The sequence below is a fragment of the Streptomyces sp. NRRL S-118 genome, assembly GCF_000716335.1.
Lineage (GTDB): Bacteria > Actinomycetota > Actinomycetes > Streptomycetales > Streptomycetaceae > Streptomyces.
Window position 1 is genome coordinate 30,717 of the sequence record NZ_KL591005.1, and the last position, 113,076, is coordinate 143,792.

The 113,076-nt window shown below is 73.3% G+C and carries 102 protein-coding genes, 5 pseudogenes and 1 riboswitch (1 of these 108 cut by a window edge); of the genes and pseudogenes, 53 read left to right on the forward strand and 54 right to left on the reverse strand.

The window, feature by feature from the left end:
• The first annotated feature begins 144 nt into the window (after positions 1–144).
• Positions 145–1,536 carry a metallopeptidase TldD-related protein gene (locus tag IH00_RS0111700; RefSeq protein WP_031072444.1) on the forward strand — a complete coding sequence of 464 codons (1,392 nt, stop codon included), beginning with the start codon at positions 145–147 and terminating at the stop codon, positions 1,534–1,536.
• Between the two features lie 60 nt (positions 1,537–1,596).
• A complete protein-coding gene (tyrS, locus tag IH00_RS0111705; RefSeq protein ID WP_031072446.1) occupies positions 1,597–2,865 on the forward strand; it encodes a tyrosine--tRNA ligase in 1,269 nt (422 codons plus the stop codon).
• Between the two features lie 128 nt (positions 2,866–2,993).
• Here the strand turns inward: tyrS and IH00_RS0111710 are convergent, their stop codons facing one another.
• The gene (locus IH00_RS0111710; RefSeq protein WP_031072448.1) at positions 2,994–3,269 is read right to left on the reverse strand and encodes a GlsB/YeaQ/YmgE family stress response membrane protein; all 276 of its coding nucleotides are present in this window, start codon (positions 3,267–3,269) and stop codon (positions 2,994–2,996) included.
• 227 nt (positions 3,270–3,496) lie between these two features.
• Between IH00_RS0111710 and IH00_RS0111715 the strand changes: the two genes are divergently transcribed.
• Together IH00_RS0111715 and IH00_RS0111720 are read left to right on the forward strand one after the other, a co-directional pair.
• Positions 3,497–3,883: a DUF3099 domain-containing protein gene (locus IH00_RS0111715; RefSeq protein ID WP_031072450.1), complete on the forward strand. Its 387-nt coding sequence runs from the start codon at positions 3,497–3,499 to the stop codon at positions 3,881–3,883.
• 222 nt (positions 3,884–4,105) lie between these two features.
• Positions 4,106–4,333, forward strand: coding sequence for a hypothetical protein (locus IH00_RS0111720; protein WP_031072452.1), 228 nt, complete (start codon positions 4,106–4,108; stop codon positions 4,331–4,333).
• Here the strand turns inward: IH00_RS0111720 and moaA are convergent.
• From moaA to IH00_RS0111735, 3 genes are all read right to left on the reverse strand, one after another.
• Positions 4,316–5,305 (reverse strand): GTP 3',8-cyclase MoaA, encoded by a 990-nt coding sequence (gene moaA, locus IH00_RS0111725; RefSeq protein ID WP_031072454.1) that lies wholly within the window; start codon positions 5,303–5,305, stop codon positions 4,316–4,318. The genes IH00_RS0111720 and moaA overlap by 18 nt on opposite strands.
• 153 nt (positions 5,306–5,458) lie before the next feature.
• The gene (locus IH00_RS0111730) at positions 5,459–7,099 is read right to left on the reverse strand and encodes a solute symporter family protein (RefSeq protein WP_031072455.1); all 1,641 of its coding nucleotides are present in this window, start codon (positions 7,097–7,099) and stop codon (positions 5,459–5,461) included.
• Complete coding sequence (locus IH00_RS0111735; RefSeq protein ID WP_031072457.1) at positions 7,096–7,461, reverse strand: DUF485 domain-containing protein; 366 nt, start codon at positions 7,459–7,461, stop codon at positions 7,096–7,098. The genes IH00_RS0111730 and IH00_RS0111735 overlap by 4 nt, the downstream gene beginning before the upstream one ends.
• Before the next feature lie 258 nt (positions 7,462–7,719).
• Here IH00_RS0111735 and IH00_RS0111740 point away from each other — a divergent pair, with 258 nt between their 5' ends.
• The 3 genes from IH00_RS0111740 to IH00_RS43970 are packed head-to-tail and all read left to right on the forward strand — an operon-like array spanning position 7,720 to position 11,683.
• Positions 7,720–9,270, forward strand: a complete 1,551-nt coding sequence (locus IH00_RS0111740) for a S8 family serine peptidase (RefSeq protein ID WP_031072459.1) — start codon at positions 7,720–7,722, stop codon at positions 9,268–9,270.
• 39 nt (positions 9,271–9,309) lie between these two features.
• Positions 9,310–10,695 carry a CoA transferase gene (locus IH00_RS0111745; RefSeq protein WP_031072461.1) on the forward strand — a complete coding sequence of 462 codons (1,386 nt, stop codon included), beginning with the start codon at positions 9,310–9,312 and terminating at the stop codon, positions 10,693–10,695.
• 58 nt (positions 10,696–10,753) lie between these two features.
• Complete coding sequence (locus IH00_RS43970; protein ID WP_078887694.1) at positions 10,754–11,683, forward strand: NACHT domain-containing protein; 930 nt, start codon at positions 10,754–10,756, stop codon at positions 11,681–11,683.
• Between the two features lie 308 nt (positions 11,684–11,991).
• On the opposite strand, the gene IH00_RS43975 is transcribed toward IH00_RS43970, so the two are convergent.
• A complete protein-coding gene (locus tag IH00_RS43975) occupies positions 11,992–12,264 on the reverse strand; it encodes a hypothetical protein (RefSeq protein WP_031072464.1) in 273 nt (90 codons plus the stop codon).
• A gap of 218 nt (positions 12,265–12,482) precedes the next feature.
• A complete protein-coding gene (locus tag IH00_RS0111765; RefSeq protein ID WP_031072465.1) occupies positions 12,483–13,193 on the reverse strand; it encodes a VIT1/CCC1 transporter family protein in 711 nt (236 codons plus the stop codon).
• Positions 13,194–13,466: 273 nt separating this feature from the next.
• On the opposite strand from IH00_RS0111765, the gene IH00_RS0111770 reads away from it, so the two are divergent.
• From IH00_RS0111770 to IH00_RS0111795, 6 genes are all read left to right on the forward strand, one after another.
• Positions 13,467–16,049, forward strand: coding sequence for an MXAN_6230/SCO0854 family RING domain-containing protein (locus tag IH00_RS0111770; RefSeq protein ID WP_031072466.1), 2,583 nt, complete (start codon positions 13,467–13,469; stop codon positions 16,047–16,049).
• A gap of 110 nt (positions 16,050–16,159) precedes the next feature.
• Entirely contained in the window at positions 16,160–17,152 is a 993-nt protein-coding gene (locus IH00_RS0111775; protein ID WP_031072467.1) for a DEDDh family exonuclease, read from the forward strand.
• Positions 17,153–17,216: 64 nt separating this feature from the next.
• Positions 17,217–17,453: a hypothetical protein gene (locus IH00_RS0111780; RefSeq protein WP_078887695.1), complete on the forward strand. Its 237-nt coding sequence runs from the start codon at positions 17,217–17,219 to the stop codon at positions 17,451–17,453.
• A gap of 100 nt (positions 17,454–17,553) precedes the next feature.
• Positions 17,554–18,351, forward strand: a complete 798-nt coding sequence (locus tag IH00_RS0111785) for an SURF1 family cytochrome oxidase biogenesis protein (RefSeq protein ID WP_031072473.1) — start codon at positions 17,554–17,556, stop codon at positions 18,349–18,351.
• A gap of 238 nt (positions 18,352–18,589) precedes the next feature.
• Entirely contained in the window at positions 18,590–20,380 is a 1,791-nt protein-coding gene (locus tag IH00_RS0111790; RefSeq protein WP_031072475.1) for a glycoside hydrolase family 15 protein, read from the forward strand.
• Positions 20,381–20,384: 4 nt separating this feature from the next.
• The gene (locus IH00_RS0111795) at positions 20,385–21,140 is read left to right on the forward strand and encodes an SDR family oxidoreductase (RefSeq protein WP_031072477.1); all 756 of its coding nucleotides are present in this window, start codon (positions 20,385–20,387) and stop codon (positions 21,138–21,140) included.
• 128 nt (positions 21,141–21,268) lie between these two features.
• On the opposite strand, the gene amaP is transcribed toward IH00_RS0111795, so the two are convergent.
• The 5 genes from amaP to IH00_RS0111820 all read right to left on the reverse strand — a co-directional run bounded on the left by amaP (position 21,269) and on the right by IH00_RS0111820 (position 23,601).
• Complete coding sequence (gene amaP / locus IH00_RS0111800; RefSeq protein WP_031072479.1) at positions 21,269–21,847, reverse strand: alkaline shock response membrane anchor protein AmaP; 579 nt, start codon at positions 21,845–21,847, stop codon at positions 21,269–21,271.
• Complete coding sequence (locus IH00_RS0111805) at positions 21,844–22,398, reverse strand: DUF6286 domain-containing protein (RefSeq protein ID WP_039946792.1); 555 nt, start codon at positions 22,396–22,398, stop codon at positions 21,844–21,846. Before IH00_RS0111805 ends, amaP begins: the two co-directional genes overlap by 4 nt.
• Complete coding sequence (locus tag IH00_RS0111810) at positions 22,395–22,817, reverse strand: Asp23/Gls24 family envelope stress response protein (protein ID WP_031072483.1); 423 nt, start codon at positions 22,815–22,817, stop codon at positions 22,395–22,397. The genes IH00_RS0111805 and IH00_RS0111810 overlap by 4 nt, the downstream gene beginning before the upstream one ends.
• A gap of 16 nt (positions 22,818–22,833) precedes the next feature.
• Entirely contained in the window at positions 22,834–23,025 is a 192-nt protein-coding gene (locus tag IH00_RS0111815; protein ID WP_031072484.1) for a hypothetical protein, read from the reverse strand.
• Positions 23,026–23,094: 69 nt separating this feature from the next.
• Positions 23,095–23,601 carry an Asp23/Gls24 family envelope stress response protein gene (locus tag IH00_RS0111820; RefSeq protein WP_031072486.1) on the reverse strand — a complete coding sequence of 169 codons (507 nt, stop codon included), beginning with the start codon at positions 23,599–23,601 and terminating at the stop codon, positions 23,095–23,097.
• A gap of 93 nt (positions 23,602–23,694) precedes the next feature.
• Here IH00_RS0111820 and IH00_RS0111825 point away from each other — a divergent pair, with 93 nt between their 5' ends.
• The gene (locus tag IH00_RS0111825; RefSeq protein WP_031072488.1) at positions 23,695–24,462 is read left to right on the forward strand and encodes a hypothetical protein; all 768 of its coding nucleotides are present in this window, start codon (positions 23,695–23,697) and stop codon (positions 24,460–24,462) included.
• A gap of 39 nt (positions 24,463–24,501) precedes the next feature.
• On the opposite strand, the gene IH00_RS0111830 is transcribed toward IH00_RS0111825, so the two are convergent.
• From IH00_RS0111830 to IH00_RS0111840, 3 genes are all read right to left on the reverse strand, one after another.
• Positions 24,502–25,302: an enoyl-CoA hydratase/isomerase family protein gene (locus IH00_RS0111830; RefSeq protein ID WP_031072491.1), complete on the reverse strand. Its 801-nt coding sequence runs from the start codon at positions 25,300–25,302 to the stop codon at positions 24,502–24,504.
• Positions 25,303–25,478: 176 nt separating this feature from the next.
• Positions 25,479–25,700: a helix-turn-helix domain-containing protein gene (locus tag IH00_RS0111835; protein WP_031072492.1), complete on the reverse strand. Its 222-nt coding sequence runs from the start codon at positions 25,698–25,700 to the stop codon at positions 25,479–25,481.
• 396 nt (positions 25,701–26,096) lie between these two features.
• On the reverse strand, positions 26,097–27,695 hold the full coding sequence (locus IH00_RS0111840; RefSeq protein ID WP_031072494.1) for an ABC-F family ATP-binding cassette domain-containing protein: 1,599 nt from the start codon (positions 27,693–27,695) through the stop codon (positions 26,097–26,099).
• A gap of 421 nt (positions 27,696–28,116) precedes the next feature.
• Here IH00_RS0111840 and IH00_RS0111845 point away from each other — a divergent pair, with 421 nt between their 5' ends.
• Positions 28,117–28,521, forward strand: coding sequence for a VOC family protein (locus tag IH00_RS0111845; RefSeq protein WP_031072496.1), 405 nt, complete (start codon positions 28,117–28,119; stop codon positions 28,519–28,521).
• A gap of 82 nt (positions 28,522–28,603) precedes the next feature.
• Here IH00_RS0111845 and IH00_RS0111850 read toward each other — a convergent pair whose 3' ends face one another.
• The 3 genes from IH00_RS0111850 to IH00_RS0111860 form a co-directional block, all read right to left on the reverse strand.
• Positions 28,604–30,007, reverse strand: a complete 1,404-nt coding sequence (locus IH00_RS0111850) for a hypothetical protein (RefSeq protein WP_078887696.1) — start codon at positions 30,005–30,007, stop codon at positions 28,604–28,606.
• A gap of 95 nt (positions 30,008–30,102) precedes the next feature.
• Positions 30,103–31,230 (reverse strand): alpha/beta hydrolase, encoded by a 1,128-nt coding sequence (locus tag IH00_RS0111855; RefSeq protein ID WP_031072500.1) that lies wholly within the window; start codon positions 31,228–31,230, stop codon positions 30,103–30,105.
• 548 nt (positions 31,231–31,778) lie between these two features.
• Positions 31,779–32,447 (reverse strand): class II aldolase/adducin family protein, encoded by a 669-nt coding sequence (locus tag IH00_RS0111860; protein ID WP_039946793.1) that lies wholly within the window; start codon positions 32,445–32,447, stop codon positions 31,779–31,781.
• Between the two features lie 252 nt (positions 32,448–32,699).
• Between IH00_RS0111860 and IH00_RS0111865 the strand changes: the two genes are divergently transcribed.
• The 8 genes and pseudogenes from IH00_RS0111865 (at position 32,700) to cobC (ending at position 42,785) form a co-directional block, all read left to right on the forward strand.
• A complete protein-coding gene (locus IH00_RS0111865; RefSeq protein ID WP_031072503.1) occupies positions 32,700–33,962 on the forward strand; it encodes an inorganic phosphate transporter in 1,263 nt (420 codons plus the stop codon).
• Positions 33,963–33,974: 12 nt separating this feature from the next.
• Positions 33,975–34,196, forward strand: coding sequence for a hypothetical protein (locus IH00_RS0111870; RefSeq protein ID WP_031072506.1), 222 nt, complete (start codon positions 33,975–33,977; stop codon positions 34,194–34,196).
• Positions 34,197–34,394: 198 nt separating this feature from the next.
• A riboswitch (cobalamin riboswitch) is annotated at positions 34,395–34,471 on the forward strand.
• A gap of 134 nt (positions 34,472–34,605) precedes the next feature.
• On the forward strand, positions 34,606–35,637 hold the full coding sequence (locus tag IH00_RS0111875; RefSeq protein ID WP_078887697.1) for a cobalamin biosynthesis protein: 1,032 nt from the start codon (positions 34,606–34,608) through the stop codon (positions 35,635–35,637).
• Complete coding sequence (locus IH00_RS0111880) at positions 35,634–37,142, forward strand: cobyric acid synthase (protein ID WP_031072510.1); 1,509 nt, start codon at positions 35,634–35,636, stop codon at positions 37,140–37,142. Before IH00_RS0111875 ends, IH00_RS0111880 begins: the two co-directional genes overlap by 4 nt.
• 73 nt (positions 37,143–37,215) lie before the next feature.
• Positions 37,216–39,234, forward strand: a complete 2,019-nt coding sequence (locus IH00_RS0111885; protein ID WP_031072512.1) for a putative cobaltochelatase — start codon at positions 37,216–37,218, stop codon at positions 39,232–39,234.
• Positions 39,234–39,842: a cob(I)yrinic acid a,c-diamide adenosyltransferase gene (cobO, locus tag IH00_RS0111890; RefSeq protein WP_031072514.1), complete on the forward strand. Its 609-nt coding sequence runs from the start codon at positions 39,234–39,236 to the stop codon at positions 39,840–39,842. Before IH00_RS0111885 ends, cobO begins: the two co-directional genes overlap by 1 nt.
• On the forward strand, positions 39,839–41,182 hold the full coding sequence (locus IH00_RS0111895) for a cobyrinic acid a,c-diamide synthase CobB (RefSeq protein WP_031072516.1): 1,344 nt from the start codon (positions 39,839–39,841) through the stop codon (positions 41,180–41,182). Before cobO ends, IH00_RS0111895 begins: the two co-directional genes overlap by 4 nt.
• 8 nt (positions 41,183–41,190) lie before the next feature.
• Positions 41,191–42,785 (forward strand): annotated as a pseudogene (cobC, locus tag IH00_RS0111905) (Rv2231c family pyridoxal phosphate-dependent protein CobC).
• Positions 42,786–42,791: 6 nt separating this feature from the next.
• Here the strand turns inward: cobC and IH00_RS0111910 are convergent.
• Positions 42,792–45,791, reverse strand: coding sequence for an NACHT domain-containing protein (locus IH00_RS0111910; RefSeq protein WP_052411352.1), 3,000 nt, complete (start codon positions 45,789–45,791; stop codon positions 42,792–42,794).
• Positions 45,792–45,912: 121 nt separating this feature from the next.
• Positions 45,913–46,230, reverse strand: a complete 318-nt coding sequence (locus IH00_RS42730; RefSeq protein ID WP_158827791.1) for a hypothetical protein — start codon at positions 46,228–46,230, stop codon at positions 45,913–45,915.
• 129 nt (positions 46,231–46,359) lie between these two features.
• Between IH00_RS42730 and IH00_RS0111920 the strand changes: the two genes are divergently transcribed.
• Together IH00_RS0111920 and IH00_RS0111925 are read left to right on the forward strand one after the other, a co-directional pair.
• A complete protein-coding gene (locus tag IH00_RS0111920) occupies positions 46,360–48,411 on the forward strand; it encodes a penicillin acylase family protein (protein WP_031072522.1) in 2,052 nt (683 codons plus the stop codon).
• The gene (locus IH00_RS0111925) at positions 48,398–48,964 is read left to right on the forward strand and encodes a GNAT family N-acetyltransferase (RefSeq protein ID WP_031072523.1); all 567 of its coding nucleotides are present in this window, start codon (positions 48,398–48,400) and stop codon (positions 48,962–48,964) included. The genes IH00_RS0111920 and IH00_RS0111925 overlap by 14 nt, the downstream gene beginning before the upstream one ends.
• A 34-nt stretch (positions 48,965–48,998) precedes the next feature.
• Here IH00_RS0111925 and IH00_RS0111930 read toward each other — a convergent pair whose 3' ends face one another.
• A complete protein-coding gene (locus tag IH00_RS0111930) occupies positions 48,999–50,087 on the reverse strand; it encodes an amidohydrolase family protein (RefSeq protein WP_031072524.1) in 1,089 nt (362 codons plus the stop codon).
• Positions 50,088–50,166: 79 nt separating this feature from the next.
• Between IH00_RS0111930 and IH00_RS0111935 the strand changes: the two are divergent.
• A pseudogene (locus IH00_RS0111935) lies at positions 50,167–51,261 on the forward strand (pyridoxal-phosphate-dependent aminotransferase family protein); the annotation flags it as partial.
• Positions 51,262–51,379: 118 nt separating this feature from the next.
• Here the strand turns inward: IH00_RS0111935 and IH00_RS0111940 are convergent.
• Positions 51,380–52,276, reverse strand: a complete 897-nt coding sequence (locus IH00_RS0111940) for a LysR family transcriptional regulator (protein WP_031072526.1) — start codon at positions 52,274–52,276, stop codon at positions 51,380–51,382.
• A 544-nt stretch (positions 52,277–52,820) separates the two neighbouring features.
• Between IH00_RS0111940 and ectA the strand changes: the two genes are divergently transcribed.
• The 4 genes from ectA to thpD all read left to right on the forward strand — a co-directional run bounded on the left by ectA (position 52,821) and on the right by thpD (position 56,046).
• Positions 52,821–53,381, forward strand: a complete 561-nt coding sequence (ectA, locus tag IH00_RS0111945; protein WP_031072527.1) for a diaminobutyrate acetyltransferase — start codon at positions 52,821–52,823, stop codon at positions 53,379–53,381.
• Positions 53,382–53,461: 80 nt separating this feature from the next.
• The gene (ectB, locus tag IH00_RS0111950; protein ID WP_031072529.1) at positions 53,462–54,730 is read left to right on the forward strand and encodes a diaminobutyrate--2-oxoglutarate transaminase; all 1,269 of its coding nucleotides are present in this window, start codon (positions 53,462–53,464) and stop codon (positions 54,728–54,730) included.
• A gap of 32 nt (positions 54,731–54,762) precedes the next feature.
• Positions 54,763–55,161: an ectoine synthase gene (locus IH00_RS0111955; RefSeq protein WP_031072530.1), complete on the forward strand. Its 399-nt coding sequence runs from the start codon at positions 54,763–54,765 to the stop codon at positions 55,159–55,161.
• A 3-nt stretch (positions 55,162–55,164) separates the two neighbouring features.
• Entirely contained in the window at positions 55,165–56,046 is an 882-nt protein-coding gene (thpD, locus tag IH00_RS0111960; RefSeq protein WP_031072532.1) for an ectoine hydroxylase, read from the forward strand.
• A 155-nt stretch (positions 56,047–56,201) separates the two neighbouring features.
• On the opposite strand, the gene IH00_RS0111965 is transcribed toward thpD, so the two are convergent.
• Complete coding sequence (locus IH00_RS0111965; RefSeq protein ID WP_031072533.1) at positions 56,202–57,284, reverse strand: alkene reductase; 1,083 nt, start codon at positions 57,282–57,284, stop codon at positions 56,202–56,204.
• A 126-nt stretch (positions 57,285–57,410) separates the two neighbouring features.
• Here IH00_RS0111965 and IH00_RS0111970 point away from each other — a divergent pair, with 126 nt between their 5' ends.
• A complete protein-coding gene (locus IH00_RS0111970) occupies positions 57,411–57,968 on the forward strand; it encodes a MarR family winged helix-turn-helix transcriptional regulator (protein WP_052411336.1) in 558 nt (185 codons plus the stop codon).
• Here IH00_RS0111970 and IH00_RS0111975 read toward each other — a convergent pair.
• Complete coding sequence (locus IH00_RS0111975; protein WP_031072537.1) at positions 57,917–58,975, reverse strand: aminotransferase class V-fold PLP-dependent enzyme; 1,059 nt, start codon at positions 58,973–58,975, stop codon at positions 57,917–57,919. The genes IH00_RS0111970 and IH00_RS0111975 overlap by 52 nt on opposite strands.
• Positions 58,976–59,074: 99 nt before the next feature.
• Positions 59,075–59,788: a DsbA family oxidoreductase gene (locus IH00_RS0111980; RefSeq protein WP_031072539.1), complete on the reverse strand. Its 714-nt coding sequence runs from the start codon at positions 59,786–59,788 to the stop codon at positions 59,075–59,077.
• 298 nt (positions 59,789–60,086) lie between these two features.
• Here IH00_RS0111980 and IH00_RS0111985 point away from each other — a divergent pair, with 298 nt between their 5' ends.
• Positions 60,087–62,432, forward strand: coding sequence for an N-acetylmuramoyl-L-alanine amidase (locus IH00_RS0111985; RefSeq protein WP_031072541.1), 2,346 nt, complete (start codon positions 60,087–60,089; stop codon positions 62,430–62,432).
• Positions 62,433–62,764: 332 nt separating this feature from the next.
• Here the strand turns inward: IH00_RS0111985 and IH00_RS0111990 are convergent, their stop codons facing one another.
• Both IH00_RS0111990 and IH00_RS0111995 read right to left on the reverse strand, forming a co-directional pair.
• Entirely contained in the window at positions 62,765–63,229 is a 465-nt protein-coding gene (locus IH00_RS0111990) for a GNAT family N-acetyltransferase (protein WP_031072542.1), read from the reverse strand.
• Positions 63,230–63,744: 515 nt separating this feature from the next.
• Positions 63,745–65,274, reverse strand: coding sequence for an aldehyde dehydrogenase (NADP(+)) (locus IH00_RS0111995; RefSeq protein WP_078887700.1), 1,530 nt, complete (start codon positions 65,272–65,274; stop codon positions 63,745–63,747).
• Between the two features lie 127 nt (positions 65,275–65,401).
• Between IH00_RS0111995 and IH00_RS0112000 the strand changes: the two genes are divergently transcribed.
• The 5 genes from IH00_RS0112000 (at position 65,402) to IH00_RS0112020 (ending at position 69,884) form a co-directional block, all read left to right on the forward strand.
• Positions 65,402–66,172 carry an IclR family transcriptional regulator gene (locus tag IH00_RS0112000; protein WP_031072546.1) on the forward strand — a complete coding sequence of 257 codons (771 nt, stop codon included), beginning with the start codon at positions 65,402–65,404 and terminating at the stop codon, positions 66,170–66,172.
• Between the two features lie 117 nt (positions 66,173–66,289).
• Positions 66,290–67,291, forward strand: a complete 1,002-nt coding sequence (locus IH00_RS0112005) for a hypothetical protein (protein WP_031072549.1) — start codon at positions 66,290–66,292, stop codon at positions 67,289–67,291.
• Positions 67,288–68,559 (forward strand): sensor histidine kinase, encoded by a 1,272-nt coding sequence (locus IH00_RS0112010; RefSeq protein ID WP_031072551.1) that lies wholly within the window; start codon positions 67,288–67,290, stop codon positions 68,557–68,559. Before IH00_RS0112005 ends, IH00_RS0112010 begins: the two co-directional genes overlap by 4 nt.
• Positions 68,556–69,221 (forward strand): response regulator transcription factor, encoded by a 666-nt coding sequence (locus IH00_RS0112015; protein ID WP_031072552.1) that lies wholly within the window; start codon positions 68,556–68,558, stop codon positions 69,219–69,221. Before IH00_RS0112010 ends, IH00_RS0112015 begins: the two co-directional genes overlap by 4 nt.
• A 171-nt stretch (positions 69,222–69,392) precedes the next feature.
• Positions 69,393–69,884: a hypothetical protein gene (locus tag IH00_RS0112020; RefSeq protein WP_052411337.1), complete on the forward strand. Its 492-nt coding sequence runs from the start codon at positions 69,393–69,395 to the stop codon at positions 69,882–69,884.
• A 227-nt stretch (positions 69,885–70,111) separates the two neighbouring features.
• On the opposite strand, the gene IH00_RS0112025 is transcribed toward IH00_RS0112020, so the two are convergent.
• On the reverse strand, positions 70,112–70,837 hold the full coding sequence (locus IH00_RS0112025) for a response regulator (RefSeq protein WP_031072557.1): 726 nt from the start codon (positions 70,835–70,837) through the stop codon (positions 70,112–70,114).
• Positions 70,834–71,673: a sensor histidine kinase gene (locus tag IH00_RS0112030; RefSeq protein WP_234334832.1), complete on the reverse strand. Its 840-nt coding sequence runs from the start codon at positions 71,671–71,673 to the stop codon at positions 70,834–70,836. The genes IH00_RS0112025 and IH00_RS0112030 overlap by 4 nt, the downstream gene beginning before the upstream one ends.
• A gap of 137 nt (positions 71,674–71,810) precedes the next feature.
• Between IH00_RS0112030 and IH00_RS0112035 the strand changes: the two genes are divergently transcribed.
• From IH00_RS0112035 to IH00_RS43980, 3 genes are all read left to right on the forward strand, one after another.
• On the forward strand, positions 71,811–72,521 hold the full coding sequence (locus IH00_RS0112035) for an ABC transporter ATP-binding protein (protein WP_031072561.1): 711 nt from the start codon (positions 71,811–71,813) through the stop codon (positions 72,519–72,521).
• On the forward strand, positions 72,518–74,827 hold the full coding sequence (locus IH00_RS0112040) for an ABC transporter permease (protein WP_031072562.1): 2,310 nt from the start codon (positions 72,518–72,520) through the stop codon (positions 74,825–74,827). Before IH00_RS0112035 ends, IH00_RS0112040 begins: the two co-directional genes overlap by 4 nt.
• Positions 74,828–75,401: 574 nt before the next feature.
• Entirely contained in the window at positions 75,402–75,764 is a 363-nt protein-coding gene (locus IH00_RS43980; protein WP_063835363.1) for a hypothetical protein, read from the forward strand.
• A gap of 103 nt (positions 75,765–75,867) precedes the next feature.
• On the opposite strand, the pseudogene IH00_RS43985 reads toward IH00_RS43980, so the two are convergent.
• Positions 75,868–76,171, reverse strand: a pseudogene (locus tag IH00_RS43985) (hypothetical protein); the annotation flags it as partial.
• A gap of 37 nt (positions 76,172–76,208) precedes the next feature.
• On the opposite strand from IH00_RS43985, the gene IH00_RS0112050 reads away from it, so the two are divergent.
• The 3 genes from IH00_RS0112050 to IH00_RS0112060 all read left to right on the forward strand — a co-directional run bounded on the left by IH00_RS0112050 (position 76,209) and on the right by IH00_RS0112060 (position 78,981).
• On the forward strand, positions 76,209–76,439 hold the full coding sequence (locus IH00_RS0112050; protein WP_031072566.1) for a hypothetical protein: 231 nt from the start codon (positions 76,209–76,211) through the stop codon (positions 76,437–76,439).
• 36 nt (positions 76,440–76,475) lie between these two features.
• Positions 76,476–77,666: a TerD family protein gene (locus IH00_RS0112055; protein WP_031072568.1), complete on the forward strand. Its 1,191-nt coding sequence runs from the start codon at positions 76,476–76,478 to the stop codon at positions 77,664–77,666.
• 520 nt (positions 77,667–78,186) lie between these two features.
• Positions 78,187–78,981 (forward strand): SDR family NAD(P)-dependent oxidoreductase, encoded by a 795-nt coding sequence (locus IH00_RS0112060; protein ID WP_031072570.1) that lies wholly within the window; start codon positions 78,187–78,189, stop codon positions 78,979–78,981.
• Positions 78,982–79,044: 63 nt separating this feature from the next.
• Here IH00_RS0112060 and IH00_RS0112065 read toward each other — a convergent pair whose 3' ends face one another.
• The gene (locus IH00_RS0112065; protein WP_031072572.1) at positions 79,045–80,517 is read right to left on the reverse strand and encodes a hypothetical protein; all 1,473 of its coding nucleotides are present in this window, start codon (positions 80,515–80,517) and stop codon (positions 79,045–79,047) included.
• Positions 80,518–80,727: 210 nt separating this feature from the next.
• Between IH00_RS0112065 and IH00_RS0112070 the strand changes: the two genes are divergently transcribed.
• Positions 80,728–82,599 carry an endonuclease/exonuclease/phosphatase family protein gene (locus IH00_RS0112070; protein ID WP_031072574.1) on the forward strand — a complete coding sequence of 624 codons (1,872 nt, stop codon included), beginning with the start codon at positions 80,728–80,730 and terminating at the stop codon, positions 82,597–82,599.
• Between the two features lie 39 nt (positions 82,600–82,638).
• Here the strand turns inward: IH00_RS0112070 and IH00_RS0112075 are convergent, their stop codons facing one another.
• From IH00_RS0112075 to IH00_RS0112110, 8 genes and pseudogenes are all read right to left on the reverse strand, one after another.
• A complete protein-coding gene (locus IH00_RS0112075) occupies positions 82,639–83,358 on the reverse strand; it encodes an antibiotic biosynthesis monooxygenase (RefSeq protein ID WP_107064448.1) in 720 nt (239 codons plus the stop codon).
• A gap of 202 nt (positions 83,359–83,560) precedes the next feature.
• The gene (locus IH00_RS0112080) at positions 83,561–83,860 is read right to left on the reverse strand and encodes a DUF4235 domain-containing protein (RefSeq protein WP_078887713.1); all 300 of its coding nucleotides are present in this window, start codon (positions 83,858–83,860) and stop codon (positions 83,561–83,563) included.
• 5 nt (positions 83,861–83,865) lie between these two features.
• On the reverse strand, positions 83,866–84,126 hold the full coding sequence (locus IH00_RS0112085; RefSeq protein ID WP_031072585.1) for a DUF3618 domain-containing protein: 261 nt from the start codon (positions 84,124–84,126) through the stop codon (positions 83,866–83,868).
• The gene (locus IH00_RS0112090; RefSeq protein ID WP_031072588.1) at positions 84,123–84,512 is read right to left on the reverse strand and encodes a phage holin family protein; all 390 of its coding nucleotides are present in this window, start codon (positions 84,510–84,512) and stop codon (positions 84,123–84,125) included. The genes IH00_RS0112085 and IH00_RS0112090 overlap by 4 nt, the downstream gene beginning before the upstream one ends.
• Positions 84,513–84,635: 123 nt before the next feature.
• Positions 84,636–84,845, reverse strand: coding sequence for a hypothetical protein (locus tag IH00_RS0112095; RefSeq protein WP_031072590.1), 210 nt, complete (start codon positions 84,843–84,845; stop codon positions 84,636–84,638).
• Positions 84,846–84,938: 93 nt separating this feature from the next.
• Positions 84,939–85,931 carry a 2,3,4,5-tetrahydropyridine-2,6-dicarboxylate N-succinyltransferase gene (gene dapD, locus IH00_RS0112100; RefSeq protein ID WP_031072592.1) on the reverse strand — a complete coding sequence of 331 codons (993 nt, stop codon included), beginning with the start codon at positions 85,929–85,931 and terminating at the stop codon, positions 84,939–84,941.
• Positions 85,932–86,069: 138 nt separating this feature from the next.
• Positions 86,070–86,630 (reverse strand): annotated as a pseudogene (locus tag IH00_RS0112105) (TetR/AcrR family transcriptional regulator); the annotation flags it as partial.
• A pseudogene (locus IH00_RS0112110) lies at positions 86,630–86,773 on the reverse strand (QacE family quaternary ammonium compound efflux SMR transporter); the annotation flags it as partial. The pseudogenes IH00_RS0112105 and IH00_RS0112110, both read right to left, overlap by 1 nt.
• Positions 86,774–86,872: 99 nt before the next feature.
• Between IH00_RS0112110 and IH00_RS0112115 the strand changes: the two are divergent.
• The gene (locus IH00_RS0112115) at positions 86,873–87,931 is read left to right on the forward strand and encodes a DUF7847 domain-containing protein (protein ID WP_234334833.1); all 1,059 of its coding nucleotides are present in this window, start codon (positions 86,873–86,875) and stop codon (positions 87,929–87,931) included.
• A 100-nt stretch (positions 87,932–88,031) separates the two neighbouring features.
• Here IH00_RS0112115 and IH00_RS0112120 read toward each other — a convergent pair whose 3' ends face one another.
• From IH00_RS0112120 to IH00_RS0112155, 8 genes are all read right to left on the reverse strand, one after another.
• A complete protein-coding gene (locus tag IH00_RS0112120; RefSeq protein ID WP_031072598.1) occupies positions 88,032–88,370 on the reverse strand; it encodes a metal-sulfur cluster assembly factor in 339 nt (112 codons plus the stop codon).
• Positions 88,367–88,831, reverse strand: a complete 465-nt coding sequence (gene sufU / locus IH00_RS0112125; RefSeq protein WP_031072600.1) for a Fe-S cluster assembly sulfur transfer protein SufU — start codon at positions 88,829–88,831, stop codon at positions 88,367–88,369. Before sufU ends, IH00_RS0112120 begins: the two co-directional genes overlap by 4 nt.
• Before the next feature lie 12 nt (positions 88,832–88,843).
• The gene (locus IH00_RS0112130) at positions 88,844–90,100 is read right to left on the reverse strand and encodes a cysteine desulfurase (RefSeq protein ID WP_031072603.1); all 1,257 of its coding nucleotides are present in this window, start codon (positions 90,098–90,100) and stop codon (positions 88,844–88,846) included.
• An 88-nt stretch (positions 90,101–90,188) separates the two neighbouring features.
• Positions 90,189–90,953, reverse strand: coding sequence for a Fe-S cluster assembly ATPase SufC (gene sufC / locus IH00_RS0112135; protein ID WP_031072604.1), 765 nt, complete (start codon positions 90,951–90,953; stop codon positions 90,189–90,191).
• 7 nt (positions 90,954–90,960) lie between these two features.
• The gene (locus tag IH00_RS0112140) at positions 90,961–91,278 is read right to left on the reverse strand and encodes a non-heme iron oxygenase ferredoxin subunit (RefSeq protein WP_031072606.1); all 318 of its coding nucleotides are present in this window, start codon (positions 91,276–91,278) and stop codon (positions 90,961–90,963) included.
• On the reverse strand, positions 91,278–92,474 hold the full coding sequence (sufD, locus tag IH00_RS0112145; RefSeq protein WP_031072607.1) for a Fe-S cluster assembly protein SufD: 1,197 nt from the start codon (positions 92,472–92,474) through the stop codon (positions 91,278–91,280). Before sufD ends, IH00_RS0112140 begins: the two co-directional genes overlap by 1 nt.
• Positions 92,475–92,530: 56 nt before the next feature.
• Positions 92,531–93,946, reverse strand: a complete 1,416-nt coding sequence (sufB, locus tag IH00_RS0112150; protein ID WP_031072608.1) for a Fe-S cluster assembly protein SufB — start codon at positions 93,944–93,946, stop codon at positions 92,531–92,533.
• Entirely contained in the window at positions 93,943–94,665 is a 723-nt protein-coding gene (locus IH00_RS0112155; protein WP_031072609.1) for a helix-turn-helix transcriptional regulator, read from the reverse strand. Before IH00_RS0112155 ends, sufB begins: the two co-directional genes overlap by 4 nt.
• 309 nt (positions 94,666–94,974) lie before the next feature.
• Here IH00_RS0112155 and IH00_RS0112160 point away from each other — a divergent pair, with 309 nt between their 5' ends.
• From IH00_RS0112160 to IH00_RS0112170, 3 genes are read left to right on the forward strand one after another with little or no spacing between them, the layout of a single operon-like run.
• Complete coding sequence (locus IH00_RS0112160; RefSeq protein WP_031072610.1) at positions 94,975–95,901, forward strand: ABC transporter ATP-binding protein; 927 nt, start codon at positions 94,975–94,977, stop codon at positions 95,899–95,901.
• Positions 95,898–96,665 (forward strand): ABC transporter permease, encoded by a 768-nt coding sequence (locus IH00_RS0112165; RefSeq protein WP_031072613.1) that lies wholly within the window; start codon positions 95,898–95,900, stop codon positions 96,663–96,665. Before IH00_RS0112160 ends, IH00_RS0112165 begins: the two co-directional genes overlap by 4 nt.
• 46 nt (positions 96,666–96,711) lie before the next feature.
• Positions 96,712–97,689, forward strand: a complete 978-nt coding sequence (locus tag IH00_RS0112170) for a COX15/CtaA family protein (RefSeq protein WP_039946796.1) — start codon at positions 96,712–96,714, stop codon at positions 97,687–97,689.
• A 7-nt stretch (positions 97,690–97,696) separates the two neighbouring features.
• On the opposite strand, the gene IH00_RS0112175 is transcribed toward IH00_RS0112170, so the two are convergent.
• From IH00_RS0112175 to IH00_RS0112185, 3 genes are all read right to left on the reverse strand, one after another.
• Positions 97,697–98,833, reverse strand: coding sequence for an amidohydrolase family protein (locus IH00_RS0112175; RefSeq protein ID WP_052411339.1), 1,137 nt, complete (start codon positions 98,831–98,833; stop codon positions 97,697–97,699).
• 107 nt (positions 98,834–98,940) lie between these two features.
• Positions 98,941–99,285: a hypothetical protein gene (locus IH00_RS0112180; protein WP_031072619.1), complete on the reverse strand. Its 345-nt coding sequence runs from the start codon at positions 99,283–99,285 to the stop codon at positions 98,941–98,943.
• Positions 99,286–99,342: 57 nt separating this feature from the next.
• Positions 99,343–100,284, reverse strand: a complete 942-nt coding sequence (locus tag IH00_RS0112185; RefSeq protein ID WP_031072621.1) for a heme o synthase — start codon at positions 100,282–100,284, stop codon at positions 99,343–99,345.
• Between the two features lie 412 nt (positions 100,285–100,696).
• Here IH00_RS0112185 and tkt point away from each other — a divergent pair, with 412 nt between their 5' ends.
• The 5 genes from tkt to pgl are packed head-to-tail and all read left to right on the forward strand — an operon-like array spanning position 100,697 to position 107,315.
• Positions 100,697–102,784: a transketolase gene (gene tkt, locus IH00_RS0112190; RefSeq protein WP_031072623.1), complete on the forward strand. Its 2,088-nt coding sequence runs from the start codon at positions 100,697–100,699 to the stop codon at positions 102,782–102,784.
• A gap of 35 nt (positions 102,785–102,819) precedes the next feature.
• Positions 102,820–103,938 carry a transaldolase gene (gene tal / locus IH00_RS0112195; protein ID WP_031072624.1) on the forward strand — a complete coding sequence of 373 codons (1,119 nt, stop codon included), beginning with the start codon at positions 102,820–102,822 and terminating at the stop codon, positions 103,936–103,938.
• Positions 103,939–103,942: 4 nt separating this feature from the next.
• The gene (gene zwf, locus IH00_RS0112200) at positions 103,943–105,475 is read left to right on the forward strand and encodes a glucose-6-phosphate dehydrogenase (RefSeq protein ID WP_031072626.1); all 1,533 of its coding nucleotides are present in this window, start codon (positions 103,943–103,945) and stop codon (positions 105,473–105,475) included.
• Positions 105,472–106,512 (forward strand): glucose-6-phosphate dehydrogenase assembly protein OpcA, encoded by a 1,041-nt coding sequence (gene opcA / locus IH00_RS0112205; RefSeq protein ID WP_031072629.1) that lies wholly within the window; start codon positions 105,472–105,474, stop codon positions 106,510–106,512. The genes zwf and opcA overlap by 4 nt, the downstream gene beginning before the upstream one ends.
• Positions 106,509–107,315, forward strand: a complete 807-nt coding sequence (pgl, locus tag IH00_RS0112210; protein ID WP_031072631.1) for a 6-phosphogluconolactonase — start codon at positions 106,509–106,511, stop codon at positions 107,313–107,315. The genes opcA and pgl overlap by 4 nt, the downstream gene beginning before the upstream one ends.
• A gap of 95 nt (positions 107,316–107,410) precedes the next feature.
• Here the strand turns inward: pgl and IH00_RS0112215 are convergent, their stop codons facing one another.
• The 5 genes from IH00_RS0112215 to IH00_RS0112235 form a co-directional block, all read right to left on the reverse strand.
• Positions 107,411–108,436, reverse strand: coding sequence for an acyltransferase family protein (locus tag IH00_RS0112215; RefSeq protein ID WP_107064449.1), 1,026 nt, complete (start codon positions 108,434–108,436; stop codon positions 107,411–107,413).
• Positions 108,437–108,664: 228 nt separating this feature from the next.
• Positions 108,665–110,386, reverse strand: coding sequence for a PH domain-containing protein (locus IH00_RS0112220; RefSeq protein ID WP_078887704.1), 1,722 nt, complete (start codon positions 110,384–110,386; stop codon positions 108,665–108,667).
• A complete protein-coding gene (locus IH00_RS0112225; protein WP_031072637.1) occupies positions 110,383–110,883 on the reverse strand; it encodes a PH domain-containing protein in 501 nt (166 codons plus the stop codon). Before IH00_RS0112225 ends, IH00_RS0112220 begins: the two co-directional genes overlap by 4 nt.
• A 9-nt stretch (positions 110,884–110,892) precedes the next feature.
• Complete coding sequence (pgi, locus tag IH00_RS0112230) at positions 110,893–112,554, reverse strand: glucose-6-phosphate isomerase (RefSeq protein WP_031072639.1); 1,662 nt, start codon at positions 112,552–112,554, stop codon at positions 110,893–110,895.
• Between the two features lie 59 nt (positions 112,555–112,613).
• Positions 112,614–113,076, reverse strand: the 3' end of a protein-coding gene (locus IH00_RS0112235) for an MFS transporter (protein WP_052411340.1). Its footprint extends 755 nt past the window's final position; 463 of the gene's 1,218 nt are visible here — the last part of the coding sequence; its start codon lies beyond the right edge, outside the window; its stop codon occupies positions 112,614–112,616.

A 113,076-nucleotide genomic window follows, 5' to 3' on the forward strand; every position in this document is an offset into this window, starting at 1 on the left:
GGTCCGGGGGTCGCCCCCCGGGCCAGCACAGTCTCGACACCACGCAGGAGGCCGGCCGATGAGCGCCCACCACGCCCTTCGCCGGGGGTCCGGGGGTCGCCCCCCGGGCCAGCACAGTCTCGACACCACGCAGGAGGCCGGCCGATGAGCGCCGTCAGCAAGCCGTACGAGATCGTCGAGCGCGCCCTGGAGCTCTCGCGCGCGGACGGGTGCGTCGTCATCGCGGACGAGCAGTCCTCCGCCAACCTGCGGTGGGCCGGCAACGCGCTGACGACGAACGGCGTCACCCGTGGCCGGACGCTCACCGTGATCGCCACCGTCGACGGTGCGCAGGGCACGGCCTCCGGGGTGGTGTCCCGTTCGGCGGTCACCGCCGACGACCTGGAGCCGCTGGTGCGGGCGGCGGAGGCCGCGGCCCGTTCCGCCGGTCCGGCCGAGGACGCCCAGCCGCTGGTCGAGGGTGTGGCGGCGTCGCCCGACTTCACGGACGCGCCCGCCGAGACGTCGTCCTCGGTCTTCGCGGACTTCGCGCCCGCGCTGGGCGAGGCGTTCGCCCGGGCCCGGGCGGGCGGCCGGGAGCTGTACGGGTTCGCCCACCACGAGCTGACCTCGACGTACCTCGGTACGTCGGCCGGGCTGCGGCTGCGGCACGACCAGCCGTCCGGGACGCTGGAGCTCAACGCCAAGTCGCCGGACCGGACGCGTTCGGCGTGGGCGGGCCGCTCGACGCGGGACTTCAAGGACGTGGACCCGACGGCGCTGGACGCGGAGCTGGCGGAGCGGCTGGGCTGGGCGGAGCGCCGTATCGAGCTGCCCGCGGGGCGGTACGAGACGCTGCTGCCGCCGACCGCCGTGGCCGACCTGGCCATCTACCAGCTGTGGTCGTCGGCCGGGCGGGACGCGGCGGAGGGCCGCACCGTCTTCTCCAAGCCGGGCGGCGGCACGCGTGTCGGCGAGACGCTCTCGCCGCTGCCGCTGACGCTGCGCAGCGACCCCGACGAGCCGGGCCTGGAGTCCGCGCCCTTCGTGATCGCGCACAGCTCGGGGGACGACTCGTCGGTGTTCGACAACGGGCTGCCGCTGTCGGCCACGGACTGGGTACGGGAGGGGCGCCTGGAGCGGCTGGTCACCACGCGGCACAGCGCGGCTCTCACCCGGCTGCCGGTGGCTCCGGCGGCCGGCAACCTGATCCTGGACGGCGGTGGCGAGCGGTCGCTGGAGGAGATGGTCGCCTCGACCGAGCGCGGGCTGCTGCTGACCTGCCTGTGGTACATCCGCGAGGTCGACCCGGCGACGCTGCTGCTGACCGGGCTGACGCGGGACGGCGTGTACCTGGTCGAGGGCGGGGAGGTGGTCGGGGAGGTGAACAACTTCCGCTTCAACGAATCGCCGGTGGACCTGCTGTCCCGGGCCACGGAGGCGGGCCGTACGGAGAAGACGCTGCCGCGCGAGTGGAGCGACTGGTTCACGAGGGCCGCGATGCCGCCGCTGCGGGTGCCGGATTTCAACATGAGCTCGGTCAGCCAGGGCGTGTGACCCCCATAGACTGACTCGGCACAACCGACCGAAACCGATCGTTCAAGGAGACACGAGATCGTGACGGACATCGTCGACGAGCTGAAGTGGCGCGGGCTGTTCGCCCAGTCCACGGACGAGGACGCCCTGCGCAAGGCGCTCGCGGACGGTCCGGTCACGTTCTATTGCGGCTTCGACCCGACCGCGCCGAGTCTCCACGTCGGGCACCTGGTGCAGGTCCTCACCGTCCGCCGGCTCCAGCAGGCCGGGCACCGGCCGCTGGCGCTGGTGGGCGGGGCCACGGGTCAGATCGGTGACCCGCGGCCGACCGCGGAGCGGACGCTGAACGATCCGGAGACCGTCGCGCAGTGGGTGACGCGGCTGCGCGCGCAGATCGAGCCGTTCCTGTCCTTCGAGGGCGAGAACGCGGCGCTGATGGTGAACAACCTGGACTGGACCGCGGGCATGAGCGCGATCGAGTTCCTGCGCGACATCGGCAAGCACTTCCGCGTCAACAAGATGCTGACGAAGGACTCGGTCGCCCGGCGGCTGGAGTCCGAGCAGGGCATCAGCTACACCGAGTTCAGCTACCAGCTGCTGCAGGGCATGGACTTCCTGGAGCTGTACCGGCGGTACGGCTGCGTGCTCCAGCAGGGCGGCAGCGACCAGTGGGGCAACCTGACCGCCGGCCTGGACCTGATCCACAAGCTGGAGCCGGGAGCCACGGTGCACGCGCTGGCGACGCCCCTCATGACCAAGGCGGACGGCACCAAGTTCGGCAAGACCGAGGGCGGCGCCGTCTGGCTGGACCCGGAGCTGACCACGCCGTACGCGTTCTACCAGTTCTGGCTGAACGTGGACGACCGGGACATCTCGCGGTACATGCGCATCCTCAGCTTCCGCAGCCGTGCGGAGCTGGAGGAGCTGGAGAAGGTCACCGAGGAGCGTCCGCAGGCCCGCACCGCCCAGCGCGCGCTGGCCGAGGAGCTGACGACGCTGGTGCACGGTGCCGAGCAGTGCGCGGCAGTCATCGCCGCCTCCAAGGCGCTGTTCGGGCAGGGCGAGCTGGCGGAGCTGGACGAGGCGACGCTCACCGCGGCGCTCGCCGAGCTGCCGCACGCCCGGGTGGCCGAGCCGGGCCCGGTGGTGGACCTGTTCGTCGAGGTGGGCCTGGCGCCCAGCAAGTCGGCGGCCCGCCGCACGGTGAAGGAGGGCGGCGCGTACGTGAACAACGCCAAGGTGACGTCCGAGGACGCCGTGGTGGCCGCCGACGAGCTGTTGCACGGGCGCTGGCTGGTGCTGCGCCGGGGCAAGAAGAACCTCGCGGCGATCGAGGTCGCCGCGGGCTGACACACCGGTCGGGGGCGGCTGACACCGCCGCCGTCGGGGCGAGGGGTCCGGTACGCGACGTACCCGGGCCCCTCGTCGTGTGCCGTACCCGGCCGTGGTGTCCGTACCCGGCGGGCGGGGCCGTCGGGTCAGGCGCGTTGTTTCTTGCGGCGCATGGACATGTAGGCCATGTCGCCGACACCCACGATGACGACCGCCGCCGCCACCTGGAGGGCGTGCCGGCCCCAGTCGATGCCCGGCGTGGCCTCGATGCCGAACGCCCTGGCGAGGGCGTTGCCCACGAGGCCGCCGATGATGCCGAAGATGGTGGCCAGCCAGAGGGGACTGTGCTGCTTGCCCGGCAGGATCGCCTTCGCCAGCAGACCCAGCACGAAGCCCACGATGATCGCCCACAACCAGCCCATGGCTGCCTCCTCGGTACTGATCGGCATGAGCAGTCATCGACAGTGTGAGGGGTTGGGCCGTACGGCGCATGTCGGGCGTCCCGCGCGGGGCTGTGCCGGTGCCGCCGTCCCCGGTGAGCCGGGCGGAAGGGACGCCCCCGGCCTCGAATGCCGTGCGGGGCGGGCGTACCGTGGAAACAGGTCGGGCCCGGGGAGGGTCCGGCACAGACGTCGGGTGGTGGAAGGCGATGCGGAAGCACGGTCGGGACGAGGTCTTCCGGATCACCGGCGCGCGCCAGGGTCTGGCGGATGACGTACGGGGTCGGCAGCGCCGGTACGTCATCTCGATGTCGGTGCGCACGCTTGCGGTGATCGCGGCGGCCACCTTGTGGAACGTCGAGCGGCACGTGGCGATCGTGGCGCTCGTCCTGGGCGCGGTGCTGCCCTACATCGCGGTGGTGATCGCCAACGCCGGGCGGGAGACCGCTCCTCCGCCGCCTTCGTCCTTCACGGTCACGCCGACTCCCGTGCATCCCGCACTGGAGTCGTCACGGCCACCGGCGGACGGCGGCGCGGACTCCGCGCGGGAGCAGCGGCCGGACGCCGTACAGGAGCGTCAGTACGAGCAGAGATGACATACCGCGCCCCGACAGGGACCGCCGCTGACCTGCAACGGAACACACAAGCTCAAAAAAAGCTCAGATCAATCATGACGTTCCGGTGCACCGCGGCAATGAGCCCGTGACATACTGCGTAGGCGCTCCGCATCCCCCGTCGGAGCGACGGACCGACGCCGGGCAGCTCCCCCCGTGGCTGCTCGGCGTCGCCTTTGTTCGGGCCTTTTCCTGGGACGTGTGGTGAGCGACGAAACCCTTCCGATCTGTTCCGCCAAGGGCTGCCGGGTGGCGGCCGTCTGGGTGCTGGCCTGGAACAATCCGAAGCTGCACACGCCCGAGCGCCGCAAGACCTGGCTCGCCTGCGACGAGCACCGCGAGCACCTGTCCCAGTTCCTGGGGGTGCGCGGCTTCCTCAAGGACGTGGTGACCCTCGCCGAGTGGGAGACCCGCTCAGCCCCCGATCGCTGACATCGGACGGTCGGGCTGCAGGAAGCTGGGGTCGTCCAGGCCCGAGCCGGCCTTCTTCCCCCACATGGCCAGCTTCCATATGCGGGCGATCTCCTCGTCCGGCGCGTCCGAGCGCAGCGCCGCGCGCAGGTCCGTCTCCTCGCGGGCGAACAGGCAGGTGCGCACCTGTCCGTCGGCGGTGAGCCGGGTGCGGTCGCAGGCCCGGCAGAACGGGCGGGTGACGGAGGCGATGACGCCCACGCGGTGGGGGCCGCCGTCGACGATCCAGCGCTCGGCGGGCGCGGAACCACGCGCCTCGTCGGGTTCGGGCGTGAGCGTGAAGCGGGTGCGCAGCGACTCGAGGATGTCGCCGGCGGTGATCATGCCGTCGCGCTTCCAGCCGTGCTGGGCGTCGAGCGGCATCTGCTCGATGAAGCGCAGCTCGTAGTCGTTGGCCACGGCCCAGGCCAGCAGGTCGGGGGCCTCGTCGTCGTTGAGCCCCGGCATCAGCACGGCGTTGACCTTCACCGGTGTGAGGCCGGCGTCGCGGGCGGCCTGAAGGCCGTCGAGGACGTCCTTGTGGCGGTCGCGGCGCGTGAGGGTCTTGAAGACGTCGGGCCGCAGGGTGTCGAGGGAGACGTTGACCCGGTCCAGGCCGACGGCCTTGAGGGCGCCGGCGGTGCGCTTGAGGCCGATGCCGTTGGTGGTCAGCGACATCCGGGGGCGCGGTTCCAGGGCGGCGCAGCGCTCGACGATGGAGACCAGGCCGGGGCGCAGCAGCGGTTCGCCGCCGGTGAAGCGCACTTCGGTGATGCCGAGGCCGGTGACGGCGACGGTGATCAGCCGGACGATCTCGTCGTCGGTGAGCAGGTCGGGCTTGGCGAGCCACTGCAGGCCCTCTTCGGGCATGCAGTACGTGCACCGCAGGTTGCATCGGTCGGTGAGCGAGACCCGCAGGTCAGTGGCCACACGGCCGTAGGTGTCGATGAGCACTGGGCCCCCTCCCCCGCGTTACCGGGATCCGTATACCAGCGAGACTACGCGACGCCTCCGACAACGACACGGGCCATTGTCCACAGGAGCGGGAGGGCCGGGTCGTAGGGATCTACGACTCGACTCTCCCGCTCGTTCCGTACGGTGTCCGGATCAGTGCGCTCCGACACCGGTGAGGGACTTGACCTCGAGTTCCGCGTACTTGCCCTTGTCGGGCTCCTCCTTGGAGAGCAGCGAACCGAGCCAGCCGAGCAGGAAGCCCAGCGGGATGGAGATCAGTCCCGGGTTCTCCAGCGGGAACCAGGCGAAGTCGGCGTCCGGGAACATCGAGCTGGGTTTCCCGGAGACCACCGGCGAGAAGAGCACGAGCGTCACGGACGCGACCAGACCGCCGTAGATGGACCACAGCGCGCCCTGGGTGGTGAACCGCTTCCAGAACAGGCTGTAGAGGATGGTCGGCAGGTTGGCGGAGGCGGCCACCGCGAAGGCGAGCGCGACGAGGCCGGCGACGTTGAGGTCGCGGGCCATCGCGCCGAGCGCGATGGAGACGACGCCGATGAAGACGGTCGCCCAGCGGGCCGCGCGGACCTCCTCCTGTTCGGTTGCCTGCCCCTTGCGGATCACGTTGGCGTAGATGTCGTGCGCGAAGGACGAGGAGGAGGCGAGCGTCAGTCCGGCGACGACGGCCAGGATGGTGGCGAAGGCGACCGCGGAGATCACGGCCAGCAGGATCGCGCCGCCCGCCGAGTCCACTCCGCCGATGTGCAGGGCGAGCAGCGGCGCGGCCGTGTTGCCGGCCTTGTTGGACGCGGTGATGTCGGCGGGGCCGACGATCGCGGCGGCGCCGAAGCCGAGGGCGATGGTCATCAGGTAGAAGGCGCCGATGATGCCGATGGCCCAGTTGACGGACTTACGGGCCGCCTTGGCGGTGGGCACGGTGTAGAAGCGGATGAGGATGTGCGGCAGGCCGGCGGTGCCGAGCACCAGCGCGATGCCGAGCGAGATGAAGTCCAGCTTCGAGGTGCCGGTGGCGCCGTACTTCAGCCCGGGTTCGAGGAAGGCGGCGCCCTTGCCGCTGTTCTCGGCGGCCTTGCCGAGCAGGTCGGAGACGTTGAAGTCGAACTTCCACAGCACCAGCAGGGTGATGAGCAGGGTGCCCGCGATGAGCAGGACGGCCTTGACCATCTGGACCCAGGTGGTTCCCTTCATGCCGCCGATGGTCACGTAGACGATCATCAGCAGTCCGACGAGCGCGACGATCGCGATCTTCCCGCCGTCGGAGGTGATGCCGAGCAGCAGGGAGACGAGCACGCCGGCGCCGGCCATCTGGGCCAGCAGGTAGAAGATCGAGACGACGATCGTGGACGTGCCGGCGGCGGTGCGGACCGGGCGCTGGCGCATCCGGTAGGCCAGGACGTCCCCCATCGTGAAGCGGCCGGAGTTGCGCAGCGGCTCGGCCACGAGGAGCAGGGCGACCAGCCAGGCGACCAGGAAACCGATGGAGTACAGGAAGCCGTCGTAACCGAAGAGGGCGATGGCTCCGGCGATGCCGAGGAAGGATGCGGCGGACATGTAGTCGCCGGAGATGGCGAGGCCGTTCTGGAAGCCGGTGAACTGGCGGCCGCCCGCGTAGAAGTCCGCCGCGCTCTTGGTCTGCCGGCCGGCCCAGACGGTGATGAAGAGGGTCGCGACGACGAAGCAGGCGAACAGGGTGATGATCAGCGGACGGTGTTCCGAGGCATCGGACGCGGCCGCCAGCAGGGGGGCGGCGGCGGTGGTGTCGGCGGGGCTCATACGTCGGCCTCCATACGGGACTTGATGGCTTCCGCCTTCGGGTCGAGCTTCTCGGCCGCGTGCCGCGAGTAGAACCAGGCGATGAGGAACGTGGTGACGAACTGGGCGAGGCCCAGGGCGAGGGCCACGTTGATGTTGCCGAACAGCTTGGTGCCCATGAAGCCGCCCGCGTAGTTGGACAGCAGGACGTACAGCAGGTACCAGGCGATGAAGGCGACGGTCAGGGGAAAGGCGAAGGAGCGGTACGTGCGGCGCAGTTCGCCGAAGTCAGCGCTCTCCTGCACCTCGACGAACGACTCTGTCGTGGGCTGGACGGGGCTGGTGTCCGTACCGCCCTTGGGCGGCGGTGCATCGGTAGCCACGGAAACTCCTCGCGACGCGGATGAGCTGGGCATGGACGAAGGATCCTCAGAGGTCGGGGGTGGGTGACGCTCCTCCCCCTGACAACGTCACGGCAGGCGGGGCGAAGCGGTTCACCACCGGCCGTTTTTTCCTCCGCGACCACCTGGATGCGCCAACTCGTTGATACGCAAAGATGATCGGCGATAGCTTCGCTCGTCATGTACCTGCCCGTACGCGCACGGCGTGCGGGCGGCTGTCACGGATGATGTGGAGAACCCATGGCTCATCTGGGATCCAGGCGCGGGCGCGTACTCGCTCTGCCCGCCGGACTGGCGCTCACGGCATCGCTCGGTCTGCTGCCGGCGGGAGCGGCGTCGGCCGCCCCGGCGGGCGGGACACCGGCGGCGGCCGTCACGAACGGCCCCACGATGTCGTACGTCGTCAACGTGACGGGCGGGCACGCCACCGCCGCGTCGGTGAAGAAGGCGATAGCCCGGGCCGGCGGCACGGTGGTCATCGCGTACGACCAGATCGGCGTCATCGTCGTCCACGCGCAGAACCCGGCCTTCGCCGAGGAGATCCGCGGGGTGGCGGGCGTGTCGTCGGCCGGTGCGACGCGGACCGCTCCGCTGGCGGCGCAGACCAGTGACGACATCGCGGCGGAGCAGCCGCTGAGGGCCTCCGAGGCGCAGGCCGCGGCGGCGCGGGCGGCGGCGTCCCCGGCCGACGACGACCCGTTGCAGCCGCTGCAGTGGGACCTGCCCGCCATCAAGGCGGACAAGGCGCACCAGCGGACGCTGGGCAGCCGCGACGTCACGGTCGCCGTGCTCGACTCGGGCGTGGACGACACGCACCCGGACATCGCGCCCAACTTCGACCGGGCGGCGTCGGCGAGCTGCCTGGGCGGTGTACCGGTGCAGAAGGACAACGCCTGGCGCCCGGCGGCGCAGGAGAGCGACCACGGCATGCACGTGGCGGGCACCATCGCCGCGGCGAAGAACGGGGTCGGTGTCACCGGCGTGGCCCCGGGGGTGAAGGTCTCCAGCCTCAAGGTGGCCGAGCCCGACTCCGGCCTGTACTACACCGAGGCGGTCGTGTGCGGCTTCGTGTGGGCGGCGGAGCACGGCGCCGACGTGACCAACAACAGCTACTACACGGACCCGTGGCTGTTCAACTGCACGACCGACGCGGACCAGAAGGCGCTGGTCGAGGCCGTCACGCGGGCGTCCCGGTACGCCGAACGCAAGGGCGTGGTCAATGTGGCCGCGGCCGGCAACGCCCGGACGGACCTGGCATCCGAGACGCTGACCGACAAAACGAGCCCGAACGACACCACCCCGGTCGAGCGGGAGGTGAACACGCGGGACTGCCTGGACATCCCGTCGCAGTTGCCGGGTGTCGTGACGGTCTCCGCCACGGGCGCGCAGCGGCTGAAGGCGTCGTACTCGAACTACGGCCTGGGCGTCGTGGACGTCGCGGCGCCGGGCGGTGACTCCACGCGGTACCAGGCTCCGGAGGCGCCGGCCACCAGCGGCCTGATCCTGTCGACGACGTTCCGCGGCGGCCACACGTACAACTACAAGGGCGGTACGTCCATGGCGGCCCCGCACGCCGCCGGTGTCGCCGCCCTGATCAAGTCGGCCCGTCCGCAGGCCACGCCCGACCAGGTGAAGGCACTGCTGTACGCCCAGGCGGACGACATGGCCTGTACCGAGTCGTACGACATCGACAAGGACGGCAAGGTCGACGCGGTCTGCGAGGGCGGCGAGCACAAGAACGGCTTCTACGGGCGCGGCATGATCGACGCCCTGGACGCCGTGAAGCGGTAGAACCTTTTCAAGCATGGCACCCGGTGCCATAGTGCAAGGATGAACTCCCCCACTCCTGACGAAGTCACCCCGGTTTGGGTGGCACTCGGTGCCGACGCCTCGCTGGTCGACCGGATCTGCCCGGTGGGCCCGCGGGGCGGTCTGCCGTCGCGGCTGCCCGTGAGCGAACTGGCCCGCGCCACGGTCGCGGTGTGCTCGCTGGCGGCCGCCGAGCTCGGGGCCGTACGCGGCGGGCGGCCGGTGCCGCGGGTGCGGGTGGACGACGGGGCGGTCGCGACGGCGTTCCGCAGCGACCGGCTCGTACGCCTCGACGGGCAGGCCTGGAGCACCTTCGCGCCGCTGTCGCGGTTCTGGCGCACCGCCGACGGGCAGGTGCGCACGCACGCCAACTACCCGCATCACCGCGCCCGGCTGCTGGCCGCGCTCGGCCTGCCGGACGGCGCGGGGCCGGAGGCGGTGGCCCGCGCGGTCGCCGAGCGGCCGGCCCGGGAGGTGGAGGACGCCGTGTACGCGGCGGGCGGCCTGGCGGTCGCCGTGCGAGGCCCGCGGGAATGGGCGGCGCACGAGCAGGGCGCCCTGGTGGCGCGCCGGCCTCTGCTCACCCTGGAACGCACCGGTGACGCGCCGGCGCGGGTCCCTGACGGCGCGCCGCTGCCCTGCTCCGGCCTGCGGGTGCTGGACCTGACACGCGTGCTCGCCGGGCCGGTCGCCACCCGGACGCTGGCGCTGCTGGGCGCCGACGTCCTGCGGGTGGACGCCCCGCACCTGCCCGAGAGCCAGGAGGCGCACAACGACACCGGCCTGGGCAAGCGGTCGACGACCCTGGACCTCGGGCGCGGCACGGACCGCCGCGCCTTCGACGACCTGCTGGCGGACGCCGATGTGGTGGTCACCGGTTACCGGCCGGGCGCGCTCGACCGGTTCGGGCTCTCCCCCGAGGCGCTGGCCGAGCGCCGCCCCGGCCTGGTCGTGGGGCAGCTGTCCGCCTGGGGCCGGTACGGCCCCTGGAGCGGGCGGCGCGGCTTCGACAGCCTCGTCCAGGCGGCGACGGGCATCGCCGTGCTGGAGGGCTCCGCCGACGAGCCGGGCGCCCTGCCTGCGCAGGCCCTCGACCACGGCACGGGCTACCTGCTGGCCGCGGCCCTGCTGCGCGCGCTGACCGAGCGGCACCGGGCCGGCGGGACGTGGCTCGCCCGCCTGGCCCTGACGCAGACCGCGCACTGGCTGGTGCACGGCCTCACCCGCGGCCCGGCGGACGACGCCGCAGGGTTCCCCGGCCCGGACCGGTGGCTGACGGAGCGGGAGACCCCCATGGGGCGGCTGCGGTACGCGCTGCCCCCGGTGGCGTACGACGGCGCGCCGGCGGACTGGGCGCGCCCGCCGGGCCGCTGGGGCGCGGACCGCCCCGAGTGGCTCGGGACCTGATCACGACGCCCGCTCCCGTACGGCGGCGACAGCGCTCGCTCCGTCGGTTTTCGGCCGGATGCGACCGTCCACCGTACGCCGGGGGTACGGCAACCTGACGTTCCGTCGCGGCCCGGCGGGCTCGGGCAAGTCGACGCTCGTCCAATGGCTGGCGCTCAACGCGGCCAGGCGCACCTTCGCGGCGGAGCTGGCCGACTGGAACCGGTGCGTTCCCTTCGTGCTGAGGCTGCGGGCCTTCACGGCGGCGGAGGTCCTGCCCCTGCCGGACGACTTCCTGCGCGCCGCGGGCGTGCCGCTGCACGGCTCGGCGCCCGCCGGGTGGGTCGAATCGCTGATGTCGTCCGGACGGGCACTGGTCCTGGTCGACGGTGTCGACGAGGTACCGACGCGACTGCGCAACCGGACCGAGACGTGGCTGAAGTCCCTGATCGCGGCCTTCCCCCGGGCGCGGTACGTGACTTCGGCGTGCTGGTGCGTCACGCGCACGACGACCAGTGGGACGACGTCGTACGGATGGCCGTGGGCCACGCGCGCGTGGAGGAGCGTGCGCGGCTGCTGCGGCAGTTGCTCAAGAGGGCCGACCGCGCGCCCCGGCTGCGGCACCGGCTGGTGCTCCTGGCCGCCGCCTGCCTGGAGCACGCGCCCGAGCTGGACCCGGACGTACGGCGCGAAGTGGAGGACCGCGCCAGGGAGCTGGTCCCGCCGCGGTCGACCGAGGACGCCGAGGAGCTGGCCAAGGCCGGGGAACTGGTGCTGGAGCTGCTTCCGGGGCCGGAGGGTCTGGAGGAGGGGACGGCGGCGGCGGTCGTGCGGACGGCGGCGCGCTTCGAGGGCGACGCGGCACTCGCGGTCGTGTCCCGCTTCCGGAGGGACAGCCGTTTCCTCGTGGCGTTCGAGGTCTCCGAGGCGTGGAACTCCTTCGACACCGAGTCGTACGCGCGCGACGTACTGGCCGCCGCGCCGTGGGACACCAGCTATCTGCACGTGAACACCGCCGAGCAGCTCCATGCCCTGCGGCATGTCGCCCACGCGCGCCGTGTGGACCTCGTCGGCTCCCACTCCGACCTGTCGCCGCTGCTCGTCCTGCGGGACCCCGAATGGCTCTTCGTCTACAACAATGCCGTACTCACGGACCTCACCCCCCTCGCCTCCCTGCCGCCGGTGAAGGACATCCGCCTGAGCTGGTGTTCGCAGGTGCGCGACATCAGCCCTCTCGCCAGGCCGGGGCTCGAAGCCCTGGGGCTCATCAGCGTCCATCCGGACGTCTCGGTGGAACCGCTCAAGGACATGCCGGACCTACGGATGTTCCTGCTCAATCACCCCCTGCTCATCGAGAGCGTGGGCGAACTGCCGATCGGCCCGGGGCTGACCGAGCTCGTTCTCTTCCAGCAAGCCCGCTATGTGGCCCTGGACGGGGTGGAGCGGTGGCCCGGCCTGACGGCCCTCACGCTCTCCGGCGCCACCCAGCTGCGCCAACTGGCCCGGACCGCCTCGCTGGCCCGGCTGACCAAACTCACCCTCTTCCAGGTGGAGCCGCTCGACCTGGAACTGCTGAGCGGCCTCGCCCACCTGGAGGAGCTCAATCTGCAGGAGTGCGAGGTCCCGCGCGCGCTGGACCCGTTGCTGTGCCTGCCCTCCCTGCGGACCCTGCGGTTCGTCAACTGCCCGCAGCCGGGTCCACCCGTGGACCTGGGCCCACTGGCCGCCATGGAGCAGCTGACCATCGGCCCGGGCAGCACCCCGGTCACCGGCGCGGACGAATCGGCACCCAGCCGGATCCAGCCGTACTACACCCCCGCCGCCCCCAGCAGCGACCCCGCCCCGTACGTCACCGCCATCGCCAGCGCTCCCCCGCCCACCACCCGGAGGACCGCCGGGCGGGCCGGGGCGGCGCCGAGGCGGGCGCTGGACCAGCCGGTGAAGGTGAGGGCGGCGAGGACCGACAGGACGGTCACGTACAGGCGCGCGGAGGCCGGGGGCAGGACGATCGCGAGGAGCGGGAGCAGCGCGCCGATCGTGAAGGCGAGGAAGCTCGCGGCGGCCGCGTGCCAGGGGTTGGTGAGTTCGTCGGGGTCGATGCCCAGCTCCACGCGCGCGTGGGCGCGCAGGGCGTCGCGTTCCGTGAGCTGTTCGGCGGCCTCGCGGGCGACCTCGCGGGTCAGGCCGCGGGCCTCCAGGAGGTCGGTGAGCTCCTCGAGTTCGGCCTCGGGCTGTTCGCGCAGTTCGCGCTTCTCCACGGCCAGCGCGGCCTTCTCCGAGTCGCGTTGCGTGGAGACGGAGACGTACTCGCCGACCGCCATGGACATGGACCCTGCCAGCAGGCCGGCGAGGCCGGCCGTGAGGAGGGTGGCGCGGTCGTCCGTCGCGCCGGCGACGCCGACCACGAGCCCCGCGGTGGAGACGACGCCGTCGTTGGCGCCGAGCACGGCGGCGCGAAGCCAGTTGAGGCGTGTGCCGAGCGCGCCGCGGTGCTCCTCGTCATGGGCTGCATCAGTCACCACGGGAGGGTCTCACCCGTACGCCTGCCGCAGGCGCACGTCGTGGGGAGCCGCGCACGCGTGTCGGGCGGCGAACCGCCCGCGGGGACGCGGCGGGTGAAAAGGGGTGGCGGCGCCGCACAGGCGTTCCCTAGAGTCGGTGCCGCGGGGACGGCTCCGTACGCGTGCTTCCTTCTCCTCTTCTCTTCCACAGAATCCGTAGCGCGCCCACTCTCCGTCCCCGCTCTCACTTCTTCCGGTTGTCCGGTACCCAGGGGGATCTGTTTGTCCGTGCTGTCGTCCGTCTCGTCCGTCCTGCTCCGCCGTCTGCGCACGGTGTACGTGGAGGGGGCCGGGCGGCACCCCGGTGACGCGCCGGCCTCCGGGGCCCTCGTCGCCCTCGAAGCCGAGCTGCTGGACCGCGGATTCGCCCCGACGGCGCGACTGCGCGCCGCGCTGGCGCGGCTCGGACCGGCCGGTCTCGCGGACGCGGGCAAGGAGCTGCTGAGCCGGCTCGACGCCGAACTGGGCGCGGACCGCACCCATGTGCCGCTGTTCCGCGGCTTTCCGGTGTCCGTCCCGGACGACACGTACCGGCTCTACGTGGACCGGGTCTTCACGCTGCTGCTCCAGTGGCCCGCCCAGCCCTGCGTGCTGTGCGGCACGGTCGGCACCGTCCACCCGGTGTCGCCCTGCGCACATCTGGTGTGCCGCCGGTGCTGGGACGGCGCCGACTACTCCGGCTGCCCCGTCTGCCACCGCCGCATCGACCCGGCGGACCCGTTCCTGAAGCCCGCGAAGCCGGCCGCGAGCGCGCCGCGGGGTTCCGCCGGGGCGCCGGGCGGGCCGCTGCGCCTGCTGGACCTGGGCGCCGACCGGGCTGCGGACGCCGCCACCGCGCTGGCCGCCCTGCTGGCGCGCCGCACACCGCTGCCGCCGCAGGACCGCGACGACCTCAAGGTGCTGCTGGCGTACGCGCCGCCCGCGCTCGACTGGCTGCCCGCCGCCATTCCGGTACGGGAGACCAAGGCGCTCGTCCTGGGCACGCTGCTGCTCGACCCGCGCACCCGGGAGGCCGTGCACCCGCTGCTGGGCGACCGGCTGACCACCGCGACCGACGTGCTGCGGCTGCTGGCCGTCCTGTCGGGCGGCGCGCCGGACCTGCTGGAGCCGCGCCGGTTCCGGTCGCTGCCGCGCGGGCTGCGCCGCCGGCTGCTGGCCGTCCTGGACGGTCTGGACGCCGCTCCGCTCGTCGAGGACGTGCTGCGGCACCCGGGCCCGTGGAAGCGCGCGGCCGAGGTGCTCCACCCGTTCGAGCAGCACGGCAGGCACCCGAAGGCGGCGCTCGCCTTCGCGGTGCTGCGGGCCACCGACACCTCGGCCGTCTCGTTCGGTGCGGCGCTGCGGCGCACGGCCGCCGAGCACCCGGACGCGGTACGGGTCGACGGCACGCGCATCAGGGCGAACACCTGGGGCGCGCGGGTCGAGGAGACCCTGCGCGCCGGGGACCGGCCGGCTGCCCTGGCGCTGCTCGTCGAGCGCCCGGGAGAGCTGCTGCGCCGCCTGGACCACCTGCTGCGCCTGGACGGAGCCCAGCCGCTGTCGCCCGGGGAGAGCGCGGCGCTGGCGCGCGCCCTGCCCGGCGCGGGCCCCGGGCCGCTGCTCGCGGCGCTCGGACGCCTGCGCGCCCGTCACCTGCCGGGCGAGCGGCGGGTGTTCTTCCCGCGCGGGCGGGTGACCCGCGCGTACGCGGTGGAGGACACGCGCCCGCCGCTGCCCCACGCCCTCACCCGGCGGGTCTGCGCGCTGCTGGAGGCGGAGGCCCTGCGCCGTCTGTCCGGCGCGTCGCGGTTCCGCCTGGCGGTGCTGGACGCGGGCCTCGCCGGGCTGGCCGTCCCCTCGGCCGAGGGGGCCGCTGCGAAGGCCCTGGTGTCGGTGCCGCGCGGCAGCACCCAGCCGCTGCCGGAGGGGAATGTGCTGCGCCTGTTCCTGCACTGGACCGAGCCGCCGGGGACCCGGGTGGACCTGGACCTCTCGGTCGCGCTGTACGACGCGGACTGGACGTTCCTCGGCCTGTGCGACTACACGAGGCTGGTGTACGGCCACCGGGCCGCGGTCCACTCCGGTGACCTGACGTCCGCGCCGGCGCCCGGCGGGGCGACCGAGTACGTCGACCTGGACCTGCCGGCGCTGTCGGGGGCGGGGGTGCGGTACGCGCTGCCCATCGTCTTCAGCTACAACAACATCCCCTTCGACCAGCTCCTCGACGCGTTCGCCGGTTTCATGGCGCTGAGCTCGAAGGAGGCCAGGAGTTCGCGGTACGACCCGCGTGCGGTGCGCCAGCGTTACGACCTCGCGGGTGAGTCGAGGATCCACGTGCCGCTGCTGGTGGACCTGGAGCGGGGCACGTTCCTGTGGACGGACGTGCACCTGCCGCCGTCGGAGGGCTATCACAGCGTCGCCCGGCACAGCACCGCCCTGGGCGGCATCGGCCGGGACCTGTTCCAGTACTTCACCGCGGGGCGTACGAGCCTGTGGGACGTGGCGGTGTGGCACGCGGCGGCCCGCGCGGAGGAGACCCTCGTGGTGCGCGACGGCGAGGTGCTGTACTTCACGCGGCGGCTGGGCGAGACGCTCGGTGCCTATGCCGGGCGTATCCGCACGAACGGGGCACCGGACGCGCGGCGGCGCGCCGACGACCCGGTGGCGCTCGCCGCCGGGGCGGCGGCCGGGAGGCAGGCGCTGCTGGCGCTGGTCGACGGCGCGGTGGCGCCCGAGGGGGCGTCGGGAACGGTCTACCGGCTGCTCCCGGGCGCGGTGGACGGCTGCGGCCTGGAACAGGCGTCGGCCGGGGACCTGCTCGCCCCGCTCGCCTGACACGTGCCCAACTGCCGTGCAGGGCCCGGCTTTCGGGGCGCGGGGCGTCAACACGGCGACGGGGCGGGGGATGCCGGGGACCACGTTGTCAGTGGCGGCCTCTATTCTCAGTGACCATGCTCGACGACCGTACGACAGCAGCAGCGTGGCCGGCCGCCTACCCGCAGGGGTACGCGGTCGTCGACGTGGAGACCACCGGACTCGCCCGCGACGACCGGATAGTGTCCGCTGCCGTCTACCGGCTCGACGCGCAGGGCAACGTCGAGGACCACTGGTACACGCTGGTCAATCCGGAGCGGGACCCGGGCCCGGTGTGGATCCACGGCCTGACGAGCGACGTGCTGGAGGGGGCGCCGCTGTTCGCCGAGGTCGCCACCGAGTTCTCGCAGCGGCTCGACGGCCGGGTGCTCGTCGCGCACAACGCGATGTTCGACTGGTCGATGATCGCGCGGGAGTACGCCCGCGCGGAGTGCACCGCGCCCGTACGCCAGCGGCTGTGCACCATCGCGCTCGCCAAGGAGCTGGCACTGCCGCTGCCGAACCTGAAGCTGGAGTCGCTGGCCGCGCACTTCGGTGTCGTCCAGCGGCGCGCGCACAACGCGCTGGACGACGCGCGCGTGCTGGCGGAGGCGTTCCGGCCGAGCCTGCACACGGCGGCGGAGCGGGGCGTACGGCTGCCGCTGCTGGAGTGCCGGCCGCTCACCGAGTGGGCGGCGGCGCCGGCGCCGCGCATCGGCCGGCAGGCCACGTCGTCCGCGTACCGGTCGGGCAGCTGGCGGCCCTCGCGCAAGCGTCCGCCGTGCCCGTACCCGAACCCCGGGCGTTACGAATCGGACAAGCCGCTCAAACAGGGCATGCGTGTGGCCTTTTCGGGCGATACGTCCGTCGATCGGGAACTGCTGGAGGACCGCGCCGTGGAGGCCGGCCTGCATGTGGCGACCAGTGTGTCGCGGCTCACCAGCCTGCTCGTCACCAACGATCCGGACGCGGCGACGTCGAAGACCATCAAGGCGAAGTCCTTCGGGACGCCGATCCTCGACGAGGCGGCGTTCACCCATTTGCTCCGGGACGTGGCTCCTGCGGAGGACTCGGCAGACGGGTGACCGCGCGACCGCCGTCGGGCGTTTCGCCGTCCGTTCCGGCGGCGGGCGCCGCACCCTGTGGCGCATGGCACGTTGCGAGGTCTGCGGAAACGATTACGGCATGTCCTTCGAGGTGCACGCGCAGGGCGCGGTGCACGTCTTCGACTGTTTCGCCTGCGCCATCCACCGCATGGCGCCCATCTGCGAACACTGCCGGGTCCAGATCATCGGCCAGGGCGTCGAGGTCGACGGCCAGTGGTTCTGCGGCGGGCACTGCGCCCGCGCGGAGAAGGGTCAGGTGGGCATCGTCGACAAGGTGTGATCCCCCGGTCCCGCCGCCCTGTCGGCGCGCCCGACCCCGCCGCCCCGCGGCCGGGACCCCCGCTCCCCACACCCCATGGCCCGAGTTGTACGGTCATGGGGTGTACCGCTTCCTGTTGTCCCGGCAGTGGGTGATCCTCACCCTCGTCGCCCTCGTCCTCATCCCCGTGATGATCGAGCTGGGCTTCTGGCAGTTCCACCGGCACCAGAACCGGGTCGCGCAGAACGCCCTGATCGCGGACAACCTCAAGGCGGAGCCCGTCCCCGTGACGGAGCTCACCTCTCCCGGGCACACCGTTCCGCGCGGCGACTACTGGCGTCAGGTGACCGCGACCGGCACCTTCGACACGGCCCACGAGGTCGTCGTCCGCCGGCGCACCAACGCCGACGACAAGGTCGGCGTCCTCGTCCTGACCCCGCTGGTCCTCGCCGACGGCCGCGTCGTGCTGGTCAACCGGGGCTGGGTGCCGGCCGCCGCCGATCAGATGGCGTACCCCGAGGTCCCGCCCGCCCCCGCGGGCGAGGTGACGGTCACCGGCCGGCTCAAGGCCGACGAGACGACCGGGGCCAGCGGCATCAAGGACCTCAGCGGTCTGCCGCCCCGCCAGGTGATGCTGATCAACAGCGAGCAGCAGGCAGAGCGGCTCGGCCGTGAGGTGCTCGGCGGGTACCTGGAGCAGACCGGGCCGCGGCCGGCCGGGGACACCCCCGAGCTGATCGCCGAGCCGGACCACGACTCCATCGGCGCGCACATGGCGTACGCGGTGCAGTGGTGGCTGTTCGCGTCCGGTGTACCGGTCGGGTGGGTGGTGCTGGTGCGCCGCGAGAAGCGCGACCGGGAGGCGGCGGCCGGGGCGGGGACGCAGGAGGGCGCCGCGCCCGAACCGTCCGTCGCGTGAGGGGCCGCCGGGTACGTCCCCGGCGTGAGGGCCCGGCGGACACCTCCCCGACGTGAGGCGCCGGCGGGTACGGGGCGCCAGCGGGTACGTGGCGCCGGCGGGTACGTGGCGCCGGCGGGTACGCCCTTGGCGGTGGGCGCCGCCCGCGGGACGCGCCGCCGGGTGCCGGGGCGTCACCGATGAGCCCCCGCCGCATGGCAGTTGCTTAGCCGAACGCCGGTGCGGGAACACGCCAGTCGTGACGCAACGCATCGAGGACTACGCCCTCATCGGCGACCTGCAGACCGCGGCGCTGGTGGGCAAGGACGGCTCCATCGACTGGCTGTGCCTGCCGCGCTTCGACTCGTCGGCCTGTTTCGCGGCGCTGCTCGGCGACGAGGAGAACGGCCACTGGCGGCTCGCGCCCAAGGGCGCGTCGGCGTGCACACGACGGAGTTACCTCGGTGACTCGCTCGTCCTGGAGTCCGTGTGGGAGACCCGCACGGGCACGGTACGGGTCCTCGACTTCATGCCGCAGCGGGACGAGGCACCCGATGTCGTACGGATCGTGGAGGGCATCAGCGGCACCGTCGAGATGGCGGGGGTGCTGCGGCTGCGCTTCGACTTCGGGTCGATCGTGCCGTGGGTGCGCCGTTCGGACGGCCACCGGGTGGCGATCGCCGGCCCCGACTCCGTCTGGCTGCGCAGTGAACCCGAGGTCAAGACGTGGGGCCAGCAGTTCAGCACCTGCTCGTCGTTCACGGTCGGCGCCGGGGAGAAGGTGGCGTTCGTCCTGACCTGGCACCCCTCCCACCGCCCCCGGCCGCCGCTGGTCGACCCGTACGAGTCGCTGGAGCACACGCTGGAGGACTGGAAGTCGTGGGCGGCGCAATGCTCGTACGAGGGGCCCTACCGGGACGCGGTGCTGCGCTCGCTGATCACGCTGAAGGCGCTGACGTACGCCCCCACGGGCGGGATCGTGGCCGCGCCGACGACCTCGCTGCCCGAGGAGATCGGCGGGGTGCGCAACTGGGACTACCGCTACTGCTGGCTGCGCGACTCCACGCTCACGCTGGGCGCGCTGCTGTCCGCCGGCTACCTGGAGGAGGCGGGTGCCTGGCGGGACTGGCTGCTGCGCGCGGTCGCGGGCGACCCGGCCGACCTGCAGATCATGTACGGGCTGGCGGGTGAGCGGCGGCTGCCGGAGACGGAGCTGCCCTGGCTGCGCGGGTACGCGGGGTCACGTCCGGTACGGACCGGGAACGCCGCGGTGCACCAGCTGCAGCTGGACGTGTACGGCGAGGTCATCGACTCGCTGTACCTGGCGCGCGAGGCGGGCATGGCCGCGCAGTCGCACGCGTGGAACCTCCAGCTGAGCCTGCTGAACTTCCTGGAGTCGGCGTGGCGGCGGCCCGACGAGGGCCTGTGGGAGGTGCGCGGCCCCCGGCGCCACTTCGTGCACTCGAAGGTGATGGCGTGGGTCGCCGCCGACCGTGCCGTACGGACGCTGGAGGCGCACCCGGAGCTGGGCGGCGACGCGGCGCGCTGGCGGGTGATGCGGGACGAGGTGCACCGCGAGGTGTGCGAGAAGGGCTACGACCCGGAGCGGAACACCTTCACCCAGTCGTACGGGTCCCGCGAGCTGGACGCGGCGACGCTGCTGATCCCGCGGGTCGGATTCCTCCCGCCGGACGATCCGCGCGTGGTGGGGACGGTGGACGCGGTGCGGCGGGAGCTGACGCACGACGGGCTCGTCCGCCGCTACAGCGTGGAGGGGGTGGCGATCGACGGCCTGCCGGGCGGCGAAGGCACGTTCCTGGTGTGCTCGTTCTGGCTGGCGGACGCGCTGCGGATGACGGGACGCACCAAGGAGGCCCGGGAGCTGTTCGAACGGCTGCTGGCGCTCCGCAACGACGTGGGGCTGCTGGCGGAGGAGTACGACCCGGGGGCGCGACGGCAGCTGGGCAACTTCCCGCAGGCGTTCAGCCATGTCGGACTGGTCGGAACCGCCTGCGCCCTGGCGCGCGAGGAGGCCGCCGGAGCAGGATAGGCGCATGGATCTTGGACTGAAGGACCGTGTGTACGTCGTGACGGGCGCGTCGCGGGGGCTGGGCAACGCGTCGGCGCGGGCGCTCGTGGCGGACGGGGCGAGGGTCGTGCTCTCGTCGCGCGACGAGAAGGCGGTCGCGGAGGCGGCCGCCGACCTGGGACCGGGCGCCGTGGGCGTCGCGGTGGACAACGCCGACCCGGCGGCGCCCGAGCGCCTGATCGACGCCGCCCGTACGCACTTCGGCCGGTTCGACGGCATCCTCATCAGCGTGGGCGGCCCGGCGCCGGGCTCGGCGGCGGACACCACCGAGGAGCAGTGGCGGGCGTCCTTCGACGCGGTGTTCCTGGGAGCGGTGCGCCTGGCCCGCTCGGCGGCGGCCGCACTGGGCGAGGGCGGTGTGATCGGGCTGGTGCTCTCGGGGTCGGTGCACGAGCCGATCCCGGGACTGACCATCTCCAACGGCCTGCGGCCGGGACTGGCGGGCTTCGCCAAGTCCCTCGCCAACGAGGTCGGCCCGCGCGGCATCCGCGTCGTCGGCCTGCTGCCCTCCCGGATCGACACCGACCGCGTCCGCGAACTCGACGCCCTGTCGGGCGACGCCGCCGCGGCGCGCGCGGCCAACGAGGAGCGGATCCCGCTGCGCCGCTACGGCACCCCGGAGGAGTTCGGCACCACGGCCGCGTTCCTCCTCTCCCCCGCCGCTTCGTACCTGACGGGCGTGATGCTCCCCGTGGACGGGGGCGCGCGGCACGGGTTCTGACCGACGGGCTGGTCCGGCCCGCGGCACGGCTTCGTGCCGCGGGCCGGTTCCGCGTCTTCCGAGCGGCCTCAGGGGCGCCGTCAAAGGCCGCGGAGTTCCGTGGGCGGCCCTCAGCCGGGCGGTCGGCGTCAGGTGACGCGGTCCGGGCGGTGCTTGAGGGCCCGCAAATGGGCTTCGGCCGGGAGCACGGGCAGGCCGGCCGAGGTACGGGCGTGGCCGAGGGCTTCGGACGACAGGTGCGTGAGCGTGGCGGCCGGCGACGCGTGCGGCTCCAGTGTCAGGGAGACACGGGCCTCGGGGGCCGTGCGGCGGCCGGTGAGCCGGACCCGGGCGCTGGATACGCCGTCCAGCGTCTCCGCCTCGGACTCGACCGCGTCCTCCAGCGTCCGGCCCTGCAGCACCGCGCCCTCGCCGTCGCCGGTGTCGACGAGCACCTCGGTCAGCCGTTGACGCCGCAGCTGTGCCAGCAGCCACACCAGCGCCAGCAGCACCAGGGCCGCGAGAACCGCGACAGCGACGGGCCATCGCCAGCCGCCCGTGCCGCGCCGGTCCTCCGCGAGCAGCACCGCGTCGGGGCCGCTCCACGGCCACCACGACGGCACGCCCAGGTCCAGGCCGGCCGCGAGGACCGCGCCGCCCACGCAGAGCAGCACCAGCCCGGCCAGGCCGACGAGGGCACGGTTGACGGTACGGAGCACGCCGGTCACCTCCTCTTCACCGCGTGGGCGACGTGCAGCGACAGCGACGGCGGCCGTTGCAGCCCGAGGTCCGCGATCGCCTGGTCGAGCGCCCTGCGCAGGTCGTCGTGCACCTCGTCCAGTTCCCGGAAGTGCGACACCGCCCGTACGGCGACGGCGCGCCGGCGGGTCCGGACGCGGACGGACTGCACGCCGGACACGGCCAGCGCCCGGTCACGCAGCACCAGCGCCACCGCGTTCCGGTCGAGACCGGCGCGTACGGGTACGGAGTCGCGCCGCATCGGCAGGATCGTGCGCAGCCCCGGGGTGAGGGCCAGCACGAGCAGCCACAGGCCGAGCGCCGCCGCCACCGCGGCGCCGACGCGGACATAGGTGTCGTCCAGGGGCCGGGTGGCCAGTTCGTCGGAGAGCACGCGGCGCCAGGCCATGCCCGGCCGTCCGGCATGTACCGCCGCGACGTCGTACAGCAGCAGTCCCGCGCCGCCCAGGACGACCAGCCCGACCAGTACGGCCGGGACGCGCCGCACGGACCAGAACCGCCCTTTGTCCCGTGTGCTCATCGGACCCTCCTGCGGTCCCGGCCGCCCCCGTGCGGCGAATGGAGCCGCTCCACCCGGATCGCGACCTCCGGCACCCGCAGGCCTGCGAGGGTCTCCACCCGGCGGCCGACGTGGTGGCGCACGGCTCCGCACTGGGCGCCGAGGTCCGAGGGGTATCCGAGCTCCAGGCTGATCCGGACGCGTGCGCTGTCCCGGTGCACGACGACGGACGCGTGCGGCGGCTTGCCGCCCTGCGGTACGCCGCCCTCCGGCAGGCCGTCGAGGGCCTCGCGCGCCGCCTGCGCCGCGATCTTCGCGACGACGCGGTCGGCGAGCGTCGTCGCCCCGCGGTCGGCCGCGCCGACGCGGCCGCCGCCTTCGCCGCCTGCGCCGCCGTCCTGGCGGCCACCGGGAGCTCCCGGACCGCGTGAGGCCGTCATCGCCCCCGTCACCGCGTCACCGCCTCCGGTCGTAACGGTCGCGGCTGCGGAAGAAGTCACCGGGCTCCAGGTCTCCGTCCACGAACCGCCCCACCACGAAGCCGACCGCACCCAACGCCGCGACCAGCACAAACGCGCCGAAGCCGCCGAAATACCCGGCGAACCCGAGCGCCATCCCGGCCAGCAGGCCGACCATCGCCATGCTCATCTGCGCTCCTCCGCGCTCCGCGCTTGCCTGTGACGTCGCTTGCCTGTGAGGTCCGTGGAGTCCCCGCGACTACTGGAGCCGTGTCTCCTGCTCCTCTTCTTCTTCCTCTTCCTCGGGCAGCTTCACGTCGCTGACGGCGATGTTGACCTCGACCACTTCCAGTCCGGTCATCCGCTCCACCGCCGCGATGACGTTCTCCCGGACGTCCCGGGCGACATCGATGATGGAGACGCCGTATTCGACGACGATCTCGAGGTCCAGCGCCGTCTGCACCTCTCCGACTTCGACCTTCACACCGCGCGTGACGCTCGGCCGACCGCCGGGCACGCGGTCGCGCATGGCCCCGAAGGTGCGGGACATCCCGCTGCCCATGGTGTGGACGCCGTCGACGTCCCGGGCCGCGAGTCCGGCGATCTTCTCGACCACGCCGTCGGCGATGGTGGTACGGCCGCGTGCCCCAGGGTCGGCAGAGCGCCGGGCCGCCGAGGCCTTCCGGGTCGCCTCGGCCGCCGGTTCCCTGATCTGCGAGGACTTCGCCACCTGGGCGGCCTGCGGGGTCTGCGAGGTATCACTCATCGCCGTTCGTCCCTTCAGGGAGGATTTGGGCTCTCTTGACCACATTAAGCCCGCTTGCTCCATCTCGCGCCGGAAATGCGGCAGTCTGGAGGAATGACGACGGCTGACGGATGGGCCACGGCGGTGCGAAGCAGGCTCGGGCTGGGGCGGCTGCTCCCGCTGGGCGGTGCGGCGGACGGGGTGTGGCTGGCGGAGCGGGCGGCGGCCGGGGTGCTGCGCCGGACGGCGTGGGCGGTGCCGGGTGTGTCACCCGGCCGGCTCCGGATCGGCCTCGCCGATCCTGAATCGGCCGGGGCGCCGGTGGTCCCGCCCCCGCCCGGCGCCCTGCCGCCCGGCCCGCTGCGCATCGAGGCGGACTTCGCGGTGCGCCTGGCGGGCAGCGGGAGCGTGCCGCTGCCGGACACCGCCGAGCTGCTGCGCACCGCCCTGCTGCGGGATGCGGAGGAACGGCTCGGCCTGCAGGTGACGGTCGCGGACCTCCGGGTGACGGCCCTGCTGGAGGCCGCGGCGCCCGGCGAGGGGCAGGCGCCGGAAGAAGCGGGCGGGGAAGAGGCGTCCGGCGCCGCGCGCGGTGCGCCAGGGGACGCCCTCGGCCCGGCGGCCGGTGCGGATGCCGGTACGGGCACGGGTACGGGTCCGGCGGCCACGACGGCCGCGGTGGTCGCGGCGGTGCCGGGCGTGCTGCGGCTGACGTCGGTGCTGGGCCCCTCCGTGCACCGGGGCGCCGACCATCTGCGTATCGAGCTGGCGACCGCGCCCGGCCACCGCGCACTGGACGTGGCGCTGGCGGTCCGGGCGGCCGTCGGCGGAACCCTGCCCGTGAGCGTCCTGGTCACGGACGTCGCGATCGGCGAGCCGTAACGGGCGCGCCGGACCGGGACAGGGGCCTACAGGAGGGACCTACTCGGAGAGGCCCGCGAGGTCGCGCAGGCGCCGGGCCTGGGCGGCGCGCTCGGCGACGCGCTGGTCCTCGTAGGTGCGCTCCTGGGCGCCGCGCAGCAGCGCCTTCGTCTCGATGACGGCGTCACGCGGCGCCGCGAGCAGCGCGGCCGCGAGGTCGCGTACGGCACCGTCCAGCTCAGCGGCCGGAACGACCAGGTTGGCGAGGCCGATGCGCTCGGCCTCGTCGGCGTGGACGAAGCGGCCGGTGGCGCAGATCTCCAGCGCCCGCGCGTAGCCGACCGCCGCGACGAGGGGGTGCGTACCCGTCAGGTCGGGCACCAGGCCCAGGCTCGTCTCGCGCATGGCGAACTGCACGTCCGGCGCGACGACGCGCAGGTCACAGGCGAGGGCGAGCTGGAACCCGGCCCCGATCGCATGCCCCTGGACCGCCGCGATCGACACGATGTCGTTGCGGCGCCACCAGGTGAACGCCTCCTGGTACTCGGCGATGACCGCGTCCAGTTCCTCGTCCGAGCCGCGCGCCAGGTCGAGGAACGACGGCTCCCCCTCGAAGCCCTCGGGCGTGAACGCCTGCCGGTCGAGCCCCGCGGAGAAGGACTTGCCCTCGCCGCGCAGCACAACGACCCGCACGCTGCCCGGGAGCGAGCGGCCGGCCTCCACCAGCGCCCGCCACAGGGCGGGCGACTGCGCGTTGCGCTTGGCCGCGTTGGCCAGGGTCACCGTGGCGACGGCGTCCTCGACGGTGAGCCGTACGCCGTCCTTGTCGAACACTTCGAGGACTGGGTCGAGCGAGGTCATGGGGCGCCTCCGGGTCCGGTGCGACTGTGCAGCCATTAAGTGACTGCACAGTAACCACCCGGCCGACACATCGATCGACCGGGTGGCCCTGCCGGAACCATTGGGCCGGTCGAGCCCGCTCGGACGTCAGCTCGGACGCCGGAACGCCGGGGACACCCGGAACACCCCAGTAGCTGTCAGGGCGTAGGGGCCTTCTTGCCCCGGGTCGCTCCGCCGCGTCCCCGCAGCGTCACCCCGGACTCGCTGAGCATCCGGTGGACGAAGCCGTAGGACCGGCCGGTTTCTTCGGCCAGTGCCCGGATGCTCGCACCGGAGTCGTACTTCTTCTTCAGGTCTGCCGCGAGCTTGTCGCGCGCGGCGCCGGTCACCCGGCTGCCCTTCTTCAGAGTCTCGGCCACCCGTGCCTCCTCATGGGAAGTGCGCCTCTGGACTTCTCATGATCACCCCTCCGGCGCCACATGGCCAGCGATTCGACAAGGTCAGTGCTGCAAGGTTTCGCCACCGGAAGGTCACCGCACGGTCACCGTCCCGACCGGAAGATCGGCGGCACGGCGGGCGCGGCGACGAAGTACCAGGTCAGGACGGTACGCGGGACGGACGGTCGAGCCGGAGGCGGAAGGCGGGCCTCCGCAGCCCGCCACGCCGCGGTACGAGACGCACTCACTCAGATGAAGGATCACGCGTAAGCCGAATGATCCATACGGAGATGATCAGCAAGGCCCCGGGCAGCCCTGGCCGCAGCACAGGGAGGCCCGGAAGAGGCCCGGAGGAGGCCGCGGCGGACACCGCGGGGGTCAGGCGAGCGCGACGAGGTCGGCGTAGTCGGCGCCCCAGAGGTCCTCGACGCCGTCGGGCAGCAGGATGATCCGCTCCGGCTGCAGCGCCTCGACCGCCCCCTCGTCGTGCGTGACGAGGACGACCGCGCCCTTGTACGTGCGCAGCGCGCCGAGGATCTCCTCGCGGCTGGCCGGGTCGAGGTTGTTCGTCGGCTCGTCGAGGAGCAGCACGTTCGCCGAGGAGACGACCAGCGTGGCCAGCGCCAGGCGGGTCTTCTCGCCGCCGGAGAGCACACCGGCCGGCTTGTCGACGTCGTCGCCGGAGAAGAGGAAGGAGCCGAGCACCTTGCGGACCTCGACGAGGTCCATGTCGGGCGCGGCGGACCGCATGTTCTCCAGGACCGTGCGGTCCGGGTCGAGGGTCTCGTGCTCCTGGGCGTAGTAGCCGAGCTTCAGGCCGTGGCCCGGGGTGACCTGGCCCGTGTCCGGCGTCTCCACGCCGGCGAGCAGCCGCAGCAGCGTGGTCTTGCCCGCGCCGTTGAGGCCGAGGATGACGACCCGCGAGCCCTTGTCGATGGCGAGGTCGACGTCGGTGAAGATCTCCAGGGAGCCGTACGACTTGGACAGGCCCTCCGCGGTGAGCGGGGTCTTGCCGCAGGGGGCCGGGTCCGGGAACCGCAGCTTGGCGACCTTGTCGGAGGCGCGGACGTCCTCGAGGCCGGCCAGCAGCCGCTCGGCGCGGCGGGCCATGTTCTGCGCGGCGACCGTCTTGGTGGCCTTGGCGCGCATCTTGTCGGCCTGCGCGTTGAGGGCGGCGGCCTTCTTCTCGGCGTTGGCGCGCTCGCGCTTGCGGCGCTTCTCGTCGGCCTCGCGCTGCTGCTGGTACAGCTTCCAGCCCATGTTGTAGATGTCGATCGCGGAGCGGTTGGCGTCCAGGTAGAACACCTTGTTGACCACGGTCTCGACGAGGTCGACGTCGTGGGAGATCACGATGAAGCCGCCGCGGTACGTCTTGAGGTAGTCACGCAGCCAGACGATCGAATCGGCGTCGAGGTGGTTGGTGGGCTCGTCCAGGAGCAGGGTGTCGGCGTCCGAGAAGAGGATGCGGGCCAGCTCGACGCGGCGGCGCTGACCGCCGGAGAGCGTGTGGAGCGGCTGGCCGAGGACGCGGTCCGGGAGGCCGAGCGCATGGGCGATGGTGGCGGCCTCGGCCTCGGCGGCGTACCCGCCCTTGGTGAGGAACTCGGTCTCCTGGCGCTCGTACTGCCGCAGCGCCTTCTCGCGGGTGGCGCCCTGGCCGCTGGAGATGCGCTCCTCGTTCATCCGCATCTTGCGGATGAGGACGTCGAGACCGCGGGCGGACAGGATGCGGTCGCGGGCCAGGACGTCGAGGTCACCGGTGCGCGGGTCCTGCGGGAGGTAGCCGACCTCACCCGAGCGGGCGATGGTGCCGGCGGCCGGGATGCCCTCGCCCGCGAGGCACTTGGTGAGGGTGGTCTTGCCGGCGCCGTTGCGGCCGACCAGGCCGATGCGGTCACCCTTGGCGACGCGGAAGGAAGCGGACTCGATGAGGATGCGGGCACCGGCGCGCAGCTCGATGCCGGAAGCGGTGATCACGGACAGACTCCAGGGCGGTATGGACGGCGGAAGGACGGCGAGGTGCGGTGGCTTCGACGCCGGCTAATGCACAGGGAGAATGGCCATACGGGCCAGTCTAACGGGCGGGTGCAACTGCTTTTCGGCACGCTTTCGTCAGCGGCGGGCGGCCGTATCGCCCCGCCCCGCGCCCTGCCCGGTCCCGTCCTCGCCCACTGTTCGGTTCGGTCCCGGGCCCGGGACGGTCCTGCGTACGGGGCGGCTGTAGTGCGCCGACGACTGCCGGGCGGGCCGTACGGCCCGGTTCAACACCTTCCGGTGACCGGCGGCCGCTCGGGGCTGCGATGTCAGTGGCGGCTGCCAGACTGAGCAACAGCTGAGATCCGGATCACAGTCGAAAGGTCGCAAGGTCGAATCGAGCGCGAATCGGAGCGTGAGCAGCATGGCGGACGTACCGAGCATCTATCCGACGATCCTTTACGAGGACGCGAAGGCAGCCATCAGAACGCTGAAGGAAGCCTTCGGGTTCACCGAGGTGAGTGTGTACGAGGGCGAGGACGGCTCCGTCGTCCACTCCGAGCTGGCCTGCGGAAACGGCATGGTGATGCTGGGCACCAAGGGCGGCGACGGCGTGTTCGCCAAGGCGATGGCAGGGGCGGGCCCGGTGGGGGTGTACGTCGTCGTGGACGACGTGGACGCGCACCATGCGCGCGCGGTGGAGCACGGGGTGGAGATCCTGATGCCGCCGACGGACCAGGACTACGGCTCGCGGGACTACATGGCGCGGGACGGCGAGGGCAACGTCTGGAGCTTCGGGACGTACGCCCCCGGCGTGGCGGCGGGCTAGGAACCCGCGGCCCGGCCGCTCGCCGGGGCCTCGGGCGGTGAGGCTTCCCGGCGGGCGGGGGAACCGGGGTGCGTGCCTGCGGTCAGGCTCCGCCGGTGTGGACCTGGAAGGCCGCGCGGCGCATCGCCTTGGCGAGGGCCGGATCGGGGTGGGCCGCGGCCAGGGCGACCAGGACCTGCACGGTGCGGGGGTGGCCGACCGCGCGGACCTCGTCGAGAAGGGCGGGGACCGTGCCCTGGACGGCGGACTCCAGGTGACGGACGAGCAGGCTGGCCTCCCCGTGGTCGGCGACGGCCGCGGCCGTGTCCACCCAGAGCCAGGTGGCCTCCTCGCGGGTGAGGACGTCCGGCGCGTCGTCGGGGTCGGCGCCCTCGTACTCGGCGAGCCACAGCAGGGCGTAGGGGCGCAGCGAGACCTCCTGCGCGGCGGTCCGCACCTCGCCCTCGGCCGCGGCGCCGACCACCCGCAGGGCCTCGAAGGCGAGGCCGCGCAGCAGGGCGTCCTCGCCGCGCGCGACGTCGAGGAGCTCGGTGACGGCGCTGCCGACCGGGCGGGCGGCGAGCCAGGCGCGGTATTCGGCGCGGGCCGGGCCGGGGGTGAGGCGGGCGCAGGCGCGCAGCATGTCCTCGGCGGACTGCTCGATGTGGCCGGCCGGGCTCTGTGCCGCGACACAGATCTGCTCCAGCTTGACCCAGACCGCCCAGTTGCCGAGCGGGGTGAGGGTGGCCTGGCCCTCGCCGAGGGTCAGGGCCCCGACGGCGGCCAGGCCCTCCAGCGCCCAGCCCAGCAGGCGGGCGAGGGAGTCGGGGCCCGGCAGCGGCTCGGGCACGTGCTCCCGCGGCGCCCCACCGGCCGCGGAGCCGGGCACGGGGCCCGTGGGCACCTCGCAGCGCTCCTCGCGGAGTTCCGCGACGCGCTGCTGGAGCAGATCGAGCAGGGACGGCACCGGTACGGGGCCGGCGGAGAGCTGGAGGAGGGAGAGCACCTGGGGCACCGCTTCCACGACCTCGGCCACGGCGGCGGGCGCGACGTCCCCGGGCGCCGGGTGGACGAGCGACCAGGCGTCGAAGAGGGCGACCCAGCCGCGCAGGACGGCCGAGTCGTCGCGGTCCCAGGCGCGCAGCCGCCACCCGGGGCGCGCCGTGCCGTCGTGCAGCTCCACGAGGCCGGCGAGACGGGCCCGGTCCCAGCCGGCGCGTACCTGCTCCGGTGTCAGGCCGAGGGCGGCGGCGGCGCGTTCCTGGGCGGGGGTGGCCTCGGGGTGGCGCTCGACGGCTGCCCAGCGGGCGATGCGCACGGCGTCATCGAGGACGGCCCTCGCCTGACGGGCCAGCTCGGCAGGGGGCGGCGTGCCCTCGGGCGGCCGCGGCGCCGGCCGGGTGCGCCGGGTCGTCACAGCCCGTCGGGCCGTGGACAGGGGCCGCGGACGGACGAGTCGGAGTCTGGAGTTGCGCGCCAGTTGCTCATCAGGCTTTCGAGACGTCACGGGGGCAGTCTTCCCGCTGACGGCCCGAAAGCCCAAACGGAATGGGATTCGCCGGGCTCCGGGTGCACAGGAGGGGGGTGCTACAGGAGGGGGTGCTACAGGAGGGGGGTGAGGAAGCGGCGCAGGGTTTCCTCGTAGCGGTGGGGGTCGGCGTTCCACATGGCGCCGTGCGGCGCCTCCGGGACCGCGTGAAGGGTGACCAGGTCGGGGCGGCGGGCGGCCAGTTCGCGCGAGCCCTGCCAGGGGGCGAGATGGTCGTCCGGGCCGTGGAGGAGGAGCGTCGGCACGCGCAGCCCGTCGGCGTCGGCGGCTTCGGCGATGCGGTCGGGGTGCACGCCCGTCCTGCCCTGGGCGGCGCGGACCGCGAGCGGCAGCAGCGGCGCGGGCGTGCGGCGGGCGGTGGCCAGGGCGCGGAGGGTGGTCTCCCATTCGAGGACCGGGGAGTCCAGCACCAGGCCGGTGATGCGGTCGCGAAGACCGGAGTTGGCGGCGGCGTGCAGGGCCATGGAGGCACCGGTGGACCAGCCGTACAGGATGACGCGGTCGGCGCCGCGGCGTACGGCGTGCCGGATCGCCGCGTCCAGGTCGCGCCACTCCGAGTCCCCGAGGTGGCCGAGGCCGTCCGCGGGGCGCGGGGCGCCCGGGTCGCCGCGGTAGGCGGGGGCGAGCACGGGGAGCCGCAGGCCGTGCAGGAAGCCCATGACGTTCAGGGTGTGTTCGCGGGTGGTGCCGAGGCCGTGGACGGCGATGACCCAGGTGGACCGGGTGGCGGGGACGAACCAGGCGGGCATCTCGCCCAGTTCGCCCTGGATGTCCATATCCTCGTGGGCGAGGCCGAGGGCGGTGGCGGGGGTGCCGGTGTGCAGCTGGGGGGTGAGCCTCACGCGGCTGCCGGGGGCGAGGGTGCCGCGGGACACGCTCTCCAGGCGGCGCACGACGGTGTCGGCGGTGTGCGGCACGTCGGCCAGGACGGGTCCGACGACCGCGTGGACCTCCGGGCCCTGGAGGCCGTAGGTGCCGGGGCGCAGCGAGGCCAGGTGTCGGGTCAGGGTGACCTGGCCGGCGGCGGTGGCGTGCACGGTGAGCCGGGGTTCCCCGGGCAGGGGCCGGCCGGGCCGCGGCCTGAGCGCGGCGTCGCTTGCGTACCGGCCGGCCGCGATCGTGGCCGCGCCGACACCGATGAGGGTGGTGACGGCCGCTGCCGTCGCTGTAGCCGGGCGCACCGCTCCATCTTCGTCGGGGCGCCCCCGCGCTGCCAGTGGGCCTGCTCCGCCGGTGGCGGCTCCCTCACGGCTGCCGGGTCCCGCCGGGGGCACCCTGCCAGCGCGGTGCCGGGCCCGGCGAACCGGCGCCCATGGCGGCGAACACGACCGCTGCCGGGCCGCAGCAGCGGGCGGGGCGCGGTGCGGTGATGCCGACGACGAGGTCCCGGCCGGCCGCGGAGCCCGGCCCCGGAGCCCCTGGCGCGGGGGGCCGGGGTGCACCGCCCCCGAACCCCTGGCGCGGGGCGGCCGGCATGCACCCGCGGGAGCCCCTGGCGCGGCGCGGTCCTGCCCAAGACAGCCACCCGGGCCAGCTGGGGAGCCCGAGCCCCTGGCGCGGGACGGGCGGGGGCATCGCCCCGGGTCACCCACTGCCCTCGGGCCGGAGGCCGCGCGGGCGGGTGCCGTCGCGGGCCGCCAGGCAGGGCAGGGCCGGAGCCCCCGGGACCCGATCATCATCCGCGGGCCGGCCCCGGGCGCCCGGCGCCCGCAGTCGCGGCGCCGGAGGATCAGCCGCGCTGGCCGTAGCCGTGGAGTTTGGTGGCGGCGGCGTCGAGGTCGGCGGGGGTCAGGAGGGTCGGGGTGTGGCCGGGGACCGAGGTGGCGGTGAGCCAGAGGCGGCACATCCATTCGAGCTGGGCCGTGCGGTCGTAGGCCTGGTCGAGGGTGTCGCCGTAGGTGACCGTGCCGTGGTTGCGCAGCAGGCAGCCCGTGCGGCCGTCGAGGGCGCGCAGCATGTGGTCGGCGAGCTCCTGCGTGCCGTACAGGGCGTACGGGGCGACGCGGACCGGGCCGCCGAGAGCCGCGGTCATGTAGTGGACCGGGGGGAGCTCGGCGACCAGGGTGGAGACCGCGGTGGCGTGCACGGCGTGGGTGTGGACCACCGCGCGGGCCGGGGTGCGGCGGTAGGTCTCCAGGTGCATGGGCAGCTCGCTGGTGGGCGTGAGCGTGCCGCGGACCTGGCGTCCGTCCAGGTCGACGGCCGTGATGTCGGCGGGGGTGAGCCGGTCGTAGGGGACGCCGCTGGGGGTGACGAGGACGAGGTCGCCGACCCGTACGGAAACGTTTCCGGAGGTTCCGACGACCAACCCGTCCGCCACCGTCCTGCGGGCGGTGGCCACCAGGGCGTCCCATGCCCGTTCGATCGCTTCGCGAGGCTCGGCCGTGTCCTGTGTCATGCACCCGATCCTGTCAGGCCGGCGTCCGGACGGGCATCCGGGTATGTGACATGCATCTCCCCGGAATGACGCGAAACGGCGGCAAACCCGACTTCCCGGGCCCGTGAGCACTGGGCTCCGGCCGTCCGCCGCGGAATCGGAGGCTTCCACTCCGGATCTTCGGACACCATGGCGCCCGACCCAGTTCACCTTCCGTTCACTCAGGTTGCTTACGTTCACCGAGCCACTGACGTCGAACGATTGCCTGGGTAAATGGAACACATCACGCTGCTGCTCGCCATTGTGGTCGTGACAGCTCTAGTGTTCGATTTCACGAACGGTTTCCATGACACCGCCAACGCGATGGCCACCACCATCTCGACCGGCGCCCTGAAGCCCAAGACGGCGGTGGCCATGTCCGCCGTGCTGAACCTGGTCGGCGCGTTCCTGTCCGTCGAGGTCGCCAAGACGATCTCCAGCGGGCTGGTGAACGAAGAAGGCATCACACCGGAGGTCATCTTCGCGGCGCTCGTCGGCGCCATCCTCTGGAACCTCGTGACCTGGCTGGTGGGGCTGCCCTCCAGCTCCTCCCACGCCCTCATGGGCGGCCTCGTCGGCGCCACCATCGCCTCGGTCGGCGTGAGCGGCGTCAACGGCGGCGTCGTCGTCACCAAGGTCCTCATCCCGGCCGTCGCGGCCCCGCTGGTCGCGGGCCTCGCCGCGATGCTGGCGACCCGGCTGACGTACAAGGCCGGCGCCAACATCGACGAGAAGACCGGCCGCAAGGGCTACCGCGCCGGTCAGATCGCCTCCGCGGGCCTGGTCTCCCTCGCCCACGGCACCAACGACGCACAGAAGACCATGGGCATCATCACCCTGGCGCTGGTCGCCGGCGGCATCCTCGCCCCCGGTTCGAACCCGCCGCTGTGGGTGATCGTCTCCGCCGGTGTGGCCATCGCGCTCGGCACCTACCTCGGCGGCTGGCGCATCATCCGCACCATGGGCAAGGGCCTCACCGACCTCCAGCCGCAGCAGGGCTTCGCCGCCCAGACCAGCGCGGCCACGGTCATCCTCGCCTCCTCCAACCTGGGCTTCTCGCTCTCGACGACGCACTCCTGCTCCGGCGCCGTGATGGGCGCGGGCCTCGGCCGCAAGGGCGGCGTCGTCCGCTGGTCCACCGCCACCCGGATGTTCGTCGCGTGGGGCCTGACCCTGCCGGCCGCCGGCCTCGTCGCCGCCGCCTCGGAGTACGTGACCCAGCAGGGCGACTGGGGCGTCGCCGCCGTCGCGGTCTTCCTGGTCGCCTCCTGCGCCGCGATCTGGTTCATCTCCCGCCGCCAGGTCGTCGACCACACCAACGTCAACGACGTGGAGCCGGCGGACAGCGAGCCCGCCGGTGTCGTGACCACCGCCATCGCCGCGGTCACGCCGCCCCCGGCCGGTGCCGTCGCCGCCACCGTCGCCTCCGACGACCTCAAGGCCACCATCCCGGCCACGGCCGGTGAGACCGCCCCGGCTCCCGCCGCCACGGTGTAAGGAAAGAACAGCATGAAGATCGACTGGGCAGCTCTCGGCTCCGTGTTCGGCGTGAGCCTCGTGGCCACCGTCGCACTGGTGGGCCTGTTCACCCTCGGCATCGCCGGCCTCTCCAAGCAGGAGCAGGCCGCCGCGAACGGCGGCTCGGCCGTCATGGCCCGCACCGGTGCCTACGCGGCGTTCGCGCTGTGCGCGGCCGCCATCGCCTTCGGGATCTATCTGATCGTCACCTGAGCACCGGGCCCCGTCCGACCAGGACCGGGCCCGTCCTTCCAGGACCCGATCGTCCGGCCGGGCCGGCCGCACCTCCACGGTGCGGCCGGCCCGGCCGCGTCCTGTGGGCCTCGGCACACTGTCCCGCCGCAGGTCAAGGGTGAGTTGACGGGCCTTCGCGGGCCGTGGTGGACTGCCCGGGCCATCTACGGCGGCAGGAGAGGAAGCCGGTGCGAATCCGGCGCGGTCCCGCCACTGTGAGTCCGGCCCTGGGGGCCCGGACGAGTCAGGAACTCTCGCCGCCGGTCACGTCGAGCCAGGGCGCGGACCCTGAGTGAGGACATCGCCATGCCCGGCTGCGTATCAGCTGCGTACAGACCCATGACTCCGCACATCCGAGGCCGGCGAGACGTATCGGCCTGCTGACCCGATGCGCGGCAATCACACTGACATCGCGCGCGGCCGTGTCCTCACGGGCCGCGTCACCAGCGCCGGCACCGGGAAGCACCGTGCCTCCGGCCACCGTGTCTTCGCGTACGGCGCCGCCGCCGGCCTCGCCGTCGATCTGCTCCTCGCCGACCCCCGCCGCGGCCATCCCGTCGCCGCCTTCGGGCGCGCGGCAGCGCGCGTGGAGAGCGCCTTGTGGCGCGACCACCGCGGGTGGGGTGTGCTGCACGCCGCCGTGTGCGCCGGGGGCGCGGCCGGTGCGGCGGCGCTCGCGGAACGGGCGGTACGCGGGCGGCGCACCGCCGCCGTCGCCCTGACCGCGGCCTCCGTGTGGGCGGTCGTCGGCGGGACGACGCTGGGCCGTGAGGCCCGCGCCATCGGCGGCGCCCTGGCCGTCGGGGACCTGGAGGTGGCCCGGGAACGGCTGCCGCACCTGTGCGGCCGCGATCCACAGGCCCTGGACGGCCCGGGCATGGCCCGCGCGGTCGTGGAGTCGGTCGCCGAGAACACCTCCGACGCCGTGGTCGGCGCCCTCGTGTGGGGCGCGTTCGGCGGCGTGCCGGGCCTCGTCGCCTTCCGGGCCGTGAACACCCTGGACGCGATGGTCGGCCACAAGTCGCCCCGCTACCGCCGCTTCGGCTGGGCCTCGGCCCGCCTGGACGACGTGGCCGGCTGGCCCGGCGCCCGGCTGACCGCCGCACTCGCGGCGGTCGCGGGCGGCGACCCGCGGGGCGCGGTACGGGCCTGGCGCGCCGACGCGGCGAAGCACCCGAGCCCCAACGCGGGCCCGGTGGAGGCGTCCTTCGCGGGCGCGCTGGGGATACGGCTCGGCGGGACGCTCTCGTACGGCGGACGGGTCGAGCACCGGCCCGTCCTCAACGCGGGCGGCCGGGAGGTCGACGTGGCGGACATCGAACGGGCGGTGCGGCTGTCGCGCCGGGTGAGTGTCCTCACGCTCGCGGTCTGCGCGGGCGGACGACTGGCGTACGGGGCGATCAAGCGGAGGCGTACATGAGGGGTGGGGGGCTGCTCGTCGCGGGCACCACGTCCGACGCGGGCAAGAGCGTCGTCACGGCCGGCATCTGCCGCTGGCTGGTCCGGCAGGGCGTGCGGGTCGCGCCGTTCAAGGGCCAGAACATGTCGCTCAACTCGTTCGTGACGCGTGAGGGAGCGGAGATCGGGCGGGCGCAGGCCATGCAGGCGCAGGCCGCGCGGGTCGAGCCGACCGCGCTGATGAACCCGGTACTGCTCAAGCCGGGCAGCGACCGCTCCAGCCAGGTCGTGCTCATGGGCAGGCCGGTCGGCGAGCTGAGCGCCCGGGGCTACCACGGCGGCAAGCAGCGCGAGCTGCTGGAGCCGGTGCTGGACTGCCTGCAGCGGCTGAGGGACTCGTACGACGCCGTGATCTGCGAGGGCGCGGGCAGCCCTGCCGAGATCAACCTGCGCCGTACCGACATCGTCAACATGGGCATCGCGCGCGCCGCGCGGTTCCCCGTCCTCGTGGTCGGCGACATCGACCGGGGCGGGGTCTTCGCGCAGTTCTTCGGGACGACGGCGCTGCTGGCGCCCGAGGACCAGGAGTTGGTCGCGGGGTACCTGGTGAACAAGTTCCGGGGCGACGTCACGCTCCTGGAGCCGGGGCTCGACATGCTGCTGGGCCTGACCGGCCGGCGCACCTTCGGTGTCCTGCCGTACGCGCACGGGCTCGGCATCGACGAGGAGGACGGGCTGCGGGTGTCCCTGCGGGGCACCGTCCGCGAGTCGGTCGTCGCGCCGCCGGTGGGCGAGGACGTGCTGCGGGTCGCCGTCTGCGCCGTGCCGCTCATGTCGAACTTCACCGACGTCGACGCGCTGGCGGCCGAACCGGGCGTCGTGGTGCGGTTCGTGGACCGCCCGGAGGAGCTCGTCGACGCGGACCTGGTCGTCGTGCCGGGCACACGCGGCACGGTCAGGGCGCTGGCGTGGCTGCGGGAGCGCGGCCTCGCGGACGCGATCGCGCGGCGGGCTGCCGAGGGCCGCCCGGTCCTCGGCATCTGCGGCGGCTTCCAGGCGCTCGGCGAGCGCATCGAGGACGACGTCGAGTCCCGGGCCGGTGAGGTCGCGGGCCTGGGGCTGCTGCCGGTACGGGTGCGGTTCGCGCCGGAGAAGACCCTGGCGCGGCCGGCCGGCGAAGCCCTCGGCGAGCGCGTCGAGGGGTACGAGATCCACCACGGCGTCGCCGACGTGCGCGGTGGCGAGCCGTTCCTGGACGGCTGCCGGGTGGGGGCCGTCTGGGGCACGCACTGGCACGGCTCCCTGGAGAGCGACGGCTTCCGCCGGGCGTTCCTGCGGGACGTCGCGGCCGCGGCCGGGCGGCGCTTCGTGCCCGCGCCCGACACGTCGTTCGGCGCGCTGCGCGAGGAGCAGCTCGACCGGCTCGGCGACCTGATCGAGGAACACGCGGACACGGACGCGCTCTGGAAGCTGATAGAGGCGGGGCCCCCGGCGGGGCTGCCGTTCCTGCCCCCGGGGGCGCCGTGAGCACCGGCGGCCCCCGCACACGCGACACCTCCTCCGAAGCCGGATGGAAGCCACTCGAAGGAGTGATCACAGCATGAGCACCCGGTATCCGTTCACCGCCGTCGTCGGCATGGACGACCTGCGGCTGGCGTTGCTGCTCAACGCCGTCAGCCCGGCGGTGGGCGGCGTCCTCGTCCGGGGCGAGAAGGGCACGGCCAAGAGCACCGCGGTCCGCGCCCTGGCCGACCTGCTGCCCGAGGTGACGGTCGTGCCGGGCTGCCGGTTCAGCTGTGATCCGGCCGCGCCGGATCCCGCGTGCCCGGACGGCCCGCACGGCACCGGCACCGCCTCGTCGCGCCCCGCGCGCATGGTCGAGCTCCCGGTGGGGGCGTCCGAGGACCGGCTCGTGGGCGCGCTGGACATCGAGCGGGCCCTGGCGGAGGGCGTGAAGGCGTTCGAGCCGGGACTCCTGGCGCAGGCGCACCGCGGGATCCTGTACGTGGACGAGGTCAACCTGCTGAGCGACCATCTGATCGACCACCTCCTCGACGCCGCCGCCATGGGCGCCTCGTACGTCGAGCGCGAAGGCGTCTCGGTGCGGCACGCCGCCCGCTTCCTGCTGGTGGGGACGATGAACCCGGAGGAGGGCGAGCTGCGGCCGCAGCTCCTCGACCGGTTCGGCCTCACGGTGGAGGTGGCCGCCTCCCGCGACCCGGACCAGCGGGTGGAGGTCGTCCGGCGGCGGCTGGCGTTCGACGACGACCCGGCCGGCTTCGCGGCGCGGTGGGCCGGCGAGGAGAGCGCGCTGCGGGAGCGCATCGCGGCCGCGCGGGCGCTGCTGCCGGAGGTGCGGCTGGGTGACGACGCGCTGCGCCGGATCGCGGCGACGTGCGCCGCCTTCGAGGTGGACGGCATGCGCGCGGACATCGTGATGGCCCGTACGGCGACGGCGCTGGCCGCGTGGGCGGGCCGTACCGACGTCACCGCGGAGGACGTGCGGCAGGCGGCCCTGCTGGCCCTGCCGCACCGGCGTCGGCGCAATCCCTTCGACGCGCCGGGGCTCGACGAGTCCAAGCTGGACGAGACGCTGGAGGAGTCCGGGGGTGGCGACGACCCCGACCCCGACCCGGATCCCGACGGCGGTCCCGGCGGTGGCCCCGGCGGTGGCGGCGGTCCGGAGGACGGTGTGCCTCCGCAGGCCGGGCCGCCTTCCGGCGAGCGCCCGCAGGCGGAGGAGCCGGCCGGGCCCGGCGCCCAGGGCGGTCCCGGGGGCCGTGAACAGGCCCCGGCCAAGGCTGCCGAGCCGTTCCGCACGAAGGTGCTGAGCGTGCCGGGCCTCGGTGAGGGCGCGGCGGGGCGTCGCTCCCGCGCGCGTACCGAGCACGGCAGGACCACGGGGGCGACGCGGCCGCGCGGCGCGCTGACCAAGCTGCACCTGGCGGCGACCGTCCGGGCGGCGGCGCCGCACCAGCGGGCGCGCGGCCGGTCGGGGCCGGGTCTCGTCGTACGGCGCGACGACTTGCGTCAGGCGACGCGGGAGGGGCGCGAGGGGAACCTGGTGCTGTTCGCGGTGGACGCCTCCGGTTCGATGGCGGCCCGGCAGCGGATGGGCGCGGTCAAGGGCGCGGTGCTGTCGCTGCTGCTGGACGCGTACCAGCGGCGCGACAAGGTCGGCCTGGTCACCTTCCGCGGCGCGGCCGCCGATGTCGCCCTGCCGCCGACATCGTCGGTGGACGCGGCGGCGGCGCGCCTGGAGCAACTGCCGACCGGCGGGCGCACCCCGCTCGCGGCCGGGCTGCTCAAGGCCCATGACGTGCTGCGGGTGGAGCGGCTGCGCGATCCGTCGCGCCGCCCGCTGCTTGTCGTCGTGACGGACGGCCGGGCGACGGGGGGTCCGGAGCCGCTGGCGCTGGCCGCGCGGGCCGCCGGGCTGCACGCCGCCGAGGGGACCGCGTCCGTGGTCGTGGACTGCGAGTCCGGTCACGTACGGCTGGGGCTGGCCGCCGAGCTGGCCCGTCACCTCGGGGGCACCGCCGTCACGCTCGACGAACTGCGCGCGGACTCGATCGCGGGTCTGGTCAGGGACGTAACTGCAACGAGAAGGGCCGCTTGATGCCGCAGGGACAGCCGACCGTCGTACCGGACGACGGACTCACCACCCGCCAGCGCCGCAACCGCGCGCTGGTGATGGTGCACACGGGAATCGGCAAGGGGAAGTCGACCGCAGCCTTCGGCATGGCGCTGCGCGCCTGGAACCAGGGCTGGCCGATCGGGGTCTTCCAGTTCGTCAAGTCCGCCAAGTGGAAGGTCGGCGAGGAGAACGCCCTCAAGGCGCTCGGCGAGACCGGCAAGGGCGGGACCGTCACCTGGAACAAGATGGGCGAGGGCTGGTCCTGGATCCAGCGCGAGGTCGCCGAGGGCGAGCAGTCGCACGAGGACAAGGCGCGCGAGGGCTGGGAGCAGGTCAAGCGCGACCTCGCCGAGGAGAGGTACAAGTTCTACGTCCTCGACGAGTTCGCCTACCTGCTGCACTGGGGCTGGATCGACACGGCCGAGGTCGTCGAGGTGCTGCGGAACCGGCCAGGTCAGCAGCACGTGGTGATCACCGGCCGCAACGCGCCGCAGGAGCTGCTGGACTTCGCCGATCTGGTCACCGACATGTCGAAGGTCAAGCACCCGATGGACGCGGGTCAGAAGGGCCAGCGGGGCATCGAGTGGTGACGTCTCCCCCGCGCCTCGTCATCGCCGCGCCCTCGTCGGGCGCCGGCAAGACCACGGTGGCGACCGGCCTGATGGCCGCGTTCGCGGGCCGTGGCCTGGCGGTGTCGCCGCACAAGGTCGGCCCCGACTACATCGACCCCGGGTACCACGCGCTCGCGACCGGCCGCCCGGGCCGCAACCTCGATGCGTACATGTGCGGTACGGAACTGATCGCGCCGCTCTTCGCGCACGGCGCGCGCGGCTGCGACCTGGCCGTCGTCGAGGGAGTGATGGGCCTGTACGACGGCGCCGCCGACCAGGGCGAGCTGGCGTCCACGGCGCAGGTGGCGAAGCTGCTGAAGGCGCCGGTGGTGCTGGTGGTGGACGCGTCGTCCCAGTCGCGGTCGGTGGCGGCGCTGGTGCACGGCTTCGCGTCGTGGGACCCCGGGGTGCGGATCGGCGGGGTGATCCTCAACAAGGTGGCGACCGACCGGCACGAGCACCTGCTGCGCGAGGCGCTCGGGGAGTCGGGCGTGCCCGTGCTGGGCGTGCTGCGGCGCGCCCCGGCGGTGGCGACGCCGTCGCGGCACCTGGGGCTGGTGCCGGTGGCCGAGCGGCAGGCGCAGGCGGTCGAGGCGGTGGCCGCCCAGGCGGAGCAGGTGCGGGCGGGCTGCGACCTGGACGCGCTGCTGGCGCTGGCGCGGTCGGCGCCGCCGCTCGCGGCGCAGGCGTGGGCACCGGAGCTCGAACCGGTGGCGGGGCGCCCGGTGGTGGCCGTCGCGGGCGGCGCGGCCTTCACGTTCTCGTACGCCGAGCACGCCGAGCTGCTGACGGCCGCGGGGGCGCGCGTCGTGTCGTTCGACCCGCTGCGCGACGAGGAACTGCCCGAGGGGACGCGCGGTTTGGTCATCGGCGGCGGGTTCCCCGAGATGTACGGCTCCGAGCTGTCGGCCAACGCGCGGCTGCGCAAGGCGGTCGCGGAACTGGCCGCGTCGGGGGCCCCGGTGGCGGCGGAGTGCGCCGGGCTGCTGTACCTGGCGCGCTCGCTGGACGGGCAGCCGATGTGCGGGGTGCTGGACGCCGACGCGCGCATGTCGCAGCGGCTCACCCTGGGCTACCGGGACGCGGTCGCGGTGAGCGACAGCCCGCTGGCCGCGGCGGGGACGCGGATGCGGGGGCACGAGTTCCACCGCACGGTCCTGGAGCCGGGTGCCGGACCGTCCCCCGCGTGGGGGCTGCGGCAGCCGGAGACGCGGGTGGAGGGCTTCGTCCAGGGAGGTGTGCACGCGAGTTACGTGCACACGCACTGGGCGGCGGTGCCCGGGGCGGCGCGGCGGTTCGTGGAGTTCTGCGCGCGGTGAGGTCGCTGGTGGTCGGGGTGGGCGCCGGGCGCGGGGTGTCCGCCGACACGGTGCTCGGCCTGATCGAGGAGACGCTGCGGGACGCCGGGTTGCCGGCGGACGACGTGGTGGAGCTGGCGACCGTCGCCGCGAAGGCGGAGGAACCGGGCATCGTGCTGGCCGCGGCACGGCTCGGTGTGCCGCTGCGGTCCTACGCCGCAACGGAGTTGGCGCGGGTCGCGGTGCCGAACCCCTCGGCGGCCGTGGCCGCCCGCGCCGGGACGCCGTCCGTGGCGGAGGCGGCGGCGCTGGCGGGCGGCGGCGAACTCCTCGTACCGAAGCGGAAGGCGGCGGAGCCGGACGCACGGGCGACGTGTGCGGTGGCGCGCAGGCGATTGTTGAATGTGGGCCCCGGGTACACCGGTGGGGAAACGGCGTTGACAGCACGGCCGGCGCCGGAGTCTTTAGACAGGGAACGCCCGTAGGGCGTCCGTCCACCGTCGGTTCACCCCTGCCCCTTCACCCCCCACCACCCCCCACCACCCCCATGGCGGCCATGCATACCCACACTGATACCCACGATCTGCGTCACCACGGCGACGCGGAGGTCCGGGACGAGAAGCTGACCGATCTCGCGGTCAACGTCCGCGCGCACACTCCTCCCGACTGGCTGCGCGAGCGCATCGCCCGGTCGCTGACCGGTCTCGCCGCCTATCCGGACGGGCGGGCGGCGCGGGCCGCGGTCGCCGCCCGGCACGATCTGCCCGGTGAGCGGGTGCTGCTGACGGCCGGGGCCGCGGAGGCGTTCGTGCTGCTGGCGCGGGCGCTGCCGGTGCGAAGACCGGTGGTGGTGCACCCTCAGTTCACCGAGCCCGAGGCGGCGCTGCGGGACGCGGGGCACGAAGTGCGCCGGGTGCTGCTGCGCGCGGAGGACGGCTTCCGGCTGGACCCGGCGGCGGTCCCGGAGGACGCGGACCTGGTGGTGGTCGGCAACCCGACCAACCCGACGTCCGTGCTGCACCCCGCTTCCGTCCTGGCCCGGCTGGCACGGCCGGGGCGGACCCTGGTGGTGGACGAGGCGTTCATGGACGCCGTCCCGGGCGAGCGGGAGGCGCTCGCCGGGCGCACCGACGTACCCGGACTGGTGGTGCTGCGCAGCCTCACCAAGACGTGGGGGCTGGCCGGCCTGCGGATCGGCTACGTGCTGGCCGGTCCGGCGACGATCGCGGCGCTGGAGCGGGCGCAGCCGCTGTGGCCGGTGTCCACGCCCGCCCTGGCGGCGGCCGAGGCGTGCATGTCGCCGGCGGCGCTGGCGGAGGCGGAGGAGGCGGCCCACCGGATAGCGGAGGACCGCGCCCATCTGCTCGCGGGGCTGGCCGAGTTCGAGGAGGTGCGGGCGGTGACGGCGGCGGAGGGCCCGTTCGTCCTGGTCCGCATCGAGGGCGCGCACGCGGTCCGCGACCGGCTGCGCTCGCTGGGCTTCGCGGCCCGCCGCGGGGACACCTTCCCGGGGCTGGGCGGGGACTGGCTGCGCCTGGCGGTGCGCGACCGCGTCACGACCAACCGCTTCCTCCAGGCGCTGGACCAGGCACTGGTGATGGCGGGGTGCGCGAAGGGGCGGTGACGCCGCTCAGGCGCCGCCGCGCGGACCCGTCCCCCGGGGCGGGTCCGCGGGCCCGGCGAGCAGCCGCCGGATCCGCTCCCGCACCTCGGGCGGGACGCCGTCCAGGCCGCGCCGCACCCGGGCGCGCAGCGCGTCCCGTTCGCCGGGCGGCAGGTCCGCTCCGCCGAGCAGCAGCTCCAGCACGTCGTGCGCCACGGAGGTGGCCGGCCCGCCCGGTGACGTGACGAACGTGGTGACGGCGGGGCCCAGCCGCGCGAAGACGGGGTCCATGGCGTGCCGCACGACGGCGTCGTTGGTGCCGCCGGACACGTCCAGCTTGTGCCACAGCTCGTCCCAGTAGGTGCGCGACCAGTTCGGGCCGTCGTTGCCCCGGGGGTAGCGGTACAGCCAGTTCATGTCCACCGGGTCGGGTGTGTCCGGTGCGCCGGTCCGCAGGGCGATCTCCAGATCCCTGCCGTACCCGGCCCAGGTGCGACGGGTCTCCACGGACAGGGCGAAGTCGGTCCACTGCTCCTCGTCGAACGACGAGCGCCACAGCAGGACGTGGCGGTGCCAGGCGCTCGCGCGATCCGCCCAGGAGGGGAACAGCTCCGCCGCGGTGACGCGGCCCTTCAGCAGCAGGACCACCAGGACCAGGTTGGCGCCGTACACGCCGTGGCGGGCCGTTGTGCGCAACCGGCCGGGGCGGTAGGCGGGGTGGGGCTCCTCCGTGCGCTCGCCGTGCTGCTCCAGGACGCGGACGAGGATGCGGGCGAGCCGGTCGCGCTCGCCGCCGGGGATCCGCCGCACCATCGATCCGGCGAACCGCAGCATCTGCCGGGAGGAGAGCGGGGCGTACGACAGCAGGGTGTACGCCAGGTCGTCGTCGAGGCGGCTCTCGGCGAGGGAGAGCGCCGGCGGGCGGTGCGTGAGCAGTCCGGTGAGGACGTGCAGGGCGAGGCGGACGACCAGGTACTCGCCGAAGGTGGCGTGGAGGAACTCGTAGGTGGCGAGGGTGTGCCCGTCGCGCACGGACTGGGCGCGCTGGACGAAGAAGAAGCGGCCGAGCGCCACGTCGGCGGCTCCGAGCGGCGTGCGGAACCCCGCTTCCGCGGCGGAGGCGCGGCCGAGGAGTGCCGCGAGGTCCTCGTCCAGCTCGGCGGCCGACACCCACTGGCGGCGGCGGTTGTGCAGGGCGAAGGCGACCAGGGAGAGCCGTTGCAGCTCCCGTTCGGCCCGGGCCTGCGCCTCCCGGTCCGGTACGGCGGCGGGCCCGGGGCCGGCCTTCTCGATCTCGCGGAGGGCGAAGGAGGTGAGGAGCTCCTCGTACAGCTCCGCCTCGTCGAGGGGGTCGTCGGCGGGCGGGGCGCCGGCCGGGGGTGTGTCGCCGTCGCGCTGGAGGGCGTTGGCTGCCGCGTCGTACAGCGCCAGCATGGTGAGCAGCAGCGGCTGTGCGGCGAGGGCCGGGTGGCGGGCGACGGCCTGCCACGTCAGCGGCCGCAGTCCGCGGGCGGCGAAGCCGTCGGCGTTGGCGTCGTTCCACAGGGCGAGCCAGCGGCGGATCTGCTCGGGGCGGAAGGGCTCCAGGCGCAGGGCGACGAGGCCCTCGGGGTAGCGGGCCCGGTCGGCGACGGCGATCCGGCTGGTGACGACCGCCCGCAGGGGGCGGCCCTGTTCCGCCTCGCGCTGCTGGAAGCGGGCGACGCGGGTGAGGAAGTCGCTGTGGTGGACCCCGGTGGTCTGGAGCAGTTCGTCGAACCCGTCGAGCAGCAGGACGGGCACGGCGCCCCCGGCCGCGCGCACCAGCTCCGGCCAGGACGCCCGCTCCCCGGTCGCGGTGCGCACCGCCTGCTCGATCTGTTCCTGGAGGTCGTCCTCGGCGCGTACGTCGCGCAGCGGGACGCGGACGGGCAGGAAGCCGGCGGAGGGCAGCCGGGCGGCGAGGACCCGCGTCAGGACGGACTTGCCCGCGCCCGGCTGCCCGAGCACCAGCAGCGGTGCCTCGGCCGGCCCGGCGGACGTCAGCGCTCCGGCGAGGTAGCCGGTCAGGTCCCGGCGCACCGGGGCCTCCTCCCACCAGGACTCGGTGGCCGGTCCGCTGGAGCCGGCCACCTCGCGCACCCGGAAGTCGGGGTCGAGGTACATCTCGCGCAGCGTCGGCACGCGGATGCCTGCCGGGCCGGTGGAGGCGTCCAGGACGGGCCGGGCCAGTACGGCCTCGGAGGAGCGGGCCAGGGCAGCGGCGACGTCGGTGGGGGGCCGGGCCGTCCGGGTCAGGCCGGCCAGCAGGTCGGCGACGCCCGCGAGGGAGCGGCGCACCTCGGCCCGGGTCGCCCGGTGCTCGACCTGGGTGGTCCAGAACCCGAACTCCGGTGCCTCCTGGGCGAGCCGGGCGTACAGGGACTCGTACTGCCGGACCGCCTCGCGGGGCAGCCCGGCGCCGATCGCCCGCCGGGCCTCGTCCCGGGCGGCCCGCGGCAGGCCGCTCCAGACGCGCAGTCCCTCGGCGAAGTCGAGGAACCTCGCCGACAGGCCCCCGTACCAGCGCTCCAGCTCGTGCGTGACGGCCTCGTGGGGCAGGTGGGGCGCGGGGACCGGCGCGTCGGTCGCGGCCAGCGAGCGGGCGAACGCGGCGCCGCGCCCGTCCGCCCGGGGCGCGCCCGCCAGGGCGAGCTGGTCGCCGCGGGTCAGCTCCAGGTCCTCGACGCGGACGGGCAGGTCCAGCTCCTCCAGGGCCTGGAACCAGGCGAGGACCACGATCACGGTGTGGGCGGCGTGCAGCAGCTCGGTGCGCTCGGCGCGGCCGTCGGCGCGGCCGAGGCGCCGCCCGATGCCCCGTACGGCGTCGCGGCCGAGCGCGAGCACGCTGCCCCGGGCGTCGGCGATCCGCACGAGACCGTCGCCGACCCCGCCCGTCGCCACGTTGAGCGCGCCGCCGAGCGCCCGGTCCAGCGCGGCGACGGCGGGCGGGTCGCCGCCCAGCAGCACCAACGCGTCCGAGAACGACAGCAGTCTGCGTACCCCCACCACGCCCCCAGGGTCCATGCGCCGGTCGCGACGGTCTCGCGTCGCACTCTGGCACAGGCGATCCGGCGCGGGGGCGGGGTTCGGGAAACGCGGTGCGGGACGGGGGCCGGGAGGGGCCGCGTCAGGTGCGGCGGCGGCGCAGGACGATCAGGGCCGCGGTGCCCGCCGTGAGCAGGGCGAGGGCGCCGGCCGTGACGTAGGGGGTCGTCGGCCGCGACGTAGGGGGTCGTCGGGCGGCGCCCGTCTCGGCGAGGCCGGCGTCGGCCGGTGGTGTGGCGGCCGGCGGGGTGGCGGCCGGCACGGTGGCGGCCGGCACGGTGGCGGCCGTCTCCGGGCGTACGTCGGCGGCCAGGGCCGAGGCCGGGGCGGGGGCCGTGGCGTGGCGTGGCGTGGCGTGGCGTGGCGGGAGTGAAACGTCAGGCGCGTAACGGCAGTTCACACCAAAGAGTGGCCATCGCTTCTCTGTGTGGCCACTCCCCCACCGCGCCCTCGGCGCACCCCGGGATTGCTTCTCGGACAGGCATGTCTTAAGTTAGGCCAGCCTAACCTAAAGAGATCGGGACATGAGTTGAGCATCGAGGTCTACCGGGACACCTGGGGCATCCCGCATCTCCGCGCCGCCGACGCGCACGAACTCAGCCGCGCCCAGGGCCGTACCACCGCCCTCGACCGTGCCTGGCAGCTGGAGGTCGAGCGGCACCGCGCCCAGGGCACCACGGCCGCCTTCCTCGGCGCCGACTCCCTCGACTGGGACCTCTTCGCCCGCCGCGCCCGGCTGGCCGACACCGCACGGCGCTGCTTCGACGCGCTCGACGCACCGACGCGCGCCTGGGTCGGCGCCTACGTGGACGGCGTCAACGAGGGACTCGGCCACGGTGCCCGCCGCTCACCGGAGTTCGCCGCCACCGGCCTCGTTCCCGGACGCTGGGAGCCGTGGACCCCGCTCGCCGTGTGGCTGTCGACGCACATCCTCTTCGCGGGCTTCCCCACCAAGCTCTGGCGCGACGTGGTCGCCCGGCGCCTCGGCGAGGAGCACGTCGAGCTGTTCGCCACCGACGACCCCGCCACCTCCGGCAGCAACGGCTGGCTCGTCACCGGCGAGCGCACCGCCTCCGGCGCGGCGCTCGTCGCCGGGGATCCGCACCGGTTCATCGAGTCGCCCGGCGTCTACCAGCAGATCCGGCTCGCCTGCCCGGAGTTCGACGTGGTGGGCCTCGCCGTCCCCGGTGTCCCCGGCATGGCGCACTTCGGCCACACCGGCACGGTCGCCTGGGCCATCACCAACGCCATGGCCGACTACCAGGACCTCTACCGCGAACAGCTCCGGCGCACCGACGGCGGCGGCGTCGAGGCCCTCGGTCCGGACGGCTGGGCGCCCGCCCGCGTCCACACCGAGACCGTCGAGGTCAAGGACGGCGCACCGGTCGACGTCGAGGTGATCGAGACCGACCGCGGCCCCGTGGTCATCGACGGCCCGGACGACGTGATCAGCCTGCGCTACCCGCCGCGCGTCACCGGCGAACTGGGCTTCACCGCCCTGCCCGCGCTGCTCGCGGCCCGGACCGTCGCCGACGTGGACCGGGCCTTCGACCGCTGGATCGAGCCGGTCAACGTCGTGCAGGCAGCCGACACCGAGGGCGGGACGCTGCACCGCGTCGCCGGGTACGTCCCGCTGCGCCCGCGCGACAACCGGCTGCGCGTGGTGCCCGCCTGGGAGCCCGGCCACGAGTGGACCGGCCACCACGAGCCGATGCCGCGCGAGGCGGTGGACGGCGTGGCGGTGATGGCCAACGCCCGCGGCCTGGCGTCCCCGCTCGGCGTCGAGTTCGCGCCGCCGCACCGGGCGGAGCGGATCGCCCGGCTCCTGGACGCCTCCAAGAGCTGGACCGCGTCCGGCATGGCGGCGATCCACACCGACACCCACCTCGCCTCGGCACGCCCCCTGCTCTCGCTCGTCGCCGCCCTGCCCGACCTGGGCCCCGAGGCACGCGAACTGCGCGACCGGCTGCTGTGCTGGAACCGCCGCATGGCGGCCGACAGCACGGACGCGGCGGTGTTCGCGGCCGTGCGCGGCGCGGTCGTACGCCGTCTCGCCCAGCACCCGGCGCTCGCCGTGCTGGCCGAACCGCCCGTGTACCCCGCGCTCTTCCAGCCCTGGCTGGCCCTCGTCCCGCGGGTCGCCTACGCCCTGGAGACCCTGCTCACCGGAGGCCCTGTGCCGCCGGCCGACCGGCTAGCCGCGGTCCGCGCCGCGCTGGAGGAAGTGGCCGCGGCCCCGCCCGCCGGACCCTGGGGCGCCACCCACCGGCTCGCGCCCTGGGCGGCGCTGCCGGACGACCCCGACGACACCTGGCCGGGGCTCGACGGCGACCACGACTGCGTGCTGTCCACGTCGTCCGTGCCAGGTCTCACCGACCGCAGCGCCCGCGGCCCGGCCGCCCGCTACGTCTGGGACCTGGCCCGCCGCGAGGACAGCCTGTGGGTGGTGCCCTTCGGCGCCTCCGGCGTCCCCGGGGACCCCCACCGGCGGGACCAGCTGCCGCTGTGGCTGCAGGGCGGCCTCGCCCCCGTCATCACCGACTGGAACCAGCTCACCGAGGAGCGGCATGACCACGACTGAGTGCGTGTACGAGCAGACCGTCGACGGCTTCGGGACGGTCCGCCTCGTCCGCGTCGACCCGGCCCGCGACGCGGAGTTGCTGCACGGCTGGGTCAGCGAGGAGCGCGCCCGGTTCTGGGGCATGCGGGAGGCGGGCGTCGAGGACGTACGGGAGGTCTACGCCCACCTGGACTCGCTGACCACGCACCACGCGTTCCTGGCGTACCGGGACGACGTGCCGGTCGCGCTCTTCCAGACGTACGAGCCGGAGGCGGACCGGGTCGGCGAGTGCTACGACGTGCGGCCGGGCGACATCGGCGTCCACCTGCTGATCGCACCCGCGCAGGTGCCCGAGCGCGGCTTCTCCGGGCACCTGCTGACCGTGCTGACGACGTTCGCGCTGACCGGCCACGAGCGGATCGTGGCCGAGCCGGACGCGGCGAACGACAAGGCGATCGCGCTGCTGGAGCGCTACGGGTTCGAACTCGGCCCGGAGGTGGTCCTGCCGGAGATCGTGCTCCCGGAGGTCCATCTCGTCGAGAAGCGCGCCCGGTTGGCGTTCTTCAGCCGCTGACGCCGTACCCCGCGGAGTCGGCAGGCGCCCGGCGTCAGCCGACGATCCGGCCGCCCAGGACCACGCGCCGCGGAGCCGCGAGGACGCGGACGTCCGCGCGCGGGTCCTCCTCGTAGACGACCAGGTCCGCCGGGGCGCCCTCCTCCAGGGACGGGCGCCCCAGCCATGCCCGCGCCGCCCACGCCGTGGCCGACAGGGCCTCGACCGGCGGGATGCCGGCGGCGACGAGCTCGGCGACCTCCGCGGCGACCAGGCCGTGCGCCAGGGAGCCGCCCGCGTCGGTGCCGACGAAGACCGGGACGCCCGCGTCGTACGCGGCGCGCACCGTGTCGTACCGGCGCTCGTGCAGCCGCCGCATGTGGTCCGCCCAGCGCGGGAACTTGGCCTCTCCGCCCTGGGCGAGCTTCGGGAACGTGGCGATGTTGACGAGCGTCGGGACGATCGCCACGCCGCGCTCCGCGAACAGCGGGATGGTCTCCTCGGTCAGGCCCGTGGCGTGCTCGATGCAGTCGATCCCGGCCTCCACCAGGTCCCGCAGCGACTCCTCGGCGAAGCAGTGGGCCGTCACGCGCGCGCCGAGCCGGTGGGCCTCCGCGATGGCCGCCTCCACCTCCGCGCGCGGCCAGCAGGCGCCCAGGTCCCCCGTCTCGCGGTCGAGCCAGTCGCCGACGAGCTTGACCCAGCCGTCACCGCGGCGGGCCTCCTGCGCGACGTACGCGACGAGGTCGGCCGGCTCGATCTCGTGGGCGTAGTTGCGGATGTAGCGGCGGGTGCGGGCGATGTGCCGGCCCGCGCGGATGATCTTCGGCAGGTCGTCTCGGTCGTCGATCCACCGGGTGTCGGCCGGCGAACCGGCGTCACGGATCAGCAGCGTGCCGGCGTCCCGGTCGGTGAGCGCCTGCTTCTCGCTGGTGGCCTCGTCGACCGCGCCGTGGGCGTCGAGGCCGACGTGGCAGTGCGCGTCGACCAGGCCGGGCAGCGCCCAGCCCGTCACCGTCCGGACGTCCGCCGCGGCGGACGACGGCCGTTCGTGGCTGACGCGCCCGTCGATCACCCACAGCTCGTCGCGGACGTCCTCCGGGCCGACGAGCACCCGCCCCTTCACATGCAGCACCAGGCTCATGCCCAGCACTCTACGAGGGCGTGGATACGCTCGGCCGAGCCGGCCGTACGAGAACGCGACGAACAGGAAGAGCAGCGCCGTGACGCACCCCCTCCTCGACCTCCCCCCGCTGACCGCCGCCCGCTTCGCGGCCATCGAGCGGCGGGTCGCCGCGCTGCTCTCCACCGAGCAGGACGTGGTCATCACGCAGGGAGAGGCGCTGCTGCCGCTGGAGGGCTGCATCCGCTCGGGCGCGCGCCCCGGCTCGACCGCGCTGAACGTGATCACCGGACCGTACGGGCAGACCTTCGGCAACTGGCTGCGGGACTGCGGTGCCCGGGTGGTGGACCTGGAGGTGCCGTTCCGCACGGCGGTCACCGCCGGCCAGGTCGCCGAGGCGCTGGAGCGGCACCCGGAGACCGACTTCGTCTCGCTCGTGCACGCCGAGGCGGCGACCGGGAACACCAACCCGGTGGCCGCGATCGGTGAGGTGGTACGGGCGCACGGCGCGCTGTTCATGCTGGACGCGGTGGCGTCGGTGGGCGCCGAGCCGCTGCTGCCGGACGCCTGGGGCGTGGACCTGTGCGTGATCGGCGCCCAGAAGGCGATGGGCGGGCCCGCGGGCGTCTCGGCGGTCTCGGTGAGCGGCCGGGCGTGGGAGCGGTTCGCGGCCAACCCGGCGGCGCCGCGCCGCTCGTACCTGTCGCTGCTGGACTGGAAGGAGCGCTGGATCGACGGCGGCCGCAAGGCGCTGCTGCACGCTCCGGCGCAGCTGGAGATGCTGGCGCTGGAGGCGTGCGTGGAGCGCATCGAGGCGGAGGGCCTGGACGCGGTGATCGCCCGCCACGCCTCGGCCGCGGCGGCCGCACGGGCGGGGGCGCTGGCGCTCGGCGGCGGTCTGGAGCCGTACGTGCACGAGGCGCAGGACGCCGCTCCGGTGGCCACGACGCTGCGGACCCCGGCCGGGACCGACGCGTCGGAGGTGGTGGCCGCGGCCCTGGCCGCCGATCCGTCGCTGCCGCTGGCCGCGGGCGGGGGCGCGCTCGCGAAGGAGATGATCCGGGTGAACCACTACGGCCCGGACGCCTCGCCGGAGGCCGTCGCGTCCGCGCTGGCGGCCCTGGGCGCCGCGCTCGACGGGCGGGGCCTCCCGGTGGACGCGGACGCCGCGCGCCGGGCGGCCGCCGCGGCGTGGGGCCGCCCGCGGGGCCGGCGGCCCCGGGGCCGAACCGGGGCCGCCGCTGTCCCGAGGGCCGGAGCCGGAGCCCCGCTCCCGACGGCCCGGGCCGGAGAGACCGCCCGCGGAGGGGGCCTCACCGGGGCGTGGGAACCGCCACGGGCCTGAGGCCGTGCGTCGTGCAGAGCGCGTCCAGGAGCGCCTGGATCGGCGGGGAGGGCGGTCCCGGGGGTGTGGCCAGGGACACGGGCACCGTCAGGTCGGGCAGGGCGCGGAAGACGACCCGCTCCACCGGGGGCAGGCCGCCCACCGGGTGGAACACCGTCCAGGACGGCTCCGGCCCGGCCGCCAGGTCGGTGAGCGTGTCGTGGAGCGTGGTGAACGGCGGGCCGGGGATCCAGCCGGGGAGCGCCGCCGTGACCAGGTCGTGGAACGCCGGGTTCGCCGCGCGGGGCGCGAGCCGCAGCGGCAGCCGGAGGAGGGCGTCGAGGCCCGGCGACTCCCCGGCGGCCAGCGGGTGGGCGGCCGGCAGCGCGGCGATGAGCGGCTCGTACCACAGCGGGTGCAGGTCCACGCCCTCGGCGTGCTCCACGGTCCGGACGAGAGCGGCGTCGAACGTGCCCGAGCGCACCGCCGCGAGCCGGGCCTCCTGAGGCGCCCGCTCCAGCCGTACGCGCAGTCCGGGACGGCTCGCCGCCAGGGTGTCGAGGGCCCGGTAGACCCGGTCGGCGAACGCGCGCGCGGTACCGAGCCGGATCAGGCCCTCCGTGCCGGCGGCGATGCCGGCGGCGATGCGGCGGACCCGGTCGGCCGCACCGAGTGCCGCGCGCGCCTCGGGCAGCAGCCGCTCACCGGCGGCCGTGAGACGCACGTGCCGGATGGAGCGGTCGAAGAGCCGCAGACCCAGCTCCCGCTCCAGGGCGGCGATCTGCCGTTCCAGTGCGGCGCGGACGATGCGCAGCCGCTCGGCGGCGCGGCCGAAGCCGAGCTCCTCGGCGACCGCGACGAAACACTCCAGCTGACGCAGCTCCATCCCCGTGTTCCCCCCACCCATCAGCGCTGATGATCACTGTGCTGGTCAACCGCTTCCCGGTCACGTCTTCTTCCCCGCCCTGTACTTGTTCCCGGCGCGCACGCGGGGCTGAACCGTGCGTACGGCCACACGTACGGGCGAGGGGCGGCGCATGACTCAACCGGGCCGCCCGGCAGCCCGGGGGAAGAGGCTGCGGGCGAGGCGCCGAAATCGAGGAACGGCGTTATTCCACTGAACTCCGCGGAACTTTATGAAGGTCGATATACGGGTGGGTTTCCCGAGTTCTCCTGCCCCGTTCCACGGAACCTAAACGCAAAGATTTCATTGAGGCTCCGTGAGCAATTCGGAAACATGTCAAGCCACTCGGCCCGGTGTGATCGACTCCACATGACGTCCTATTTGCCCGTTAATATCCGGGCAAATGCGAACGTCAGCAGGGACCGGCTCCTCAAGGCTCACGCCTGCGCGATAACACAGGAGGGCAGGTCCACCCAACCCCTCCCGCCGATGCAATTTCAGAAATTGCTGGGTAAGTTCAATTCGCATGACCGCCGCACAAGCAGACCTTGCACGTGCCCGAAACGAATTTCACCGAGCCGAACCGGACACCGCGTCGCCGGCCATCGTGGTCGACGCCCCCCGCGTCGAGGACGGAGCCGCGATCTGGCGCATCGCCCGCGACTCCGAGGTGCTGGACCTGAACTCCTCCTACAGCTACCTGCTGTGGTGCCGGGACTTCGCCGCCACCTCCCTCGTGGCGCGCGGCGCCGACGGCGAGCCGATCGCCTTCGTCACCGGCTACATCCGGCCGCAGCGGCCGGGAACGCTCGTCGTCTGGCAGGTCGCCGTCGACCACGGCCACCGCGGCCGGGGCCTGGCCGGGGTGCTGCTCGACGCCCTGACCGCGCGCCTCGCCGGACAGGGCGTCCGCACCCTGGAGACGACGATCACTCCGGACAACACCGCGTCCGACCGGCTCTTCACCTCGTACGCCGAGCGCCGGGGAGCGTCCGTGGAGCGCGAGGTCCTCTTCGACGGGGGGCTGTTCCCCGAGGGAACCCACGAACCGGAAGTGCTCTACCGCATCGGCCCGATCGCCGCCTGAGGCACTCCCCGCCCTGGCCCACTCCCTCCCCTCCCCCTCCCCTCCCCTTCCCAGACCCCCCACCGAGGAGACGAACCGCCGTGACCATCACCCCGCCCGCCCTGAGCGTCTTCGAGACCCTGGAGTCGGAGGTGCGCAGCTACTGCCGCGGCTGGCCCGCCGTGTTCGACCGCGCGCAGGGTGCCCGCCTCACCGACGAGGACGGCCACACCTACCTGGACTTCTTCGCCGGGGCCGGCTCACTCAACTACGGCCACAACAACCCGGTCCTCAAACGTGCGCTGCTCGACTACCTGGAACGCGACGGCATCACCCATGGCCTCGACATGGCGACGACCGCCAAACGCGCCTTCCTGGAGTCCTTCCAGAACGTGGTGCTGCGGCCCCGTGACCTGCCGTACAAGGTGATGTTCCCCGGGCCGACGGGCACCAACGCCGTGGAGGCCGCGCTGAAGCTGGCCCGCAAGGTGAAGGGCCGCGAGGCGATCGTGTCGTTCACCAACGCCTTCCACGGCATGTCGCTCGGCTCGCTCGCCGTCACCGGCAACGCGTTCAAGCGGGCGGGCGCCGGGATCCCGCTGGTGCACGGCACGCCGATGCCGTTCGACAACTACCTCGACGGCCGTGTGCCGGACTTCCTGTGGTTCGAGCGGCTGCTGGAGGACCAGGGCTCCGGGCTGAACAAGCCAGCCGCCGTGATCGTCGAGACGGTGCAGGGCGAGGGCGGCATCAACGTGGCCCGCCCCGAGTGGCTGCGGGCGCTGCGGGAGCTGTGCGACCGCCAGGACATGCTGCTGATCGTCGACGACATCCAGATGGGCTGCGGCCGCACCGGCGCCTTCTTCTCCTTCGAGGAGGCCGGCATCACCCCGGACATCGTCACGCTGTCCAAGTCCATCAGCGGGTACGGCCTGCCGATGTCGCTCTGCCTGTTCATGCCGGAGCTGGACGTGTGGGGCCCGGGCGAGCACAACGGCACCTTCCGCGGCAACAACCCGGCCTTCGTCACCGCGACCGCCGCGCTGGAGACGTACTGGGCCGACGGCCAGATGGAGAAGCAGACCATCACGCGCGGCGAGCAGGTCGAGCAGGCGCTGCTGGCGATCTGCGACGAGAACTCCGCGTACGGGGCCCACTACCGGGGCCGCGGCCTGGTGTGGGGCATGGAGTTCGCCGACAAGGCACGGGCCACCGAGATCTGCCGCCGCGCCTTCGAGCTGGGGCTGCTGCTGGAGACCTCCGGCCCGCAGAGCGAGGTGGTCAAGCTGCTGCCGCCGCTGACCATCACGCCCGACGAGCTGGACGAAGGGCTGCGCACGCTGGCCCGCGCCGTCCGCGAGACCGCCTGAACCCCGCGCGTACGAAAGGAAGTCGCACCACCGTGATCGTCCGATCGCTGAAGGACATCGAGAACACCGAACGCCATGTGAAGGCCGCCTCCGGCACCTGGGAGAGCAAGCGCATCGTGCTCGCCAAGGAGAAGGTCGGCTTCTCGCTGCACGAGACCGTCCTGTACGCCGGGACCGAGACGTCGATGTGGTACGCGAACCACATCGAGGCCGTGCTGTGCGTCGAGGGCGAGGCCGAGCTGACCGACCACGAGACGGGCGAGACGCACTGGATCGAGCCGGGGACGATGTACCTGCTCGACGGCCACGAGCGCCACACCCTGCGCCCCAAGACCGATTTCCGGTGCGTGTGCGTCTTCAACCCTCCCGTCACCGGACGGGAGGACCACGACGAGAACGGCGTCTACCCGCTGTTGACCGAGGAGGGCTGAACCATGACCCTGACCACCACCACCGTCCAGGACCTGTACCCGACCCGTGGCACGTCCGAGGTGATGACGCCCCGCCAGGACCCGGTCGTCTGGGGCCCGGCCTCGACGCCCGAGCTGCGGTCGTACGAGCGGGACGGCTTCCTCGCGGTCGACCAGCTGATCACCGAGGACGAGGTCGCCGTCTACCACGCCGAGCTGGAGCGGCTGATCTCCGACCCCGCCGTACGCGCCGACGAGCGCTCGATCATCGAGCCGAAGTCGCAGGACGTGCGGTCGGTCTTCGAGGTGCACAGGATCAGCGAGGTGTTCGCGAACCTGGTGCGCGACGAACGCGTCGTCGGCCGGGCCCGCGAGATCCTCGGCTCGGACGTGTACGTCCACCAGTCGCGCATCAACGTGAAGCCGGGCTTCGGCGCGTCGGGCTTCTACTGGCACTCGGACTTCGAGACGTGGCACGCGGAGGACGGGCTGCCGCGGATGCGGACGGTGTCGGTGTCGATCGCGCTGACCGAGAATCACGACACCAACGGCGGCCTGATGATCATGCCGGGGTCGCACCGGACGTTCCTGGGGTGCGCGGGCGCGACGCCGAAGGACAACTACAAGAAGTCGCTGCAGATGCAGGACGCGGGGACGCCGTCGGACGAGGCGCTGACCGCGTTCGCCGACGCGCACGGGATCCGGCTGTTCACCGGCAGGGCGGGGTCGGCGACCTGGTTCGACTGCAACTGCATGCACGGCTCGGGCGACAACATCACGCCGTACCCGCGCAGCAACGTCTTCATCGTCTTCAACAGCGTGGAGAACGCGGCGGTGGAGCCCTTCGCAGCACCGGTACGCCGCCCGGAGTTCATCGGGGCGCGCGACGTCACGCCGGTGCGCTGACCCCTCACGCGGGGGTCCGGGGGTCGCCCCCCGGAAGACACGGCATCGGGGCGCGCGACGTCACGCCGGTGCGCTGACGCCGGGAGGCGCCGGGGCGGAGCGGGTGCGGAAGGGGCGGGGCCGGTCATGGCCCCGCCCCTTCGCGTGCGCGTCCGTCAGGCGCCCAGTGCCGAGTAGTCGGTGTAGCCGCGGTGGTCGCCCCCGTAGAAGGTGGAGGTGTCCGGCGTGTTGTACGGGCCGCCCGCCCGCAGCCGGGCCGGCAGGTCCGGGTTGGCGAGGAACAGCGCGCCGAACGAGACGATGTCGGCCGTGCCGTCCTCGATGAGGGCGAGGTCCTCCGCGCCCGTCGGGCGGCCCTCGGTCGCGGGGTTCAGCACGAAGGTGCCGGGGAACTGCTTGCGCAGGGCGAGCGTGATGTCGCGGGTGCCCGGCGCCTCTCCCACGTGCAGGTAGGCGATGCCCAGCGGCTCGATGGCCCGCAGCAGCGCCGTGTAGGCGGGCTCCGGCTCGGGCTCGTCGATGTCGTTGAACGCGTTGCCGGGCGAGATGCGCAGCCCCGTGCGCTCGGGGCCGATGGCGGCGGCGACCGCGGTGACCACCTCGACGGCGAAGCGGATGCGACCCTCGACGGAGCCGCCCCACGCGTCCGTGCGCCGGTTGCTGCCGGGGGCGAGGAACTGGTGGATCAGGTAGCCGTTGGCGCCGTGCAGCTCGACACCGTCGAAGCCCGCCTCCACGGCGTTGCGGGCGGCGGCGGCGAAGTCGGCGACGGTGGCCCGGATCTCCGCGTCGGTGAGCTCGCGCGGGGTCACGAGGTCCTTGGGACCCTGCGCGGTGAAGACCTGCCCCTTGGCGGCGACGGCGGAGGCGCCCACCGGGTGCAGGTCGCCGGGCTGGTCGGCCAGCAGGTCCGGGTGGCCGATGCGGCCGGCGTGCATGAGCTGGGCGAAGATCCTGCCGCCCTCGGCGTGCACGGCATCGGTGACCTCGCGCCAGGCGGCGATCTGCTCGGCGCTGTGCAGCCCGGGCGTGCCGGGGTAGCCCTGGCCGACCGGCGAGGGCTGGACGCCCTCGGTGATGATCAGGCCGGCGGAGGCGCGCTGGGCGTAGTACTCGACGGTGAGGCGGGTGGGGACCCGGGTGTCGGCGGTGGCCCTGCTCCGGGTCATCGGAGCCATGGCTATGCGGTTGGCGAGCTGTGTGCCGGAGAGGTCGATCGGGTCGAACGCGGTGGTCATGGGTGCTCCCGAAGGTTTTATTGGTCGGCCAAGCTTTGGTGCCGATAACACCGTAACGCATCCATTGGCCGACCAAGGTAAAATGTGAGCACCACCGCAGCCGGACGTGAACCACGAGGAGTCGCGATGTCCGCCGAGCCCGTCCGCAGCGACCGGCTGCCGCCCGCGGCGCGCGGCGGTCCGGTCAGCCACACGCTCGCCCGGGTGGCCCGGATGCACCGGGCGACCGCCGGCCGGCTGCTCCGGGCCGCCGGCATCTACCCGGGCCAGGAGTTCGTGATGATGTGCCTCTGGGACCACGGCCCGGTGCGCCAGTCGGAGCTGATCAAGCGGGCGGAGCTCGACCCCTCGACCGTCACGAAGATGCTCCAGCGCCTGGAGCAGGCCGGGCACGTGCGCCGCTCCCCCGACCCCGCCGACCGGCGCGCCGTGGTGGTCGAGGCCACCGGCGAGAGCTGTGCGCTGCTCGCCCAGGTGGCCGACGCCTGGCGCGAGCTGGAGGAGCACACCCTCGCCGGGCTCGACGCGCGGGAACGCGCCGAGCTCGCCCGGCTGCTCGGCAAGGTCGAGGCGAACCTCTGCACGGAGGAGGCGGAGTGCCCCACCACGGCGGCACCCGCGCAAGGGCCTCGTCAGGAGGAGAGCACGTCCAGCGCCCGGTCGACGTCGGCGGCCGAGTTGTAGAGGTGGAAGCCCACGCGCAGGTTCCCGGCCCGGGCCCCCGCGAGGACGCCCGCGCGGGCCAGATCCGCCTGCCGTCCGCCGAGGCCCGGCACCGCGACGATGACCGACGCGGCGGCGCCGGGGTCGACCGGCTCGTGCCCGAGGTCCGCGAGCCCGGCGCGGAAGCGCGCGGCGAGCGCCGTGCCGTGGGCGTGGATCGCCTCGATGCCGATCTCCTCCAGCAGCGCCAGGGACCGCTCGGCTCCGTGGTAGGCGAAGAAGCTCTGCGGCTCGTCGTAGCGCCGCGCCGACGTCGCGAGCCGCTCGACGGGCCCGTAGGTGCTCGTCCACAGGTCCTCGCCCGCGACCCAGCCCGCGTGGACCGGCACCAGTGACTCCTGGGCCTCCTCGCTCACCGTGAGGAAGGACGCGCCGCGGGGGCAGAGCAGGTACTTGTAGCCGCCGGCGACGGTGTAGTCGTACGCGCCCGCGTCCAGTGGCAGCCAGCCCGCCGACTGGGAGGCGTCCAGCAGTGTGCGAGCGCCGTGCGCGGCCGCCGCCTCGCGCACGGCCGCCAGGTCGGCGACGCGCCCGTCGGCGGACTGGGCCGCCGAGAAGGCGACGAGCGCCGTCCCGGGACGCACGGCTCCGGCCAGCTCCTCCAGCGGCACGAACCGGGCCTTGAGGTCGCCGCGCACCGTGAACGGCGTGATCACGGAGCTGAAGTCGCCCTGTGCGAACAGCACTTCGGCGCCCGGTGGCAGCGAGGCGGCGATCAGCGCCACATGCACGGTGACCGACCCGCCGAGCGCCACGCGGTCCGGGTGCACCCCGGCGAGCCGGGCGAAGCGCTCACGGGCGGTGGCCACCACCTCGAAGCTGCCCGCCCCGTCGGGCCGCCCGGCGGCGTTCTCCTCGGCGAGGGCCGTGACGGCGTCGACGGTCCGGCGGGGCAGCAGCCCGCAGGCGGAGGTGTTCAGATACGTCTGCGCGGGCGCGAACTCGGCGCCTCCGAGAGGGGTTGCCATGCCCCCACCCTGCGGGCCGCCCAACTCACCGTCAATGGCGTTGATATGCGGACGAGCCCCTAGCCGGCCTTATAACCGCTGGTGGGACGGCGTGCCGGGCTACGCCTCGCAGGTGCCGTCGACGCCGCAGGCCGCGTCCGGCGCGGTCGCCGTTCCCATGGCGAGGGGCCGCACGGGACGGTCCTGCCAGGCGCGCTCCAGGGCCTGGGTGAAGACCTCGGCGGGCTGGCCGCCGGAGACACCGTAGCGGCGGTCGAGCACGAAGAACGGCACGCCCGTCGCGCCGAGCCGGGCCGCCTCCTCCTCGTCGGCGCGTACGTCGTCGGCGTACGCCGTCGCGTCCGCGAGGACCCGGCGGACCTCGTCCTCGGCCAGGCCGGCCTCGACGCCGAGCGCGACGAGGGTCCGGGTGTCGTGCACGGACCGCTCCTCCGCGAAGTTGGCCCGGTAGGCCAGGTCGAGCAGCTCGTTCTGGCGGCCGCGGGCCTTCGCGAGGTGCAGGAGGCGGTGCACGTCGAAGGTGTTGCCGGTGGTCCGCCCCACGGGTTCGTACGGCAGGCCCTCGCCGTGCGCGGCGTCGGCGACGTGCGCCTCCATGGCAGTGGCCTCCTCGCGGCTGCGCCCGTACTTCCGCATCAGCGCGTCGATGACGGGCTCGACGTCGCCCTGCGGGCGGCGCGGGTCGAGCTCGAAGGAGCGGTGCACGACCTCGACTTCGTCGCGGTGCGCGAAGGCCGCGAGGCCCTGCTCGAAGCGCGCCTTGCCGATGTAGCACCACGGGCAGGCGATGTCGCTCCAGATCTCGACGCGCATGATCTCTCTTTCTCCGGGCCGCACGGCGGCGGGGTTCGGTGCGGAGGCCGCCTCCGCCCGGCACGTCAACGCGGGCCGGGAGCGGCTCATTCCGGCGCGGCGGGCGGTGTGAGCCGGAGCACGCGCCGCCGCCTCGGGGGGCTTCGAGGCGGCCGTCGAGTCAGCGAATGAGTGGTATGCGCGCTTCAGCCGTTATGTGAGCCCGCTGGCTTTTCGCTTCGGTCACACGGTATAGACGGTGCGGCTTCCACACGTGTTTTCATTGCGGATTTTCTTGCGAAGGGCTTCGAAGGGTCTTATGAGATCTCGTCGGGTTTGGGGCACCGCCGCCGCCGTCGCGGCCGGCCTGTCCGGGGTGCTGGTGTTCCAGGGGGTGACCGGCGCGGGTGATGCCGGCACCGAGGACGACGCGAAGGGCGGACCGGTCCCGGCCGACGTGCGCAGCGCCGGGCTGGAGACCAGCGCCGACGGGCGCAGCGCGACGCTGGGACAGCGGGACGCAGAAACGTTCAGCCTGCTCGGTGTGACGTGGACCGACCCCGAGGCCCGCATCAAGGGCCAGGTCCAGGCCCGTACCCGCAGCTCGGAATCCGGCACGTGGGGACGCTGGGTGACGCTGGACGGCGACAGCGGGCAGGGCGAGTCCGGTGCCGAGCGCGGTGGCACGGAGCCTGCCTGGGTCGGCCCCTCGAACGGGGTTGAGGTCCGGGTCACCGCGGGTGGCGCGGGCGGCGGGAAGCTGCCCGCCGGGCTCAAGCTGCACATGATCGACCCCGGCAAGGGCACCGTGCAGGACCAGGGCTCGTCCCAGGCACTGGGCGGCCCCGGGCCGCGGGGCGGAGCGGCCGCCATGGCACCGGCGGCGTTCGCCCTGGAGACCGCGGAACCTTCCGCCTCCGGTGAGCCCTCGCCCTCCGACCCGGTGCCGTCCGAGCCGGCGCCCAGCGAGCCCGCGCCGTCCGAGCCGGCCCCCTCCGAGCCCGCGACCGGCGAGCCGACCCCGTCGCAGCCCGAGCCGTCGCCGAGCTCCGCGTCCCCGTCGCCGTCCGCGTCCGCCTCCACGAGCCCGAGCCCGGGCACCAGCCCGAGCGCGACGTCCACCCTGCCGCCCGCGCCGCCGTCGACGATGCCGCGGCCGGCCGTCACCTCCCGCGCGCAGTGGGGGGCCGACGAGTCCATCAGCCCGGAGGAGCCCGGCTACCTCCCCGGCGGCAAGGTCAAGGCGGTCGTGGTGCACCACACCGCCGAGTCCAACGCGTACACCTGCGCCGACGGCCCGGCCATGGTGCGCGGCATCTACGCGTACCACGTCAAGACGCTCGGCTGGAAGGACATCGGGTACAACTTCCTCGTCGACCGGTGCGGCGTGGTCTACGAGGGCCGCAAGGGCGGCATCGACCGGCCCGTGATGGGCGCCCACGCCTACGGCTTCAACAGCGAGACCACCGGCATCTCCGTCCTCGGCACCTACACCGACGCCGCGCCGCCGCAGGCCGCGATGGCCTCCGTGGCACGGGTCGCCGCCTGGAAGCTCGGCCAGTACGGGGTGGACCCGACCGGCACCACCACCCTCACCGCGGGTGCGGCCGGCACCAACTACTTCGGCAAGTCCTGGGCCAAGGACGCCCAGCTGAGCTTCCCGACGATCCACGGCCACCGCGACGGCTACAACACCCAGTGCCCGGGCAACGCCTTCTACGCACAGCTGCCGACCCTGCGCACCTGGGCGGGCGGCCCGGTCTCCGGCCTGACGATCACCACGGTCAGCGCGCCGAAGTCCGGTACGACGCACTACACCAGGTCGGCGCTGACGGTGGGCTGGTCGGCGACCACGCCGTCGTCCCTCGTCAAGGGCTACGAGCTGCTGGTCGACGGCAAGCCCGCCGCGGCCGTGGGGGGCACCGCCACCTCGGCGTCGGCGAACCTGGCCGTCGGCACCCACAGCGTCGCCGTCCGCGCCACGCACCAGTCGGGCAGGACCTCGACCAGCGCCGCCGTCACCGTGGTCGCCGAGACCACAGCGCCCACCTTCACCACCAGGCCGACGCTGGCCCTGCGCGCCGGGACCGTGAACACGGCGGCCGTCCCGGTCACCCTGTCCTGGAAGGCCGCGGACAACGCCGCCCTGAAGAACGTCCGGCTGACCGCCCCGGTCGCCGCCACGTACGCGGCCACCACCACGAGCGCCGCGACGACCGCCAAGTCCGGTGTGGCCACGGCCTGGAACATGACCGCGTACGACGTCGCCGGCAACACCGGCTCCTCCTCCGCCACCTACACGCCGGTGATCCTCCAGGAGACCTCGGCGGTCAAGTCCGGTACCTGGGCGGCCAAGTCGTCCACGAGCTACCTCGGCGGCAAGTCGTACTCCAGCGGCACCAAGGGCGCGGCCCTGACGTGGACCTTCACCGGCCGCTCGGCCTCCTGGGTCGTGTCGCGGGCGTCCACGTCCGGCCAGGCGTACGTCTACGTGGACGGCGTGAAGGTGGCGACGGTCGACCTGAAGTCCAGCACCACGAAGTACCGTGACGCGATCTGGACCAAGACCTGGGCGAGCAGCGCCAAGCACACGGTGAAGATCGTGGTGGTGGGCACGTCCGGCCGCCCGACGGTCACCACCGACGGACTGGTCTACATCAAGTAGGGACACGCGCAGCGCCGGAAGATGACGCCGGAGGGCCTCGTGGCCTTCCGGCGTCGTCGTGTGATGAGCCGCGTGCGGTTCCTCCCGTACACGCAGCGCCTGCCGGCGTCGCGGCGTGCCGGAGGAGCGCCGCGGCCACGGCGCCCGCGGGGCGCCGAGCCTCCTCTGGGGTGCGAGGTGCTGCGGGAGCACGCGGCGGAGCGGATCGTGGAGCCGGGACGCGGCACATCGGCCCGGCCGCGCGGAGCCCGCTGATCCACGGCTTCCGCCCCTGCGACGGTCCGTCGTCCCGGGGCCGGCCGCGGCCGTCCGCTCGGAGAGGGCCGGCCGGGTCAGCGCAGCCGCAGGGTGAGGACCAGATGGTTGCCTTCCTTCGGCCGTCCCGGGTCCGGGAGCCAGCCGTGGCGGGCGTAGAAGGATCGGGCGCGCGCGTTGTGCTCGAAGACCTCCAGGCGGGCCGTGGCCACTCCCGCGTCCCGCCACGCCGCCACGCACGCCGCGTGCAGCTCCGTGCCGATGCCGTGGCGCCAGTGGACGGGGGCGACGTGGAGCTGCGTCAGCGTCATGACGCCGCCGGCCGGCCGGAACGCCGCGACGCCCGCCACCTCGCCGTCGCGCTCGGCGCACAGCACTCCGCCGCGCCCGACGGCGGCCGTCCAGCCCGCGCGCGTCCGGGCGAGCTCCGCCGGTCCGTCGTAGGCGTCCGGCGGGAGGTGGCCGCGGTAGTAGGTGGCGCGGGCCTCGCGGTGGAGCGCGGCGATGGCGTCGAGGTCGTCGGCGGTGGCGTGACGGATCATGCAGCGGAGGACGCCGGGGGGCCGCCGGGGGTTGCCGGCCGGCCGAAGGCTGCGTGCCGGCGCTCCGGAGGGCCCGGGCGGCCGCCGGGCCGCCGCCGACGGGGCCCCGGGCCGGCCGGCCCCGCGGGTGCCGTGCCCGCGTGCTCACGCCGAGCGGTGCGGTAGGCGCGGGGCGAGGCGGTGCGGCGCACCAGGTGCTTCCGCAGCGAGTCGCGGTGCCGGGGCCACGGGCGCGGGCGACCTGGTCCATGGGCAGCCGGGTGGTCCCCAGCAGTTCCCCGGCGCGTTCGACGCGCTGGTGGAGCAGCCGCTGGAGGGGGCTCCCGTCGCGGACGGGTTCGTGGCGGGCATGAGGGCGGCCCTCGTGGTGAGCGCCGCCCTCATGGGGGTGGTCACGATCGCGGCGTTCCGGCTCCGGCCGTCCGCTTCCGGTACGGAGCCGGCGCCGGGCCGGTACGCGCCTGGCCGTGCCGCCGGTCCCGCGGGGCCGGCGGCACGGGGAACCGGTGGCGCGGTCAGCGCTCCGGGCGGCCGTCCACGCGGCGCGGCAGGCCCAGCGGGTTGTCGTCGCGGAGCTCGGGCGGGAGCAGCGCCTCGGGGGTCGACTGGTAGGTGACGGGTCGCAGCCAGCGTTCGATGGCCGTGGCGCCGACGGAGGTCGAGGTGGAGGTGGTGGCCGGGTACGGGCCGCCGTGGTGCTGCGCGGGTGCGACGGCGACGCCGGTGGGCCAGCCGTTGACGAGGACCCGGCCGGCGAGCGGGGTGAGTTGGGCGAGGATCGCGGCGCCGTCGCCGCCGCCCGCGGTCTCGTCGGCCGACAGGTGGACGGTGGCCGTGAGGTTGCCGGGGAGCCGGGACAGCACGGCGGAGACCTCGTCGTCGTCCTCGTACCGGGCGACGACCGTGACGGGGCCGAAGCACTCCTCCAGCAGCACGTCGTGCGGGCCGTCGGCGGCGAGCCGGGCCGCCGGTACGGTCAGGAAGCCCGCCCGGACGGTGTGCTCCTCGCCGGGGCCCGGGCTGACGGGGGCCTCCACCTCCGGCAGGGCGGCCCGCTCGGTGACGCCCTCGATGAAGTTGTCGCGCATCCGGTGGTCCAGCAGGACTCCTTCGGCGGTGGCGGCGACGGCGTCGGCGAGGGACTTGACGAGCTGGTCGCCGGCCTCGCCGGCCGGGGCGAGGACCAGGCCGGGCTTGACGCAGAACTGGCCGTTGCCGAGCGTCATCGACCCGGCCAGTCCGGTGCCGATCTGCTCGGCGCGCTCGGCGGCGGCCGCCTCGGTGATCACGACCGGGTTGAGGGAGCCGAGCTCGCCGTGGAAGGGGATGGGGACGGGGCGGGCGGCGGCCGCGTCGAACAGCGCCCGTCCGCCGCGTACCGATCCGGTGAAGCCGGCCGCCGCGACCAGCGGGTGCCGGACCAGCTCGACGCCCGCTTCGAAGCCGTGCAGGAGCCCGACCACGTCGGCGCTCAGGCCGAGCTCGGTGGCGGCCAGGCGCAGCACCTCGGCGGCCGCCTCGGAGGTGGCCGGGTGGTCGGGGTGGGCCTTGACGACGACGGGGCAGCCGGCGGCGAGGGCGCTGGCGGTGTCGCCGCCGGGCACGGAGAAGGCGAAGGGGAAGTTGGAGGCGGCGTAGACGGCGACGACGCCGAGCGGCACCTTCCAGCGGCGCAGGTCGGGCACGGGCGGGGTGGCGCTGTCGTCCGGGTGGTCGATGATGACGTCGAGGAAGGCGCCCTCGTCGACGAGGTCCGCGAAGGCGCGCAACTGGTAGCAGGTGCGGGCGAGTTCACCGGTGAGGCGGGGCGCGCCGAGCGCGGTCTCCGCGTCCGCCGTCTCGATCAGCCGGTCCTTCCCCGCGTCGAGGAGGTCGGCGGCCCGGCGCAGGAAGGCCGCGCGGACCGTGCGGTCGGCGAGCGCCCCGCGGGCGGCGTGGGCGGCGCGTACGGTGCTGTCGACCTCGGCGGCTGTGGCTTCCACCGCAACCTGCCCCCGCCGCTTTCCGGTTCGGGGGTCGACACTCCAGACTTGTGCTGCTGACACGCGGCGTCCCTTCCGTCTCGGCTCTTGCCCGGCCCCGCTTGTTCGGTATTCTGAACAGCGTTCCTGATGATGAATACGCAGGACTCTATTAACGGGCGTGCCGTCGGAACAAGAGGGGCGAGGGCGAATGGCAGCTACCGAATCGGGCGGAGCCCAGGTCAAGTCCGCGGTACGCACGGTGGAACTGCTCGAGTTCTTCGCCGGCAGCCCCGGCATGCACTCCCTGGCCGCCGTCCAGGAGGCCGTCGGCTACCCCAAGTCGAGCCTGTACATGCTGCTGCGCACACTGGTGGAGCTGGGATGGGTGGAGACGGACGCGACGGGCACCCGGTACGGCATCGGGGTGCGCGCGCTGCTGGTCGGCACGTCGTACATCGACGGTGACGAGGTGGTGGCCGCCGCCCGCCCCACCCTGGACCGCCTCTCCGACGACACCACGGAGACCATCCACCTGGCCCGGCTGGACGGCACCAACGTCGTCTACCTCGCCACCCGCCAGTCGCAGCACTACCTGCGCCCCTTCACCCGCGTCGGCCGGCGGCTGCCCGCCCACTCCACCTCCCTCGGCAAGGCGCTGCTCGCCACCCACAGCGACGAGCAGGTCCGCAGGATGCTCCCGGAGACGCTGCCCGCGCTCACCGAGAACACCCTCACCGACCGCGAGAAACTCATCGAGGAGCTGCACGCGGTGCGCGAGCAGGGGTACGCCGTGGACCGCGAGGAGAACACGCTCGGGCTGCGCTGCTTCGGGATCGCGATCCCGTACCGCACCCCGGCGCGGGACGCGATCAGCTGCTCGGTGCCGGTGGCCCGGCTCACCCCGGCGCACGAGCAGATGATCAAGGACGCCCTCTTCGACGCCCGGGACCGGCTGACCCTGGCCACGCGGCGGCTGTGACGGGCGCCCCTCTCCCCCAGGACTCGTCCTCGGCGCCCGACCGCCTCCGCCGCACGGCGGAGGCGGTTCACCGGCAGGCAGGAGGCGCCGGGGGCCCGGCAACGGGAGCGTAGGGGCATGTCATCGACACCCCGAACCCCGCAGGCACGACCGGCACCCCGACCCCCGCGGGCACGACCGGCACCGCGGCCGCAGCTCGGCCGCGCCCGCCGGACGCTGCGCGCGCTCGCCATCGCCTCCTGCCTCCCGTACCTCGCTCTCAAGACCGCCTGGATCGCGGGCAGCCGCATCGGCATCCCCGACGGCAGCGTGCTGCTGGAGCACAGCGCCCTGCTGGTCGTCGTCAACGGCGTGACCGTGCTCATGGACGCCGCCGTGATCGTGCTGGCGCTGCTGCTGACCCAGCGCTGGGGCCTGCGCGTACCGGCCTGGCTGCTCGCCTTCCCGATGTGGGTGGCGACCGGGCTGCTGGTACCGATCATGGTCGGCTACCCCGTCCAGTTGCTGAGCCCCGGGGGCACCGGACAGGACGAACCGTTCCTCCACGAGTGGGTCTTCGGAGTCGTGTACGGCGGCTTCATCGTGCAGGGCATCACGCTGGGCGCACTGTTCACGCTGTACGCGCGGGACCGGTGGCGGCACGTGTGGCGGGGCGGCCGGGCGAGCGACGGCCCGGTGGGCGCGGGCGTACGGGCCGTCGCGGCCGGCGCGTCACTGCTGCTGCTCGCGCCGGCCGCGGCGCACACGCTGTGGGCGCTCGGCGGGACGGCCGGGCTGCCCGCGCAGCGGATCGCGGAGCGGACGGCCGACTTCCACGCGGCGGAGGGCCTGCGGGTGCTCTTCGCGGCCGCCGCCGTGGCCGGTGTGCTGCGGCTGCTGCACGGCGCGGGCCGGCCGGGCGCGGGGAGGACGCCGTTGGCACTGGCCTGGGCCGGCTCGGGCGCGGTGGGCTGCTGGGGCGGCTGGATGCTGCTGTCGGTCGTGCTGCCGAAGGGCGATCCCGGGAACGAGCCCACGGCGGCCATGGCCCTGACCTACGCTGGCGAGATGATCACGGGGATGCTGCTGGCCTGCTGCATGGCCGTCGTCCTGCGACGGCGTGCGCGCGGTGCGGCGTGAGGAGGCTCAGGGGGGCGCTGCTGGGGCGCCGGGCACGGTTGCGCTGGGTCCATCTGATCCTGGGCGGCGCGCTGTTGATGCCGTTCTGGCTCCTCGCCATGGTCCTCGTGTCGCCGTTCCTGGACATGCCCGGCACGGTGGTGGCCGGCTCCGCCGCCGCGCAGTTCGCCGCGTACGGCGTGGCCCTGCCGCTCGCCGCGGTCACGGCGCTGTTCCCGCTGACCCGGCCGCTGTCGGTGGCGGCGGCGCGCGGCCTGTGCGGCGTGGCGCCGGAGCGTTTCGCGGACGGCCCGGCGAGGTCGTGGGCGGCGCGGGTGCGCACCGCCGGCTGGTTCACGCTCCACGTGGCGGTCGGGGGACTGGTCGCCGGGGCGTCGCTGGCGCTGCCGCCGTTCGCGCTGTCGCTGATGCTGCTGCCGTTCTCCGCGTCGCTGCGCGAGTCGGCGCTCGCCTCGTTCTGGTCGCTGGACCAGGCGTGGCTGGTGTGGGGCGGCGTACCCGCGGGAGTGCTGTCCCTCGTCGCCCTCGCGGCGGCTGCCGCCGGGGCCGGGGCGCTTCTGGCCCGGCAGGCGCCGCGGCTGCTGGGCCCCACGCCCGCGGACCGGCTCGCCGCGGCGGAGCGGCGCGCCGCGGAGCTGGCGGTCCGCAACCGGATCGCCCGCGAGCTGCACGACTCGGTGGGCCATGCGCTGAGCGCGGTCACGCTCCAGGCGGGGGCGGCGCGCAAGGTCCTGGACTCCGACGTCGCGTTCGTCCGCGAGGCCCTGGCCGCGATCGAGGAGACCACGCGGCGCACGGTCGGCGAGCTCGACTCGGTGCTGGGCCTGTTGCGGCAGGGCGAGGACGACGGGGAGCTGCCGGGGCCCGGCCTGGAGGCCCTGGACCGGCTGCTGTCCGCGCCGGGGCTCCCGCCGGCGACGGCCGTCACCCGCGGGGGCGACCTCGGGCGCGTACCAGGACCGGTGTCCCGGGAGGCGTACCGGATCGTGCAGGAGGGGCTGACCAACGCGGTACGGCACGCGGCGGGAGCCGCGGTGTCGCTGCGCATCGCCGTCGACGAGGAGGAGTTGGAGATCACCATGGAGAATCCGCTGCCCGCCGCACCCGGCGCACCGGCCGTGCGGCGCCCGGACCGCCCCGGCGGCGGTCGTGGCCTGACCGGCGTCGGCGAGCGGGCCCGGCTGCTCGGCGGCACGGCCGCGGCGGGACCGGTGGACGGCGCGTGGCGGCTGACCGCCCGCCTGCCGCTGACGGGTGGCTCCCGGTGAGCGGCACCCCGGCCGTCAGGGTGGTGGTGGCCGACGACGAGCGGATGGTGCGCACCGCGCTGCGCGTGATCCTCGCCGCCGAACCGGATCTGGAGGTCGTCGGCGAGGCGTCGACCGGGGCGGAGGCGGTGTCGGTGGTGCGCGCGCTGCGGCCGGACGTCGTCCTGATGGACGTGCGCATGCCGGAGACCGACGGGATCCGCGCCACCGAGCAGCTGCTCGCCTCGATGCCCGACCCGCCGAGGATCGTGGTGGTGACGACGTTCGAGAACGACGCGTACGTGTACGAAGCGCTGCGCGCCGGTGCGGCCGGTTTCCTGCTGAAGCGGGCGGCGGCGGAGGACCTGGTCGGCGCGGTGCGGCTGGTGGCGCGCAGCGACTCGCTGCTGTTCCCGGCGGCGGTGCGGGAGCTGGCCGCGGCGTACGGCCGCCGCACGCCCGCCCCGCCCCCGCCGTGGGCGGCGCGGCTGACGGAGCGGGAGGCGGAGGTGCTGCGGCTGATGGCGCGCGGCCTGACGAACGCCGAGATCGCCGGCCGGCTGGGCGTCGGCCCGGCGACGGCGAAGTCGCACGTGGCAGCGGTGCTGGCGAAGACGGGGGTGCGGGACCGTACGCAGGCGGTGATCGCGGCGTACGAGTCGGGCTTCATCGTCCCCGGCTGACCCGCCCGGGCCGGGCCGCCACGCAGCCCGCGGCCTGCGGCGACGGGCCGGCGGCACCGGTGGCACCGGCGGCGGTGCGAGGGTCGCGGCGGCGCCGAACCGGCCCCCGGGCACGGGCCGTTGCGGGCCGGACGGTATGCAGGGGGCACCACCCTGCCACTGGAGGCCACCGTGCAACGCCCGCAGCCCCGCCCCGGGACCCGCTCCGGGGGGCGACTCTCGCCCCGCCCGCTCCCCCGCTCCCTGTCCGGCTGGACCATCGCGGTGTTCGGCCTGTGCGCCGCGGCCCTCGGCGCGCTCGGCCTGCTGGCCCCCGACGCCCTGCTCACCGTCATGGGCTTCGAGCCCCTGCCCGCCGCCCGGCGCGCGGACGGTGACCACACGCCGGTGTTCCTGACCGCCTCGTCGATGGCGGCGGTCAACATGGGCGTGTACTACCTGCTGGCGGCCGCGACGGACTGGAAGCCCTTCTTCCGCTGGACCGTCCCCTTCCGCCTCCTCACCTGCGCCGTCTTCTCCCTCGCGGTCCTGACGGACCGCGCCCCGTCCGGTTTCCTGGGCGTGGGCCTGTGGGAGGGGCTGGGCGCCGTGGTGACGTGGGCGGCGCTGCGGTACGAGCGCCGGGGGGCCTCCGCTGCCGGGGAGCGCGCGGAGGACCGGTGACCGTCCGGCCCGGGAGAGGGGCCGGCCGTGGGCGGCCCCGGGGCGTTCCGGCGTCGTGCCAGAGCCCCCGGAGGCTTCTACAGTCCAGCGGCAGCAGGTGACTGGAAGCGCTCCCACCGCGCTCGCTCCACTACCTGGGACTGCCGGTCAGCGTGCCGCATCCACGCTCCGCCGCAGCCTCGTAGCACCGCCGACCGCGCGCTTCCCCTTGGGGCACCGCGCGACGCTCAATTTCGCGCCCACGGCTTGGCGGTGTCAGCGGACTCGCCCGGTGAGACGAGTCCTGTCTCGTAGGCGAGGACGACGGCCTGGGCCCGATCGCGCAGGGTCAGTTTGGCGAAGATCCGGGCCACGTGGGTCTTCACTGTCGCCTCACTGAGCGTCAGCTCCTGCGCCAGTTCGGTATTGGAAAGACCCCGGCCCATGAGCGTCAGCACCTCGCGCTCGCGCGGCGTCAGCGCGGCCAGGTCTCGGTGGACAGCCGGGGTTGCAAGGCCCGACCCGGTTCTGGGGGCGCCAGGGGTGAAGCGCTCCACCAGGCGGCGGGTGATCGAGGGTGCGAGTAGGGCGTCACCGGTGTCGACCAGGTGTACGGCGGCGGCCAGATGCGCGGGGGTGACGTCCTTGAGCAGGAAGCCGCTGGCTCCTGCAGCGAGGGCGGCGTAGACGTATTGGTCGAGGTCGAAAGTGGTCAGCATGATCACCCGGCAGTCCGGGTGCCGCGCGAGTATGCGGCGGGCGGCCTCCAGGCCGTCCATCACGGGCATCCGGATGTCCATCAAGACGACGTCGGGCCGCAGCTCGCGCACGGCGGCCACCGCCTCGGCCCCGTCGCCGGCCTCGCCCACCACGTCGATACCGCGCGCGGTGAGGATCAGGCGGAAGCCGGTTCGGACCAGCTCCTGGTCGTCGGCGATCACGACGCGCGGGGCGGGCCCGGCGGGCGTCGTCACGGGCGGTCCAGCGGGATCCGCGCGCGCACGCGGTAGCCGCCGCCGAGGCGCCGACGGGCGTCCAGGTCGCCGCCGTAGACCGCGACCCGCTCCCGCAGGCCGAGCAGCCCGCGTCCCGTACCGTCCGCCCGGCCCTGCCCTGTCTCCTTCCGCGCGGGCGCGCCGCCGGACAGGACGCTCGGTCCGCTGTTCAGCACCTCGACGCGCAGGTAGTGGTCCGCGTACCGCACCGTCACCTCGGCCTTCGCCCCGTCCCCGTGTTTGAGCGCATTGGTCAGGCCCTCCTGGATGATCCGGTAAGCGGTGACATCGATCCCGGTCGGCAACGGGCGCGGCTCACCCGAGACCCGCATCTCCACGGACAGGCCGGCAAAGGCGATCCGGTCGACCAGCGGGCCGAGCCGGCTCAGGCTCGGCTGCGGCGACAGGTCCACGCCGTAGGACTCGTCCTCGCCGTTCTGCGCGGGGGCGAGCAGTCCGAGCAGGTGCCGCAGCTCGGTCATCGTGTTGCGCCCGGCGGCCTCGACGGCGCTCATCGCCGCCGCGGCCTCCTCGGGCATGGTGGCAAGCACCTCCCGGGCGGCCCCGGCCTGGACCACCATCACGCTCACGTTGTGGCTGACGATGTCGTGGAGCTCGGCGGCGATCCTGGCCCGCTCGGCGTCGACCGCCGTCCGCGTCGCGCTCTCGCGCTCCCGCTCAAGGAGCCAGCCGCGCTCCTCGATGGCCTTCCGGTGCGCCCGCCGTGCCCGGACCGCCGCCACGTACAGCCACCCGGCGGCACCAACTGCCGCCGCCAGGGCGATGACCAGCCAGATCGTCCAGGATTCCCCCACCCGATCATCTTCGCAGGTGCCCGCCGCACCCCGCATCAGCCTCCGGATGCAGCTCCGTACATCCCCAGGATGACCTCACCCGCCGGATACATCCGGGGGGTGACGCCCCGTCATCGGCCCCGCCCTAGGTTCGAGCCATGACAACCGATCATGACAGTGCCCGGCAAGTAGTGGTGCGGCTGGACGGCGTGCACAAGGAGTACGGCGACGCGAAGGCCCTGGACGGCCTTTCGCTGGAGATCCGCACGGGCGACGCGGTCGCCGTGATGGGCCCCTCCGGCTGCGGCAAGTCCACCTTGCTCAACATGGTGGCGGGCCTGGACCGGCCGACCTCGGGCACGGTCGAGGTGCAGGGCCACGACCTTGGGAAGCTGAACGAGACGGGCCTGGCGCTGTTCCGGCGGCGGAACGTCGGCATGATCTTCCAGTTCTTCAACCTCATCGACGACCTGCCCGTCCTGGACAACGTGTCCCTGGCCGCCCAGCTGACCGGCACCCCGGCTCGGCAGGCGCGCCGCCGCGCCCTGGAGCTCCTGGACGAACTCGGTGTCGCCTTGCGCCGCAACAACTATCCGGCAACGCTGAGCGGCGGCGAGCGCCAACGCGTAGCTGTGGCGAGGGCGTTGATGAACCGCCCGGCCCTGCTCCTCGCCGACGAGCCGACCGGCGCCCTCGACAGCGGCTCGGGGGAGCAGGTCATGGACCTGCTGATCGACCTCAACCAGATCGGCCAGACCCTGCTGATCGTCACCCATGACCCGCAGCTGGCCACCCGCTGCGCCAGCCGCCTGGTCGAAGTCGCCGACGGCCGGATCGCCCGTGAGAGCACGCTGGAGGCGGCCGCGTGAGCGCCGTGTGGAGAGCCTCGCGCGCGGCCGTGAAGCGCCGTCGGCTCCAGACCTTCGTCATCGGGCTCGTCGTGCTCTGCTCCACCACGACCGTCCTGCTCGCGCTGGCCCTGCTGACCGCGGCCTCGGACCCCTTCGACAAGGCCTACGCCGCACAGCGCGGCGCCCATACGACGGCGTCCTTCGACACCACGAAGGTCTCGCGGGAGCAACTGGCGCGGACCGCCCGGCAGGCCGGTGTGGAGGCTGCCGCCGGGCCGTTCGGGCAGGCCGTCGTCGACATCCCCGAGGACTGGCTCTGGATGGCGGGCGGCACCCTCACCGTGGTGGGCCGGGCCGATCCGGCCGGCCCCGTGGACCGGATCGACCTCCTTGAGGGCCACTGGGCCACCGCGCCGGGCGAGATGGTCGTCAACTGGTCCGTCCAGGGCTCCCCCGGCAAGGAGTTGCTCGGCACCGAACTGGAGGTCCCCGGCGGGGGGAAGCTGACCGTCGTCGGATTCGCCACCAGCATGAGCAAGTCGGCGAGCGCCTGGGTCTCGCCCGAGCAGATGGCCGCACTGCACCCGACCTCCGCCCAGATGCTCTACCGCTTCACCGACTCCTCGACCCAGGCCGAGTTGAGCGCCTCGCTGGCCCGGGCCACCACGGGGCTGCCCGCGGACGCGCTGACCGGCACCCAGACATACCTCACCCTCAAGCAGGCCTTCTCCGCGCTGGCCGACTCCTACCTCCCGTTCATGACGCTCTTCGGCGTCCTCGGCCTGCTGGTCTCCATCCTGATCGTCGGCAACGTGGTCAGCGGGGCGGTCGTCTCCGGCTACCGGCACATCGGGGTGCTCAAGGCCCTGGGCTTCACGCCGAACCAGGTCGTCGCCGTCTACCTGACGATGCTCTCCGTACCGGCCGTGGTGGGCTGCGTCCTTGGCACACTGGCCGGCAACGCGCTGGCCGGACCGATCCTGAAGGTCGCGTTCACCGGCATCGACGTGGGCCGGGCCTCGGTCGGCGACTTCAGCCCCTGGGTGTCTGTGGTCTGCCTGCTGGGCATGCCCGCCCTCGTCCTGCTCGCCGCGCTGGTCCCCGCCCTGCGGGCCCACCGGCTGCCCGCCGCACTGGCCATCAGTGCGGGCGGCGCGCCGCGGACCGGGCGCGGGCTGCGCGTCCAGCGGATGCTCGGCGCCACCCGGCTGCCCCGCCCGGTCAGCCTGGGCCTCGGCCAGCCGTTCGCCCGCCCCGCCCGCACCCTGCTGACCATGGCGGCCATCGTCCTCGGGGTCACCACGGTGACCCTGTCGACCGGACTGACCAGCACCCTGCTGGCGTACGGCGAGATCGGGCGGGAGGACGGCCGCGCCAGGATCCACGTGACGACCGGAGGGTCGGGCAACGACCGGACGCCGCCCCGCCTCGGCGACGCGCAGATCGAGGAACGGCTGCGCTCCCTGCCGGGTGCGGAAGGAGTACGGGCCCGCGCGCTCTCCCAGGCGAACATGACCGGACAGAACCAGCCCGTCTTCGCCGACTTCTACCGCGGGGACGACTCCGTGTACGACCACAGCATCGTCAAGGGCCGGGCGCCGAAGGCGGCGGGCGAGATCGTGGCCGGGCCGGCCTTCCTGACCCAACGCGGCCTGAAGCTCGGTGACCGGGTCACGCTGGAGCTGAACGGCAGGAAACTCACCGTGACCGTCGTGGGTAAGCTCGTCGAGGGCAACGCCCGTGCCCTGGAGGCCACGTGGGAGAGTTTCACCCGGCTCGCACCCGAGGCCCACGCCACCGAGTACACGGTACGGCTGGCACCCGGCGCCGACGCGCGCGCCTACGCCGAGGCCGTCACGGCGCTCGACCCGGCCCTGCACGCATCGGTCCTTGACTCCGGCAACGCCGGCACCGCCACCGTCGTCACCTTCTCCACGGTGTTCACGATGCTGCTGACCCTCGTCGCCTCGCTCGGCGTCTTCAACACCGTGCTTTTGAACACCCGTGAGCGGCGACGGGACCTGGGCATGCTCAAGTCGATCGGCATGACGCCCCGGCAGGTGGTGGTGATGACGGTGACCTCGGTGGCCGGGCTCGGCGCGGTCGGCGGGCTGCTCGGCATCCCGCTCGGGGTCGTGGCGCACCGCCTCGTCGTGGACCACGTCGGCGTGGTCGACTTCCCGGCGTACATGAAAGACGTGTGGCACGCCCCGCAGCTGGCCGCGATGCTCCTGGTGGGCGTGCTGATCGCCGTCCTCGGTGCCCTGGTCCCGGCCCGGTCGGCGGCCCGGATGACCATCGCCTCGGTGCTGCACACCGAGTAGATCACCCATCAGCACCAGCCTCTGGATCAGGGTCAGCGCAGGAAGCGGCCCGGGCACGCGTGCGGTCTGCCAGTGGCGAGGCAAGCCACGCGGCCCGCCGCGCCCAGAACCGGGCGACCAGCGCGTTGCCTTCGATCCGACTGGCCGACCTCCGCGAGGTCTGCTTATCGGACTTCCGGCGCCTGATCGCGGGGCATTCCGGCCGCCGGGGTGAGGTGTGCGCATTTACTGCGGCAGGACCGGAAGGACGGACGGACGTGATGATCGAACCGGTGACCGAGTCCGGGAGTGGGGGCGCGCTCCGGCTGCCGCGCGCCCGGGTGGTGTCCCTGTCCGCCCCGCCGTCGTCGTATACCGCGGCGGTCGAGCGATACCTCACCGGCGCGGGCATCGCGAAGTCCTCCGCGCGGATCTACCGGATCTCACTGACGACGTGGGGGTGGATGCTCACCGGCGAACCGGCGCCGACCGGACCCGCCCGCCGGGGCGCGAAGCCGCCTGTCTTCCCCCTCGCCGCGATCGACGACCCGGCGCTGCCGGAAGCGCTGGCAGGGCGACGGCGCGGGCGGACGAGATGGACGCCGACACCGTCAACCGCGAACTGTCCATCGCGCGCAAGGCGATCGGCCGGTGGCAGCACCAGGGCTGGATCGACGGCGACCCGACGATCGGGATCGAGCGGCGGCCGGCACCACCGGACCGCACCAAGGCCCTCGCCGAGAACCAGATCGCCGCCCTGTGGCGCCTCGACGTCGCCCTGCGGGAGAAGACGCTCTGGAAGATGCTCCACGAGTCCGCCGCGCGGGCCGACGAGGTGCTGTGCCTGAACGTGGAGGACCTGTATCCGCAGGCGAGCGGGGCAGGATCACTGCCAAGGGCGGGGCGACGGAGTGGATTCACTGGCAGTCCGGCACCGCCCGGCTCCTGCCCCGACTGATCGCCCGGCGCACCCGCGGCCCGCTGTTCCTCACCGACCGCAAGGCCCCGGCCGGAACCCCGACGCTAGACGTGTGCCCGGAGACAGGCCGTGCTCCGCTCTCCTACCGCCGGGCCGAGGAGATTTTCGAGGAGAACACCCGGCTCCTGGCCAACCCGCTCGCCAGCGCGTGGGCGGCGTCGGCGGCGAGTGTGCCCGGGGAGTCGCCCATGCCGCCGACGACCGTGAAGTTGGCGCCAGGACGGTGTCCGCGCGAGCGTGCTCGGCGAACGGCGGCAGCACCGCGTCCGCGCCGCCGCCCGTGCAGGGCAGCACCACGCCGTCCGCGACGGCCAGGATGTGCGCGGGTCGGCGCCCGGGTTGGCCCCGCAGCGGTACGCGGCCGGGTCGGCGTGCAGCAGGACGCGGGGCAAGCACCTACCACCCCCGGGCACGATGCCGCACATGCCCCGCCCCCATGGATTCCGCTACGTGTCCCACGCCGACGGCACCGTCGAGATCACCCACCGCGGCCGCCCCGCCGGCACCCTGCGCGGCGCCCGCGCGGAGAAGTTCCGCGCCGAGGCCGCGTCCGGCGACGCCCAGCTGGTAGGGGCCCGCTGGACCGGCGCGTACAAGCACGGCAACGAACGGGCGGCCCGTGACCACCCGCGTAACCGGAGTGGCCGAAGGTAAGGGAACGGCAAAGGGGCTCCGCTCGTTACGCCTGGCATGACAGCTATGACCCCCGGCTCGAACATCCCCCTCACCGCCACCCGAGTGGCGGTGGACGTCTCCGCGCCCGTGCGCCTCGACGTATCGGGCCTGCTGCTCACCGCCGACGGCAAGGTGCGCTCCGACGACGACTTCATCTTCTACAACCAGCCCGCCGGCCCCGGTGTCACCTACCGCTCCGGCGGCGGTACCGCCCCCGACGCGATCACCGTGGACACCGCCGCCGTGCCGCCCGGCATCGAGAGGATCGTCGTCACCGCCAGCCCGGACGCCGCCGGGCAGACGTTCCAGGGCGTCGAGCCGACGGCGACAGTGCGCAACGCCGACGACGGCACCGTCCTCGCCACCTTCACCCCGCCCCGGCTCGGCACCGAGACCGCGCTGATCGTGGTCGAGGTCTACCGGCGAGGCGGCGCCTGGAAGGCCCGCGCGGTCGGCCAGGGGTACGCCGACGGGCTGGCCGGGATCGCCACCGACTTCGGCGTGTCCGTGGACGAGGAACCCGCGGCGGCCCCTGCGCCCGCCCCCACTCCCGTGGCCCCCGCGCCGGTCGCCGCTCCCCCGGCCCCGGCCGCTCCCCCGGCGGCGCCCGCCGCCCCACCCGCCTCCGGCAAGATCAATCTCGACAAGGGCCGGGTCAGCCTCCAGAAGAACCAGACCGTCTCCCTCGTCAAGGGCGGCCGCCCGCTGCTCTCCCAGGTCAGGATGGGCCTCGGCTGGGAGCCCGCGTACCGCGGCAAGGACATCGACCTCGACGCCTCCGTCATCGCCTACGGGCCCCAGCGCAACCACCTGGACAGCTGCTACTTCGGCAAGCTCTCCATCCTCGGCGGTGCGGTCAAGCACTCCGGCGACAACCTCACGGGCGAGGGCGCCGGCGACGACGAGGTGATCACGGTCGACCTCGGCCGGCTGCCTGCCGAGGCGACGGGCCTGGTCTTCACGGTGAACTCCTTCTCCGGGCAGAAGTTCACCGAGGTCGCCAAGGCGTACTGCCGTCTGATGGACGCCGCGACCGGCGAGGAACTGGTCCGCTTCGACCTCACCACCGCCGAGCCGCAGACCGGCGTGATGATGGCCAAGCTCATCAAGCAGTTCTCGGGCGAGTGGGAGATGACCGCGATGGGCGACTTCGTGAAGTCCCGTACGGTCCGGGGGATGGTGAAGCCGGCCGCCCAGGCGCTCTAGCGACCCGGCTCCCCGGCGCTGTGCCGCCGGGGGGCCGGCGCGGAGTCCTCCGCGTCCCGGCGTCCTTCGCGTCCCGGCCCTCGCCTGCGCCGGGCGCCCTCCCCCGTACCCCCCGGCCCTCGCGGGCGCCGGGCGCCCTCCCTCGTCCTCCCGAGCCACAGCCCGGGGAGCGGCGGACCACGCAGGGGGCTCGGCGGCCCGGCGCCGGACCGGTGGCGCACGAAGCGGTCGGCGGCGCCGGGGCACGGCCGGCCGCGGGGCGCCCCGCCCCGGCGGCGGCCACGGCCGAGCGCCCCGCAGGGTGGTGACGTCACCTCGCCGGACGCACAGCGGCCGGGGCCGGCGTCGGGGGCGCGTTGCCCCACGGCCCGCACCGCCCCACGGCCCCGGCCCCCGCGGGCCCCGCCCTCCGGTGCACGACCGCCCGCCCGGCACCGGCGACGCCCCGCCGGCCAGCGGCACGACCCGTCCCGCCCGGCCCTCGCCGCACCACCCCGTCCACCACCGAAAGGCGCCTCCCATGAACAGTGCCGGTTCTCCCGGTCCGCCCCGCTTCCCCGCCACGGGGCGCCGCGTGCTCGTCAGCGGCGCCTCCCGGGGACTGGGCCGGGCCGTCGCCCGGGCGTTCGCGGCCAACGGCGACCGCGTGGCCGTCCATTACGGCTCGCGCGCGGACGAAGCGCGCCGGACCCTGGAGTCGCTGCCGGGCACGGGCCACGCACTCGTCCACGGCGACCTGACGGACCCGGCGCAGGCCGCCCGCGTGGCCGGGGACGCCGCCTCCGCGCTCGGAGGTCTGGACGTCCTGGTCAACAACGCGGCGGTGAACGTCCGGCACCCGCTCGCCTCGACGCCGTACGAGGAGTGGGCGGCGGTCTGGCAGCAGCACGTCGCCGTCAACCTGCTCGCCACGGCGAACCTGAGCCACCTCGCCGCACGCCGCATGATCGACCAGGGCACCCGCGGACGCATCGTCAACATCGGCTCCCGCGGCGCCTTCCGGGGCGAACCGGACCACCCCGCCTACGGCGCCACCAAGGCCGCCGTCCACGCGCTGGGCCAGTCCCTGGCGGTCTCCCTCGCTCCGCACGGGATCGCCGTGTCCTCCGTCGCCCCCGGGTTCTTCGCCACCGAGCGGGTCGCGGACCGGCTGACGGGCGCGGAGGGCGAGGAGATCCGCGCCCAAAGCCCGTTCGGCCGGGTGGCCGCCCCCGAGGAGATCGCCGCCGCGGTGCTGTGGCTGGCCTCCCCGGAGGCGGAATGGTCCTCGGGCACGATCCTGGACCTCAACGGCGCTTCGCACCTGCGCACCTGAGAGCGGTGCGCGGCCGCCGCGCGGGCGGTGCGGCGGGCCCGCCGTGGGACGGGCCGGCGTGCGTCACGCGCCCGCGCGCGAGCGGGCCTTGAAGGCGGCCTTGCGCGCCTCCTTGGCGATCCGCTTGTCGCGGTGCAGACGGCCCATCGCCTCCAGCACCTCGGGGGTCGCCGGGTGCTCCACCCGCCAGGCCGCGTCGAAGAAGCCGCCGTGCTGGCCGGTCAGGCCCTCCACGAGGTCCTGGAGCTCCTCCAGTTCGCCCTCCGCGTCGAGCTGCGCCGCGATCGTGTCGATGGCGAGCCAGAAGATCATCGACTCGGGCGGCGCCGGCACGTCGGCCGCGCCCCGCTCCGCGAGCCACACCCGGGCCAGCCCGCCCAGCTCGGGGTCGTCCAGCACCTCCCGTACGGCGGGTTCCGCCTCCGCGCCAGCGAGGGCGAGGGCCTGCTGGCAGTGGAGGCGGCGCAGCGGCGAGCCCGGGTCGGCGCCCTTCGCCGCCGCGAGCAGTTCCCGTGCCGCGGCCAGCGGTTCCCGCCGCGCCAGCCACTCGCCGGTCTCGGCCCGCGCCGACGCCTCGGGGAAGCGGGCGACGCCCTCCAGCAGCGCGTCCGCGCCCTTGTCCGCCAGCTCGCCGACGGCCGGCGCCGCGACGCCCGCCTCCAGCATGCGCTGGCGCACCCCGTACAGGCCCAGCGGTGTGAGCCGCACCAGCCCGTACCGGGAGACGTCCTCGTCGTCGCCGACCGCGACGGCCTCCGCGTCGCCCTCCTCCGCCATCAGCGCCTCGTCGACCGGGGTGTACTCGACGAGCCCGATGGGCTCCAGCACGCGGAACTGGTCGTCCAGCCGCATCATGGCCTCCGACACCTGTTCCAGGATGTCGTCGGTGGGCTCCCCCATGTCGTCCGGCACGATCATCGAGGCCGCGAGGGCGGGCAGCGGTACCGGGCCGGGTGCCGTCCCGGCGGTCCCCGCACCGCCGGCGCCCGTCTCCGTCACGGACAGCAGGTACAGGTTCCCCAGCACCCCGTGGAGGAACTCGGCCTCCCGCTCGGGGTCCCAGTCCAGCGCCTCCAGGTCGATCTCGCCGTTGTCGCCGATGACGTCCGCGAAGTCGTCGAGCAGCGGTGCGGTCGCGTCCGCGAACACCGTCTCCAGGCCGTCGAGCCACAGGGCCAGCACGTCCTGCGGTGAACCGCCCGTCACCAGCGGGAGGTTCTCGCCCGCCTCCACCGCCCCGTGCCCCGCTTCCTCCACCGGCTCCTCGACCTCGACCAGTCCGGTGTCGACGGCGACCCGCCAGGCCTCGCTCGCGTACGCCGCCCCGTCCTCGTCCGCCGCGAGCCCGAGCGCCTCCGCGGCGGCCGGCAGCAGCTCCTCCACCAGCTCGCCCCCGGCACCGACCCGGGTCTGCGGTCCCGCCCAGCGGGCGAGCCGGACGGCCCGGGCCAGCAGCGGGGCCGCGAGCGCGTCCCGCGCCAGCTCCGCGTCCGAGGGCAGCCGCACCGGCGGCAGGGTGGGACGGTCTGACGACATCAGGGGTCTCTCCTCGGGATACGGGGACGGGTCCAGGCGGGCCCCAGCGTAGACGCATTTGGGTGCATGTCCGCTGGTTCATGTACCGGTCAACGCCCGTACACCCGGCAACCCTTGACAAGTACCCGGCGAACACAAGACATTGACGCGCGTAGATCTGTTGTCCGGATCCAACCCCTCACGCACCTCCCACACCATCGGAGCCTTTCCATGTCTTCCTCCCTGCCGAGAGCCGCGTCCAGCACCGCCCACAGAGCGGCTGCCGTCTCGGCCGTCGTGGCCGCCGCGCTGGCCGCCGGCCTGCTCGCCGCCTCCCCCTCGGCGTTCGCCGACGACGCGAGCACGAGCGCGGACGCGATACGCATCCACGACATCCAGGGCTCCACCCGCATGTCCCCGCTCGCCGGCCGCCAGGTCACCGCCGTCCCGGGCATCGTCACCGGCGTGCGCACCTACGGCTCCCGCGGCTTCTGGATCCAGGACCCGCAGGCCGACGCGGACCCGGCCACCAGCGAGGGCGTGTTCGTCTACACCGGCTCCGCCCCGACCGTCGCCGTGGGCGACTCGGTCACCGTCTCCGGCACCGTGACCGAATACGTCCCGGGCGGCACGTCGTCGGGCAACCAGTCCCTGACGCAGATCACCAAGCCCACGGTCACCGTGGTCTCCTCGGGCAACGCGCTCCCCGCGCCGGTGACCGTCTCCGCCCGCTCGGTGCCCTCCGCGTACGCGCCCGAGGGCGACCCGGCGGCCGGCGGTTCCATCAACGGCCTGACGCTCCGGCCCGGTTCGTACGCCCTGGACTACTACGAGTCCCTGGAGGGCACGAACGTCCGCATCGGGACCTCCCGCGTCGTCGGCGCCACCGACCCGCACGCGGAGCTGTGGGTGACGGTGAAGCCGTTCGAGAACGCGAACCGGCGCGGCGGCGCGGTCTACGGCTCGTACACCGCCCAGAACACCGGCCGCCTCCAGATCCAGTCGCTGACCCCGCTCGCCCAGCAGCCGTTCCCCAAGGCGGACGTCGGTGACTGGCTGACCGGCTCGACCGAGGGCCCGCTGGACTTCAACCAGTACGGCGGCTACACCCTCACCGCCCGCACCCTCGGGACGGTCGCGAACCTGGGTCTGGAGCGCGAGGTCACCGAGAAGCAGCGTCCGAGCGAGCTGGCGGTGGCGACGTACAACGTCGAGAACCTCGACCCGACGGACCCGCAGGAGAAGTTCGACGCGCTGGCCAAGGCCGTGGTGGAGAACCTGGCCTCGCCCGACATCCTCGCCCTGGAGGAGATCCAGGACAACAACGGCGCGAAGAACGACGGCACGGTCGCCGCCGACCTGACGGTGAAGAAGTTCACGGACGCGATCGTCGCGGCGGGCGGCCCGGCGTACGAGTGGCGCAGCATCGACCCGGCGAACAACAAGGACGGGGGCGAGCCGGGCGGCAACATCCGCCAGGTCTTCCTCTTCAACCCCGAGCGTGTGTCGTTCACCGACCGCGCGGGCGGCGACGCGACCACGGCGACCGGTGTCGTGCGCGAGCAGGGCCGGGCGGCCCTCACCCACTCCCCCGGCCGCATCGCCCCCGCGGACGCGGCGTGGGACAACAGCCGCAAGCCGCTCGCGGGCGAGTTCACCTTCCGCGGCCGCACGGTCTTCGTGATCGCGAACCACTTCGGCTCCAAGGGCGGTGACGAGTCGCTGGTCTCGCACCACCAGCCGCCGAACCGTTCCTCCGAGACCAAGCGCCTGCAGCAGGCCCAGGCGGTGAACACCTTCGTCAAGGACATCCTGAAGGTCCAGCGCACCGCCGACGTCGTGGTCCTCGGCGACATCAACGACTTCGAGTTCTCGGCGACGACCAAGGCGCTGACGGACGGGGGCGCGCTGTACCCGGCGGTCCTGTCACTGCCGCGCCCGGAGCGGTACTCGTACGTCTTCCAGGGCAACAGCCAGGTGCTGGACCAGATCCTGACCAGCCCGTCGATCCGGCACTTCGAGTACGACAGCGTCCACATCAACGCGGAGTTCGCGGAGCAGAACAGCGACCACGACCCGCAGGTGCTGCGCTTCCGCCCGTAGCGTCCGCGCCGGCCGCCGGACGACCGGCGGCCGGCCCGGTCAGCCGCCCGCGCTGAAGTGCAGCGCGGGCGTGTACCGCCGCACGCCGCCGCCGACGGCACCCGGGTACGTCTTCACCTTGCGCCACTGCGGGGTGGCGCCCCCGATCCCGTCGCCGGGGGCGGCGAGCGCCTCGATGTGGGCCTCGGCGCTCTCCCATTCGGCGTAGTTGAGGACGCGGGTGCCGTCGAGGCTGGTGTGGAAGGTCCCGGAGATGCCGCCCGGGTGCGGGTGCGGATCGGTCTCCAGCGCCTCGAACACGCCGTCCACCCAGTCCCGTTGCCGCTCGTGGTCCGGCCCGTCGAACGCGACGTCCACGATGACGACGCATCCCGGGACGCGAGGGCCGCCGGCGCCCAGCCCTGTCCTCCGGTAGAGCTCGTACGAGGCGATGCCCACCCGCTCGATGCCGGGCACGGCCGCGTCGATCTCGTCGTTCCGGTCGTCGCGGTACCGGGTGAAGAACTCCTGGTGGGCCGCTTCGTCCCGCCACTGCGAATAGTGGAAGAGGGTGTCGCCGTCCTCCCCGGCGTGGACGGTGTACGACAGGAGCCCGGCGAACGGCCAGTCGCGGGTCTGCCACGCCTTCGCGATGGCGTCCAGGGTGGCGCGCTGCCGCTCGGGCGTGCCCACCCCCCATGTACTGGCCTTGACGACCCCGACGCCCGAGCGGGTGAGGTCGGGACGCGCACCGGTCCCGTACGCGGTGATCACCTGCATGACTGCCTGCCTCCTGGCTGCCGCCCCCCTGTGGTGCGGCCGGGCACCCATCATGAAAGCTCAAGTCCGCTTGAGGTCAAGGGTGTCCGGGTCGCCGCACACGCGACCCCGCCACCGCGCCGCGTGATGCGGTGCGATGACGGGGTGACGGGTGTGACGGGGTGAGCCGACCGGCCGGAGGGCGCGGCGCCACCGGGGGCGGTCAGCCCGGCCAGGTGCCCGTCAGCCGGCGGACTCCCATGGCGCCGGAGCGGTCCACCGCCGCCTTGACCACCGCGAAGATCGCGCCTTCCAGTGCGGCGGCCAGCAGGATTTCCTTCCACTCCCGTTCCTCGTCCATGGCGTCCGGGGCGTCCCCGCTGCCGAGGGCCGCCCAGGCGCGGGAGAAGAGGCTGCTGGCGACGGCACCGCCGGCCATGCCCAGCAGGATGCCGACGGGCCGGTAGAGGATCTTCTGCTTCTTCTTTTTCTTCTGCTTGTTCTTGTACTGCTTGCCGGCCACGCCGGTCACCCCCACTTCCCGGTCCGGCGGAGCTGCCACACGGCGACGCCCGCCACCACCACCATGGCGACGGCGGCGAGGATCTGGCGCGGGTGCTGCCGGACGGGTTCGGGGGTCTTCTCGTGCATCAGGTGGGCGGCGCGTGCCTTGACATCTGTCCTGGCCATCAGCTGGTCGATGGTCTCGCCCAGCTCCTGCCGCTTGCGGGCCGCTTCGCGGCGCAGTTCGTCAGGTCCGGCGAGCTTCGGCGCCTCACGACGTGTCATCGGTGGACCCTCTCCTTGATCTCGTGGACGTCGGAACGCATCCCGTCGATCGCCCGCTCGGGCTTGGGCGGCACCGCGCGCTTCAGCTGGCTGCGGCCCAGGGCCGCGAGGATGCCCGCCAGCACCAGGAACAGTCCGGTGGCGATGAGCACCGACGCCCAGACGTCCAGGGCGAGGTTCAGCAGCGCCGCCACGGTGGCCCAGATTCCGATCAGTCCGACGTAGCCGACGGCGGCCGCCGCACCCAGCAGCCCGCCGCCCTTGCCGGCGCGTTTGCCTTTCTGCATCATCTCGGCCTGCGCCGTGCGCATCTCGGTCTTGACCAGGTCGGAGAGCTGTTCCGACGCCTGCTTCACCAGCTCGCCGACCGACGGTTCTCCGGCCATGCCAGATCGCCTCCCATCTCGTACGGGGAGGATCGAGTACCCGCGCGTACCGCTTCGAACCGTGGGGACGACGCAGCCCGCCGACCAGGGCGGTCGGCGGGCTGTGCGGGGCCGGGGGCCGGCTCAGGAACCGTTGACTTCGTTGCTGCCGAGGATGGAGACGTGTTCGAGCACGTCCTCCATCGGGTCGTCGATCTGGCCGATCGACAGCAGCGTGATGTGGTGACCGTTGTCGGAGGCGGTGCGGGCCTCGTCGGCGTGGGCGGCCGTGCCGGACGAGAACACGGCCACCAGGGCGAATACGCCGGGAACGATCAGCCTGCCGGTCTTCATATGAGCAGTCCCTCGCCTTGCCGATCCGTGTGACATCCGCGCTGACCTGTCTATCCGTCCTGCGGACGGAAAGGTCACGCGGATTCACCCGGATCAGTTGTGGCTGTGGAGGATGTCGTTGAGCCCGCCCCACACCGCGTTGTTCGGGCGGGCCTCGACGGCGCCGGTGACCGAGTTGCGGCGGAAGAGGATGTGGGAGGCGCCGGACAGCTCGCGGGCCTTGACGACCTGGCCGTCGGGCATCGTCACGCGGGTACCGGCGGTGACGTACAGCCCGGCTTCGACGACGCACTCGTCGCCGAGGGCGATGCCCACGCCCGCCTCGGCGCCGACGAGGCAGCGCTCGCCGATGGAGATGATGACGTTGCCGCCGCCGGAGAGGGTGCCCATGGTGGAGGCACCGCCGCCGATGTCGGAGCCGTCACCGACGACGACGCCGGCGGAGATGCGGCCCTCGACCATGGAGGTGCCGAGGGTGCCGGCGTTGAAGTTGACGAAGCCCTCGTGCATGACGGTGGTGCCGGCGCCGAGGTGCGCGCCGAGCCGGACGCGGTCGGCGTCGGCGATGCGGACGCCCTTGGGCAGCACGTAGTCCGTCATGCGCGGGAACTTGTCGACGCTGGTGACCTGGAGGTGCAGGCCCTCGGCGCGGGCGTTGAGCCGGACCTTCTCGACGTCGTCGACGGCGACGGGGCCCAGCGAGGTCCAGGCGACGTTGGCGAGCAGGCCGAAGATGCCGTCCAGGTTCTGGCCGTGCGGCGCGACCAGCCGGTGGCTGAGCAGGTGCAGGCGCAGGTAGACGTCGTGCGCGTCGAGCGGCTTGTCGTCGAGGGAGGCGATGACGGTGCGTACGGCGACGACCTCGACGCCACGGCGCGCGTCGACGCCGATGGCCTTGGCGGCGCCTTCCCCGAGGGCGTCGACGGCCTGGTCGGCGGTGAGCCGCTCGGTCCCGGCGGGCCCGGGGGCCTCGGTGAGCTCGGGGGCGGGGAACCAGGTGTCGAGAACGGTGCCGTCGCCGGCGAGGGTGGCGAGGCCGGCGGCGACGGCGCCGGTGGTACGTGGTGCGGACGGTGCAGAAGTCATGCAGGAAACCTAACCGTCGCTCCCCCTCGCAGGCGAACCGGTCTCACCGGCCGAACGCCCTTCCGCACCCCCGTCCTGCCCGCCCCGGTCCTCCACGTCCTCGTCCTTCGCGCCCCGCGGCCCGGGTGCCGTCCTCCCGGTGGCGGGCCCGGCCAGCAGGCGGGCCAGCACGTCCCGCGCGTACGGTTCGTCGTACGGGGCTCCGGTGAGGAGCACCTGCAGGCAGATGCCGTCCATGAGGGCCGCCAGGGCTCGTGCCGTGACGGGATCCGTCCGGTGCGCCAGGGCCGCGACGACGCCGTCGGTCCACTCGGCCGCCACCGGCCGCAGGGCGGGGCGGCGCAGGGCGGCGAGGTAGAGCTCGTACTCCAGCTCCACGCCGGTGCGCTCGCCGCCGAGCCACCGGCCCATCAGCCGCGCCAGCGCGTCCGCCGGGTCGGCCCGCGGGTCGGCCAGGGCACCGCTGTCCCGCACGGTGGCGGCGAACCCCTCGTTGGCCTGCCGCAGGGCCGCCACCAGCAGTTCGTCGAGGGACGAGAAGTGGTACGTGGTGGATCCGAGCGGTACGTCGGCCTCGGCGGCCACCGTGCGGTGGGTGAGCCCGGCGATGCCGCTGCGCCCGACGACCCGGATCGCCGCGTCGATGATGCGGCTGCGCCGGTCGGGGTCGTGGCGGCGCCGAGCGGGTGGCGGTGGCATCAGTGGGCCCCGCCGGGGTTCAGCACGACCACGCCCCCGATCACCAGCGCGACCCCGGCCCCTTCGGCGGGGCCGGCCGCCTCGCCCAGGAACAGCGTCCCGACCGCGGCGACCGCGGCGGTGCCGACGCCCGCCATGGCTGCGGCGAGCAGTCCGTATCCCATGTGTACGAGCGTACACATGGGGTCCGTATAACGTGTCCACGTCAGGGGCGGAGATCAACAGGGAGCAGTGGACGACACATGACGCAGCACATGGGGTGGGGACCGGGCTGGGGCGGCTGGGCTCCGCCTCCGCCGCCCAGGCCCGGAGTGATACCGCTCGCCCCGCTCGGCGTCGGCGACGTCCTGGGCGGAGCGCTCTCGGCGCTCGGCCGCCACTGGAAACAGCTGCTGGGCCTGGCGGCCGCCGCCTACGGAGTGGTGGCCGTGGTCTTCGGCGGGGCGCTCGTCGTGGCGTACTCCGCCCTCCGGGACGAGATAGAGCGTCTGCCGCACTCCGACGAGGGCCTCGCGCCGCTCCTGTTCACGCTGGGCGGGCTGTACGTCGTGGGGGTGCTGCTCCTGCTCGTCGCCAACGCGGTGATATACGCGAGCTGCCCGGCCGTGCTCCAGGACGCGGTGCTGGGCCGGACCACCACGCTCGCCGCCGTCTGGCGCCGCGTACGGCCGCGGCTGGCCGCGGTGCTCGGCACCGTGCTGCTCACGAGCCTGATCGCGCTGGTGCCGCTGCTGCTGTTCGCGGTGGCGTTCGGCGCGCTGTTCCTCTCGCTCTTCGCCGCGCTGGGCGCCGGCGACCTGGAGTTCTCGGGCTACGCCTGGGTGATCCTCTTCGGCTTCCTGGGCGCGCTGCTCACCGGTGTCCTGGCCGTCTGGCTGTGGGTGAGGTTCAGCCTCGCCCCGGCGGCCGCCGTCTTCGAGGGGCAGGGCACCCTCGCGGCGATGACCCGTTCGGCGCATCTCGTTCGCGGCTCCTGGTGGCGGATCTTCGGCATCTCCCTGGCGGGCTGGCTGCTCGCCGCGATCGCGAGCTATCTCATCCAGCTGCCCTTCTCGCTCCTGTCCATGGCCCCCGGTCCCGCTGTCGCGGAGGACGGCCAGGACGGCACCACCATGATCGCCGTCATCGTGACGGCTCTGGTGTTCGGGCTGCTCACCCAGGTGGTGGGGCAGATCCTGACGGCCGCCTACCCGCAGCTGGTGACAGGGCTGCTCTACGTCGACCAGCGCATCCGCAAGGAGAACCTGGCCCCGGCCCTGGCCGAGGCGGCGGCCGTCCCGTCCGCGCCCGTCACCACGTGAGCCCCGTCTCCGGCCGCGGCACATCGGTCCGGTACGGAGGACGGCCATGCCCCCGGGTCCTCCCGGGGGCATGGCCGTCGCAGCGGTGGGGCGGGGCGCGTCAGACGTTGAAGCCGAGGGCGCGCAGCTGCTCGCGGCCGTCGTCGGTGATCTTGTCCGGACCCCACGGCGGCATCCAGACCCAGTTGATCTTCAGCTCGTTGACGATGCCGTCCGTCGCGGCCTTCGCCTGGTCCTCGATCACGTCGGTCAGCGGGCAGGCCGCGGACGTCAGCGTCATGTCCAGCGTCGCGATGTTCGCGTCGTCGATGTGGATGCCGTAGATCAGGCCGAGGTTGACGACGTCGATGCCCAGCTCGGGGTCGACGACGTCGTACAGCGCCTCGCGGATCTCTTCCTCGGTCGCCGGCTTCATCTGGGCCGTCTCGTTCTCGGTCATGCGGTCTTCCTCTCCGCGCCCTCACCCATCACCTGGGCCGTCGCGTCCTTCCAGGCCATCCAGCTCAGCAGGGCGCACTTCACCCGGGCCGGGTACTTGGAGACGCCGGCGAACGCGACCGCGTCCTCCAGCACCTCCTCCATGGCGTCGTCCGGCTCGATCCGGCCCTTGGACTGCATCAGCTCCAGGAAGGTGCCCTGGATCCGCTGCGCCTCGGCGAGGTCCTTGCCGACGAGGAGTTCGTTCAGGACGGAGGCGGACGCCTGGCTGATGGAACAGCCCTGGCCCTCGTACGACACGTCCGCGACGCGCGTCCCGTCGTACTTCACGCGCAGGGTGATCTCGTCGCCGCACGTCGGGTTGACGTGGTGCACCTCGGCGTCGCCGTCCCGCAAGCCCCGCCCGTGCGGGTTCTTGTAGTGGTCCAGGATGACGTCCTGGTACATCGAATCCAGCTTCACAAGCAGCCGCCTCTACCCGAAGAAGTTACGGACGTGCTCCAGCCCCGCGACCAGGGCGTCGACCTCGGCCGGAGTGGAGTACAGATAGAACGACGCCCGCGTGGTCGCAGGAATTCCGTACCGCAGGCAGACGGGACGCGCGCAGTGGTGGCCGACGCGGACCGCGATGCCCTGCTCGTCGAGGACCTGGCCCACGTCGTGCGGGTGGATGTCGCCGAGCGTGAAGGAGATCGCCGCGCCCCGGTCCTCGGCCGTCACCGGGCCGATGATCCGCAGGCCCGGAACCTCCTGCAGGCGCTGGATCGCGTACTCCGTGATCGCGTGCTCGTGCGCGGCGATCCGGTCCATGCCGATGGCGGAGAGGTAGTCCACGGCCGCGCCGAGGCCGACGGCCTGCGCGATCGGGGGCGTACCCGCCTCGAACTTGTGCGGCGCGGGGGCGTACGTCGACGAGCTCATCGAGACGGTCTCGATCATCTCGCCGCCGCCGAGGAACGGCGGGAGGTCCTCCAGCAGCTCCTGGCGGCCCCAGAGCACACCGATGCCGGTCGGGCCGCACATCTTGTGGCCGGTGAAGGCCACGAAGTCGGCCTGGAGGGCCTGGACGTCCAGCACCATGTGCGGGGCGGCCTGCGACGCGTCGATCAGCACCAGCGCGCCGACCTCCTGGGCGCGGCGCACGATCGCCTCGACCGGGTTGAACGTGCCCAGGATGTTGGAGACCAGCACGAAGGAGACGATCTTCGTCTTCTCCGTGATGACCTCGTCGATGCGGGAGAGGTCGAGCCGGCCGTCGTCGGTCAGCCCGAACCACTTCAGCTTCGCGCCGGTGCGCTGCGCCAGCAGCTGCCACGGGACGATGTTGGAGTGGTGCTCCATCTCCGTGATGACGATCTCGGTCTCGCGGTCGACCCGGTAGGGCTCGTCGGCCCAGCCCAGCATGTTCGCCACGAGGTTGAGCGACTCGGAGGCGTTCTTGGTGAAGATCACCTCGTCGCGGCTCGGCGCGTTGATGAACGCGGCGACCTTGTCGCGCGCGCCCTCGTACAGCGCCGTGGCCTCCTCGGCCAGCACGTGCACGCCGCGGTGCACGTTGGCGTTGTGCTGCTCGTAGTACTCACTGAGCACGTCGAGGACCTGGCGCGGCGTCTGCGAGGTCGCCGCGTTGTCCAGGTACACGAGCTTCTTGCCGTCGTGGAGCACCCGGTCGAGGATCGGGAAGTCCTTGCGGATCGTCTCGGTGTCGAGAAGGCCCGGCAGCTGTGTCACGCTGCGCCCCTTTCGTGTGCTTCTCCGCCCGCGAGGCGCACCCGCGAGTCGCAGGTCGTCCGCGGGCCGGTGGCCTCGCGCGCGTCGATCACTGGGATACGCCGCCCTTCGTGTACGACTCGTAGCCCTCGGCCTCGAGCTTGTCGGCGAGCTCGGGGCCGCCCGACTCGACGATGCGGCCGCCTGCGAAGACGTGGACGTGGTCCGGCTTGATGTAGCGCAGGATGCGCGTGTAGTGCGTGATCAGCATGGTGCCGACCTCGCCGCTCTCGCGGACGCGGTTGACGCCCTCGGAGACGATGCGCAGCGCGTCGACGTCCAGACCGGAGTCGGTCTCGTCGAGGATCGCGATCTTCGGCTTGAGGAGCTCGAGCTGGAGGATCTCGTGGCGCTTCTTCTCACCGCCGGAGAAGCCCTCGTTCACGTTGCGCTCGGCGAAGGCGGGGTCCATGTTGAGGCGCTCCATGGCCTCCTTGACCTCCTTCACCCAGGTGCGCAGCTTGGGGGCCTCGCCGCGGACGGCGGTGGCGGAGGTGCGCAGGAAGTTGCTCACCGAGACGCCCGGGACCTCGACCGGGTACTGCATGGCGAGGAAGACGCCGGCGCGGGCGCGCTCGTCGACGGACATCTCCAGGACGTCCTCGCCGTCGAGGGTGACGGAGCCGCCGGTGATCGTGTACTTGGGGTGGCCCGCGAGCGAGTACGCGAGCGTCGACTTGCCGGAGCCGTTGGGGCCCATGATGGCGTGGGTCTCGCCCTGCTTCACGGTCAGGTCGACGCCCTTGAGGATCTCCTTCGTGGCGTTGTCGGCCTCGACGGAGACGTGCAGGTCGCGGATTTCAAGCGTTGCCATGGGTGACTCAGGACTCCTGGGTGACGGAGACGAGCACATCGTCCCCTTCGATCTTTACGGGGTATACGGGGACGGGGCGCGTCGCGGGAAGGCCGGACGGCTTGCCGGTGCGGAGGTCGAAGGCGGAGCCGTGGAGCCAGCACTCGATCTGGCAGTCCTCGACCTCGCCCTCCGAGAGCGAGACGTTCGCGTGCGAGCAGATGTCGTGGATCGCGAACACCTCCCCCTCGGTGTGGACGACGGAGACCGGCGTGCCGTCGATCTCCACCCGCTTCGGGGTGTCCTCCTCCAGCTCGCTCAGCCCACAGGCGCGGACATACGGCATCAGACCGACGCCTCCAGCTCGGCCTCGATCTTGGCCATGAGGCGCTCCTCGACGTCCGGCAGGCCGATCTGCTGCACGAGCTCGGCGAAGAAGCCGCGGACGACGAGGCGGCGGGCCTCGGTCTCCGGGATGCCGCGGGCCATCAGGTAGAAGAGCTGCTCGTCGTCGAAGCGGCCCGTGGCCGAGGCGTGACCGGCGCCGGCGATCTCGCCGGTCTCGATCTCCAGGTTCGGCACGGAGTCGACGCGGGCGCCGTCCGTGAGGACCAGGTTGCGGTTCATCTCGTAGGTGTCGGTGCCCTCGGCGGCGGCCTGGATGAGGACGTCACCGATCCACACGGCGTGGGCGTTGTCGCCCTGCAGCGCGCCCTTGTAGGCGACGTTGGACTTGCAGTGCGGGGTGTTGTGGTCGACGAGGAGGCGGTGCTCCTGGTGCTGGCCCCGCTCGGTGAAGTACAGGCCGAACAGCTCGGCCTCGCCGCCCGTGGCGGCGTACTTCACACGCGGGTGGAGGCGGACGACGTCCCCTCCGAAGGTGACGACGACCGACTTGAAGGAGGCGTCGCGGCCGACCAGCGCGTTGTGCTGGCCGACGTGGACGGCCTTCTCGTCCCAGTCCTGGATCGAGACGACGGTGAGCTTGGCGCCGTCGCCGAGCAGGTAGTCGACGTTGGCGGCGAGCACCGCGTCACCGGTGTGGTCGATGACCACGACGGCCTCGGCGAACGCGCCGAGCTCGACGACCTGGTGGCCGAAGGCGGTGCCGCCCTCGCCGTGCACGGAGATCCGGATCGGCTCGGTGAGCACGGTCTCCTTGGGCACGGTGACGACCGAGGCCTTCTCGAACGCGGAGTACGCCTGGGCGGCGACCCGGTCCACCGGGGTGCCGGCCTTGCCGAGCCGCGCGTCGTCGCGGCCGACGGTCTCGACGGTGACGCCCTCCGGCGCCTCCACCTCGACGCGCACGCCGTCGCCGGTGGCGACCGCGGTGCCGTCGTGGAGACCGCGCAGCCGCTCCAGCGGCGTGAACCGCCACTCCTCCTCACGGCCGTGCGGGACGGGGAAGTCCGCGACGTCGAAGGACGGGGGGGCGCTCATGCGGGTGGCGACGGTGGACTCGGCGGCCACCGCGATGGAGCCGGCGGTGGTGGAGCCCGCCGGGATGGTCCCCGTCGGGTTGTTCTGGGCCTCAGCCATGGCTGTCGTGTTGCTCTCTTCCTACGTGAAAACCGGGTACGGACGGCGGGACGGCGTCAGCCGACCGCACCCTCCATCTGCAGCTCGATCAGCCGGTTGAGCTCCAGCGCGTACTCCATGGGCAGTTCCTTGGCGATCGGCTCGACGAACCCGCGCACGATCATGGCCATGGCCTCGTCCTCCGACAGGCCGCGGCTCATCAGGTAGAAGAGCTGGTCCTCGGAGACCTTGGAGACGGTCGCCTCGTGGCCCATCGACACGTCGTCCTCGCGCACGTCGACGTACGGGTACGTGTCCGAGCGGGAGATCGTGTCGACGAGCAGGGCGTCGCACAGCACGTTCGACTTGGAGCCCGGGGCGCCCTCACCGATCTCGATGAGACCGCGGTAGGAGGTGCGGCCGCCGCCTCGCGCCACCGACTTGGAGACGATGTTGGAGGAGGTGTTCGGGGCCATGTGCACCATCTTGGCGCCGGCGTCCTGGTGCTGGCCCTCGCCCGCGAAGGCGATGGACAGGGTCTCGCCCTTGGCGTGCTCGCCCATCAGGTAGACGGCCGGGTACTTCATCGTCACCTTGGAGCCGATGTTGCCGTCGACCCACTCCATGGTCGCGCCCTCGTAGGCCACGGCACGCTTGGTGACCAGGTTGTAGACGTTGTTCGACCAGTTCTGGATCGTCGTGTAGCGGCAGCGGCCGCCCTTCTTGACGATGATCTCCACGACGGCGCTGTGCAGCGAGTCCGAGGAGTAGATCGGGGCGGTGCAGCCCTCGACGTAGTGGACGTAGGCGTCCTCGTCGACGATGATCAGCGTCCGCTCGAACTGGCCCATGTTCTCCGTGTTGATGCGGAAGTAGGCCTGGAGCGGGATGTCGACGTGCACGCCCTTCGGCACGTAGATGAACGAGCCGCCGGACCACACCGCGGTGTTCAGCGACGCGAACTTGTTGTCGCCGACCGGGATGACCGTGCCGAAGTACTCCTGGAAGAGCTCCGGGTGCTCCTTGAGCGCGGTGTCCGTGTCGAGGAAGATCACGCCCTGGGACTCCAGGTCCTCGCGGATCTGGTGGTACACGACCTCGGACTCGTACTGCGCGGCGACACCGGCGACGAGGCGCTGCTTCTCCGCCTCGGGGATGCCGAGCTTGTCGTACGTGTTCTTGATGTCCTCGGGCAGGTCCTCCCAGGAGGCGGCCTGCTTCTCCGTGGAGCGGACGAAGTACTTGATGTTGTCGAAGTCGATGCCCGACAGGTCGGAGCCCCAGTTCGGCATGGGCTTCTTGTCGAAGAGGCGCAGACCCTTGAGGCGGAGCTTCAGCATCCACTCGGGCTCGTTCTTCTTCGCGGAGATGTCGCGGACGACGTCCTCGGAGAGACCGCGCTTGGCGGCGGCACCGGCCGCGTCCGGGTCGGCCCAGCCATATTCGTACCGACCCAGGCCCTCGAGCTCGGGGTGGCTGATCTCGGTGGTCATGCGGGGTTCCTCCCGGCCGTGCTTGCGGATGCTGTTGGTGTGGTGTGCGGGATGTAGGTCGTGCAGACTCCGTCGCCGTGGGCGATGGTCGCCAGTCTCTGCACGTGGGTCCCGAGCAGGCGGCTGAAGACCTCGGTCTCCGCCTCGCACAGCTGCGGGTACTGCTCGGCGACGTGGGCCACCGGGCAGTGGTGCTGGCACAGCTGCTGTCCGACCGGCGCGTTGCGCGCCGTCGCAGCGTACCCGTCGGCGCTCAGCGCCTTGGCGAGCGCCTCGGCGCGTTCCTCGGGCGCCGCGGCCTCGACGGCTTCGCGGTACGCCTCGGCCTGCGCCTCCACCCGGTCCCGCGCGAACGCGGCGACCGCGGCTTCCCCGCCGGCGTTCTGCTCGATCCAGCGCAGGGCGTCGACGGCGAGCGTGTCGTACGACTGGTCGAAGGCGTCCCGGCCGCAGTCCGTCAGCGCGAACACCTTGGCCGGCCGGCCGCGGGTGCGGGCGCCGTAGACGCGCTGCTCGCGGGGGGCGACGACGTCATCGGCGACGAGCGCGTCGAGGTGGCGGCGGACGGCGGCCTGAGTGAGGCCGAGCCGCTTCGCGAGCTCGGCCACCGTGGAGGGCCCGTGGTCCAGGATGGACCGCGCGACCCGGTTGCGCGTGGAGCGCTCCCCGGTCGCGAGCTCCTCCACCGGAGCGTCGTGAGCCTGTCCGACGTTTTTCACAACGCCATTGTTGCGTAATTCCTCGGAGAGTGACAAGCGAGGCCGATCAGGCACCACGGTGCCGTACGTCACTAAGGGAAACCTAACCTGACCTGCGGAAACGATCAATGGTGGGATGTTTCCGCCGACCCGTCCCCGACCCCTCTGACCGGCCCTTATCCCTCTCCCGCCGCTGTGGGACACCCCCGCCGGAGCCCGTCGGCGGCGCCCGGACGGGCGCGCCGGGGCAGGCGCGCGGGAGGGTCCCTCTTCCGGCCGATGCCCCCACCCCGGCCCCGTCCACCGCCCGGCGCTCCTTAGACTTCCCGCATGCGATACGAGTCCGTCGTACAGGTCCGGGGCCTCGTCAAGCGGTACGGGACCAAGACCGCCGTCGACGGGCTCGACCTCGACGTCCGCGCGGGTACGGTCACCGCCGTCCTCGGGCCCAACGGCGCCGGCAAGACCACCACCGTCGAGACCTGCGAGGGCTACCGCCGCCCCGACGCCGGCACCGTCCGCGTCCTGGGGCTCGACCCCGTCGCCGACGCCGCCCGCCTGCGCCCCCGCATCGGCGTGATGCTCCAGTCCGGCGGCGTCTACTCCGGCGCCCGCGCCGACGAGATGCTCCGCCACATGGCCGGGCTGCACGCCCACCCGCTCGACGTCGACGTGCTGATCGAGCGCCTCGGCCTCGGGTCCTGCGGCCGGACGACGTACCGCCGGCTCTCCGGCGGCCAGCAGCAGCGCCTCGCGCTGGCCATGGCCGTCGTCGGACGGCCCGAGCTGGTCTTCCTCGACGAGCCGACCGCCGGCCTCGACCCACAGGCCCGGCGCGCCACCTGGGCCCTCGTCCGCGAGCTGCGCGCCGACGGCGTCGGGGTCGTGCTGACGACCCACTTCATGGACGAGGCCGAAGAGCTCGCCGACGACATAGCGATCATCGACGCGGGCCGCGTCGTCGCCCAGGGCAGCCCCGAGGAGCTCTGCCGCGGCGGCGCCGAGAACACCCTGCGCTTCACCGGCCGCCCCGGCCTCGACCTCGGCTCGCTGCTGAAGGCGCTGCCGGACGGCACCGCCGCCGCCGAGCTCACGCCGGGCGCGTACCGGATCAGCGGCACCGTCGACCCCCAGCTGCTCGCCACCGTCACCACGTGGTGCGCGCAGCACGGGGTGATGCCCGACCGCATCTCCGTCGAGCGGCACACCCTCGAAGACGTCTTCCTCACCCTCACCGGCAAGGAGCTGCGCGCATGAGCGCCGGGACCTACACGCCCAAGCCCGGCGCGGCACCCGTCGGCCGGATGATCGCCGCGCAGGCTGCTCTCGAGACGAGGATGATGCTCCGCAACGGGGAGCAGCTGCTGCTCACCGTGATCATCCCCTCCCTCCTCCTCGTCCTGTTCTCCACGGTCGACATCGTCGACACGGGGAGCGGCGAGGCCGTGGACTTCCTGGCCCCCGGCGTCCTCGCGCTCGCCGTGATGTCGACCGCCTTCACGGGGCAGGCCATCGCGACCGGCTTCGAGCGGCGGTACGGGGTGCTCAAGCGCCTCGGCGCGTCGCCGCTGCCCCGCTGGGCGCTGATGGCGGCCAAGACGGTCTCCGTCCTCGTGACGGAGGTGCTGCAGATCACCCTCCTCACGGTGATCGCGCTGGCGCTCGGCTGGTCGCCGCACGGCAACCCCCTCTCCGTCCTCCTGCTGCTCCTGCTCGGAACGGCCGCCTTCTCGGGGCTCGGTCTGCTGATGGCCGGCACGCTGAAGGCGGAGGCGACACTGGCCGCCGCGAACCTGGTGTTCCTGCTGCTCCTCGTGGGCGGCGGGGTGGTGGTGCCGCTGGAGAAGTTCCCGGACGCGGCCCGCGCGGCGCTGGAGCTGCTGCCGATCTCGGCGCTGTCGGAGGGCCTGCGGGACGTGCTGCGCGGCGGTGCGCCGATGCCGTGGGGCCCGGCGGGGATCCTCGCCGTGTGGGCGGTGCTCGGCCTGGGCGCTGCGGCGCGTTTCTTCCGCTGGGAGTAGCCCTACCGGGGGGGCTCGTGAACGCATGCACAAGCACACGCCTACGATGGAGTCCGTGTTGACCCCCCTCGCCTATATCGCCCAGCGCTGGACACCCTCTCCCAAGACGGTCCGGCGCGCCGCACTCTCCGCCGTCGTCATGACCGTCGTCATCATCGTGACGGGCGGCGCCGTCCGGCTGACCGGTTCCGGGCTCGGCTGCGACACCTGGCCCAAGTGCACGGACGACAGCCTGTTCACCACGTCCGAGCAGGGCATCCACGGAGCGATCGAGTTCGGCAACCGGTTGCTGACGTACGTGGTGTCGGCGGCGGTGGGCTGGTTCATCATCGCGGCGCGCGCGGCAAAGCCGTGGCGGCGGGAGCTGAGCCGGATGGGCTGGCTGCAGTTCTGGATCGTGGCGCTCAACGCCGTCATCGGCGGCATCACGGTGCGCCTCGAGCTCAACCCCTGGACGGTGGCCGTCCACTTCCTCGCCGCCAACGCGCTGCTGACGGTGACCACGCTCAGCTGGCTGCGCACCCGTGAGGGCGACGGCGCGGCTCGCCCCCGCGTGCCGGGGCCCGTGCGGAAGCTGGGCTGGACGCTGGTGGTCGTCGCCGGGCTGCTGGTCGCGGCGGGCACGACGGTGACGGGCTCGGGGGAGCACGCGGGCGACAGCAGCGACGTACCGCGCATGCCGTTCGACTACACCTCCGTCGCCCAGATCCACGCGCTCTTCGCCTGGGCGGTGTGCGCCCTTGCGCTGGCCATGTTCTTCGTGCTGCGCGTGGTGGACGCCCCGGACGACACCCGGGCGCGCGCCCGCGACCTGCTTCTGGTGCTGCTGGCGCAGGGCGGGATCGGGTACGTGCAGTACTTCACCGGCGTGCCGGAGATCCTGGTGGGCCTGCACATGCTGGGCTCGTCCCTGATGTGGATCGCGGTGCTGCGTCTGGCGCTGAGCCTGCGCGAGCGGCCGTCCGCCACGCCGGACATCCCCGCCCGGCAGCCGGACGCGGTGGGCGTCACGGCGACCGTCTAGGGGCCGTTCACCGATCCGGCCTGATCGACGGGACACCCCCTGGCCAGGGCCGCCCGTCCGGGCCGGCCCGCAGCCCGTACACCCGCCGGGCGTTTCCCGCCGCGATCATGCCGGCGACGCGCTGCGCGTCCGTACGGGACCAGGCGCCGGCGTCCACCCAGTCGGCCAGCACGTTACCGAGCGCCTCGCGGAACACCCGCGCGCCCACCACGTGCAGCTCGGGCAGTCCGCGGGCGCCGCTGGAGAACAGCAGCTTGCCGAAGGGCGCCAGCTCCAGCATCTCCGCGAGCACGGCCGACGCCCGGGGGCCGGTGCGGGCCAGGGTGGCCCCGAGGTCGGCGTACACGTGGGGGAAGACGCTCGTCAGGTGGGCGGCCTGCCGGTGGTGCGGGTAGCCGTGCAGCAGCACCAGGTCCGTGCCGAGTCCGCTGGTGGCGGCCGCGAAGCCGGCGAGCCGTATCGGGTCCTCGACTCCCACGTGGAGCTGGAGGGGCCGCCCCGAGGAGACCGCGATCCACAGCAGGTGGCGCAGCAGGACGGGGTCGGTGAGCGGCTCGCCCGCGCGGCGGCCCGCCAGCCAGCGGCCGGCCGCGCCGCGCACCTCGCCGGGGCCGGGCGGATCGGGCGCGTGCACCAGCCCGTGCCGCGCGGCGGCGACGGAGGCGAAGGCGACGGCGGAGAGCGCCGCGCCGTGGACGGCCTCGGCGAGGTTGGACAGGAGTCCCTCGACCGTGCCGGAGGTGTCGGCGACCTGCTCGGCGAGGAGTTCGAGGCGGACGATCTCGTGGGCCTCCGCGTCACCCGCGGCGGCGATCTCCACCGGACCGGTGAGGTCGCCCGGCAGTCCGGTGTCCACCAGATAGGTGGAGATACCGGTGGAGCGCAGGAGCCGCCGGCCCGACTCCAGGACGCCGAGCTCACGGCGGCGGGCCAGGTACCGGGCGGGCGGGCAGTGCGGCTCCAGGCCGAGGAGCGGCGGGCACCAGCGCCGTACCGCGAAGCCGGTCTGCGTGTCGAAGAACGTGGTGCCGGGCGCGGGCTGACCCCCGGTCCTGCCGAGATGGGCCTCGAACGTACCGAGGCCCAGTTCCGTGCGGAGCACCCCGTGGCAGTACTGGTCCACCAGCGTCGGGGTGTCGATCATGGCGGGGGCTCCCTGCGTGGCTGAACCGTCACAGGTCCTAACGGGTGACCCCCGCCCGAGGTGTTGCCCCGGATGCCGCCGCAGTCGCTGGAGCCCCGGATGCCGCCTCAGCCGTTGGAGGGGCCGCCGATCTGGATGCCGGCCATGCGGGTCCACTCGTACGGTCCGGTGCGCACCTTCGCCGCCAGGTCGCCGTCGAACTCGTCGTGGAGCGTGAGCCCGGCCTTCTCGGCGGCGGACTTCGCGACCTCGTGCGTGGGGGCGACGAGGTCGCCCCAGCCGCCGTCCTCGCCCACGAGCACGATGCGGGTGCCCATCTGGCCGATGTAGGCCAGCTGTCCCTCGGCGCCGCCGTGCTTCTCGGAGAACGCCTGGATCTGCTTGGCGAGCCGGGAGATCCTGCGCTCGGCCTGCTTGCCGCCCTGCTTGTCCGCCTGCTTGGTGTCTGCCATGAACAGGATGCTACCGACCAGTAGGGAAACTGGCCAGAGTCATCGGCACCACACGCCTCAGCGCAGGAACGGGTCCACCGCGACCGCCACGAAGAGCAGCGACACGTACGTGATGGACCAGTGGAACAGGCGCATCTCCTTGAGCTTCGCGCCCGTTTCCCCCGCCTTCGCGCGGGCCTGGAGCGCATGCGCCTCCCACAGCCACCAGCCGCCCGTCGCGAGCGCCACGGCGGTGTAGAACCAGCCGGTGTAGCCGAGCGGCGTCAGCAGCAGGGAGACGGCGACCATCACCCAGCTGTAGAGGACGATCTGGCGGGCCACCACCTTGTTGGAGGCGATGACGGGGAGCATGGGCACACCCACGCGCGCGTAGTCCTCCTTCACCTTCATCGACAGCGGCCAGTAGTGCGGCGGCGTCCAGAAGAAGATGACGAGGAAGAGGATGACGGCGGCCCAGGACATCGAGTCGGTCACGGCCGACCAGCCGATGAGGACCGGCATGCAGCCGGCGATGCCGCCCCACACGATGTTCTGCGCGGTACGGCGCTTGAGGATCATCGTGTAGACGACCACGTAGAAGAGCAGCGCGCCGAGGGACAGCCAGGCGGACAGCCAGTTGACGAGCAGGCCGAACCAGACCGTGGAGACGACCGCGAGCACGAGGCCGAAGACGAGCCCCTCGCGCGGCGAGACCATGCCCGTGACCAGCGGCCGCTGGGACGTGCGGTCCATCAGGGCGTCGATGTCACGGTCGATGTACATGTTCAGGGCATTGGCGCCACCCGCGGAGAGGTACCCGCCGAGGCAGGTGTTGACCACCAGCCACAGGTCGGGCACGCCCTGCTCGGCCAGGAACATCACCGGAACGGTGGTGATGAGCAGCAGCTCGATGATCCGCGGCTTGGTCAGCGCCACGAACGCCTTGACGCGGGCCCCGAATGGCCGGTTGCCGGTGCTCGTCCCGAGAACACCCGCTGGACGGGATTCGACGGCCGTCACGCACACCCCTGACAGAGACATCCCAGCAAGTCGCGCCGGGCGTGAAGGCCCGGTAAAGACTCGCGCGTACCACGCCACTCTAGACGTTGCCCATACCTCGCCCTCCGCGGGGGTCGGTCGTGTTGGGCCGGGTGCCGGAGGGGGCGCGGGAAGGGGCGCCCGGAGGGGTGCGGAACGGGGTGCGAGAGGGTGCCGCAAAGGGCGGTCGTCGCGCTCGGTTGAGCACTCGGCTGAGCGGCTCCGTATTCATATGACAAACGCCGGAGAGCCCGGTCGGGAGGCGGGCCGCACGCGTTGCCCACACTCTGGAATGACTCGAAAAAATGCGCGTTCTCACGGGGGTAGGCTCGACAGCGGCCGGTGAGATCGACGTCACCGGCATTCGACATGTGGAGAGGAGCCCTGACCCAGGGTGAGCACCAAGCCGACCACCACAGACCTCGAGTGGACCGAATTGGACCAGCGGGCCGTAGACACCGCCCGCATCCTGGCCGCGGACGCCGTACAGAAGGTCGGCAACGGCCATCCCGGTACGGCCATGAGCCTGGCCCCCGCCGCGTACACCCTCTTCCAGAAGGTGATGCGGCACGACCCGTCGGACCCCGACTGGACCGGGCGTGACCGGTTCGTGCTGTCCGCGGGCCACTCGTCGCTGACGCTGTACACCCAGCTCTACCTGGCCGGGTTCGGCCTGGAGCTGGACGACCTGAAGGCCTTCCGGACCTGGGGCTCCAAGACCCCCGGCCACCCGGAGTACGGCCACACGGCGGGCGTCGAGACGACGACCGGGCCGCTGGGCCAGGGTGTCGCCAACGCCGTGGGCATGGCGATGGCCGCGCGCTACGAGCGGGGCCTGTTCGACCCGGAGGCCGCGCCGGGGGCGTCCCCGTTCGACCACTTCATCTACTGCATCGCCGGTGACGGCTGCCTGCAGGAGGGCATCTCCGCGGAGGCGTCCTCGATGGCCGGGCACCAGAAGCTCGGCAACCTGGTCCTGCTGTGGGACGACAACCACATCTCGATCGAGGGCGACACGGAGACGGCCGTCTCCGAGGACACGATGAAGCGGTACGAGGCCTACGGCTGGCACGTCCAGCGCGTGGAGCCCAAGGAGAACGGCGACCTCGACCCCGAGGCCCTCTTCCGCGCCATCCAGGCCGCGAAGGCGGAGACCTCGCGCCCGTCGTTCATCGCGATGCGCTCGATCATCGCCTGGCCCGCGCCCAACGCGCAGAACACCGAGGCCGCGCACGGCTCGGCGCTCGGCGACGAGGAGGTCGCGGCCACCAAGCGCGTCCTGGGCTTCGACCCGGAGCAGACCTTCGAGGTCGCCGACGAGGTCATCGCGCACACCCGCGAAGCCCTGGACCGCGGCCGTGAGGCCCGCGCGGCGTGGGAGAAGCAGTTCGAGGAGTGGCGCGGCGCCAACCCGCAGCGCGCCGCCGAGTTCGACCGCGTCGCCGCGGGCGAGCTGCCCACGGGCTGGGAGGAGAAGCTCCCGGTGTTCGAGCCCGGCAAGGGCGTCGCGACCCGCGCCGCCTCGGGCAAGGTGCTCCAGGCACTGGGCTCGGTCATCCCCGAGCTGTGGGGCGGCTCCGCCGACCTGGCCGGCTCGAACAACACCACGATCGACAAGACGTCGTCGTTCCTCCCCGCGGGCAACCCGCTGCCGGAGGCCGACCCGTACGGCCGGACCATCCACTTCGGCATCCGCGAGCACGCGATGGCCGCGGAGATGAACGGCATCGCGCTGCACGGCAACACCCGCGTCTTCGGCGGCACCTTCCTGGTGTTCTCCGACTACATGCGCAACGCCGTCCGCCTGTCCGCGCTGATGCACCTGCCGGTGACGTACGTGTGGACGCACGACTCGATCGGCCTCGGCGAGGACGGCCCGACGCACCAGCCGGTGGAGCACCTGGCCTCGCTGCGCGCGATCCCGGGCCTGAACATCGTGCGCCCGGCGGACGCCAACGAGACCGCGGTCGCCTGGCGCGAGATCCTGCGCCGCTGGACCAAGGAGTTCGGCAAGGGCACGCCGCACGGCCTGGCCCTCACCCGCCAGGGCGTTCCGACGTACGAGTGGAACGACGACGCCGCGCGCGGCGGGTACGTGCTGTTCGACGCCGACGGCGGCGAGCCGCAGGTGGTGCTGATCGGCACGGGCTCCGAGGTGCACCTGTGCGTCGAGGCGCGCGAGCAGCTCCAGGCCGCCGGCATTCCGACCCGGGTCGTCTCGATGCCGTCCGTCGAGTGGTTCGAGGAGCAGGACCAGGGGTACCGGGATGCGGTGCTGCCGCCGTCGGTGAAGGCGCGGGTCGCGGTCGAGGCCGGGATCGGCCTGACCTGGCACCGGTACGTCGGCGACGCGGGCCGCATCGTCTCGCTGGAGCACTTCGGCGCTTCCGCGGACGGCAAGGTCCTGTTCCGCGAGTTCGGCTTCACCGCCGACAACGTGGCCGCCGCCGCCCGGGAATCGATCGAAGCCGCAGCGCGCTGACGCCGGTATACGTACGAGTAGGAGATGCAACTCTCATGACAGACGCACTCAAGCGCCTCTCCGACGAAGGCGTCGCGATCTGGCTGGACGACCTGTCGCGCAAGCGGATCACCTCCGGCAACCTGGCCGAGCTGATCGACCAGCAGCACGTCGTGGGCGTGACGACCAACCCCTCGATCTTCCAGAAGGCGATCTCGGAGGGCCACGGCTACGACCAGCAGCTGGAAGACCTCGCCGCCCGCAAGGTGACCGTCGAGGAAGCCATCCGCATGATCACGACGGCGGACGTCCGTGACGCCGCCGACATCCTGCGGCCGGTGTTCGACGCCACCCAGGGCCAGGACGGCCGTGTGTCGATCGAGGTCGACCCGCGCCTGGCGCACAACACCAAGGCGACGGTCGCCGAGGCGAAGCAGCTGGCATGGCTGGTGGACCGCCCCAACACGCTGATCAAGATCCCGGCGACCGAGGCGGGCCTGCCGGCGATCACCGAGGTCATCGGCCTGGGCATCAGCGTCAACGTCACGCTGATCTTCTCGCTGGAGCGCTACCGCAGGGTGATGGACGCGTACCTCTCCGGCCTGGAGAAGGCCAAGGAGCGCGGCCTGGACCTGTCGAAGATCCACTCGGTGGCGTCCTTCTTCGTGTCCCGCGTGGACACCGAGATCGACAAGCGCCTGGACGGCATCGGCACCGACGAGGCCAAGGCGCTGCGCGGCAAGGCCGCCCTCGCCAACGCCCGCCTGGCGTACGAGGCGTACGAGGAGGTCTTCTCGTCGGACCGCTGGGCCGCGCTGGACAAGGCGCAGGCCAACAAGCAGCGTCCGCTGTGGGCCTCGACCGGCGTCAAGGACCCGGCGTACAAGGACACCCTGTACGTCGACGACCTGGTCGCGCCGGGCACGGTCAACACCATGCCGGAGGCCACCCTGGAGGCCACGGGCGACCACGGCGAGATCACCGGCAACACGATCGCCGGCACGTACGAGCAGGCGCGCGCGGACCTCGCCGCGGTCGAGAAGCTCGGCATCTCGTACGACGACGTGGTCCAGGTCCTGGAGGACGAGGGCGTCGAGAAGTTCGAGGCGTCCTGGAACGACCTGCTCAAGTCGACCGAGGCGGAGCTCAAGCGCCTCGCCCCTTCGGAGGCGTAAGACCTTGAACGCAGTTCATGGAGCGAATCCGCTCCGTGACGCCGCCGACCGACGGCTCCCGCGCATCGCGGGGCCGTCGGGCCTGGTGATCTTCGGCGTCACGGGCGATTTGTCCCGTAAAAAGCTGATGCCTGCGGTGTACGACCTCGCCAACCGCGGCCTGCTGCCGCCGGGCTTCTCGCTGATCGGGTTCGCCCGTCGCGAGTGGCAGGACGAGGACTTCGCCGACGAGGTGTACCAGGCCGTCAAGCAGCACGCCCGCACACCCTTCCGGGAGGAGGTGTGGCAGCAGCTCAGCCAGGGGATGCGGTTCGTCCAGGGCAACTTCGACGACAACGAGGCCTTCGAGACCCTCAAGAAGACGATGGAGGAGCTCGACCAGGCGCAGGGCACCGGGGGCAACTTCGCGTTCTACCTCTCCGTACCGCCGAAGTTCTTCCCGCTCGTCGTCCAGCAGCTGAAGAAGCACGGGCTGGCCGACCAGAGCGACGGCTCCTGGCGGCGCGCGGTCATCGAGAAGCCCTTCGGGCACGACCTGGCCTCCGCCAAGGAGCTCAACTCGATCGTCCACGAGGTGTTCGCCCCGGAGCAGGTCTTCCGGATCGACCACTACCTGGGCAAGGAGACCGTCCAGAACATCCTGGCGCTGCGGTTCGCCAACACCCTCTTCGAGCCGATCTGGAACCGGTCGTACGTCGACCACGTGCAGATCACGATGGCCGAGGACATCGGCATCGGCGGCCGCGCCGGGTACTACGACGGCATCGGCGCCGCCCGTGACGTCATCCAGAACCACCTGCTCCAGCTGCTGGCGCTGACCGCGATGGAGGAGCCCGCCTCCTTCGACGCGGACGCGCTCGCGGCCGAGAAGACCAAGGTGCTGGGCGCGGTGAGGCTGCCCAAGGACCTCGGCAGGTCGACGGTGCGAGCCCAGTACTCCGCGGGATGGCAGGGCGGCGCGAAGGCCGTCGGCTATCTGGAGGAGGAGGGCATCGACCCCAAGTCCAAGACCGACACGTACGCCGCGATCAAGCTGGGGATCGACAACCGCCGCTGGGCTGGCGTCCCCTTCTACCTGCGCACCGGCAAGCGTCTCGGCCGCCGCGTCACCGAGATCGCGGTGGTCTTCCAGCGGGCCCCGCACTCCCCCTTCGACCACACGGCGACCGAGGAGCTGGGGCACAACGCCCTGGTCATCCGCGTCCAGCCGGACGAGGGCGTGACCATGCGGTTCGGCTCGAAGGTGCCGGGCACCTCCATGGAGGTGCGGGACGTCTCGATGGACTTCGCGTACGGCGAGTCCTTCACGGAGTCCAGCCCCGAGGCATACGAGCGGCTCATCCTCGACGTCCTGCTCGGTGACGCGAACCTCTTCCCGCGCGTGGAGGAGGTCGAGCTGTCCTGGCAGATCCTCGACCCCATCGAGCAGTACTGGGACAAGCACGGCAAGCCCGCGCGGTACCAGGCCGGGACCTGGGGGCCGGTCGAGGCGGACGAAATGCTCGCACGAGACGGACGGAGCTGGCGCCGGCCATGAAGATCGACCTTACGGACACCACGTCCGGCAAGATCAACAAGGCCCTGGTGCAGGGCCGGCGGGCCATCGGCACGCCGGCCGTCGGCATGGTGCTCACCCTCGTCATCGTCACCGACGAGGAGAACGCGTACGACGCGCTGAAGGCCGCCAACGAGGCGTCCCGCGAGCACCCGTCGCGCACCCTGGTCGTCATCAAGCGGTTCTCGCGCTCGCCGCGGGACCGGGCGAAGGCGCGCCTGGACGCCGAGGTGCGAGTGGGCGCGGACGCGGGCACCGGCGAGACGGTGGTGCTGCGGCTGTACGGCGAGGTCATCAATCATGCGCAGTCGGTGGTCCTGCCGCTGCTGCTGCCGGACGCGCCGGTCGTGGTGTGGTGGCCGGTCGACGCGCCGACCGACCCGGCGAAGGACCCGCTGGGCAACCTGGGCCAGCGGCGGGTGACCGACACCTACGCCGCGGAGCACCCGATCGAGGAGCTGAAGGCCCGCGCCGAGGCGTACACGCCGGGTGACACGGACCTGTCCTGGACGCGGATCACGCCGTGGCGTTCGATGCTCGCGGCGGCCCTCGACCAGATCCACTGCGAGGTCACCTCCGCCGAGGTGGAGGGCGAGGAGTTCAACCCGAGCGTCGAACTGCTGGCCATGTGGCTGGCCGACCGGCTGAAGGTTCCGGTGAAGCGCTCGCAGTCGCACGGCCCGGGGCTCACCGCCGTACGGCTGGCGACCGACTGCGGTCCGATCGTGCTGGACCGCGCCGACGGTTCGCTGGCCACCCTGTCCATCGAGGGGCAGCCGGACCGGGCCGTGGCGCTCAAGCGGCGTGAGACGGCGGAGCTGATCGCCGAGGAGCTGCGCCGGCTCGACCCGGACGACACGTACGCCTCGGCGCTGCGGTACGGGATCGACCGGCTGGGCCGGCACGAGGACGCGGGGACCGCCGAGCCGGAGCCCGCCGCCGCGGCGGCGTCGCAAGGTGACGGATCCGCCAGGAAGGCCCCGGCGAAGGCCCCGGCGAAGAAGGCGGCCGCCAAGTGAGCGCACCACGGCTGGTGGTCCACCGCGACAAGGAGCTGATGGCGCAGGCCGCGGCGGCCCGGCTGATCACGACCATCGTGGACGCCCAGGCCGCCCGCGGCTCCGCCTCGGTGGTCCTGACGGGTGGTCGCAACGGCAACGGCCTGCTGGCCGCGCTGGGTTCGTCGCCCGCCCGCGACGCGATCGACTGGTCGCGGCTCGACCTGTGGTGGGGCGACGAGCGGTTCCTGCCGGAGGGCGACCCCGACCGCAACGACACGCAGGCCCGCGCCGCCCTGCTGGACGCCGTCCCGCTGGACCCGACGCGGGTGCACACCATGCCGGTGTCGGGCGGTGCGTACGGTACGGACGCGGACGCCGCGGCCGCCGCGTACGCCGAGGAGCTCGCCACGGCGGCCCGGGCGGGTGACGGTGCGCCGGCGGGCGTCTCCACCGACGCCGCGGTGCCGGCTTTCGACGTGCTGATGCTCGGCGTCGGACCGGACACGCACGTCGCATCGCTGTTCCCCGAGCACCCCGCGCTGCGGGAGACGGAGCGCACGGTGGTGGGTGTGCACGGCGCGCCGAAGCCGCCGCCGACCCGTGTCTCGCTGACGTTCCGGGCGATCCGCGCGGCGCGTGAGGTGTGGCTGCTGGCGGCGGGCGAGGACAAGGCGAAGGCGGCCGCGACCGCCCTGTCGGGTGCGGGCGAGCTCCAGGCCCCAGCCGCCGGGGCGTACGGTCTGGACCGGACGCTGTGGCTCCTGGACGCCGCGGCGGCCTCGGAGCTCCCGCGTTCGCTGTACTCGCCGGCGTCGCCCTGAGGCTCCGCCCGCACGGAGGTACGCACGGAACGGCCCGGTCCACCGCGAGGTGGACCGGGCCGTTCCGCCGTGCGGGCTCAGCGCGTGGTGCGGGCTCAGCGCGTGGTGGAAGCGGCGTCGCGGCGGCGCCTGCGCAGCAGCAGCCGCTGTCCGGGCAGCTCCACCGCGTGGTAAAGGGCCGCCGACAGGACGAGGGACACGGTGAGGAGGAGCGCCCCCGCGCCGACGGAGGAGAAGCCCTCGACGTGCGGGGTGCGGCCGAACCACAGCCCGGCGGCGGACAGCACCAGCAGATGGATCATGTAGAAGGCGAAGGACCACTCGCCGAGCCGGACGAGCCGGCGGCCGCGCCACAGCGACGGTGTGCCCCGGACGTCGGCGACCGCGCCGGCCGCGATGAGCAGCGCGAACCCGAGCACGGTGGCCGAGGCGTACGCACCGCGCAGCTCCGGCACGAGGAGGTAGCCCGCCACCGTGACCGCCAGCGAGACACCGAGTCCGGGGCCGTGCCACCGGCCCAGTGCCACCAGCCGGGCGAGCGCCATACCGAGGACGAACTCGGGCAGCCGGGCGGGCGGGAAGTTGAAGGCCATCCCCAGGTGCCAGGCCGATTCGGCGCCCGGCACGGACATCACCGTCACGGCGCACAGTGCCGCCACGACGTGGAGCGCTCCGGCGCCCAGCCGGCGGACCACCGCGAACAGGGCCGGGAACGCGGCGTAGAAGAACGCCTCGCAGACGAGCGACCAGCTGACCGGGTTGACGGCCTGCCACCACTCGGTCCGCCAGGCACTCACCAGCAGCAGGTTCGCCACGACCTCGCCGTAACCGTCCCGTGGCCGCAACCCCGGCAGCACGGTGAACGCCAGCAGCAGGGTGACCGCCGCCGTCACCAGGTGCACCGGGTAGATGCGGGCGACGCGGCGGCGCCAGAACGCCGGTGCCCGGTCGCCGGGACGGGCCGACCACGCCAGGACGAAGCCGGAGAGGACGAAGAAGAAGGACACGCCGACGAGGCCCGGCGCGAACGCCCGGTTCACCAGTTCGTGGTCCTGGCCGCCGAAGTAGCCGGCATGCCATACGTGGTAGAGGAAGACGAGGAGGGCCGCGGCCCATCTCATCCCGGTCAGCGAGGGCAGCCGGCCGCCCCGCGGGGCCCGTGCACTCCTTTCGGCGGCTCGTGACGGCGGCTCGGTGAGCCGGTGGTCGTGGAGCGAGACAGACAACGCGCTGTTCCGTTCAGCCGTCCTTCGGGTGGTCAGCACCTGCGGCGGCAGGCGCGGGAGCCAGCCACGATACGTGCCGGGGCACCGGGCCGCTCCGGTGGTGTGCCGCCGGATGGAGCAACCTCACCGCTGGAGGAACGGCTCCAGCAGCTCCGGCACCGCGTTCGCGGCGAAGCACAGCGCCTCGCTCTCGTCGGCGTCGTGGACGTGGTAGGCGCCGGCTCCCGCCGCCGTCGTCGCGGTGAGCGTGACCAGTCCCGCGCGGCGCTGGAGCCACGACTGCCTGACCGTCCAGCCGATGACACCGCCACGCTGCAGGGCGACCGTCGCGCGCCGGACCGTGCCGGACCGCGTGAGGAGGTAGCCGCCGCTGATGCCGTGGCCGAGGGCGCGGTACGCGTCCAGGGCGAGGGCGATCGCCACCGGCGTCAGGAGCGCGGCAATGGCGGCGGCCGCGTACAACAGGACGTCCCGGCCGACGGCCACGGCGAGGACCGCCGGCAGCACGGCCGGGACGAGTGCGGCTCCCACCGCCCGGCGCAGCCTGCGGGTCCGCGCCGCGCGGGGGTGCGCGGTGAGGGGCCGGGCCGTCAGGGGCAGCTCCGACGAGTGCAGCTCCGGCACGGGCTGCGCGGTGGGGAGCTGCGCGCTGCTGAAGGGCTGGGCGCGGAGAGGCTGGGCCGGGAGCCGCGTGCCGGTGGCGGCCGGTGCCTCGCGCAGCACCCGGGCGGCCACGTCATGGGCCAGGGCACGCGGCACGGCGGGCAGCAGCGTCCGGTGGTCGGCGTGCTGGTCCTCCTCGTCCTGCGTGAGTCCGGTGGCGATCGCGTCGACCCGGGCGGCGCCGCACAGGCGCGCGCCGAGCGGCTCGACCAGCTCGACACCGCGCAGCCGCCGCTCCTCGATGGAAAGGGAGCGTGCGGTGAGGAGTCCGCGGCGGACCCTGAGCGTGCCGCCGGGCTCGCGCTCCAGCCGGTAGTTCCACCACATCTCGACCCAGAGTCCGAGGGCCCCTGCCGCACCGGTGACCGCGGCGGCCGCGGTGAGGGCGAGGACGGTCCAGACCAGGGGCGTGTCCCGGAATCGGTCACCGATCCAGTCGATGACCGCCCGTTGGGCCCCGAACCAGTCGCTGACCTGGAGCACGGCCCCGGCGGCCGCCCCGCCGAGCGCCGGGGCGACGAACGAGACCGGGGCGTACCGGATCCAGGCGGGATCCAGCGCGGCCAGCTCGCCGTCGGCCGGGGTGCCGTGGTCGCGGGCGAGCGTGCGGTCGAGCAGCTCGCGCCGCAGCCGCTCGCCCTCGGCCCGGGTGACGGGGTCGAGCTCCAGCGTGGAGTCGCCACCCGTGTGCTCCCCGGTTCCTATGCGGACCTTGACCAGTCCGAGGAGGCGCAACAGCGGATGGGCCGTCAGGTCGACACTGCGGATCCGTTCCCGGGGCAGTGAGCGACGCTTGACGAGCAGCAGCCCGGTGTGGAGCTCGGCGCGCTCGGGCCCGATGCGGTAGCGCGTCCTGCGCCAGCGCACGTGGTCGGCGGCCGCCGAACCCGTGATGAGGACGACCGCGCCGGCCAGGACGAACGCGCACGCCTGCCACACCGTCATCGCCCCGGCCAGACCCAGGAACACGGGGACGCCTCCACCGGCCGCGACACCGGCCGTCACCAGTGCGGTGACGGCGACGGTCCGCCCGTCGAGCCGCCGCCAGCCGTCCTCCCCGGGCAGGCCGGGCGCCGGGGGGACGGCCGGGGCGGCGGGTGCGGGCTGCCCGGCGGGTGCGGCCTGCCCGGCGGGTGCGGCCTGCCCGGCGGAGGCCGTGTCCTCGGCCCCCGCGGCGGTCATGTCGCGTCCCCGGGGGTGGCCCGGGTGAGCACGGTCAGCCGCTCGGCGAGCTCCGCGGCCAGTTCGTGGTCGAGCCCCTCGATCCTGAGGGCACCCTTGGCGGAGGCGGTGGTGACGGTGACCGTGGCGAGCCGGAACGCCTGCTCCAGCGGCCCGCGCACGGTGTCCACGGTCTGGATCCGCGACATCGGCGCGATCCGCCACTCCCGCAGGAAGTAGCCGGTACGGACGTAGACGGCGTCGTCCGTGACCTCCCACCGGTGGACGCCGAACCACCAGCGGGGGAGGAACGCGGTGCAGGCCAGTCCCAGCACGGCCACGGCCGCCGCGGGCAGCAGCAGCCAGGTGCGCGCGGGCGCGATGAACACGCCCAGCAGCACCAGGACGGCCACGGGCGCCGCGGTCAGCAGCGCCAGCTGGACCCGCCACCAGCCGACGGCCCGCTCGCTCGGCGCGTGGGCCGGCGGCCGCAGCCGCACCACGTTCTCCCCCGCCATCGGACCCTCCTAGTCCTTGCGTCCCCGCCGCGCCCGGTACCGGCCGGCCAGCGCGGCGGTCGAGCTGTCCAGCTCCTCGCCGCCCTTGCCCTCGGTCAGCACGGGCTCGATCCGCTTGGCCAGCACCTTGCCCAGCTCGACGCCCCACTGGTCGAACGAGTCGATGTTCCACACGGCGCCCTGGACGAAGACCTTGTGCTCGTACAGCGCGATCAGCTGGCCCAGCACCGACGGGGTCAGTTCGTCGGCGAGGATCGTGGTGGTGGGGTGGTTGCCGCGGAAGGTCTTGTGCGGCACGAGCTCCTCCGGGACGCCCTCGGCCCGTACCTCCTCGGGTGTCTTGCCGAAGGCGAGCGCCTGCGTCTGGGCGAAGAAGTTGGCCATGAGCAGGTCGTGCTGGGCGGCCAGGCCCGGCGGCAGATCGGCGACCGGCTCGGCGAAGCCGATGAAGTCCGCCGGGATGACCTTGGTGCCCTGGTGGATCAACTGGTAATAGGCGTGCTGCCCGTTGGTGCCGGGCGTGCCCCAGACGACCGGGCCGGTCTGCCAGTCGACGGGGTTGCCGTCACGGTCGACGGACTTGCCGTTGGACTCCATGTCGAGCTGCTGGAGGTACGCCGTGAACTTGGACAGGTAGTGGCTGTAGGGCAGGACGGCGTGGGACTGCGCGTCGAAGAACGCGCCGTACCAGACACCCAGCAGCCCCAGCAGCAGTGGCGCGTTCTCCTCGGGCGGCGCGGTGCGGAAGTGCTCGTCGACGAGGTGGAAGCCGTCGAGCATCTCGCGGAAGCGGTCCGGCCCGATGGCGATCATCAGGGAGAGGCCGATGGCGGAGTCGTACGAGTAGCGGCCGCCGACCCAGTCCCAGAACTCGAACATGTTGGCCGTGTCGATGCCGAAGTCCTCGACCTTCCCGGCATTGGTCGACAGCGCCACGAAGTGCTTGGCCACGGCCTCCTGGCCGGCCCTCAGCTCCGTGAGGAGCCAGTTGCGGGCCGAGGTGGCGTTGGTGATGGTCTCGATGGTGGTGAAGGTCTTGGAGGCGATGATGAACAGCGTCTCGGCGGCGTCCAGGTCGCGGATCGCCTCGTGGAGGTCGGCGCCGTCGACGTTGGAGACGAAACGGAACGTCAGGTCCCGCCGGGTGTAGGAACGCAGCACCTCGTACGCCATCGCCGGACCCAGGTCCGAGCCGCCGATGCCGATGTTCACGATGTTCTTGATGGGCTTCCCGGTGTGGCCGGTCCACTCGCCCGAGCGGATCCGCTCCGAGAAGGCGGCCATCCTGTCCAGCACCGCGTGCACGCCCGGCACCACGTTCTCGCCGTCGACCTCGACGACGGCGTCGCGCGGGGCGCGCAGCGCGGTGTGCAGGACGGCCCGGTCCTCGGTGGTGTTGATCTTCTCGCCGCGGAACATGGCGTCCCGCAGTGCGGCGACCCCGGTCGCGGCGGCCAGCTCGCGCAGCAGCCGCAGCGTCTCGTCGGTCACCAGGTGCTTGGAATAGTCCACGTACAGGTCGCCGACCTGCAGGGTGTAGCCGGTGCCGCGCGCCGGGTCGGCGGCGAACAGTTCGCGCAGATGCGTCTGCCCCAGCTGCTCGCGGTGCTTGCCCAGAGCGGTCCACTCGGGCATCCGATTGAGCCTGGTGCGTCCTTCTGCTGCATTCATCTCGGACATCAGCCCACTTCTTCTCGTACCTGCCTGCTTGCCCCGCTGCGGCTCCCAACCTAATTGATCTGCCGCGTCAGTGAAGCGACGGCAAGCGCGAACAGTCCGGCGGCCAGCAGGGCGGGGGTGTTCAGTCCCCAGGCCGCCGCCACCGCGCCGCCCAGCAGCGCGCCGAGCGGGGCGCCGCCGATGGCGAGCGTGCGGAAGGCGGCGCTCGTCCGGCCGAGCATGCCCTCCGGGCTGCGCTCCTGCATGAGCGTGACCTGGTGGACGTTCCACACCATGCCCATGAGTCCGAACACCGCCATCGCGGCGACGGCGACCCACAGTTCGCGTACCGTGCCCATCGCCACCAGGGCGCCGGTCTGCACGGTTCCGGCGGCGAGGACCGCGCGTATCCGTCCGATCCGGGCGCCGATGGGCCCGGCGACCGCCCCGCCGGCCAGACTGCCCGCGGCGTACGCCGTGATGGCCGCCGCGAAACCGGCGTCCCCCGCGCCCAGCCACCCGGTGACGTGCAGC

Coding starts and splice junctions, on each gene's coding strand:
- IH00_RS0111700 (WP_031072444.1), top strand. CDS start 145: ATGAGCGCCGTCAGCAAGCCGTACGAGATCGTCGAGCGCGCCCTGGAG.
- IH00_RS0111710 (WP_031072448.1), bottom strand. CDS start 3,269: ATGGGCTGGTTGTGGGCGATCATCGTGGGCTTCGTGCTGGGTCTGCTG.
- IH00_RS0111715 (WP_031072450.1), top strand. CDS start 3,497: ATGCGGAAGCACGGTCGGGACGAGGTCTTCCGGATCACCGGCGCGCGC.
- IH00_RS0111730 (WP_031072455.1), bottom strand. CDS start 7,099: ATGAGCCCCGCCGACACCACCGCCGCCGCCCCCCTGCTGGCGGCCGCG.
- IH00_RS0111740 (WP_031072459.1), top strand. CDS start 7,720: ATGGCTCATCTGGGATCCAGGCGCGGGCGCGTACTCGCTCTGCCCGCC.
- IH00_RS0111745 (WP_031072461.1), top strand. CDS start 9,310: ATGAACTCCCCCACTCCTGACGAAGTCACCCCGGTTTGGGTGGCACTC.
- IH00_RS43970 (WP_078887694.1), top strand. CDS start 10,754: ATGCGACCGTCCACCGTACGCCGGGGGTACGGCAACCTGACGTTCCGT.
- IH00_RS0111780 (WP_078887695.1), top strand. CDS start 17,217: ATGGCACGTTGCGAGGTCTGCGGAAACGATTACGGCATGTCCTTCGAG.
- IH00_RS0111795 (WP_031072477.1), top strand. CDS start 20,385: ATGGATCTTGGACTGAAGGACCGTGTGTACGTCGTGACGGGCGCGTCG.
- IH00_RS0111805 (WP_039946792.1), bottom strand. CDS start 22,398: ATGAGCACACGGGACAAAGGGCGGTTCTGGTCCGTGCGGCGCGTCCCG.
- IH00_RS0111810 (WP_031072483.1), bottom strand. CDS start 22,817: ATGACGGCCTCACGCGGTCCGGGAGCTCCCGGTGGCCGCCAGGACGGC.
- IH00_RS0111815 (WP_031072484.1), bottom strand. CDS start 23,025: ATGAGCATGGCGATGGTCGGCCTGCTGGCCGGGATGGCGCTCGGGTTC.
- IH00_RS0111820 (WP_031072486.1), bottom strand. CDS start 23,601: ATGAGTGATACCTCGCAGACCCCGCAGGCCGCCCAGGTGGCGAAGTCC.
- IH00_RS0111825 (WP_031072488.1), top strand. CDS start 23,695: ATGACGACGGCTGACGGATGGGCCACGGCGGTGCGAAGCAGGCTCGGG.
- IH00_RS0111830 (WP_031072491.1), bottom strand. CDS start 25,302: ATGACCTCGCTCGACCCAGTCCTCGAAGTGTTCGACAAGGACGGCGTA.
- IH00_RS0111845 (WP_031072496.1), top strand. CDS start 28,117: ATGGCGGACGTACCGAGCATCTATCCGACGATCCTTTACGAGGACGCG.
- IH00_RS0111860 (WP_039946793.1), bottom strand. CDS start 32,447: ATGACACAGGACACGGCCGAGCCTCGCGAAGCGATCGAACGGGCATGG.
- IH00_RS0111865 (WP_031072503.1), top strand. CDS start 32,700: ATGGAACACATCACGCTGCTGCTCGCCATTGTGGTCGTGACAGCTCTA.
- IH00_RS0111870 (WP_031072506.1), top strand. CDS start 33,975: ATGAAGATCGACTGGGCAGCTCTCGGCTCCGTGTTCGGCGTGAGCCTC.
- IH00_RS0111875 (WP_078887697.1), top strand. CDS start 34,606: ATGCGCGGCAATCACACTGACATCGCGCGCGGCCGTGTCCTCACGGGC.
- IH00_RS0111880 (WP_031072510.1), top strand. CDS start 35,634: ATGAGGGGTGGGGGGCTGCTCGTCGCGGGCACCACGTCCGACGCGGGC.
- IH00_RS0111885 (WP_031072512.1), top strand. CDS start 37,216: ATGAGCACCCGGTATCCGTTCACCGCCGTCGTCGGCATGGACGACCTG.
- cobO (WP_031072514.1), top strand. CDS start 39,234: ATGCCGCAGGGACAGCCGACCGTCGTACCGGACGACGGACTCACCACC.
- IH00_RS0111925 (WP_031072523.1), top strand. CDS start 48,398: ATGACCACGACTGAGTGCGTGTACGAGCAGACCGTCGACGGCTTCGGG.
- IH00_RS0111930 (WP_031072524.1), bottom strand. CDS start 50,087: ATGAGCCTGGTGCTGCATGTGAAGGGGCGGGTGCTCGTCGGCCCGGAG.
- IH00_RS0111940 (WP_031072526.1), bottom strand. CDS start 52,276: ATGGAGCTGCGTCAGCTGGAGTGTTTCGTCGCGGTCGCCGAGGAGCTC.
- ectA (WP_031072527.1), top strand. CDS start 52,821: ATGACCGCCGCACAAGCAGACCTTGCACGTGCCCGAAACGAATTTCAC.
- thpD (WP_031072532.1), top strand. CDS start 55,165: ATGACCCTGACCACCACCACCGTCCAGGACCTGTACCCGACCCGTGGC.
- IH00_RS0111965 (WP_031072533.1), bottom strand. CDS start 57,284: ATGACCACCGCGTTCGACCCGATCGACCTCTCCGGCACACAGCTCGCC.
- IH00_RS0111970 (WP_052411336.1), top strand. CDS start 57,411: ATGTCCGCCGAGCCCGTCCGCAGCGACCGGCTGCCGCCCGCGGCGCGC.
- IH00_RS0111975 (WP_031072537.1), bottom strand. CDS start 58,975: ATGGCAACCCCTCTCGGAGGCGCCGAGTTCGCGCCCGCGCAGACGTAT.
- IH00_RS0111980 (WP_031072539.1), bottom strand. CDS start 59,788: ATGCGCGTCGAGATCTGGAGCGACATCGCCTGCCCGTGGTGCTACATC.
- IH00_RS0111985 (WP_031072541.1), top strand. CDS start 60,087: ATGAGATCTCGTCGGGTTTGGGGCACCGCCGCCGCCGTCGCGGCCGGC.
- IH00_RS0111990 (WP_031072542.1), bottom strand. CDS start 63,229: ATGATCCGTCACGCCACCGCCGACGACCTCGACGCCATCGCCGCGCTC.
- IH00_RS0112000 (WP_031072546.1), top strand. CDS start 65,402: ATGGCAGCTACCGAATCGGGCGGAGCCCAGGTCAAGTCCGCGGTACGC.
- IH00_RS0112005 (WP_031072549.1), top strand. CDS start 66,290: ATGTCATCGACACCCCGAACCCCGCAGGCACGACCGGCACCCCGACCC.
- IH00_RS0112035 (WP_031072561.1), top strand. CDS start 71,811: ATGACAACCGATCATGACAGTGCCCGGCAAGTAGTGGTGCGGCTGGAC.
- IH00_RS43980 (WP_063835363.1), top strand. CDS start 75,402: ATGGACGCCGACACCGTCAACCGCGAACTGTCCATCGCGCGCAAGGCG.
- IH00_RS0112050 (WP_031072566.1), top strand. CDS start 76,209: ATGCCCCGCCCCCATGGATTCCGCTACGTGTCCCACGCCGACGGCACC.
- IH00_RS0112055 (WP_031072568.1), top strand. CDS start 76,476: ATGACAGCTATGACCCCCGGCTCGAACATCCCCCTCACCGCCACCCGA.
- IH00_RS0112060 (WP_031072570.1), top strand. CDS start 78,187: ATGAACAGTGCCGGTTCTCCCGGTCCGCCCCGCTTCCCCGCCACGGGG.
- IH00_RS0112065 (WP_031072572.1), bottom strand. CDS start 80,517: ATGTCGTCAGACCGTCCCACCCTGCCGCCGGTGCGGCTGCCCTCGGAC.
- IH00_RS0112070 (WP_031072574.1), top strand. CDS start 80,728: ATGTCTTCCTCCCTGCCGAGAGCCGCGTCCAGCACCGCCCACAGAGCG.
- IH00_RS0112075 (WP_107064448.1), bottom strand. CDS start 83,358: ATGCAGGTGATCACCGCGTACGGGACCGGTGCGCGTCCCGACCTCACC.
- IH00_RS0112085 (WP_031072585.1), bottom strand. CDS start 84,126: ATGACACGTCGTGAGGCGCCGAAGCTCGCCGGACCTGACGAACTGCGC.
- IH00_RS0112090 (WP_031072588.1), bottom strand. CDS start 84,512: ATGGCCGGAGAACCGTCGGTCGGCGAGCTGGTGAAGCAGGCGTCGGAA.
- IH00_RS0112095 (WP_031072590.1), bottom strand. CDS start 84,845: ATGAAGACCGGCAGGCTGATCGTTCCCGGCGTATTCGCCCTGGTGGCC.
- dapD (WP_031072592.1), bottom strand. CDS start 85,931: ATGACTTCTGCACCGTCCGCACCACGTACCACCGGCGCCGTCGCCGCC.
- IH00_RS0112115 (WP_234334833.1), top strand. CDS start 86,873: ATGACGCAGCACATGGGGTGGGGACCGGGCTGGGGCGGCTGGGCTCCG.
- IH00_RS0112120 (WP_031072598.1), bottom strand. CDS start 88,370: ATGACCGAGAACGAGACGGCCCAGATGAAGCCGGCGACCGAGGAAGAG.
- sufC (WP_031072604.1), bottom strand. CDS start 90,953: ATGGCAACGCTTGAAATCCGCGACCTGCACGTCTCCGTCGAGGCCGAC.
- IH00_RS0112140 (WP_031072606.1), bottom strand. CDS start 91,278: ATGCCGTATGTCCGCGCCTGTGGGCTGAGCGAGCTGGAGGAGGACACC.
- sufD (WP_031072607.1), bottom strand. CDS start 92,474: ATGGCTGAGGCCCAGAACAACCCGACGGGGACCATCCCGGCGGGCTCC.
- sufB (WP_031072608.1), bottom strand. CDS start 93,946: ATGACCACCGAGATCAGCCACCCCGAGCTCGAGGGCCTGGGTCGGTAC.
- IH00_RS0112160 (WP_031072610.1), top strand. CDS start 94,975: ATGCGATACGAGTCCGTCGTACAGGTCCGGGGCCTCGTCAAGCGGTAC.
- IH00_RS0112165 (WP_031072613.1), top strand. CDS start 95,898: ATGAGCGCCGGGACCTACACGCCCAAGCCCGGCGCGGCACCCGTCGGC.
- IH00_RS0112170 (WP_039946796.1), top strand. CDS start 96,712: ATGGAGTCCGTGTTGACCCCCCTCGCCTATATCGCCCAGCGCTGGACA.
- IH00_RS0112175 (WP_052411339.1), bottom strand. CDS start 98,833: ATGATCGACACCCCGACGCTGGTGGACCAGTACTGCCACGGGGTGCTC.
- IH00_RS0112180 (WP_031072619.1), bottom strand. CDS start 99,285: ATGGCAGACACCAAGCAGGCGGACAAGCAGGGCGGCAAGCAGGCCGAG.
- tal (WP_031072624.1), top strand. CDS start 102,820: ATGACAGACGCACTCAAGCGCCTCTCCGACGAAGGCGTCGCGATCTGG.
- opcA (WP_031072629.1), top strand. CDS start 105,472: ATGAAGATCGACCTTACGGACACCACGTCCGGCAAGATCAACAAGGCC.
- IH00_RS0112215 (WP_107064449.1), bottom strand. CDS start 108,436: ATGAGATGGGCCGCGGCCCTCCTCGTCTTCCTCTACCACGTATGGCAT.
- IH00_RS0112220 (WP_078887704.1), bottom strand. CDS start 110,386: ATGACCGCCGCGGGGGCCGAGGACACGGCCTCCGCCGGGCAGGCCGCA.
- IH00_RS0112225 (WP_031072637.1), bottom strand. CDS start 110,883: ATGGCGGGGGAGAACGTGGTGCGGCTGCGGCCGCCGGCCCACGCGCCG.
- pgi (WP_031072639.1), bottom strand. CDS start 112,554: ATGAATGCAGCAGAAGGACGCACCAGGCTCAATCGGATGCCCGAGTGG.